At 67.5% G+C, this 113936-nt stretch carries 107 protein-coding genes, 1 pseudogene and 1 riboswitch (2 of these 109 running past the window's edge); of the genes and pseudogenes, 63 read left to right on the top strand and 45 right to left on the bottom strand.

Going from position 1 to position 113936, the window contains the following annotated elements:
* From CAP40_RS09995 to CAP40_RS09980, 4 genes are all read left to right on the top strand, one after another.
* Positions 1–402, top strand: the end of a protein-coding gene (locus CAP40_RS09995) for a dipeptide epimerase (protein WP_218822130.1). 597 nt of this gene lie to the left of the window's left edge; only the last 402 of its 999 coding nucleotides appear in the window; its start codon lies beyond the left edge, outside the window; the stop codon is at positions 400–402.
* A gap of 112 nt (positions 403–514) precedes the next feature.
* Positions 515–1603: a prolyl aminopeptidase gene (gene pip, locus CAP40_RS09990; protein WP_086129269.1), complete on the top strand. Its 1089-nt coding sequence runs from the start codon at positions 515–517 to the stop codon at positions 1601–1603.
* Positions 1604–1861: 258 nt separating this feature from the next.
* The gene (locus CAP40_RS09985; RefSeq protein ID WP_256924117.1) at positions 1862–2434 is read left to right on the top strand and encodes a hypothetical protein; all 573 of its coding nucleotides are present in this window, start codon (positions 1862–1864) and stop codon (positions 2432–2434) included.
* 61 nt (positions 2435–2495) lie between these two features.
* A complete protein-coding gene (locus CAP40_RS09980; RefSeq protein WP_086129265.1) occupies positions 2496–3164 on the top strand; it encodes a hypothetical protein in 669 nt (222 codons plus the stop codon).
* Between the two features lie 20 nt (positions 3165–3184).
* Here CAP40_RS09980 and CAP40_RS09975 read toward each other — a convergent pair whose 3' ends face one another.
* Entirely contained in the window at positions 3185–3463 is a 279-nt protein-coding gene (locus tag CAP40_RS09975) for a helix-turn-helix transcriptional regulator (RefSeq protein ID WP_243857122.1), read from the bottom strand.
* Between the two features lie 323 nt (positions 3464–3786).
* Here CAP40_RS09975 and CAP40_RS20450 point away from each other — a divergent pair, with 323 nt between their 5' ends.
* From CAP40_RS20450 to CAP40_RS09955, 5 genes are all read left to right on the top strand, one after another.
* The gene (locus CAP40_RS20450; protein ID WP_179188043.1) at positions 3787–3930 is read left to right on the top strand and encodes a hypothetical protein; all 144 of its coding nucleotides are present in this window, start codon (positions 3787–3789) and stop codon (positions 3928–3930) included.
* 36 nt (positions 3931–3966) lie between these two features.
* Positions 3967–4638, top strand: a complete 672-nt coding sequence (locus CAP40_RS09970) for a response regulator (protein ID WP_086129262.1) — start codon at positions 3967–3969, stop codon at positions 4636–4638.
* Positions 4639–4658: 20 nt separating this feature from the next.
* Positions 4659–6074, top strand: coding sequence for a HAMP domain-containing sensor histidine kinase (locus CAP40_RS09965; protein WP_086129260.1), 1416 nt, complete (start codon positions 4659–4661; stop codon positions 6072–6074).
* A 69-nt stretch (positions 6075–6143) separates the two neighbouring features.
* Positions 6144–6794, top strand: a complete 651-nt coding sequence (gene alkB / locus CAP40_RS09960; RefSeq protein WP_086129257.1) for a DNA oxidative demethylase AlkB — start codon at positions 6144–6146, stop codon at positions 6792–6794.
* 128 nt (positions 6795–6922) lie between these two features.
* Entirely contained in the window at positions 6923–7624 is a 702-nt protein-coding gene (locus CAP40_RS09955) for a 2OG-Fe(II) oxygenase (protein ID WP_218822137.1), read from the top strand.
* 39 nt (positions 7625–7663) lie between these two features.
* Here CAP40_RS09955 and CAP40_RS09950 read toward each other — a convergent pair whose 3' ends face one another.
* From CAP40_RS09950 to CAP40_RS09935, 4 genes are all read right to left on the bottom strand, one after another.
* On the bottom strand, positions 7664–8041 hold the full coding sequence (locus tag CAP40_RS09950) for a YdbL family protein (protein WP_086129253.1): 378 nt from the start codon (positions 8039–8041) through the stop codon (positions 7664–7666).
* Positions 8041–8235: a YnbE family lipoprotein gene (locus CAP40_RS20780; protein WP_086129426.1), complete on the bottom strand. Its 195-nt coding sequence runs from the start codon at positions 8233–8235 to the stop codon at positions 8041–8043. The genes CAP40_RS09950 and CAP40_RS20780 overlap by 1 nt, the downstream gene beginning before the upstream one ends.
* 26 nt (positions 8236–8261) lie before the next feature.
* Positions 8262–11354, bottom strand: coding sequence for a YdbH domain-containing protein (locus CAP40_RS20880; protein WP_086129251.1), 3093 nt, complete (start codon positions 11352–11354; stop codon positions 8262–8264).
* A gap of 191 nt (positions 11355–11545) precedes the next feature.
* On the bottom strand, positions 11546–12982 hold the full coding sequence (locus CAP40_RS09935) for a LytTR family DNA-binding domain-containing protein (protein ID WP_179188041.1): 1437 nt from the start codon (positions 12980–12982) through the stop codon (positions 11546–11548).
* A gap of 75 nt (positions 12983–13057) precedes the next feature.
* On the opposite strand from CAP40_RS09935, the gene CAP40_RS09930 reads away from it, so the two are divergent.
* Positions 13058–14551, top strand: coding sequence for an alpha/beta hydrolase (locus CAP40_RS09930; RefSeq protein WP_086129249.1), 1494 nt, complete (start codon positions 13058–13060; stop codon positions 14549–14551).
* A 46-nt stretch (positions 14552–14597) separates the two neighbouring features.
* Here the strand turns inward: CAP40_RS09930 and CAP40_RS09925 are convergent, their stop codons facing one another.
* Both CAP40_RS09925 and CAP40_RS09920 read right to left on the bottom strand, forming a co-directional pair.
* Positions 14598–16739, bottom strand: a complete 2142-nt coding sequence (locus tag CAP40_RS09925) for a TonB-dependent siderophore receptor (protein ID WP_179188039.1) — start codon at positions 16737–16739, stop codon at positions 14598–14600.
* 274 nt (positions 16740–17013) lie between these two features.
* Positions 17014–18051, bottom strand: coding sequence for a serine hydrolase (locus tag CAP40_RS09920; RefSeq protein ID WP_179188037.1), 1038 nt, complete (start codon positions 18049–18051; stop codon positions 17014–17016).
* 327 nt (positions 18052–18378) lie between these two features.
* Here CAP40_RS09920 and CAP40_RS09915 point away from each other — a divergent pair, with 327 nt between their 5' ends.
* From CAP40_RS09915 to CAP40_RS09855, 14 genes are all read left to right on the top strand, one after another.
* Positions 18379–20688, top strand: coding sequence for a serine hydrolase (locus tag CAP40_RS09915; protein WP_086129243.1), 2310 nt, complete (start codon positions 18379–18381; stop codon positions 20686–20688).
* Positions 20689–20799: 111 nt separating this feature from the next.
* Entirely contained in the window at positions 20800–21492 is a 693-nt protein-coding gene (locus CAP40_RS09910) for a response regulator (protein WP_086129241.1), read from the top strand.
* Positions 21489–22694: an ATP-binding protein gene (locus tag CAP40_RS09905; RefSeq protein ID WP_086129239.1), complete on the top strand. Its 1206-nt coding sequence runs from the start codon at positions 21489–21491 to the stop codon at positions 22692–22694. The genes CAP40_RS09910 and CAP40_RS09905 overlap by 4 nt, the downstream gene beginning before the upstream one ends.
* Positions 22695–22936: 242 nt before the next feature.
* Entirely contained in the window at positions 22937–23077 is a 141-nt protein-coding gene (locus CAP40_RS20445) for a hypothetical protein (RefSeq protein WP_179188035.1), read from the top strand.
* A gap of 91 nt (positions 23078–23168) precedes the next feature.
* Entirely contained in the window at positions 23169–23558 is a 390-nt protein-coding gene (locus CAP40_RS09900; protein WP_086129237.1) for a hypothetical protein, read from the top strand.
* Between the two features lie 642 nt (positions 23559–24200).
* Complete coding sequence (locus CAP40_RS09895) at positions 24201–26042, top strand: methionine--tRNA ligase (protein WP_086129217.1); 1842 nt, start codon at positions 24201–24203, stop codon at positions 26040–26042.
* Positions 26039–29251: a non-ribosomal peptide synthetase gene (locus CAP40_RS09890; protein WP_086129215.1), complete on the top strand. Its 3213-nt coding sequence runs from the start codon at positions 26039–26041 to the stop codon at positions 29249–29251. Before CAP40_RS09895 ends, CAP40_RS09890 begins: the two co-directional genes overlap by 4 nt.
* Positions 29248–30615 (top strand): SidA/IucD/PvdA family monooxygenase, encoded by a 1368-nt coding sequence (locus CAP40_RS09885; protein WP_144034303.1) that lies wholly within the window; start codon positions 29248–29250, stop codon positions 30613–30615. Before CAP40_RS09890 ends, CAP40_RS09885 begins: the two co-directional genes overlap by 4 nt.
* Positions 30616–30629: 14 nt before the next feature.
* A complete protein-coding gene (locus CAP40_RS09880; protein WP_179188030.1) occupies positions 30630–31442 on the top strand; it encodes a cupin domain-containing protein in 813 nt (270 codons plus the stop codon).
* A gap of 34 nt (positions 31443–31476) precedes the next feature.
* Positions 31477–33132 carry a GMC family oxidoreductase gene (locus CAP40_RS09875; RefSeq protein ID WP_086129207.1) on the top strand — a complete coding sequence of 552 codons (1656 nt, stop codon included), beginning with the start codon at positions 31477–31479 and terminating at the stop codon, positions 33130–33132.
* Positions 33129–34445 carry a diaminobutyrate--2-oxoglutarate transaminase gene (gene ectB / locus CAP40_RS09870; RefSeq protein ID WP_256924115.1) on the top strand — a complete coding sequence of 439 codons (1317 nt, stop codon included), beginning with the start codon at positions 33129–33131 and terminating at the stop codon, positions 34443–34445. Before CAP40_RS09875 ends, ectB begins: the two co-directional genes overlap by 4 nt.
* 6 nt (positions 34446–34451) lie before the next feature.
* Positions 34452–35492, top strand: coding sequence for an FAD-binding oxidoreductase (locus tag CAP40_RS09865; RefSeq protein WP_086129205.1), 1041 nt, complete (start codon positions 34452–34454; stop codon positions 35490–35492).
* Positions 35489–36460 carry an ABC transporter substrate-binding protein gene (locus CAP40_RS09860; protein WP_086129203.1) on the top strand — a complete coding sequence of 324 codons (972 nt, stop codon included), beginning with the start codon at positions 35489–35491 and terminating at the stop codon, positions 36458–36460. Before CAP40_RS09865 ends, CAP40_RS09860 begins: the two co-directional genes overlap by 4 nt.
* Positions 36460–37242: a 4'-phosphopantetheinyl transferase superfamily protein gene (locus CAP40_RS09855; protein ID WP_086129201.1), complete on the top strand. Its 783-nt coding sequence runs from the start codon at positions 36460–36462 to the stop codon at positions 37240–37242. Before CAP40_RS09860 ends, CAP40_RS09855 begins: the two co-directional genes overlap by 1 nt.
* A 112-nt stretch (positions 37243–37354) precedes the next feature.
* Here CAP40_RS09855 and CAP40_RS09850 read toward each other — a convergent pair whose 3' ends face one another.
* On the bottom strand, positions 37355–38176 hold the full coding sequence (locus CAP40_RS09850) for a sensor histidine kinase (protein ID WP_086129200.1): 822 nt from the start codon (positions 38174–38176) through the stop codon (positions 37355–37357).
* A gap of 172 nt (positions 38177–38348) precedes the next feature.
* Here CAP40_RS09850 and CAP40_RS09845 point away from each other — a divergent pair, with 172 nt between their 5' ends.
* Positions 38349–39434 carry an AraC family transcriptional regulator gene (locus CAP40_RS09845; RefSeq protein WP_086129198.1) on the top strand — a complete coding sequence of 362 codons (1086 nt, stop codon included), beginning with the start codon at positions 38349–38351 and terminating at the stop codon, positions 39432–39434.
* Between the two features lie 52 nt (positions 39435–39486).
* Here the strand turns inward: CAP40_RS09845 and CAP40_RS09840 are convergent, their stop codons facing one another.
* Entirely contained in the window at positions 39487–40917 is a 1431-nt protein-coding gene (locus tag CAP40_RS09840; RefSeq protein ID WP_144034302.1) for a hypothetical protein, read from the bottom strand.
* 110 nt (positions 40918–41027) lie between these two features.
* Here CAP40_RS09840 and CAP40_RS09835 point away from each other — a divergent pair, with 110 nt between their 5' ends.
* The 3 genes from CAP40_RS09835 to CAP40_RS09825 all read left to right on the top strand — a co-directional run bounded on the left by CAP40_RS09835 (position 41028) and on the right by CAP40_RS09825 (position 43272).
* Positions 41028–42044 (top strand): adenosine deaminase, encoded by a 1017-nt coding sequence (locus CAP40_RS09835; protein ID WP_086129194.1) that lies wholly within the window; start codon positions 41028–41030, stop codon positions 42042–42044.
* Positions 42041–42553: a phosphoribosyltransferase gene (locus CAP40_RS09830; RefSeq protein WP_256924114.1), complete on the top strand. Its 513-nt coding sequence runs from the start codon at positions 42041–42043 to the stop codon at positions 42551–42553. The genes CAP40_RS09835 and CAP40_RS09830 overlap by 4 nt, the downstream gene beginning before the upstream one ends.
* A gap of 122 nt (positions 42554–42675) precedes the next feature.
* A complete protein-coding gene (locus CAP40_RS09825; RefSeq protein ID WP_086129191.1) occupies positions 42676–43272 on the top strand; it encodes a hypothetical protein in 597 nt (198 codons plus the stop codon).
* A 174-nt stretch (positions 43273–43446) separates the two neighbouring features.
* Here CAP40_RS09825 and secA read toward each other — a convergent pair whose 3' ends face one another.
* The 3 genes from secA to CAP40_RS09810 form a co-directional block, all read right to left on the bottom strand.
* Positions 43447–46188, bottom strand: a complete 2742-nt coding sequence (gene secA, locus CAP40_RS09820; RefSeq protein WP_086129189.1) for a preprotein translocase subunit SecA — start codon at positions 46186–46188, stop codon at positions 43447–43449.
* A 114-nt stretch (positions 46189–46302) separates the two neighbouring features.
* Complete coding sequence (locus CAP40_RS09815) at positions 46303–46563, bottom strand: hypothetical protein (protein ID WP_086129422.1); 261 nt, start codon at positions 46561–46563, stop codon at positions 46303–46305.
* A gap of 154 nt (positions 46564–46717) precedes the next feature.
* Positions 46718–47023, bottom strand: a complete 306-nt coding sequence (locus CAP40_RS09810; RefSeq protein ID WP_086129187.1) for an energy transducer TonB — start codon at positions 47021–47023, stop codon at positions 46718–46720.
* A gap of 327 nt (positions 47024–47350) precedes the next feature.
* Between CAP40_RS09810 and argJ the strand changes: the two genes are divergently transcribed.
* Complete coding sequence (argJ, locus tag CAP40_RS09805; RefSeq protein WP_086129185.1) at positions 47351–48577, top strand: bifunctional glutamate N-acetyltransferase/amino-acid acetyltransferase ArgJ; 1227 nt, start codon at positions 47351–47353, stop codon at positions 48575–48577.
* 119 nt (positions 48578–48696) lie between these two features.
* Here argJ and trxA read toward each other — a convergent pair whose 3' ends face one another.
* Genes trxA through tsaE form a run of 6 tightly spaced genes read right to left on the bottom strand, consistent with a single transcriptional unit; the run spans position 48697 to position 57686 of the window.
* Positions 48697–49041 (bottom strand): thioredoxin, encoded by a 345-nt coding sequence (gene trxA, locus CAP40_RS09800; RefSeq protein ID WP_086129183.1) that lies wholly within the window; start codon positions 49039–49041, stop codon positions 48697–48699.
* 54 nt (positions 49042–49095) lie between these two features.
* Entirely contained in the window at positions 49096–52518 is a 3423-nt protein-coding gene (gene addA, locus CAP40_RS09795) for a double-strand break repair helicase AddA (protein ID WP_086129182.1), read from the bottom strand.
* Positions 52511–55447: a double-strand break repair protein AddB gene (gene addB, locus CAP40_RS09790; RefSeq protein WP_086129421.1), complete on the bottom strand. Its 2937-nt coding sequence runs from the start codon at positions 55445–55447 to the stop codon at positions 52511–52513. Before addB ends, addA begins: the two co-directional genes overlap by 8 nt.
* Before the next feature lie 60 nt (positions 55448–55507).
* Complete coding sequence (locus CAP40_RS09785; RefSeq protein ID WP_086129180.1) at positions 55508–56269, bottom strand: nucleotidyltransferase family protein; 762 nt, start codon at positions 56267–56269, stop codon at positions 55508–55510.
* Positions 56266–57246 (bottom strand): aminoglycoside phosphotransferase family protein, encoded by a 981-nt coding sequence (locus CAP40_RS09780; protein WP_086129178.1) that lies wholly within the window; start codon positions 57244–57246, stop codon positions 56266–56268. Before CAP40_RS09780 ends, CAP40_RS09785 begins: the two co-directional genes overlap by 4 nt.
* Positions 57243–57686, bottom strand: coding sequence for a tRNA (adenosine(37)-N6)-threonylcarbamoyltransferase complex ATPase subunit type 1 TsaE (gene tsaE, locus CAP40_RS09775; RefSeq protein WP_086129177.1), 444 nt, complete (start codon positions 57684–57686; stop codon positions 57243–57245). The genes CAP40_RS09780 and tsaE overlap by 4 nt, the downstream gene beginning before the upstream one ends.
* Before the next feature lie 68 nt (positions 57687–57754).
* On the opposite strand from tsaE, the gene CAP40_RS09770 reads away from it, so the two are divergent.
* Entirely contained in the window at positions 57755–58219 is a 465-nt protein-coding gene (locus tag CAP40_RS09770) for a hypothetical protein (protein WP_086129174.1), read from the top strand.
* Between the two features lie 32 nt (positions 58220–58251).
* Here the strand turns inward: CAP40_RS09770 and CAP40_RS09765 are convergent, their stop codons facing one another.
* From CAP40_RS09765 to ahcY, 3 genes are all read right to left on the bottom strand, one after another.
* On the bottom strand, positions 58252–60591 hold the full coding sequence (locus tag CAP40_RS09765; protein WP_086129172.1) for a HAMP domain-containing sensor histidine kinase: 2340 nt from the start codon (positions 60589–60591) through the stop codon (positions 58252–58254).
* A gap of 149 nt (positions 60592–60740) precedes the next feature.
* Positions 60741–63785, bottom strand: coding sequence for a TonB-dependent siderophore receptor (locus CAP40_RS09760; RefSeq protein ID WP_086129170.1), 3045 nt, complete (start codon positions 63783–63785; stop codon positions 60741–60743).
* Positions 63786–64020: 235 nt separating this feature from the next.
* Positions 64021–65421: an adenosylhomocysteinase gene (gene ahcY / locus CAP40_RS09755; protein ID WP_086129168.1), complete on the bottom strand. Its 1401-nt coding sequence runs from the start codon at positions 65419–65421 to the stop codon at positions 64021–64023.
* A gap of 140 nt (positions 65422–65561) precedes the next feature.
* A riboswitch (cobalamin riboswitch) is annotated at positions 65562–65759 on the top strand.
* A gap of 108 nt (positions 65760–65867) precedes the next feature.
* Here ahcY and metE point away from each other — a divergent pair.
* The 3 genes from metE (at position 65868) to CAP40_RS09740 (ending at position 69517) form a co-directional block, all read left to right on the top strand.
* Positions 65868–68168, top strand: a complete 2301-nt coding sequence (metE, locus tag CAP40_RS09750) for a 5-methyltetrahydropteroyltriglutamate--homocysteine S-methyltransferase (protein ID WP_086129420.1) — start codon at positions 65868–65870, stop codon at positions 68166–68168.
* Entirely contained in the window at positions 68168–68911 is a 744-nt protein-coding gene (locus CAP40_RS09745) for an acyl-CoA thioesterase (RefSeq protein WP_218822129.1), read from the top strand. The genes metE and CAP40_RS09745 overlap by 1 nt, the downstream gene beginning before the upstream one ends.
* A 180-nt stretch (positions 68912–69091) precedes the next feature.
* Positions 69092–69517: a hypothetical protein gene (locus tag CAP40_RS09740; protein ID WP_086129165.1), complete on the top strand. Its 426-nt coding sequence runs from the start codon at positions 69092–69094 to the stop codon at positions 69515–69517.
* Between the two features lie 51 nt (positions 69518–69568).
* Here CAP40_RS09740 and CAP40_RS09735 read toward each other — a convergent pair whose 3' ends face one another.
* Positions 69569–70129 carry a YqgE/AlgH family protein gene (locus CAP40_RS09735; protein WP_086129163.1) on the bottom strand — a complete coding sequence of 187 codons (561 nt, stop codon included), beginning with the start codon at positions 70127–70129 and terminating at the stop codon, positions 69569–69571.
* Positions 70130–70231: 102 nt separating this feature from the next.
* Here CAP40_RS09735 and CAP40_RS09730 point away from each other — a divergent pair, with 102 nt between their 5' ends.
* The 4 genes from CAP40_RS09730 (at position 70232) to CAP40_RS20770 (ending at position 72818) form a co-directional block, all read left to right on the top strand.
* Positions 70232–70714 carry a peroxiredoxin gene (locus CAP40_RS09730; protein ID WP_086129161.1) on the top strand — a complete coding sequence of 161 codons (483 nt, stop codon included), beginning with the start codon at positions 70232–70234 and terminating at the stop codon, positions 70712–70714.
* 77 nt (positions 70715–70791) lie between these two features.
* On the top strand, positions 70792–71046 hold the full coding sequence (locus tag CAP40_RS09725) for a hypothetical protein (RefSeq protein WP_086129159.1): 255 nt from the start codon (positions 70792–70794) through the stop codon (positions 71044–71046).
* Between the two features lie 100 nt (positions 71047–71146).
* Positions 71147–72592 (top strand): AMP nucleosidase, encoded by a 1446-nt coding sequence (locus CAP40_RS09720; RefSeq protein ID WP_086129156.1) that lies wholly within the window; start codon positions 71147–71149, stop codon positions 72590–72592.
* A gap of 94 nt (positions 72593–72686) precedes the next feature.
* A complete protein-coding gene (locus CAP40_RS20770; RefSeq protein WP_256924113.1) occupies positions 72687–72818 on the top strand; it encodes a hypothetical protein in 132 nt (43 codons plus the stop codon).
* 62 nt (positions 72819–72880) lie between these two features.
* Here CAP40_RS20770 and CAP40_RS09715 read toward each other — a convergent pair whose 3' ends face one another.
* From CAP40_RS09715 to CAP40_RS09700, 4 genes are all read right to left on the bottom strand, one after another.
* The gene (locus tag CAP40_RS09715) at positions 72881–73621 is read right to left on the bottom strand and encodes an SIMPL domain-containing protein (protein ID WP_086129153.1); all 741 of its coding nucleotides are present in this window, start codon (positions 73619–73621) and stop codon (positions 72881–72883) included.
* Positions 73622–73674: 53 nt separating this feature from the next.
* On the bottom strand, positions 73675–75510 hold the full coding sequence (locus CAP40_RS09710; RefSeq protein ID WP_086129150.1) for a M2 family metallopeptidase: 1836 nt from the start codon (positions 75508–75510) through the stop codon (positions 73675–73677).
* A 61-nt stretch (positions 75511–75571) separates the two neighbouring features.
* A complete protein-coding gene (locus CAP40_RS09705) occupies positions 75572–76336 on the bottom strand; it encodes an alpha/beta fold hydrolase (RefSeq protein WP_256924112.1) in 765 nt (254 codons plus the stop codon).
* Positions 76317–76760, bottom strand: a complete 444-nt coding sequence (locus CAP40_RS09700) for a GFA family protein (RefSeq protein ID WP_086129147.1) — start codon at positions 76758–76760, stop codon at positions 76317–76319. The genes CAP40_RS09705 and CAP40_RS09700 overlap by 20 nt, the downstream gene beginning before the upstream one ends.
* A gap of 97 nt (positions 76761–76857) precedes the next feature.
* Here CAP40_RS09700 and CAP40_RS09695 point away from each other — a divergent pair, with 97 nt between their 5' ends.
* Genes CAP40_RS09695 through CAP40_RS09685 form a run of 3 tightly spaced genes read left to right on the top strand, consistent with a single transcriptional unit; the run spans position 76858 to position 80021 of the window.
* Positions 76858–77304: a MarR family winged helix-turn-helix transcriptional regulator gene (locus CAP40_RS09695; RefSeq protein ID WP_086129417.1), complete on the top strand. Its 447-nt coding sequence runs from the start codon at positions 76858–76860 to the stop codon at positions 77302–77304.
* A complete protein-coding gene (locus tag CAP40_RS09690; RefSeq protein ID WP_086129145.1) occupies positions 77297–78400 on the top strand; it encodes an HlyD family secretion protein in 1104 nt (367 codons plus the stop codon). Before CAP40_RS09695 ends, CAP40_RS09690 begins: the two co-directional genes overlap by 8 nt.
* Position 78401: 1 nt before the next feature.
* Positions 78402–80021, top strand: a complete 1620-nt coding sequence (locus tag CAP40_RS09685; RefSeq protein WP_086129142.1) for a DHA2 family efflux MFS transporter permease subunit — start codon at positions 78402–78404, stop codon at positions 80019–80021.
* Here CAP40_RS09685 and CAP40_RS09680 read toward each other — a convergent pair.
* Entirely contained in the window at positions 79945–81345 is a 1401-nt protein-coding gene (locus CAP40_RS09680; protein WP_256924111.1) for a DUF418 domain-containing protein, read from the bottom strand. The genes CAP40_RS09685 and CAP40_RS09680 overlap by 77 nt on opposite strands.
* A gap of 137 nt (positions 81346–81482) precedes the next feature.
* On the opposite strand from CAP40_RS09680, the gene CAP40_RS09675 reads away from it, so the two are divergent.
* Positions 81483–82139, top strand: a complete 657-nt coding sequence (locus tag CAP40_RS09675) for a hypothetical protein (protein WP_086129140.1) — start codon at positions 81483–81485, stop codon at positions 82137–82139.
* A gap of 59 nt (positions 82140–82198) precedes the next feature.
* On the opposite strand, the gene CAP40_RS09670 is transcribed toward CAP40_RS09675, so the two are convergent.
* Positions 82199–82636 (bottom strand): GFA family protein, encoded by a 438-nt coding sequence (locus CAP40_RS09670; RefSeq protein WP_256924110.1) that lies wholly within the window; start codon positions 82634–82636, stop codon positions 82199–82201.
* A 1-nt stretch (position 82637) separates the two neighbouring features.
* On the bottom strand, positions 82638–83666 hold the full coding sequence (locus CAP40_RS09665) for an aspartate-semialdehyde dehydrogenase (protein ID WP_086129137.1): 1029 nt from the start codon (positions 83664–83666) through the stop codon (positions 82638–82640).
* Between the two features lie 162 nt (positions 83667–83828).
* Between CAP40_RS09665 and CAP40_RS09660 the strand changes: the two genes are divergently transcribed.
* From CAP40_RS09660 to CAP40_RS09645, 4 genes are all read left to right on the top strand, one after another.
* Positions 83829–85271, top strand: coding sequence for a patatin-like phospholipase family protein (locus CAP40_RS09660; RefSeq protein ID WP_086129135.1), 1443 nt, complete (start codon positions 83829–83831; stop codon positions 85269–85271).
* A gap of 57 nt (positions 85272–85328) precedes the next feature.
* Entirely contained in the window at positions 85329–85565 is a 237-nt protein-coding gene (locus tag CAP40_RS09655) for a hypothetical protein (protein ID WP_144034299.1), read from the top strand.
* A 101-nt stretch (positions 85566–85666) separates the two neighbouring features.
* Positions 85667–85903: a hypothetical protein gene (locus tag CAP40_RS09650; protein WP_086129129.1), complete on the top strand. Its 237-nt coding sequence runs from the start codon at positions 85667–85669 to the stop codon at positions 85901–85903.
* An 80-nt stretch (positions 85904–85983) separates the two neighbouring features.
* A complete protein-coding gene (locus CAP40_RS09645) occupies positions 85984–86211 on the top strand; it encodes a hypothetical protein (protein ID WP_086129126.1) in 228 nt (75 codons plus the stop codon).
* Positions 86212–86263: 52 nt separating this feature from the next.
* On the opposite strand, the gene CAP40_RS09640 is transcribed toward CAP40_RS09645, so the two are convergent.
* Positions 86264–88486: a S9 family peptidase gene (locus CAP40_RS09640; RefSeq protein WP_086129125.1), complete on the bottom strand. Its 2223-nt coding sequence runs from the start codon at positions 88484–88486 to the stop codon at positions 86264–86266.
* 197 nt (positions 88487–88683) lie between these two features.
* Here CAP40_RS09640 and CAP40_RS09635 point away from each other — a divergent pair, with 197 nt between their 5' ends.
* Positions 88684–90174, top strand: a complete 1491-nt coding sequence (locus CAP40_RS09635) for a S41 family peptidase (protein WP_179188027.1) — start codon at positions 88684–88686, stop codon at positions 90172–90174.
* 67 nt (positions 90175–90241) lie between these two features.
* On the opposite strand, the gene CAP40_RS09630 is transcribed toward CAP40_RS09635, so the two are convergent.
* Positions 90242–91102: an OmpA family protein gene (locus CAP40_RS09630; protein ID WP_086129123.1), complete on the bottom strand. Its 861-nt coding sequence runs from the start codon at positions 91100–91102 to the stop codon at positions 90242–90244.
* Between the two features lie 152 nt (positions 91103–91254).
* Positions 91255–91722 carry a redox-sensitive transcriptional activator SoxR gene (gene soxR / locus CAP40_RS09625; RefSeq protein ID WP_086129122.1) on the bottom strand — a complete coding sequence of 156 codons (468 nt, stop codon included), beginning with the start codon at positions 91720–91722 and terminating at the stop codon, positions 91255–91257.
* Positions 91723–91800: 78 nt separating this feature from the next.
* On the opposite strand from soxR, the gene CAP40_RS09620 reads away from it, so the two are divergent.
* The gene (locus CAP40_RS09620; protein WP_086129121.1) at positions 91801–92178 is read left to right on the top strand and encodes a VOC family protein; all 378 of its coding nucleotides are present in this window, start codon (positions 91801–91803) and stop codon (positions 92176–92178) included.
* A 144-nt stretch (positions 92179–92322) separates the two neighbouring features.
* Here CAP40_RS09620 and rplS read toward each other — a convergent pair whose 3' ends face one another.
* The 7 genes from rplS to CAP40_RS09585 form a co-directional block, all read right to left on the bottom strand.
* Positions 92323–92709 (bottom strand): 50S ribosomal protein L19, encoded by a 387-nt coding sequence (rplS, locus tag CAP40_RS09615; protein ID WP_086129120.1) that lies wholly within the window; start codon positions 92707–92709, stop codon positions 92323–92325.
* Positions 92706–93443, bottom strand: a complete 738-nt coding sequence (gene trmD, locus CAP40_RS09610) for a tRNA (guanosine(37)-N1)-methyltransferase TrmD (protein WP_086129119.1) — start codon at positions 93441–93443, stop codon at positions 92706–92708. The genes rplS and trmD overlap by 4 nt, the downstream gene beginning before the upstream one ends.
* Positions 93440–93814, bottom strand: a complete 375-nt coding sequence (locus CAP40_RS09605) for a type II toxin-antitoxin system VapC family toxin (protein WP_256924109.1) — start codon at positions 93812–93814, stop codon at positions 93440–93442. Before CAP40_RS09605 ends, trmD begins: the two co-directional genes overlap by 4 nt.
* Positions 93811–94098, bottom strand: a complete 288-nt coding sequence (locus CAP40_RS09600; protein ID WP_086129117.1) for an AbrB/MazE/SpoVT family DNA-binding domain-containing protein — start codon at positions 94096–94098, stop codon at positions 93811–93813. The genes CAP40_RS09605 and CAP40_RS09600 overlap by 4 nt, the downstream gene beginning before the upstream one ends.
* A 90-nt stretch (positions 94099–94188) precedes the next feature.
* The gene (locus CAP40_RS09595; RefSeq protein ID WP_086129116.1) at positions 94189–95016 is read right to left on the bottom strand and encodes a TIGR04222 domain-containing membrane protein; all 828 of its coding nucleotides are present in this window, start codon (positions 95014–95016) and stop codon (positions 94189–94191) included.
* 5 nt (positions 95017–95021) lie between these two features.
* Complete coding sequence (locus tag CAP40_RS09590; protein ID WP_179188026.1) at positions 95022–95600, bottom strand: hypothetical protein; 579 nt, start codon at positions 95598–95600, stop codon at positions 95022–95024.
* A 59-nt stretch (positions 95601–95659) separates the two neighbouring features.
* Positions 95660–97177: a serine hydrolase gene (locus CAP40_RS09585; RefSeq protein ID WP_256924108.1), complete on the bottom strand. Its 1518-nt coding sequence runs from the start codon at positions 97175–97177 to the stop codon at positions 95660–95662.
* Positions 97178–97793: 616 nt separating this feature from the next.
* On the opposite strand from CAP40_RS09585, the gene CAP40_RS09580 reads away from it, so the two are divergent.
* A complete protein-coding gene (locus CAP40_RS09580) occupies positions 97794–98675 on the top strand; it encodes a hypothetical protein (RefSeq protein ID WP_218822128.1) in 882 nt (293 codons plus the stop codon).
* A gap of 6 nt (positions 98676–98681) precedes the next feature.
* Here the strand turns inward: CAP40_RS09580 and rimM are convergent, their stop codons facing one another.
* The 3 genes and pseudogenes from rimM to ffh all read right to left on the bottom strand — a co-directional run bounded on the left by rimM (position 98682) and on the right by ffh (position 101322).
* The gene (rimM, locus tag CAP40_RS09575; protein ID WP_086129115.1) at positions 98682–99176 is read right to left on the bottom strand and encodes a ribosome maturation factor RimM; all 495 of its coding nucleotides are present in this window, start codon (positions 99174–99176) and stop codon (positions 98682–98684) included.
* Positions 99177–99293: 117 nt separating this feature from the next.
* Positions 99294–99731, bottom strand: a pseudogene (gene rpsP / locus CAP40_RS09570) (30S ribosomal protein S16); the annotation flags it as partial.
* 88 nt (positions 99732–99819) lie between these two features.
* The gene (gene ffh / locus CAP40_RS09565; protein ID WP_086129113.1) at positions 99820–101322 is read right to left on the bottom strand and encodes a signal recognition particle protein; all 1503 of its coding nucleotides are present in this window, start codon (positions 101320–101322) and stop codon (positions 99820–99822) included.
* A 296-nt stretch (positions 101323–101618) separates the two neighbouring features.
* On the opposite strand from ffh, the gene CAP40_RS09560 reads away from it, so the two are divergent.
* Positions 101619–103253: a bifunctional diguanylate cyclase/phosphodiesterase gene (locus CAP40_RS09560; RefSeq protein WP_086129112.1), complete on the top strand. Its 1635-nt coding sequence runs from the start codon at positions 101619–101621 to the stop codon at positions 103251–103253.
* Positions 103254–103299: 46 nt separating this feature from the next.
* On the opposite strand, the gene CAP40_RS09555 is transcribed toward CAP40_RS09560, so the two are convergent.
* Positions 103300–103875 (bottom strand): DUF924 family protein, encoded by a 576-nt coding sequence (locus CAP40_RS09555; protein ID WP_256924107.1) that lies wholly within the window; start codon positions 103873–103875, stop codon positions 103300–103302.
* On the opposite strand from CAP40_RS09555, the gene mtaB reads away from it, so the two are divergent.
* From mtaB to CAP40_RS09535, 4 genes are read left to right on the top strand one after another with little or no spacing between them, the layout of a single operon-like run.
* Positions 103876–105093, top strand: coding sequence for a tRNA (N(6)-L-threonylcarbamoyladenosine(37)-C(2))-methylthiotransferase MtaB (mtaB, locus tag CAP40_RS09550; RefSeq protein ID WP_086129111.1), 1218 nt, complete (start codon positions 103876–103878; stop codon positions 105091–105093).
* A complete protein-coding gene (gene ftsY / locus CAP40_RS09545) occupies positions 105090–106025 on the top strand; it encodes a signal recognition particle-docking protein FtsY (RefSeq protein WP_086129110.1) in 936 nt (311 codons plus the stop codon). The genes mtaB and ftsY overlap by 4 nt, the downstream gene beginning before the upstream one ends.
* The gene (gene ispZ / locus CAP40_RS09540) at positions 106018–106632 is read left to right on the top strand and encodes a septation protein IspZ (protein ID WP_256924106.1); all 615 of its coding nucleotides are present in this window, start codon (positions 106018–106020) and stop codon (positions 106630–106632) included. The genes ftsY and ispZ overlap by 8 nt, the downstream gene beginning before the upstream one ends.
* A 30-nt stretch (positions 106633–106662) precedes the next feature.
* A complete protein-coding gene (locus CAP40_RS09535; RefSeq protein ID WP_086129109.1) occupies positions 106663–108387 on the top strand; it encodes a chloride channel protein in 1725 nt (574 codons plus the stop codon).
* 115 nt (positions 108388–108502) lie between these two features.
* Here the strand turns inward: CAP40_RS09535 and CAP40_RS09530 are convergent, their stop codons facing one another.
* Together CAP40_RS09530 and pspF are read right to left on the bottom strand one after the other, a co-directional pair.
* A complete protein-coding gene (locus CAP40_RS09530; protein WP_086129108.1) occupies positions 108503–109126 on the bottom strand; it encodes a superoxide dismutase in 624 nt (207 codons plus the stop codon).
* A gap of 226 nt (positions 109127–109352) precedes the next feature.
* Complete coding sequence (gene pspF, locus CAP40_RS09525; RefSeq protein WP_086129107.1) at positions 109353–110396, bottom strand: phage shock protein operon transcriptional activator; 1044 nt, start codon at positions 110394–110396, stop codon at positions 109353–109355.
* A gap of 396 nt (positions 110397–110792) precedes the next feature.
* On the opposite strand from pspF, the gene pspA reads away from it, so the two are divergent.
* The 10 genes in view from pspA to CAP40_RS09480 are tightly spaced (at most 49 nt apart) and all read left to right on the top strand, a layout consistent with a single transcriptional unit that may run on beyond the window.
* Positions 110793–111461: a phage shock protein PspA gene (gene pspA / locus CAP40_RS09520; RefSeq protein WP_086129106.1), complete on the top strand. Its 669-nt coding sequence runs from the start codon at positions 110793–110795 to the stop codon at positions 111459–111461.
* A gap of 3 nt (positions 111462–111464) precedes the next feature.
* Positions 111465–111737: an envelope stress response membrane protein PspB gene (gene pspB / locus CAP40_RS09515; RefSeq protein ID WP_086129105.1), complete on the top strand. Its 273-nt coding sequence runs from the start codon at positions 111465–111467 to the stop codon at positions 111735–111737.
* A 1-nt stretch (position 111738) separates the two neighbouring features.
* Positions 111739–112113, top strand: coding sequence for an envelope stress response membrane protein PspC (gene pspC / locus CAP40_RS09510; protein WP_086129104.1), 375 nt, complete (start codon positions 111739–111741; stop codon positions 112111–112113).
* A 43-nt stretch (positions 112114–112156) separates the two neighbouring features.
* On the top strand, positions 112157–112456 hold the full coding sequence (locus tag CAP40_RS09505; RefSeq protein ID WP_275915289.1) for a hypothetical protein: 300 nt from the start codon (positions 112157–112159) through the stop codon (positions 112454–112456).
* A 25-nt stretch (positions 112457–112481) separates the two neighbouring features.
* Entirely contained in the window at positions 112482–112802 is a 321-nt protein-coding gene (locus CAP40_RS09500) for a hypothetical protein (protein WP_179188025.1), read from the top strand.
* A gap of 10 nt (positions 112803–112812) precedes the next feature.
* Positions 112813–113085: a hypothetical protein gene (locus CAP40_RS09495; protein WP_179188024.1), complete on the top strand. Its 273-nt coding sequence runs from the start codon at positions 112813–112815 to the stop codon at positions 113083–113085.
* Positions 113086–113134: 49 nt separating this feature from the next.
* A complete protein-coding gene (locus CAP40_RS20765; RefSeq protein ID WP_256924105.1) occupies positions 113135–113260 on the top strand; it encodes a hypothetical protein in 126 nt (41 codons plus the stop codon).
* Positions 113261–113291: 31 nt separating this feature from the next.
* Positions 113292–113567 (top strand): hypothetical protein, encoded by a 276-nt coding sequence (locus CAP40_RS09490; protein ID WP_086129103.1) that lies wholly within the window; start codon positions 113292–113294, stop codon positions 113565–113567.
* Positions 113568–113611: 44 nt separating this feature from the next.
* Positions 113612–113839, top strand: coding sequence for a hypothetical protein (locus CAP40_RS09485; RefSeq protein WP_167298379.1), 228 nt, complete (start codon positions 113612–113614; stop codon positions 113837–113839).
* A 24-nt stretch (positions 113840–113863) separates the two neighbouring features.
* Positions 113864–113936, top strand: partial view of a SufE family protein gene (locus CAP40_RS09480; RefSeq protein ID WP_086129101.1) — the beginning only. It continues 335 nt past the right edge of the window; the window shows 73 of its 408 coding nt (coding positions 1–73); the start codon lies at positions 113864–113866; its stop codon lies beyond the right edge, outside the window.

Here is a 113936-nt window from a genome sequence, read left to right as displayed (position 1 = left end):
GAACAGCCCTTCGCGATCGGGCGCGATGCCGACCTGCGCCATGTCGACCGCGCCATCCCGATCGCGGCGGACGAAAGCGTCCAGGACAGCGGCGATCTCGAGGGGCTCGTCGGCCTGGTCGACCTCGTCAACATCAAGCTCGACAAGTGCGGCGGCCTTACGCACGCGCTCGAAATGGAGCGTACCGCGCGCCGCATGGGCTTCGGCGTCATGGTCGGGAACATGACCGGCACGAGCTGGTCGCAGGCCCCCGCCTTCGTCCTCGGCCAGCGATGCGACCTTTGCGATCTGGACGGACCCACCTTCCTCGCCCGGGATCGCACGCCGGGCGTCCGCTATGCGGACGGCCTGATCCATTGCCCGGACGCGATATGGGGCGGCGGGCGCCGACGCGAACCCTAGGGACCGCGAGAAGATAGACGGCTATACCGGTGCTCCTGCCGGGGATACAGCCCGCATGCGGCCCAGCGTCGCGATCGCCCGACATACGGGGCCCAGCACACGGGAAACGGACATGGATTTCTCCCAGCTCCAGCGCACCAGCAAGATCGTCGACGAATGGCGTTATCCGGCGGCGGAGGCCCGAAGCAGCGGGCTGTTGCAGGTCGATCGCGATCCCGATCACCGCCTTTATTGGGAGGAATATGGCAACCCGGCCGGCGAGCCGGTCATCGTGCTCCATGGTGGCCCGGGCGGAGCCTGCACGCCCGCGATGGCGCGCTATTTCGATCCCGGACGCTATCGGATCGTCCTTTTCGACCAGCGCGGCTGCGGCAAGAGCGAGCCGACCGTCGCATCCGCCGGCCCCGCGATCGCGCTCGCCAACAACACGACTTCGCATCTGATCGAGGACATCAACCGCCTCCGCGCGGCGCTGGACATCGACGGAAGGATGCACGTGTTCGGCGGAAGCTGGGGCAGCACGCTGGCAATGGCCTATGCGATCGCCCACCCGCATCACTGCGCCAGCCTGATCCTGCGCGGCATCTTCCTGGGCGCGGCGGAGGATCTCGATTTCATGTATCAGGGCAATGCGGCAACGTTCGAGGATGCGCCGTTCGCCCTCACCGCGCCGGGCGCCTATGTCAGCTATCCCGAAGCCTGGCGCCGGTTCCTCGCCCCGATCGCTCCTGCCGACCGCGGCGACGTGATGAAGGCCTATAAGGCGATCTTCGACCGCGTGCCGTCGACGAAGCAGGAGCGCGAGCAGCAATTGGCGGCGGCGCTGGCATGGTCCATCTGGGAAGGCACCATCTCCCATGCGATCCCCGACGTCGATGACAGCGGGAAGTTCGGCGAAGATGTTTTCGCCCTGAGCTTCGCGCAGATCGAAGCGCATTACTTCGCCAACGGGCTGTTCCTGGAAGCGGACCATCTCATCCGCAACGCCGCGACGCTGGCGACCATTCCGGTGCACATCGTCCATGGGAGGTTCGATCTGGTCTGCCCGCTGACCCAGGCCTCGCGGCTGGCCGCCGCTTTGCGGGAAGCCGGCACGGAACCCGCGACCTTCGTGGTGACCAATGCGGGGCACAGCGCGATGGAACGCGAGAACGCGCTCGCGCTGACTGCGATCATGGACGGTTTGCCCCCGCTCGGTTGACCGCCGGCGGGCGCTCAGGCGCCTTTCGGCCCTGAATCGATTTGCAGATGATCGGCCACTATCCCGCTGTAAGGAAACATATTTCCTTCGCAGCAATGCTTCCGCACGGCTGACGCCCCCCGGGAAATCCCCCACGGCCTAGCATGTTGGAGCGCTGTAAGGCGGGAGGCATCGGGCGGGTTCCGCCGGATAGCTGTAAGCCTGCCCCCATGTCCTAATCCGGGCACCAGCAGTCGCTGGGACGGTAGGAGATGTATGATGAAGATTATTGCAATCGGCGCAGCAGCCCTGGCGGTACTCACGGCCGCTCCGGCCCTCGCCCAATCGTCGGGCTCCGGCAATATCGGCGGAGGTATCGGCGTGGGTGTCGGCGGCTTCACGAATGGCGGCATCAATACCGACTCGCTGAGCAGCACCAGCACGAGCGGGATCAGCGGAACCATCAACAACGAGCTGTCGGCGTCGTCCGGCAGTGGTTTCGGCGGTACGATGAACATCAACAGCCTGCCCGGCGGCACCAGCTATGCGGTGGTCGGCGGAGTCGGCGATGCCGGCACCTCGATCACCTCCAGCGTGAGCCCCTCGGGCGTCGGATCGATCACCAGCAACAGCTACAACGGCGGTGTCTATGGTGGCCTGACCCACGGGAACGCCGCGTTGAACATGCAGGTGATGAACTTCGGCGAGAGCGCCGGCGACTACAAGTTCACCGCCAACTTCAATGCGTCCAACACCACCACCGTGAATGCAGCCAGCATCGACTGGAACGCCGCAGGAGCAGTGGGACTGGTTGGGTTCGGGTTCGGCTCGCTCGGCTGGACCGTCGAATAGGAGGCTTACAGGCGGGGCGGCAGCCGCCGTCCCGCCTCCCTTTCCGTTCAGGAGTTCGATCATGAAGCACCTAGCAGTCGCGGCGACCCTCGTCCTGATGGTCAGTGCCACAGCCGCCAACGCCCAGCAGACGGCGACGGACAACGCCTCGTCCAATAGTGCGGTGACCGTCGAGGCGATCACCGGCCCAGTCAGCGAGGCTCCGGCCCACGAGACCGTCACCTATAGCGGGCATGAGTGGACCACCCCGAGCGTCCAGGGCAGCTATTTCGCCGGCGCCAATCCCTGCCTGATCGGCACGGGCGGCGGCATTGCGGGCGGGCCGATCGGGATCAACCTCAATTTCGGCCGCAGCGACGAAGGCTGTACGCGCAGGTCCGATGCCGCCGCGTGGCATGCGATGGGCTTCGACAATGTCGCGGTCGCCCGGATGTGCCAGGATCGCAAGAGCGCCGATGCCTTCTTCGCCGCCACGGGCACGACCTGCCCTGGTGCCGATCCCGGCCGCTATCGCGCCGCCGATGGCAGCAAGGCGCCGATGGCCATGCTCGTCGCGAACAGCCGCGCGATCCCCGGAAATCCCAATGCCGGGCCGGTGGACCTGAGCAATCCGGCGGTACAGGCCGCGATCCACGAGGAAGCCGCGCGCCTGGCACGCACGAACGCCTTCGCGCCGCAAGCGCCCAAGGGCATGCTTCCGCCGCCGCCGCCGCCGCTGCCCCAGCAATAGGGGCGGCAACGGGCCTTGTCTCAACCGGCAATGATGAAGGGAATGTCGAGATGACCTTGGAGACCGAACCGGAACGCCAGCTGGATCATATGGGCGCGGTTTCGGGCACGAAGCTTCAGGCGAATATTCTCGACGTGGCGATCCACGGTCTTCGGACTGATCTCGAGCCGTCTGGCGATTTCCTTCGCACAGAAACCGCCGGCGGCGAGATCGAGGACCTGCAGTTCGCGGGGAGTGAGATGGTCATAGGAATGCGCTCGTTCTTCCATGGTGCATTCTCCGATACTGGCCTCGCGCATGGCGCTTCCCTGAAACCCGAGCCATGCCGAAACTCGGCCAATCCCTCGTGGGCGAGGCTGCTTACTCCAACCTTACGGGCAGATGTCGGCCGATCGGGTGCTGTCTCGAATCCGTACAGGCCCCGCGCCGCCTTTTCAGGGGACATGGTCGGGGAATGGCGGAATTCCGCGCTATCCCGGCCCCTCAGGCAGTCCTGTGGCTAGGGAGTTTTCCGGAGGGCGACAGCGGCCTCCCCACCACGCGAAGCCGCTTGTCCACGCGGGACAACGCTACGATAGTCGCCGTCATGAGGTACGCGCCATCCTGTCCAGCAATGGGACAGATGAAAGCCGTGGCGAAGGCGATGATCGAGCACGGCCATGCGGACACCGATCCGGCGCTGCCGACCGACCGCGCGCCTGCCGATACCTTCACCGACGATCCTGACGGCATTTTTGCCCCCGACCTGTTCGGAGAGGGATCCTGACTAGATGCGGCCCCTGGCCGTGACGGAGCGAGTTAGATGCGTTTGCTGATCGTAGAGGATGATGCGGATCTCGCCCATGCGATGGCCTCGGCATTTGCGAAGCGCGACGTGCGCTGCGATCTTGCCAGGACCGCCGGCGATGCCGAGCTCCTGATCCAGACCGTCAACTATGCGGCCATCATCCTCGACCTCGGCCTTCCGGACGAGAACGGCCTCGCCCTGTTGCGGCGCCTGCGCGCGTATAAGCGCATGGAGCCAATTCTCGTGCTGACCGCGCGCGGCGAGGGCGAGATGCGCGTGCAGGGGCTGGATAGCGGTGCCGACGACTATATCGTCAAACCCTTCCTGTTTCCCGAACTGCATGCGCGGATCTGCGCAGTGCTCCGCCGGCAGGGCGGCTATGTCGAACATCTCCTCGCTGTCGGGGACCTGTCGCTGGATACCCGGACCCGCGAAGTGCGAGTGGGCGGCGAGCCCGCCGATTTCTCGGAACGCGAGGCGGAACTGCTCGAACTGTTGATGCGTCGATCGGGCCATGTCCTTTCCAAGCGCGTCATCGAAGACCAGCTATTCGGCTCGGGGGACATGCTCGGCTCGAACGCGGTGGAAGTGTACATCCACCGGATCCGACGGAAACTGGACAGCCTTGCGGCACAGGTCAGACTCAAGACCGTGCGCGGCATCGGCTACATATTGCTGAACTCGTGAAGGTGCACTTCCCCAGATCGATGTTCTGGCAGCTGTTCCTGTCCCAGGTCGTTCTCGTGCTGTTTCTGGCGGTCTTCCTGCCCATGTTGCTCGGATATCTTCTGAGCACGACTGCCGATCAGTTCGTAGCGGACAAGCTGAGGCATGAGGCTCTGATCATCGCAACGGGCAGCCCCATAAGATCGCAGGCCGGCGGCTTCACCTTCGAAGGCAGGTTCGGCGTCGCCGATACCGGCGGCCTCGATTTCGAGTCCAGTTCCGGCCCGCCTCCGATCCCGTCCGCCGACCTCCAGCGGGGCGACACGCCGATATTCTTCAAATATGGCCGCTATGACGTGCTGACCCTCCCGGCGCCCCGTCCCGGGCGCCAGGAATGGATCGTCGTTGCGCAGGATCGAACCTTTCCCAACCATATCGTCGACGACATAGTCACGACCTTCCTCGAGCGTTCCGGCTGGATCGTCCCGGCCTCCCTGTTCGCCTCGCTGATCATCGGACTTCTCATCCTGGGCCGCGTGACGGGCAGGTTTCGGCGCATGGCGCGCCAGGCCGATGCGATTGGCCTGGACCATATCGGCCACCGCCTGGAGCCGACGAGTGTTCCCCTGGAAGCCGTTCCCCTCGTGCACGCAACCAATCACGCCCTCGACCGCCTGGAAGCTGGCTATCGTTTCCAGGGCGAGTTCATCGGCAATGTCGCGCACGAATTGCGTACTCCGCTGGCGCTTATCTCCCTGCGCCTCGAGGCGCTCGACCCTTCTCCCGAACGCGACGCCGTGCAACTGGGCGTCGAGCGGGCCAATCGCGTGGTCCAGCAGCTGATGGATCTGGCGATCGTGGATCGCCACCATCCAGGGGTCGAGATATTTGATCCCGTGGCGCTTGCCGGCGAAGTGGTCAGCGTGATGGCGCCGCTCGCGCTTCGCCGGGATCACGACATCAACTTCACGGCGCCCACCGGCGTTCATTCCTGGGTGGAAGGCATACCCGGACTGGTGCAGATCGCGCTGACGAACCTGATCGACAACGCCGTTCGCCACACGCCCGCGGGCTGCACGGTTTCGGTCCGGGTCGAGCAGGACGGCAGCATGGTCGTGGCGGATGATGGCCCCGGCTTCACCGTCGAGGTCGTGGCCAACCAGATCAAGCGCTATCGAAAGGAGGGAGCCAATCGAACCGACAGCGCCGGCCTGGGACTGTCCATCGTCGAGCGGATCATGACCGCCTGTGGCGGCTCGCTCAAGATCGACAATCTCGCGCCGAATGGAACGCGATGCGTCGTCAGGCTCCGGGCCGTGCCCCCTCCCCCCGACACCGTCGCTCCCGGCAGCCCGGCACAGCAGCGCAGGAAGCAGGCATGGCGACTTGTGCAGAGATCGATCGCCACCCCCGACGCCGATCGGGATGCGGGACGGGGCGCTCCAGGCTCGATTTGAAGACAAGGATCGGAGTGCACCCGGTCGCCGCGGACGGCATGGCGTTCGCGATGCTGGAAAGACGCGCATATGGCTGACCTGTTCGCCCCGCTGCGGGCGGAGGAACCGTCGCGCGAAGCCCTTGCCGACGGTGCGATGCTCCTGCGCGGGCTGGCATTGCCGTTCGCGCCGGCGCTGGTCGAGGCGATCCATGGCATCGCCGCCGCTTCGCCCTTCCGGCACATGGTCACGCCGGGCGGCTATGCCATGTCGGTCGCCACGACCAATTGCGGCGCGGCCGGGTGGATCACCGATCGGAGCGGCTATCGCTACGACGCGATCGACCCGGAAACCCGCAAGCCATGGCCGAAGATGCCCGAATGCTTCGCGGCACTGGCGGAACTGGCGGCGACAGAGGCCGGCCATGCGCAGTTTCGGCCGGACGCGTGCCTGATCAATCGCTATGTCCCCGGCGCGCGCCTGTCGCTCCATCAGGACCGGAACGAGCAGGACTTCACGCAACCGATCGTCTCGGTTTCGCTCGGGCTGCCCGCCATCTTCCAGTTCGGGGGGATCCGGCGCAACGATCCGGTACGCAAGGTTGCCCTGCATCATGGCGACGTCGTCGTCTGGGGCGGTCCGGCGCGCCTTCGCTTTCACGGCGTGGCGGAGCTGAAGGACGGCTTCCACGACCGGTTGGGCCGGCAGCGCATCAACCTGACCTTCCGGCACGCCCGCTGATCGCGATCGAACCCATTGCCGCAGGTTCGAGAGCAAGGACCGGAGTTCGGCCGGCGCGCACGCCCGATATCGATGCTCCCGAGGCGCAGCAAGGAACACATGCCATGACCCTGATAACCTTGGATAAGATGGCGGCACGGATCGCCGATCATGATTGGCCGACCGCTTCCCGGGAGCTGGACGGCCAGGGTTCGGCGATGTTGCCCGGGCTGCTCGCCCCGGAAGAGTGTCGCGCGATCGCGGCATCCTATTCCGACGAGAGCCGCTTTCGAAGCCATGTGCACATGGCCCGGCACGGGTTCGGCAAGGGCGAGTATCGCTACTTCCGCTATCCGCTGCCCGATCTCGTCGGCACGTTGCGCGCGGCGCTATATCCGCGCCTGGCGGACCTCGCCAATGCATGGAACGACCGCATGGGCATCGATGCGCGATATCCCGCCGACCACCCATCCTTTCTCGAACGATGCCATGCCGCTGGCCAGCGCCGGCCGACGCCGCTCCTCCTGCAATATGGCCCCGGCGACTATAACTGCCTCCACCAGGATCTCTATGGCGCGCACGTCTTTCCGATCCAGGTGGCGATCCTGCTTTCCGAGCCGGGGGTCGATTTCACCGGAGGCGAGTTCGTGCTGACCGAGCAGCGGCCACGCATGCAGAGTCGGGCCGAGATCGTGCCGCTCCGGCGGGGCGACGCCGTTGCATTCGCCGTCCACCATCGCCCGGTGCAAGGCACGAGAGGCACGTATCGCGTCAATATGCGCCATGGCGTGAGCCGCGTGCGGTCCGGCACGCGCCACACCCTGGGGATCATCTTCCACGACGCGACATAGGGCCGAGGCGCTCGCCGGAGCGCGCGCCACCCCCGCCGTTCAAAGGCAGCGGGGATCCCGTACGGGCGCATCGCCGCCACGGGTGAGCCAGCGGCCATCGGGTGCCCGGTATTTCTCGCCCGCCACGGTGCGGGCGATCAGGTTGCAGCCGGTGACGAACGCCATCTGCTCGACCGTCGAGCTTGCCGCCGCCTGCTGGGTATATTGGCGCTTCCGCTGGATGTTGATGTTGTTCACCATTGCCTGAAGCTCGGCCGTCGGGCTGCCGACGATGCCGAGATAGCCGTCGGGCTGCTCGCCGACGAGCCCGGCCTGGCGCGCCGCCTGATAGGCGGGGTCCCGCTGCGCGAAAGCAGGCGCGGCCATGGCAACCACTAGCGCCGCGGCAAGGCTGAAGGTGGGAAGCAACTTGCGCATCAGAATATCCCCGGATTGTCCTGGATTATGGCCTTCGCCTTGTTGTCGAGACGATAGACCACTTCCTGGGTAATCGAAATGTTGAGGTTGATGACGATCGGCTTGTCGGGCGCGGTCACGTTCACGCAACCGCCCGCGAGCATCACCGGCGCCGCTCCAAGGCACCCGATCCAGTGTGGCAACGCCTGTGTCATGCTTCGAAGCTGCATATTCTTGCCTTTCATGGGACAGGGGCGCTTTCACGGGGCTGAACGGCGGGCTTGGCGCTCTCCTGTGCACGATTCTGCTCCTCGATCAATGACGGCAGGTTCCGCTCGATGAGGCGGCGCGGATCATACCAGGACTGGATGGAGTCCAGCAGCTGGCGGAAGGGCGCGCTGATCCGCACGTTGAACACGAAGGGCAGCCGCGCGAGCCGGCGGATCAGGAAGTTCGATTTCGTGCCCGCGCCCTGGCTTACGCCCGAAAAGCCGATATCCGTGATCATCTCCCCGGCCAGCGGGCCGTTCATCCGGATGGTGAGATCCTTGTAGTTCAGCGATTTCAGCGCCTGAAACGCCATGTTGCCCCAGAAGCCGACATCCTGCCGCGATACCTCGCCGACATAGGCGATGTGCCCACCCGTCCGGGCGCGGAGTTCGCCACCTTCGATCCGCCCGCCCTGCGCGTCGAAGATCATCGGGAGGGTGCCGTCGAACGTTCCCGTGGCATCCAGATTGTCGAAGGCCATTTCCTTCAGGAACAGCGCCGCGTCGGCGCCCTTCACATGGAAGGTCAGCCGCCGCTCGCCCGCCACGTCGAAATCGAGGACGGTGGGATCCAGGACGAGCTCGCCGCCCGCGAAGGGCCAGCGCGCCCCTTCCACCCGCACGCGGCGGCTGTCGAGCAGCTGGTAGCGCAGCACGCCGCCGCGCACCGGAACGCCCGGATTGATCTCGGCTATATCGGCCGCCTGCCCCGGCGCGCTGCGCAGGTTCAGCAAGTCGGTGAAGTCGAGCTGCGTCGTAAGCCCCTGCACCGGGCCGAAGGCCGCGGCCAGGGCGACATCGGTCGCAGTGAAATGGCCGGTGCTGGTCACCGTGTCGCCCGACCAGCCGAACCGGCCGGTTCCGGCGACGAGCCCGTCCACATCGGCGATCACGCCATAGGTCAGCGAGGTGAGATCGCCGGGCTGCAGGCCGTCCGTATGGAAACGGATGCCGGGTATGTCGAGCAGCGCCTGCCCCTCCCCGCGCGCCAGGTCGTGCGCGATCTTCACCGTGCCCACGGGCAGCTGGCGCTTGGGGCTGACGAATGCGGCTTGTGCGTCGATCTTGCCATCGCTCAGGCGCAAGCTGCCGTTGGGCGCCGCCAGGGGCTCGAAGCGCGCCGCCGCCTCCGCGTCGGCAAGGGTGAAGCTGCCCCGCAGCAACAGATCGCCGCTCTCGACATGCCAGCTGCCCTTGCCCTCCGAGAGCAGCAGCGGCACCGCGCCGATCTGGCCGCCGAGCGCGTCGAATTCTCCGCCCAGGCCCGAGCGGAAGTCGCCCTCCAACCGGCCGATATCGAGGCGGGTCGGCCGATCGCCCCCCAGGCGCGCCGCTGCCTTGGCAACGGTGAAGCGGCTGGCGGCCAGGTCGAGCTGGGCCGCTTCCGCCGCAACGCGCAAGGCGCTGTCGCCCACTCTGCCCTTCAGTTCCGGCTGTGCGAGCCGGATGCCGCCGGCGAGCCCATGCGGCCCCCATCGGACCATTGCCGGCCCGAGCGGGCACAGCTTGAGACGATCGCCATCCAGGACGGCACTGCCCATGGCCATGCGCGAGAAGCCGATCACGCCGCACTGGGGGTTCACCGCGAGCATCTGCGCATCCCAGCGCACCAGGAGCGGCATCGACAGCCCATCGACGTGCCCGCCGTTCACCGGCCCCGACAAGGTCATTGCGGTCCGCACTTCGCCGGCCGTACCGCGCACGCTGAAATCGAGGGCGGAGAGTGCGAGCCGGGCGCCGTCGGCCATATAGGGCCGCACCTGGCCGGTGCCGCGCAGTTCGCCGGTCCCCGCCCGGCGTGACAGCTGCACCGCCGCATCCGGCAGTCCGCCGCCGCCGAGCGAGAGCTGCCCCGCGAGATCGAGCCCGCCATCGCGCAGGTCGAGCCCCAGGCCGGCGCCCTGTCCGAAACGCAATCGCGCGCCCGAGCGCGCGGCAAGGTCCAGCCGGCGCAGGCGGAGCGTGGTCCGATCGGCATGCATCGCGAGCTCGATAGCCGCGGAACCGCCAAAGGCACGGCCGGCCTCGCCCACGGCGCGCGCTAGCCGCCGGACCAGCGGCGCGACCGGCGTTCCCTGCCCAGCATTGCCATAGCCCGCGACCCGGCCGAGCAGGGATGCCGGCAATGCAGCCCCCTCCACGGCGACCTCGCCCTGGAACGCAGCGGTTTCGCCCAATGCATAGCGGCCGGATATCGCCGCCGAACCCGCGCCGACCTGCGCAGTGGCAAGCGGACCGGAGCGGAGCGCGACGCTGCCCGCCGTACGGGCACTATCCCCATCGAAGCCGATGCCGCCACGCAGCCCGCGCAACTGCCCCAAGGAAGAGTCCATGGCCGCGGCATCCAGGTCGGCACTGCCCTTCCAGCGTGCCAGCGATGCTTCCAGAGCCGCCCGGACCTCGACACGGAGTTGGGTCACACGGGTATCCGCGCAGGCGATCCGCGCTGTCTGGACGGGGCCGTCCAGGCGCGGCGCCCCGTGGCTGACGCGTACCTGCATCCTGGCCGCGACGCCCTCCAGGGCGCAGCCCGCGATGCGCAGATGGGAGGTATCGGCGCGCAGCGTGCCGGCAAAGCCGTCGGCCAGCATCCCCTTGCCGCTGAGACCGAGCACGACGAGGCCGCCGCCGCTGTCGAGCCGAAGCTGGGCGTCGGCGACATCCACGATCAGGCGGGGCAGCGAGAATGGCTTGCCGGAGGGCGGCGGCAGCAGCCGGTCCAGCGAGCCCATCGAAAGTGTGCCGTTGACGATCCGGCCCCTGGCCCGGACCTTGCCCGCCTTCGCCACCAGCACCTCCGCCCGCCAGGGGTAAAGCGAGGTGCGCAGCTCGATCCAGTCCGCGACGAGGTCCGGGTTGCGTGGGTCGCCGATCGACACGTTGACCAGCCGTTGCCGCCAGGGCGACAGCTGCTCGATCTCATAGCGGGCGGGAACGCCTCGCCTGGCCAGTTCGCGGTCGACGAAGCCGCGCGCGATCGTTCGGCGCTGCAGCCATGCCGCCCCCGCCGCCACGGCCAGCAGGACCAGCAGGCCGACGGCCGCACGGCGCCAGCGCCATGGCACGCGCGGAGCAGCCGCTCGCGCGCTTCCGGCGTCCGCTTCTTGGTCACTAAGGTCCACGCCCGCTCCAGCCAACCAGCGCCCATCCGGTTGCGGCGCCGCGATCTCCTAGAGTAATTTCATCCCCCAAAGGTTCCGTCAAAGGCAAGCAGCGCGGGAATTCGTCCGCCACTGCCTTGCCTCTGCTCCAGGCGCTATGCCGGCATCGCTGCCGTGACGGGAGGAACGTCCAGGGCCTCGCGCAAGGCAGGCTGGCGGGAGCGGCTGACGGGCAGCGGCGCGCCCTCGCTCAGATATAGCCGCCACCGGTCGCCGTCGCGCTCTAGGCGCTGCGCCTGGGCCAGGTTGGCGATCGCCGAGCGGTGGATGCGCAGGAAGCTCGCGGGCAATTGCGCCGCCAGCCCATCGAGGCGTGCGGCATGCAGCAGGCTGCGGCCGCCGACCAGCCGCAGCTCGACATAGTCGTCGGCGCCCACCACGGCGAGGATCTCGGCGATCGGCACCAGCTCGACACCCCGCGCCGAGGCCACGGTCAGGCGCTCCGGGCGGCTGACGGCGCGGGTCAGGGCAGCCTCGCGGCCGCGATCGTCCCGGCCGAGCCGGACGACCTCGACCATCAGCAGCGGCAGCACCAGGCCGGCGGCGAGCAGGAAATAGGAGAGATCGGCCAGCCATTCGGGGAATGCGAGGGCCAGGACGAGGAACAGCGCCAGATACGCCAGGGCCGGCCGCGCGCCGGGAACGCGCAGGCGCACGCCCGCCGCGGCCGGCACGACGGCGAGCGCAACCCCCAGGATCAACGCCCAGACCGTCTTGACGTCGAAACCCGGGAGCAGGGCCGTGGCGCCGATCACGCCGACGGCCAGGCTGATCATCGGCGTGCGGGCCCTGGGGAGGAACCGGGTCGTGGCATAGGCCACCAGCAGCAACGCGAAACTGGCCGCCAGCGCCCAGATGGCGCTCATGCGCCAGGCATGCAGGGGATAGGAATAGTCGAACAGCGTCCGCATGCTCTCGACGATCGCCTGCAGGGTGGCGACCGCGGCCATGCCGGCCAGGATCAGGCTGGACCCCGTGCGGCGCATGGCATGGATGGCGCCGAAGCCGAACGCGGCGGCCAGCAGGCTGCCGGCCGCAAGGAAAGTGATGGCCAGCGGCGCGATGCGTTGCCGATGGGGATAGGGCAGTACGGCCAGGGCGCTCATCGGGCGAGCGAAATGCAAGCCGCCATGGAAGGACGACAGGTGTAGCACCAGCAGGTTCCCGCCGGGCCGCCAGGCGGTTTCGCGGATCGGAAAGATCGCCTGGTAGCGGCCGGGAATTTCGGCCTGTGCCGTGGCGCCCGGGCGGCCGTTGATGCCCAGGGGCCGGCCGTTGAGCCAGGCCTCGGACGAGGCGACGCCCGCTACATAGAGGACGCGCGGCCGCGCGTCGGCCGGGGCGCTGACGACCGCCCGGATCCAGAGCTCGCGGCCCTGCGGGTCGACGAAATCCTGGATCGGGTGGCAATCGCGCAGCAGCGGTCCGGCCGGACCGGCCGCGCCGTGACAGGCCTGCCACGAAATGTCCTGGGCCCGGGCCGGGACCACGAAGCCGATCAGAATGATGGTGAGGAGCAGGATTCGCCGCATGCGCCCCCTCTAGGGCGCCACTCGCCGAGATGCACCGCCATTCGCCGATGACCGGGTGTCGTTGACCGAAGCGGGATGGCGATCGGCACCGCGAGCGGCTCAGCCATCGGCATGACCTGTACATCGCTCAATCGCCGCGCCCTGCTCGCTGCCGCCGCCATCGCCCTTCCCGCCCTGGCCCTCGCCCGCGCCTCGGCGCAGACCGCGCCTCCGTCGCAGGCCGGCCCCTTCCGCTTCAAGGGCTGGCGCGGCGCGGAGACCGATGCCGAAAGGGGCTTCTTCGAAGTGCCCGAGGATCGCCGCGATCCCCGTTCGCGCAAGATCCGGCTCGGCTATGTCCGGTTCCCGTCGACGGCGGCCAGGCCGGGTCCGCCGATCATCTACCTGGCCGGAGGGCCCGGCGGCGAGGCGACGGGCGCGGCGACCGGGCCGCGCTTTCCGATCTTCATGGCCCTGCGCGCCGTGGCCGACGTCATCGCCTTCGACCAGCGGGGCACAGGCCTGTCCAGCACCATCCCGGAACGGCCGGCCTCGACGCGTCCCGTGCCGGAATTCACCGAAGCCGGGCTGACCGCCTATTTCCGTTCGGAACTCCAGAGCGCCTGGGCCGACTGGACGAAGGCCGGCGTGGCCATGGCCGGCTACAATACCGAGCAGAGCGCCGACGATATCGACGATCTGCGGCGGCATCTGGGCGCGGAGAAGATCGACCTCTGGGGCACCAGCTATGGCTCGCACCTGGCGCTCAGCGTGCTCAAGCGGCATGGCGACAGGGTGAACCGCGTGGCCCTGTCCAGCCTGGAGGGCCAGGACCAGACGGTGAAGCGGCCGGCACGGATCGATGCCTATCTGCGCCAGGTGGACGCGCTGCTCGGCACGGACCCGGCCGCGCGTGCAGCGGTGCCGGACCTGCCGGCCCTGATGCGCCGCGTGCACGCCCGGCTGGAGGCGCAGCCGGCCTTGACCGCGGTCACGCTGAACGGCGCGCCGGCCGAGATCAGGATGGGCGGCTTCGGCGTCCAGATGCTGGCGAGCGGGCTGATCGCCAACCCCCACACCCTCGCCATGCTGCCGGGCCTCTATCTGGCGCTGGATGCCGGCAGGACCGCGGCGCTGACGCCGTTCCTCGGCGACGTGGCCGGCCTGCTGAACCTGAGGGGAATGCCCGAGGCCATGGATCTGGCATCCGGGATATCGCCGCGCCGGCTGGCCCTGATACGGCGCGAGGCGCAGGCCGCCGTGCTGGGCGAGGCGCTGAACTTCCCCATGCCGCAGCTGATGGGCGCCATTCCGGGCGTCGACCTGGGCGACGGCTTCCGGGCCTCGATCCGCATCGACCATCCCGCCCTGCTGATCGCCGGGTCGCTGGACGGCCGCACGCCGCTGGCCGAGCAGGACGACGTGGCGGCCCAGTTCCGGCGCAAGTCCCGCGTGATCGTCGAGAATGCCGGCCACAACGTGTTCGAAGCGCATCCCGAGGTGCAGCCCCTGCTCGTACGCTTCTTCGGCGGCGAGGCGGTGGCCGACACCCGGCTGATGCTGCCGCCGCCGAAGTTCCGGGTGGCGTGACCAAGCGGGGTGCCGCACAGCCGGCACCCCGTCGCCGCACGACGCGTCAGAAATTATATCTGAGCGTCGCCCGCGCATTTCGCGGCTCGCCATAGACGAAGCCGGGGAACCAGCTGTTGCCGCTGTAGAAGGTCCGGTCGAACAGATTGTCGACGTTGAGCTGCAGCGAAAGCTGCCTGGTCATCTCGTAGCGGGCCATGAGATTGACGATGGCGTAAGCGGGCTGGCCGATCGGCTCCACGATGCCGGTGCCCGGGTTCTGCGCGGTCACCGGCGGCCGGCTCTCCCATTTGAGCGCTCCGCCCAGGCTCAGCCCGTCCAGCGCATCGGCAAAGGCGTATTTGGTCGCCAGGTTGAACGCCCGGCGCGGCTGGTGTGCGAGCACGTCGACGCCCTGGGCGTCCTTCGCGCGATAGTCGCTCCAGCCCAGGCTGAGGTCCCATTGCCGCGTCACCTTGCCGACGATCTCGATCTCATAGCCCTTGGCGACGGTCCCCGTCGCCCCGCGATAGGCCGGGTTGGACGTGCCGGGCACGAACTGCCCCGGATCCGGTACGGCGAGATTGTCCTGCTCGATGCGGTACACGGCCGCCGTCGCCAGGAGCTTGCCGCCCAGCAGCAGCGCCTTCAGGCCAGCCTCGTAATTCTTGCCCTCCAGCGGATTGAGCAAGCGCCCGTTGCGGTCGCGGACATTGCCCTGCGGCTTGAAGATCTTGGTGTAGCTCGCATAGGCGGACAGGTTGCTGGTGATGTCGAGGACCAGCCCCGCATAGGGCGTGAGCACGCCCTTGTAGGTCAGCCGATAGGCGGGAGTGGTTCCGGCGGCCTCCTCGTTGCGCCGGAAATAGCTCAGCCGTCCGCCGCCGATGAGCTTGAGCGGGCCGACCAGGCCGATCCGCGTCGTGGCGAAGAGCGCGGCCTGGGTGGTGGCCCCGCGGCTGGAGACATAGCGCGGTCCCCAGGCGGGCTGGGCGAGCGTCCCGTCCCAATGGTTGAAATCGGCGATCGGATCCATCGCGATGGGATCGCGGTTCGACCATCCATCGGTGAGGCGGTTCACCATGGCGCCGACGGCCAGGTCGTGCTCGCCGCCCAGCAGCGAGAAGGGGCCGCTGGCCTGGATGCTGCCATTCCATTGTTCGGGATCGGCCTTGAACCAATAGGCCGAAGTGGCCATGCCGGCGCCGGTCACTCGGTTGGGCATGCCGTCGAGCCACAGCAGCCGCGATTCCTCCAGCCCCTTGTGATAGCCGAGATCGCCGCGGATGCTCCATTTCCCGCCCAGGTCGTGCGTGAGGGTGGCGAAGCCCGAAATCTCCGTGGTGTTCCAGAAGCCCCAGTCGGTGCCGGTGGTCTTGGAGCGCGGCCAGCGCGTCCGGGTGCCATCGGTGTACCAATAGGGGAGCTGCGCCCACATCACGCCGTCGCGGTCGTCGCGCTGATAGCTGGCGCCGACCGACAGCTTCGTGCGCGGACCGAGATCGGCATCGACCACCCCATAGAGGACGAGGCCCTTCTTCTCCTCGCGATCGACGAAACCGTCCTGCCGATAGGCCTGGGCGACGGCGCGCACGCGTACCGCCCCGGCGGCGTCGAGCGGCGACTGCACGTCCACGGTCCCGGCGAAGCGGCTCCAGGACGCTGCTTCGAGGCTGACCTGACCGGTAAAGGCATCGGCATCGGCGTGCTTGCGGATCAGGTTGACGACCGCGGACGGATCCCCCGCCCCGTGCATAAGGCCCGCCGCGCCGCGCACCAGGTCCACGCGCTGGTAGATCGCGGTGCTCGTCTCGCCGAAACCGACATTGCCATTGGCGAACGGCGCGCCGTCGAGCTGGAAGTTCTGGACCTCGAAGCCGCGCGCGGAAATGGCGCTGCGGCCGCGATCGATATCCTTCTTGGAAATGCCGACGGCGAAATCGAGCGCATCGTTGATCGAGATCAGCGCCTGGTCGTCGATCTGCTGCCGGGTGATGACGCTGATCGTCTGCGGCGTCTCGATCGGCGTCAGGTGCAGCCCGGTGGCGGTGGTGGGCTGGTCGCTCCGGCCATAGCCCGTGACGACGATGCCCTCGCTGGTCTCTTCCTCCGCCGCCGTGCCCTGCTGTGGCGCCTGCTGGGCGTGGAGCGATGCCGGCATGAACATTATGGCAGAGCCGGCCAGCAGCAAATGAAACGAACGGCGCATCATCGTCCCCCTTCTTGTCTTTCGCCGCGCGTCATCCTTCCCTCCATCCCGGGCGCAGCCGCGATCGCTCCCGCCGGAACGGAGCCGTCGCCCGGGGGCGGACCGGCGGATCCGGGAGATGGAGCGAGCGTGAGCCGTTCGCGAAGACGGAAGCGACGATTCGCGTTCCCGATGGCGCGCCACTAATGCGATTAATTAGCAATTGCAAATCTGCAAATGCCGAGAAGGGGTCTCCCGTATTATCGGGCGGCGCAGGGCCGCGCGCCGACCGGCCTCAGAGCCACATCGCCCGCAGCTGCGTCATGAAGCCCTCGTCCCAGGCGGGGGAAAAGGCATTGGTGGCGAAGGCAAAGCCGCAGGAACCGGCCGGATCGAGCGCAAGATAGGCGAAGCAGCTGCCCGTGGAGCCGGCATGCCATAGCAGCAGCCGCCCGTCCGTCGGCCGCTCGACGCACCATCCGAGCGCATAGTTCCAGTCGACTCCCGGCTCGGGACCGGAGCCGACGGGGCGATAGAGCGTTCCCAGCACCCCCGCCTGCACGGCCGGATCGGCAAGCAGGCGCAGATGCGCCGCGCCGTACCGCGCGAGATCGGCGATCCGCCCATGGACGTCACCGGACGGACGGACGATATCCAGATCGTCGACGGCCCGCTTGCCCGGCTTCAGCGCCACCCATTTTTCGCCCCACAGCGCGTGCCGGTGCTCGACCGGCTGCGAACCGTCCTGCGGGGGCCGGTCGAACCCCGCGCCACGCAGTTCGAGCGGATCCAGCACATATCTGCGCATCAGGGTGCGATAATTCTCGCCGGTCGCGGCCATGGCGATCGCTCCGGCCAACCCATAGCCGAGATTGGAATATTGGAAATCGCCGTCCCGCTGCGGCCGCGGCGCCCGCAGCGCGCTGCCGAGCAACCGGGCGGAGGCCCGCCCGGGATCGCCGCCGAGAAGGAGGTATCGCACCAGGCCCGGCCGCGACGGATCGGCAGGCAGGCCTGCACGATGCGCGAGGAGGTCCAGCAGCGTGACGTTCTGAAGCGCACTGGCCCGCGCATCGGGCATTGCGGCCAGCCCCTCGCCGACAGTCATGTCCCAGCGCAGCGCCCCCGCCTCGACCAGGCGTGCGATCATCAGGCTGGTCATGGATTTGCCGATCGAACCATAATGCCAAAGGTCCTCGATCGTCGCGGCCGTCCCGCCGAGCCGGCGGATGCCGCGCACCGCCGTGACGACTTCGCCCCGCGCATCGAAAACAGCGCACGCCGCCGCGGGCAGATCAAAGGCATCGCGGAACAGATCCAGCCTCGCCGTCATCGGCTGCGACGATGTTGGGGCCGGCTGGGAGGACGATGGCATTGCAGCTTTCCTGATCGTGAAGGCGATCCGCCGGAACGGTCGCGCGGCGAGTCGCCGCCTCTCAGGATGGTCATCCTTCATTGCGTGGAGAATGCGTGGAGCCTCTGCGAAGCGAATGCGAAGACGCGACCGCGCGCGAGACGCGATCCGTCCGCGACCTCGATCCGCCGGGCATATTGCCGGCCGGCCCGAAGGTCCGCGCCTGCACACGGTCTCCACACCCTCTAGCCGCGGCCTGCACGATCGCCCGGCACCGGCCCCTCGTGATCTCATGGAGAACGAGCGATGAAGGCGAGACTGCTGGCGGGAATGATCGGTGTCGGCACCGTGGCGGCGGCGGTGCCCGCCGAAGCGCAATATGCGGTCGGCCGATGCGTGGTGACGCGGGGCCTGGAACGGACGCTGCGCGATTTTCAGACCAGGGCGCAACAGGCCAATGGAACGCCCGGCATGGCGGCGACGGTGTTCGACAAGGACGGCGTGGTCGCGACCGCCGCGGCGGGGGTGCGCAGCCTCAATACCGGCGAGGCGCTGACGGGGAACGACAATTTCAGCCTCGGCTCCCACACGAAGCACCTGCTGGCGGTGAGCGTCGGGCAACTCGTCGACCAGGGGCGCCTGTCCTATGACGCGCGGATCGGCGAACTGCTGCCCGACATGGCGGGATCGATGCAGCCCGCCTTCCGCGACGCCACCGTTCGGCAACTACTCTTCATGACTGCCGGGTTCAGCGCCTATAACGGCACCGATTCCGACCGCACCGGCGACATGCTGGCCGCCTTCGCCGCGGCGAGCGGCAGCCCGGCCGAGCGGCGGAACCAGTTCACCAGGCTCCTCCTGGCATCCGAGCCGGCCTATGCGCCCGGCGAAGGGCAACGCTATTCGAACGCCAGCTTTTCCGTGCTCGGCACGATATATGAGCGGCTGGTGGAGCGCCCTTATGCGCAGGCGGCCGTGGACAGCGTGTTCGGCCGCGTCGGGGCGGCGGCCGGCTTCGGCATCCCCCGCGATCTGGGGCCGGCCAATCCGTCAGTCCACCTGGCGGCCGGGGACGGCACGCTGGTTGCGATCGACGATCCGGCCGAAGTTACCAATGTCCTGTTGGGCCGCCTGCCGCCCGAGCTCGATCCGGCGGGCGGCATGGTCGCGACGATGCCCGCCTTCGCGAAGGTCGAGCAGCAATTGCTGCGGGCGTCGATGGGCCTCTCCCAGCCGCTTGCTTCCGCCGCTGCGCTCCGCGGATTGTTCGAGCCGGTCGGCGATCTGGGAGCCGGCGGCATCGTCACTTCCCGGATCACCGGCCGGACGACGCACTTCTTCGAAGGAAGCACCGGCGGCAGCCATGCCTTCTCGTTCCTGGTGCCGACGGCGGGCATCGGCGTGGTGTTCGCCAGCAACAGCGGCGTGAACCCGTTCATCGGCGTCGCGGACACCCAGGAAGACGGATATGCGCTGATGATGGCGCTGGCCGAACGGGCCCGCCGGGGCGTGCTGGTCGCGCGGAGCGCCGACCAGGGCGCGGTCTTCGGCGAAGTCGAGGCGTCCTGCGCCGCCAGCAAGGGCGATCTCTTCGCCGTCACCCGGACGTTCGGCGACCTGACGAGCGCGCAGGCCTCGGCGCTGGCCGAACGGATCGCGCCCGACGACAGCCGGCTGATCGATCGCCTGTCCGCGGCGTCGCTGGAGGCGATGGCGGATCATGTCGATACGCATATGTCGATCGGCGGCAATGCCTTTCGCGGGCGGCTGCCCGACGGTGGCGAGGGGCGCTGGCGGGCATTCATTGCCGGAGGATCACTGGGCGGGCGGGCCGTCGCCGACGCGGCGGCACCGGGCAGCGAGATTGCGGGTTGGGCGAGCAGCTGGGGCGTCACGGGCCCGGTGGGCGATCGCCTGCGCGCCGGCATTGCCTTCGGCTACGCCCAGGCCCGGGCCCGGCTCGCCGGCGGTGCGGGATCGGTCCGGCTGACCTCTCCGCAAGTCGCCCTCGCCCTCGCCTATGACAGCGGCAATGGCCTGTTCGGCGACTTCCGGGCCATGTTCGCGCGGCAGAATGTCCGTACCGAGCGCAGCCTCGCGATCGACGGGCTGGACCCCGGCACGGTGCGGGCACGGCGCAACGCGCTGGGCAGTCTCGTCGATGCGAGCATCGGCTATGCGATCGGCAATCGGCTGCGGATCGCGCCGGTCGCCGGGCTGCGCTTCACCGGCAACAATGTGGATCGCGCCGAGGAAAGCGGCTCGCCCCTGGCGCTGGCGATCGATCGCCGCCATTCGCATCGGCTCGACGCCCGCGCCGGCCTGTCGGTCGCCACCGGCTTCGCGCTTGGCGGGGCGATGATCCGCCCGAGCGTGGAAGCGTTTCACGTCCGCACCATCGCCGATCGCCGCCCCGCGCTGGTCGCGCGCTTCGCCGAGGGGGGCGGCGCGATGCGGTTCGCCGCCGCTCCGATCGATCGCACATGGACCAGCGTGCGTGCGGGAATCGATATCGATGCGGGGCCGGCGGCCTTCCAGCTTGGCGCAACCGGCGCTATCGGGCGGGACGGCCGCGACGATCTGCGGCTGGTTGCCGGCACGCGGATGCGGTTCTGAGGAGCGGCGGCCGCAACCGGCCGCCATCTCCATCATTTCTCCACATGATCTTCACGCGTCCCGAATAACCAGGTCACAGGATGGCGGACATCCTTCATTAGGCAGAATATCGTGGAAAATGCCCTGATCCTCATCGTCGAGGACGAACCCCAGATTTCCCGCATCCTGTGCTCCTATCTGGAGCGCGAGGGATACCGGACCGTGACCGCCCAGGACGGCGAGGTCGCGCTGATCCATCACCAGTCGCTGAAACCCGACCTGGTCCTGCTCGACGTCGGCCTGCCGAAACGGGACGGCTTCTCGGTGCTGGCCGACCTGCGCGCGCGCGGCATGACTCCGGTCATCATGACGACCGCGCGGGCGGAGGACCTCGACAAGCTTTCCGCGCTGCGGATCGGTGCCGACGACTATGTGGTGAAGCCGTTCAATCCGCTCGAGGTGGTCGCGCGGGTAAAGGCCGTGCTGCGCCGCTCGGCCGGCGCGGGCGCCGATCAGTCGCTGATCCGGTTCGGCGCGCTGCAGCTCGATACCCTGAGCTATACCGCGGCGGTATTGAACGATGCGGCCACGATCCCGCTCGACCTGACGCTGACCGAGTATCGGTTGCTCTCGCACATGCTCCGGGCGCCGCGCCGCGTGTTCGACCGCGCCGAGCTGGTCGATGCCTGCCTGCCCGAGGGGAATGCGCTCGAACGGACCGTCGACAGTCATATCAGCAACCTTCGCCGCAAGCTCGACCGGGCCGGCATGACCGGGCTCTGCGTCGTGGTGCGCGGCGTCGGCTATCGACTGGCCGGGTCATGATCGCCGCGTTGCGCGCCCGTCTGGCCCGCCGCACGCGCCGCCGCTGGCCCATCGCCCGCCAGCTGGCGACGGCACTGGTGGTGATCGTCCTCGTCAACTGCGTGCTGATCTTCGTGGCGATGACGATATGGACCGCCAACGAGGAGCGACATATCCGGGAAACCTCCTCCCCCGTCACCCAACGCGCGCTGGCCGCGCTCGACGCCGGCCGGGTTCCCGATTTCAAGGGAATCGACAAGGTCATCAAGGAAGTGGATGACCTCACGGAAACGGTGAATCAACGCGGCAACACCGCGCTGCTGATCTGCCTGCTGCTCACGGCGATATGCGATTTTCTCCTCGGCAGCATCTTCCTCGCCAAGCTGGGGCGCGGCCTGAACGACGTCGCCTTCACTGCCCGGCGGGTGGCGGATGGCGACCTGTCGGCGCGCGCGCCGCTGGTGCGCTGGGCCTCGGCGGAGGAGGCGCAGCTCATCGACGATTTCAACGCCATGGCACAATCGCTGCAGCGCGCGGAGCGGGAGCTCGCGGAAAGCACCGCGGCGATCGCCCATGAACTGCGCACGCCGCTCACGATCCTGCGCGGGCGCATCCAGGGCACCATCGACGGCGTGTTCGCGCACGAAGAGGAGGAGATGCGATCCCTGTTGCTGCAGGTGGAAGGGCTGGGGCAGCTGGTGGACGATCTCCAGACCATCAACCTGGCAAAATCGGACCGCATGATCCTGAATCCCGATCATATCGACCTTGCACTGGAGGTGGAGCGGGTCATCGCCCTGGTCCGACCGGACCTGGAGGCGGCGGGACTGGAGCCGGTGCTCCTCCTCCGGCCGACCCCCGTCGTCGCCGACGCCGCCCGGATCCGCCAGATGATCGGAGCGGTCCTTTCGAATGCGCAGCGTTATGCCGCCGGGAGTGGTCCGCTACGCATCTGCACCGCCCGGCACGGCGGTTGGGCCGTGCTCGAGATCGTCGATCACGGCCCCGGGCTGCCGGAAGAGGCAATGGACAAGGCCTTCGATCGGTTCTGGCGCGCCGAAACATCGCGCGCGCGGCACAGCGGGGGCAGCGGCCTCGGCCTGTCGGTCGTGCGCGCCATTGCCGAGGCGCATGATGGCACCGCGACATTGGCGAACCATGATGGCGGCGGCGCGATCTTCACGCTGCGCCTGCCGGTCGGCGTCGCTCCCGATACGGCCTGATCCGCCGGCGCTGGCCTCTTTCCACGGAAGGCCGCGGAAAGCTGCGCCATGTCGCCGAAATCGAGTACCGCGACAATTCGTACAAATAATCGTACAATTTTCGCAAAACCGCAGCATTCTCGCCCTAGATAAGCGTATAGACGGGGCGATGCGGGGTTTCATGATTGCATGAAGAGATCGGCCACAGAACGCCGTGTGGATCATGGTGCAAAGTCGTGAGCGAAGGAGAGCGTAGCCGTGCCGTGGCACTTTCGCTGATGCGAATGGCACTGGCATTGCTCGACCGGCACGGCAATCCCGTCGCCGCTGCCCGCTTGCAATATGCGATCGATACGGAAGAGGAAGTGCCCGACCACGCACCTTCCGCGGATCGAAACACTTGACCGACCGCCGGGCGGCACTGCCGGATATTGCGGCAGGCGGTTGGCAGGGAGCCCTGCCCTTGCCCCATCTTCGCTGTAACATTTGCCGATCATGATGCTTGTCGCGGCCTCTCTCTTCTGCAGCCTTTTGGCTGGCCTCGCGATATTCCAGCTCGGCCTCATCGCCGGGATGCCACTGGGTCGCTTCGCCTGGGGCGGGCAGCATCCGATACTTCCCGCGCGCCTGCGATTCGGCAGCGGGATGGCAATCCTGATCTATGGAGCGCTTGCACTCGTCATCCTCGACAGGGCCGATCTGATCGCAATTCTGCCAAATGCCTGGTCAGGTGGCGTCGCCTGGGCGACGGTGTTCTATCTCGCGCTGGCGCTGGCGTTGAACATGATCTCGCCAAGCCGGGCCGAACGCCGGCTCATGGCGCCCGTTGCCGCGCTTCTCCTCTGTTGTGCACTGGTCGTGGCGATGGGGCCTTCGACAGCCTGAGGCGGCGATACGAGGCAGCGCTCCTCTGCCCAAGGGCTTGATCCAGGCTTCGCGCGGCCAGTCTCCGCAATGGATGAAACCACGAGCCTGCTCGTTTCATCACCATATCAAGTACAGTCTGCTCCCTCGACGAGGTTCACTCGATCGAGCGTCATGGCGACAACACGGAATGAGCAAATTCCGTACCCGAACATGGGCAATCGGGGAACCTCCACACCTCCCAGCGGCGCTCGACATAATTGCGACACCGCCAGACCCGCGGCCTCTTATCTGTGAAACTCGTTACTTTACGAGGAATCGGAATAGAGTTGCGCTCTATTTTCTATTTCTCCTACAAAACAATTCCCAAAATATATCGCGAGTCGCCACCTTCAACATATCCGTATTTAGCCTGAATCCCCGATACATCGGCCATTTCGATGCATTGCCTTCATTTTTTTTGGGATCATTAAATCCCTGGATTCGAAAAGATTTCCCCGGAGATTCTGAACAACACACCACAATGAACACAATAGCATTTCTACAAAAAATTGATTCTGATAGATTTGCAGCAACAACCTTAATCACGATCAAATCTCCGTGAGATGAACTTGAGATAGCAATCTCGAGCGATCTCTCGCGGGCAAATCCGTTCGATATTTCATGACAATATATCGGGGGTGCCTCGTGAGCTATCTTGTTACTGCAGGTCCACCAACACCTAATGGCGACCTTCATCTCGGCCATCTCGCCGGCCCTTATCTCGCGGGCGATATTCTGACGCGCTATTTGCGAATGACCGGCGAACGCGCGACGTACATCTCCGCCGGTGACGATCATCAAAGCTATGTCGCGCGAATGGCCAAGCAGGAGGGCCGCGATCCTGCAACCGTAGCTGCGGAGAACGGCGCGCGAATTCGCGAGTCATTGGCGAGTGCCGGCATCGCGCTCGACCTGTTCGCCTCTCCGGCGCAATCGCCACGCTATTCGGGCTTCATCGAACGCTTCTTCCGCACCCTGCTCGACCGCGACGCGCTGGAGGAGCGGACGACCGATCAGCCCTTCTGCACCGCCTGCGACCGCTTTGCGTTCGAAGCGCATCTGCGCGGCCGTTGCTCCCATTGCGATGCCGAAAGCGACGGGGGGATCTGCGAGGCCTGCGGCAAACCAAATGCGGGTGCGGATCTGGTCGATCCCGCCTGCGTCACTTGCGGCGGCACGCCCGAGCGCCGCCCGTTGCGCCAGCTCTGGTTTCCGCTCGAACGCTATCGCAGCGCCGCCGAGTTCACCCTCGCCTGTGCCTGGCTGCCCCCGCGGGCGCGCGCGCTGGTGGCCGAGCTGCTGGCGCAGCCGCTACCCGACGTGCCTGCCACCCAGCCTGCCGAATGGGGCATTGCGGTTCCCGCGAGCGGCTATGACGATCAACGCATCTCCGCCTGGTTCGAACTCGGCCCGCACTATCTGGCGCTCACCGACCTCCTGCCCGAGGCGAGGAGCAATCCCGGCGGCTGGCAGACGCCGTGGACGGGTTTCGACAATGTCGTCCAGTGCTTCGGCTTCGACTCGATCTATTTCCACGTCGTGCTGTTCCCGGCCATCTTCCAGGCTTTCGATCCCCGGCTCCGCCCGCCGATCGGGTTCATCACCAACGAGTTCTTCCGCCTCGACGGAAAGAAGTTCTCCACCAGCCGCGGCCACGCCCTCTGGGCAGGCGCGTTCCTGCGCGATCATGATGCCGATGCACTGCGTTTCCATCTCGCGCGCGTCGCGCCCGAGATCGAACAGACCAATTTCACGCTCGACGAATTCGAGGCGACGCGGCGCGACGAGTTGATCGGCATCTGGGACGACTGGCTCATCGACCTTGCAAAGCGTTGCGAGGCGTCGGGGGGGATGGTGCCGCTCGCGCCGGCGCCGCGCAGTGCGCCGCTCGCCCTCGCCCGCCTCGCCAGCCTGTGCGGCGACCTTTCCCATTGCTATTCGGTCCAGGGCTTCTCGCCCAGTCGCGCCGCGCATCTGCTGAGCGAGATCGTGCGCGTCGCGCGCCGTTTCCGCGCCGAACATGCGGTGTTCGACGGAAAACCGGCCTCGACGCTCGAGGCGGCCGGCGCACTGGCAGTCGAGCTGGCCTTTGCCCGCGGCCTGGCGCTCGCCGCGGCGCCCATCCTCCCCGGCTTCGCCGATCGCCTGTGGCGCGACCTTGGCGAGCGCGGCGCGGTGGCCGAGGCGCGCTGGGAGCTGTTGCCGGCGGTCCCGACGGCGGGCACCGCGATCTCGCTCTCGACCACGGGCTATTTCGATCCCGCGCGGCCCGGCAGCGAGCCGGCACCTCCCGAGCCGGGCTCCGAAACGGAAACGGCATCGCCCGCGGACGATATCGAAACCGCTCCGCCCCAGGCCGAAAGCGAACCGGTCGAGGCGAACGCCGAAGCCGGGGCCGAAGCGCCGTCCCCAGCGGAACGCACCGAATCCGCACCTCGCGCCAATCGGAGGAGGGCTCGATGACGATGACAGCGGAACGGATCTATATCGACGAGGAGCGCGCTTCCTTCGCGCAAGAGCGGCTATGGTTGCTGCAGCAGCTCGATCCCTCCGACAGCGGCTATAACCTCGTCATTCCCATCCCGCTGCCGCCCGGCACCGACGCCGTGCTGCTCACCGCGGCCATGGCCGACATGATCGAGCGTCACGACAGCCTGCGCACGCTGTTCGAGGACCGCGACGGCGTGCCATGGCAATGCGTGCTGGCACCCTATACACCGGCGGTGCCGGCGCATGACTTCGCGGAGCTCTCCTCGGAGGCACGCGAGGAGGCACTGGCCGGATTGATCGCCGGTGAGATCGCCACGCCCTTCGATCTTGCGGCAGCGCCGCCGCTGCGTTGCCACCATGTAGATCTTGGCGAGGCCGGGACATTGGCGGTGATCGCGCTCCACCACATCATCGCCGATGGCTGGTCGATGCACCTGTTCGCACGGGACCTCACCGAATTCTGTGCCGCACACGTCGCCGGACGCGAGCCCGTGCTGCCGCCGCTCGACTATCAATATGTCCATTTCTCCACCTGGCAGCGCGACCAGGTCGAGCGCGGCGCCTATGCCGAGCAGCTCGACCATTGGATGCGCACGCTTTCGGAAGCGCCGCCGGTGCTCGACTTGCCCCTCGATCGGCCGCGCACGCCGCAGCCCGAGGCCCGGGGCGGCACCTGGGTGGTCCATTTCCCGGACGCGTTGCGCAACGGCCTCAACCAGCTCGCCCGGGCGGAGAATGCGACGCTCTACATGGTGCTGATGGCGGGCTATCAGGCATTGCTGTCGCGGCTGGGCGGGCAACACGACATCATCGTCGCCACGCCGGTGGGCAGCCGGCCGAGGGCCGAGTTCGACGACATCTTCGGCTGTTTCCTCAACAATGTGCTCGTGCGCGGCCGTCCCGACCGGGCGCAGAGCTTCCGCGAGTTCCTGGCCGCGACCCGCGTGGCGGTGCTCGACGCCTTCGCGCACCAGGACGTGCCGCTCGAAGTGGTGATCGAGGCAGTCAAGCCGCAGCGCAGCCGCACCCATACTCCGCTGTTCCAGACGATGCTGGTGCTGCAGAACGCCCCGCGCACGATGGCGGAGGCCACGCCGGAGAGCGAGCCCGTCGACGGCCCCGGCCTGGCGCTCAACGCCAAGTTCGAATTGTCCGTCGCGCTGTGGGAGAGCGCCTCCGGCATCACCGCCGCGTTCGAATATCGCAGCGACCTGTTCGACGAGGCGACCATCGCGGCGATGGCCAGTGCCTATCGCGCACTGCTGGCCGATGCCGTCGCCCGCCCGGATGCGCGGCTGGGCAGCCTCGCGCTGCTCGATGCCCCGACACAGCAGAAGATGCTGCACGACTGGAACGCCGTGCCGCTCGACTATCCCGATACGGCGACGATCCACGGCCTGTTCGAGGAACAGGTCGCGCGCGATCCCGACGCGGTCGCGGTGATCTTCGAGGATCTGACTCTCAGCTACGCCGCGCTCAATCGCGCCGCCAATCGCATCGCCCACCAGTTGATCGCGCTGGGTGCCGGGCCGGAGACCTGCGTGCCAGTGGTCTGCGAGCAGAGCATCGAGATGATCGTCGCGCTGATGGGCGTGCTCAAGGCCGGCGCCGCCTATGTGCCGATCGACCCGACATTGCCGCGGAAGCGGATCGAATATCTGATCGAGAGCGTGGCGCCCAAGGCGGTGCTGACGCTCGAGCGCTTCGCCGAGCTGGCCGGCGATCCGGGCGCCCCCGTGATCGCGATCGACGGGGCACATGCGGCGGCCGGAGCCGATATCGGCAATCCCGAAGTCGCGGTCTCCGCCCGCACGCTCGCCTATGTGATCTTCACGTCGGGCACCACCGGCCTGCCCAAGGGCGTGGAGGTCGAGCATCGCAGCGTCCTCCACCATCTCTGGGGCATGCGCGAGCAATATGCGGCGACCTCGGCGGACCGCTTCCTGCAGAAGCACCCGTTCAACTTCGACGTGTCGGTGTGGGAGTTCTTCCTCCCGCTGGCGACCGGCGGCAGCACGGTGATGGTGCGCCCGGGCGGCCAGCGCGACCTGGACTATATGATCGACCGGATCGTCGCCGAGGGCGTCACCATCGTGTGCTTCCTCCCCTCGGCGCTGACGGTATTGCTCGACCATCCGCGCATCGCGCTGCTCGACGCTTCGGTCCGCTGGATGCTGTGCGGCGCGGAGACGATGGGGCGCGATGTGCCGTCGCGCTTCTTCGAGCAGCTCCATGCCAGGCTGCACAATCTCTACGGCCCGACCGAGACGACCGTCCACAACAGCTGGTATGAATGCCTGGCCGGCGAACAGCCCGCGGTGATCCCGATCGGGCGACCCATGCCGGGCGTGCGCCTTTACGTCCTCGATCCCGAGCTGCAGCCCGTGCCGGTCGGCGTACCGGGGGAGATCCATATCGGCGGCGCCAGCGTCGCGCGCGGCTATCGCAACAGCCCGGAGATCACCGAGGCCCGGTTCGTCGCCGATCCCTTCACCGATGGGGCCGATCCGCGAATGTATCGCACCGGCGACATCGGCCGCTTTCGCGCCGACGGCAATATCGAGTTCATCGGACGGCGCGACCGGCAGTTCAAGATCCGCGGCTTCCGCATCGAACTGGGCGAGATCGCGCATGCGCTGCGCCAGCACGAGCAGGTCCGCGAGGCACTAGTGATCGTCCGCGAGGACGTGCCGGGCGATCTGCGCATCGTCGCCTATGTCGTCGCGAGCGATACCGGCCTGGGTGAGGCCGCGCTGCTCGATCACGCGGCACAGCACCTCCCGCGGCACATGGTGCCGAGCGCGATCGTGCTGATGGACAGCTTGCCGCTCACCGCGAACGACAAGGTGGACATGCGCGTGCTGCCGGCGCCCGGCCGATATCAGCGCGAAGCGGGCCGCGCGCCCGAGGGCCCGATCGAGACCGGGCTGGCGGCGATCTGGAACTCGCTGCTCGGCTCCGCGGTGGAAGGCGTCGAGGACGATTTCTTCGATCTTGGCGGCCATTCCCTGCTCGCCGCGCGGCTCGTCGCCCATGTCCGCGCGCGCCTGGGCCGGGTGCTGCCGGTGCGCGCGGTGTTCGAGACGCCGAAGCTGGGCGCGATGGCGGAAGCCGTCGCCGCGGCGCCGATCGCGGAAGACGATCTCAGCGCGATGCTGCGCCGGCCGCGGCGATCCCTTTGACCGAATCCAGTACGGGGCTCTGCCAGATGTACAACGAAACCGGATTGAAATCCGCCGAAGTCCTCGAAACCGTCGCCGAGCCGGCGGCCACCGCCGTCGACCTTGCCTGTATCGGCTTCGGCCCCGGCGGGATCAGCCTCGCCGCCGCCTATAGCGATTGGCGCGACGTCCAGCCCCAGGGCGCCTCGGTCCCCAGCCTGCGGTTCATCGAGCGGCGCCCCGGCCCCGCGTGGCAGCCCGGGCTGCTGATCCGCGGCGCCGACCTCAACCATCACTTCCTCCGCGACTTCGCCACGCCGCGCGACCCGCGCAGCCGCTTCACCTTCGCCTGCTATCTCAAGGAAACCGGCCGGTTGTTCCAGTTCGGCCATCTGGGCGGGCGCGTGAGCCGCGTCGAATGGAACGACTATGTCGTCTGGACCGCCCGCCATTTCGATCCGCTGGTCCGCTACGGGCTGGCGGTGCGATCGATTGCCCCCGCGGCCATGCGCAACGGCGCCCCGAACCTGATCGAGCTCGAACTGGATGACGGCAGCCACATGACGGCGCGCAACCTGGTGGTGAGCACGGGCCAGTTCCCGCGCGTGCCCGAGCCGTTCCGCCCGCACCTGGGCCCACGCATGTTCCACAGCGCGGGGTTTCTCGACCGGATCTCCGCCTTCGATCGCGCGGCGCCGCTCAAGATCTGCGTGCTGGGCTCGGGCCAGAGCGCGGGCGAGACGTTGCTCTGGCTCTACGACCATTTCCCCAATGCGCAGCTCACCTCGGTGCATCGCGGCCTGCCGTTCCGCCTGGTCGATATCGGCCATTTCAGCAACGAGGTCTTCTTTCCCGACCAGGTGCCCTATTTCCACGCCCTCTCCCCCGAGAAGCGGCGCATGGCCGCACAGGAATATCACCTGACCAACTTCTCGGCGGTGGACGTCGACATCAGCCAGGGCCTCTACTGGCGCATGTACGAGGACCGCGTGCTCGGCACGACGCGCGCCGAAGTCATCGCCCGCCACGCCGCCAGCGAGGTCGAGCCCGTCGGCGAGGGATTCCGGATCCGCTTCGTCGACGGGCTCAGCGGTGCCGAACGGATCGTGGACGCGGACATCGTGGTGCTCTGCACCGGCTATCACGAGCCCGCCTTCCCGCCGCTGCTCGAGCCGCTGCGCGAATGGATCGTCACGGATTCCAGCGGAGGGCCCGAAGTGGCGCTCGACTATCGCGTCCGGACCGCGTCCAGCTTCGGCCCGGCCCTGTACCTGAACGGCGTCACCGAGCGCACGCACGGCGCCAGCGACGCCTCGTCACTCAGCATGACCGCGCTGAAGGCCCAGACGATCCTCGAATCCTTCCTGACCAACCGGAACCGCTGAACGGAGCCGCCCGCATGTCCACCTGGCTGTTTACCTATGGCTCGAGCACCGATCCGGATCACTTCGCGGAGGATTTCGGCAAGCCCGAGGCCTTTGCTGCCGCGAGCGTGGCGGACTATCGGCTGGCCTTCGTCAATTATCGCGAATCCTTTGGCGGCGGCACGTCGGCGATCGTGCCCGCCCCCGGTGCGGAGGCGATCGGCGTCGCCTATCGCATCACGCCCGAACAACATGCGAAGCTCGCCCAGGCCGACCCCGATTATGCGCTGCAGCCGATCCGGGCGCGGATCGGCGGGGAAACCGTCGAGGCGGAGGTGCTGCTGCCGCGCACGATCCACGGCTTCGCCTCTCCCACCGATGCCTATATGGCGCGCATCCGCTATGGCCTGACCGGCTTCTATCCCGTCGCCCTGGTCGATGCCGTGATCCGCGCCGCGCTGGACCGGCGCTGGCTGTTCGACGGCCTTCCCGCGCAATGGGCGGCCGATGCCCGGCCGCGCATGGAATATGGCACGCTGTTCCGGCGGCTGCTGCCGTGGAAGGGCGGGGTCCGCACGCCCTGGGGCGGCGCCGTCGCCACCATCGCACCGGGCACGGCCAGCGAACTATTCCCCCATGACGAGGAAGAGCTCGCCTTCGTGCTGTCCGGCAGCGGCAGCCTGCGGCTCAACGCGCACGAGCGCGCGATCGGCCAGGGCGACCTCATCTATTTCGAGCCCGAATGCGAGCATGTCGTGACCAACGACCAGCCCGAGGAGCCGCTGGTCGTGCTGTTCCTCTGGTGGGGCGGAGCCGACGGCGTGGCGTGGGCGGGACGCAAGATCTGACGCGATCCTTCGCGTTTCTGGCGGGAGCGGAGCAATGACGGACCTGAAGACGGCAACTCTCAACCGGCGCGGTTTCCTGGGCGCCCTGGGCTCGGCTGTGGCGGCGGCCGGCACGACATCCGCCCGCGCGGCGCTCGCCGCGCAGGACACCGAATTCGACTATATCGTCATCGGCATGGGATCGGCCGGCTGCGTCGTCGCCAACCAGCTGAGCGCAAAGGCGGGCCTTCGCGTGCTCGCGCTGGAGGCCGGCCCGACCGACTATACCCCGATCATCCAGAACCCCGACAATTACTACAAGGCCAAGGGTTCCCCGATCTACGACTGGAACTATCAGACGATTCCCCAGCCGCACATCGATGGCCGCATCATCCCCGCGCCGCGCGGCCGGGCCTATGGCGGATGCAGCTCGATCAACGCGATGATCTATATCCGCGGCAACCGCGCCGATTATGACAATTGGGCCTATCAGGGGAACCGGGGCTGGGCATATGAGGACGTGCTGCCGCTGTTCATCGCGGCGGAGGGCAATCGCGACATTCGCGGGCCGCTGACCGGCAACAAGGGGCCCCTCACCGTCCAGAACTATCCGCACAAGAGCCTGCCGGGCACGGCATTCGTGCAGGCGGCGGTGCAGATGGGCTTCAAGGGGCCGGACTGGAACTTCAACGGCGCGATCCAGCAGGACGGCGCAGGCTTCTATCAGTTCACCATCCGCACCGAGTTGCGCGACGGCAAGCCAAGGCTGGAACGGTGCAGCCTGGCCAAGGCCTATCTCCATCCCGCGATGGGGCGCACCAACCTCACCGTCCGGCACGATGCGCCGGTCAAGCGGCTGATCGTCGAAGGCGGCCGCGCGGTGGGCGTGGAATATGTGCTCGACGGCCGGACGCTGCAGGCACGCGCGAGCCGCGAGATCGTCCTGTGCGCCGGCGCGGTCACTTCCCCCGCGATCCTGATGCGCTCGGGAATCGGCCCGGCCGACGCGCTGCGCGCGCTTGGCATCCCGGTCGTCCTGGACCTGCCGGGCGTCGGCGAGAATCTGCAGGACCATCCGGTGCTGCCGGTCGCCTATCACGCCCTTCCCACCTTGCCGCCGCTCTGGGCCAGCGGCGTCCAGGCCGGGCTGTTCGTCAAGACGCAGAGCCATGCCCCCTCGGCGGCGCCCGACCTCCAGTTCCATTTCTGGCAGGGCGACGACGACGACGCCAATTCCTTCTCCTTCTCGCCAACCGTGGTCCGGCCGTCGAGCCGCGGCCGAATCCGGCTCAAGTCGGCGGACTATACCGTCGCGCCCCTGATCGACCCGAACTACATGCAGACCCAGGCCGATATCGACGTGATGATCAAGGGCATGGAGCTATCGCGCGAACTGGTGCGCCAGCGGGCGTTCCGGGGCATCGCGGGGGCGCCGCTGCACGATTTCGGATCGGCGAGAACGCCCAGGGAAATGGCCGACTATGTCCGCAAGAACGTGCGGACGATCTATCACCTCGCCAGCACCTGCAAGATGGGGCTCGGTGCCGATGCCGTGGTCGATCCGGAGCTCAAGGTCTATGGCATCGCCGGCCTGCGCGTCGCCGATGCATCGATCATGCCCGAAGTGGTCAGCGGCAACACCAACGCCGCATGCGCGATGATCGGCCAGCGCGCCGCCGACATGATCCTCGGCAAGGGCAAGCGTCCGTGAGCCGGCGCGCCCGCGCCGACATTGCGACGAGCGGCATCGCCTCCTTCGTCCGGCTCGAATCGGACGTGCGCGTCTATTGCCGCGACTTCCCCGCGGTGTTCGCGCGCGCACGCGGCGCCGAGCTCTTCGACGAGGAGGACCGGCGCTATCTCGACCTGCTGGTCGGCGCGGGCGTGCTCAACTATGGGCATAATCCCCCCGAGATCGTGGCGGCGATCAGCGGCTATCTGGCCGAGGGCGGGATCGTCCATGCGCTCGATCTGCACACGGTGGCCAAGCGCCGGTTCCTCGACGCGTTCGAACGCCACATCCTCGCGCCGCGAAACCTGGACTACAAGATCCAGTTCACCGGCCCGACCGGCACCAACGCCATCGAGGCGGCACTCAAGATCGCACGGCGAGTCACCGGCCGGCACTCGGTGATCGCCTTCACCAACGGCTATCACGGCGTGTCGCTCGGTGCGCTGGCGGCGACGGGCAATTCCTCCAAGCGGCGCGCCGCCGGCATCGCCCTGGCGGGCGTCGACCGGATGCCGTTCGACGGCTATTTCGGCAGCGAAGTCGATACGGCCGCCTATCTCGCGCGGATGCTCGCGGACCCCGGCAGCGGGATCGATCCGCCGGCGGCCATCCTCCTGGAAGTCGTCCAGGCCGAGGGGGGCATCAACCTGGCCTCGGATGCCTGGCTGCGCTCCATAGCCGAGATCGCCCGCGCGCATGACGCTCTGCTGATCATTGACGACATCCAGGCAGGCTGCGGGCGCACCGGTAGCTTCTTCAGCTTCGAAAGGTCCGGGATCCGGCCCGACATCGTCTGCCTGTCCAAGGCGATCGGCGGGATGGGGCTGCCGATGTCGCTCGTGCTGATGGCGCCGGAGCATGATTGCTGGCGGCCCGGCGAGCACAACGGCACCTTCCGCGGCCACAATCTCGCTTTCGTCGCCGCCACTGCCGCCATCGAAAGCTATTGGCGCGACGACAGGCTCGAACGCCGCATCGCCGCCGGCGCGGCGCATCTCGAGGAGCGGCTGCGCGCGCTGCCGGGCCATGGCAGGCCGGACGGCTTCACCTTGCGTGGCCGGGGAATGATCCGCGGCCTGGCATGGCGCGACGCGGGTATCGCCGGGCAAGTCTCGGCGGCGGCCTATGCGCGCGGCCTGATCGTCGAGACCTGTGGCCCCCGGGGCGAAGTGCTGAAGCTGTTGCCGCCGCTCACGATCACCGCCGCGGAGATCGACGAGGCAGCCGATCTGCTCGGCGAGGCGATCGCCGATATCGCCCACGTCCCTGCCCCCGCGCTCGAGACGGCCTGACCGGCAATGCGCGGGCCCAGCCTTCTCGTCGTGGGGGCTGGCATCAACGGCCTGTGGACCGCGTGGCGCTTCCTTCGCGCCGGTTGGGAGGTGACGCTGGCGGACGCCGGCCCCTTGCCCAATCCGGCGGCGGCGTCCTGGGACCAGCACCGGCTGATCCATCCGCTGGGCGCGGAATCCGAGGCCGACGTCCATGCCATCGAAAGGGCGCTGGGCGGCTGGGCGGAGCTCTGGTCACGGCTCGGCCACAGCCATTACCGCCAGACCGGGGGCCTGCTCGGCAATCGCATAGAAGCGCGCTCGATCTTCCTGGGCGCCGCCGGATGGCCCTGTCAGCGCGTGGGCAGCGCCAGCCTGGCGGCACTGGTGCCGGGGTTGCGCCGCCATCCGGAGAGCGGCGGACTATGGACGCCCCGTGCCGGCGTGCTGCTGGCCGATCGCATCGTCACCGACATGGTCCGGCTGATCGACGGGCTCGGCTGTCGTCTCCTGCCCCATCGGCCGATCCTGGAGGAAGAGATCCGCGAGGGACGTTTCCGCCTGGGCCATGGCGAACGCTTCGAGCCCGACCTGACCATCATCGCGGCGGGCGCCGGAACCGGCGAGATGCTGCGGATGCTGGCGCCGCGCCTTGCCGGTGTCGACCAGACGATGTTCTATTTCTCCGCGCCGCGTGCCTGGGAGCGCGCGCCCCTGCTCGTCGATTTCGGTCCGCACGACGACCTGTGGGCCGCGCCGCCGGTGGCCGGCACCATGCTCAAGCTCGCCGCCAGCAATCTTGCCGTGCCGGGGGGCGTGTTCGACATCGACGCGCTGTCCGAGCGGATCACCGAGACCTTTCGCACGATCGAATGGCGGTTCGTACGCCAGGCGCGATGCCGCTATGCCCGCACGGCCGACGGCGCCCGCATCCTCGAGCCCGTAAAGGGCACCGACCAGCGGGCCTGGGTCGTCGCCGGCTGCAATGGCGGCGGCTTCAAGCTGGCACCGCTGGTGGCCGATCTGATCTGGCAGCATGCCCACGGCCAAGTGGAGGCTCTCGCATGAGGTCGCCCGATCCGGAATGGGCGGCCCTGCTCTCCCGCTTGCCGCAGCCTGGGCCGGGGCGCACCTCCATCGGCCTCGCGGTCGACACCGGCCCGCACGGCGCCGACCTGCTCCGGGCGGCAATTTTGCTGGCCGACGACTTCCCCGGGCTCGGCTATCTGTGGCTGGACGATGGGGCGAGTGCCGAGGGCGGCGCGGCAGCCGCGCGGGCCATGAACGCGCACGGCGTGCGACTGCTCGTCGGACATTTCAACAGCGCATCGGCGCTCGCCGCGGCGCCCCTTTATGCCCGGGCCGGCGCGGTGCTGCTGGCACCCGGCGCGACGCATCCCGCGCTGACCGGAGCGATGCCGCATTGCTTCCGGCTGTGCGCGCATGATCTGCGCCAGGCCAGGCTGTTCGCCGAGGAACTGGTCGCCGCCGAGGAACGCCCGGTGCTGGTCACGCAGCGCATCGCCCATGGCAAGAGCCTTGGCGATGCGATCGAGGATCTGTTGCGCGCAGCCGGACGCGCCCCCCTGCGCATCGATGCCGACAACCCCGCGGAGATCCCCCCGCTCCCGCGCGGGCCGGTGGCGGTGATCGGGCGCCATGCATTCGCGGCCGCGCTGTTGCCACGGCTGGCATCGCACCCGCGCGTGCTGCTGAGCGACGACTGCCGCACGCCCCATCTGCTCGACGCGATCCGCCCGGGCATATCGGACCTGCGGGTGGCGGCGCTCGGCCAAGCCGCCGATCCGGCGCCGAGCGGCGGCGCCTATGCGCTCACCAGCCGCGCGGCCATCGAGATATTGGCGGGAGCGGTGGAACGCGTGGGGCCCGACCCCGCCGCGGTGGCCGAAGTGCTGCGCATTCGGCGTTGGCCCACCTGCCTCGGCACCATCGCATTCGACGCGATGGGCGAACCCCTTGGTATCGACTGGCACTGGCTGCGGATCGCGCCGGCCTTTGCGGTGGAGGCGAACTGATGCAGGCAACCCAGGGGCCATCCGGCACGGTCACCCTATGGCTGGTGCCGCGCGAAGGAGGACATCGCGATCCAAGGGCCGAGTTCGCGGAGCTGGATGCCGCCGCACGCGCGCGGCTGGAGGAAATCCGCTCGCCCGAAGCGCGCGACACCCAGCTGCTCAGCCGCGCCTGGCTGGCACGCCTGCTGCGCGCGCAATTCGGGCCGGCGAGCGCAAGCTGGAGTGTCGGCATCGATTGCAACGGCCGAGCGACCTTGCGCAACGCACCGCCGGGAATCGCGATCGCCTTCGCCCATGGACGCGACACTATTGCGCTGGCAATCGGCCATGATTGCGGTGCCGGCCTGGGCATCGATCTCGAGGACCGGCTCGGCGGCGACGACCCCCTGCTCGCGCCGGTGATGCTCTCGCCGGCCGAACTCGCCCAATATCATTGCCTCGCCACCGGAGAACGCCGGCGACGCTATCTGCTGGCACGCTGGGTGGCGAAGGAAGCCTATGCCAAGGCGCTGGGCAGAGGGCTGGCGCTGGGGTTCGACGCGATCGACACCATCGAGGTCGCGCCGGGGCATTTCGGCATCCGCGACCCCTATGCGCCGGACGATGCCACCTGGCAGGTCAGGCTGATCGAGCCCGACGACGGCACCGCCGTTGCCGTGGCATTGGCCCCGTCCGGCAACGGGCCGGTCGCGATCGATCTCCACGATCCGGACGGGTTCAGATGGCGCATCACTACCGACGACGCAAAATGCGCGACGGAACACGCTTCGATTGGAACCTGAGATCGGGCTACCCGGAGCAGCGCCCCATGGAACGCCGGTTGCGAAACGCCCCGCCCGTTGGGGGAACGGGCGGGGCGGCGGGCCCGTGGGGGACGGGCCTCGGGGGAAAGGATCAGATGAAGTCGGGGCTCCGCGGCAGGGCGAGGACGAAGACGGCACCCTCGCCGGGTTCGGACGGCTCGAGCGTCAGCGTGCCGCCATGCGCATCGACGATGGTCTGCGAGATGGCGAGGCCGAGGCCGGTGCCGCCCGGCTTGGTGCTCACCATCGGCTCGAACAGATGCGCGCGGACACCCGGAGGCACGCCGGGGCCGGTATCCGCCACGCGGATGCGGACGCGGGGGCCCTCGGCCCAGCTCGTGATCGCGATCCGCCGGGCCGGGCTGTCCCACATCGCCTGGGCCGCGTTGAGCAGAAGGTTGGAGAGCACCATCTCGATCTGGATGCGATCCCCCAGCACGCAAGTGGAGCCCGGCGCGAAGCTGTGCGCCACTTCGATATCATTCAGGCACGACAGGCGCGGGCGCACGGCGTCGAGCATTTCGATCAGGCATTCCGGCCGCGCGTCGATCCGGCCGGTCTTCACGAAGCTGCGCATGCGCAGCACGATGTCCGAGGCACGCGCGGTCTGGGCCGCGGCATCCTCGATGAAGCCGAGCAGTTGCTCCAGCCCCTGGATCCGCTCGCGCAGTACCGCGGCGCAGCCCAGCATATAGTTGCTCGCGGCAGTCAGCGGCTGGCTCAGCTCGTGCGCCATCGCCGCCGCCATCGCACTCATCGCGGTCAGCCGCGCGCGCGCCGCGGGATCGCCCGGCGCACAGGGATCGCCCGGCGAATCATTCGCCGGAAACCGCACCGAATCGAGCGCCTCGCGCAACGCATATGCGTCGGCGCCGGCGCCGCGCCTGGCCATCGATGCCCCGTCGAACCCCATTTACTTCTCCGTGCTTCCGATTTCCTGCCCCTGGAAACCGGTATTCGTGGATTCATTAGGACGAGTTGCGTCAGGCTGCTTTGCATTTCACGCCAACCACTTGGCAGTTCACGTCACCCTGCATAAGAATTGGAATGTCCGGGATGCACGCCGGGCATGGGGAGGGTCCGGCATGACTTCGGGGCGTGCGGCCATGTTGATGGACTATGTCCCGGTCGCCCTGGAAGTTGGCCTGGATCCCTATCGCATTCTCGCCGACATCGGCGTCAGCCCGTCGCAGCTCCGCAATCCCGAGGAACGGCTTCCCCGCGGCGTGATCGCCTCGATCCTCGAACGCTCGGCGATGGAAGCCAACTGTCCGCACTTCGCCATGCTGATCGCCGAGCGGCGCGACCTTTCCTCGCTCGGCCCGTTGAGCCTGGTCCTCCAGCAGCAGGAGACGCTGGACGATGCCCTCCGCATGCTGATCCGCTACCAGCATCTGCTGAGCGACCTGCTCACCTTCAGCCTCGAGATCGAGGGCGACGCTGCGCTGGTGCGGACCCAGATCGTCAGCAATATCGATTTCGCGCCGCGCCAGGCCCATGAAGCGGTGAGCGCAATGCTTTCGCGCGTCTTCATCGAGATCGGGGGCAGCGCATGGAAACCGGAATGCCTGCATTTCATGCATGCCGCTCCCCGCTCGCTGGAAGTGCACCACCGGGTGCTCGGCTGCCCGGTGCGCTTCGGCAGCGACGCGAATGGCGTCGTCTATGGTCGCGAGACGCTGCGCGCCCGCAACCCGGGCTATCGTTCCAACATTGCCGCCTATGCGAACCGCTATTTCGAGACGCAGCTGCCTGCGGCGCCCCCGCTCACCGAAGTCGAGCGGACGCGCCGGGCGCTCTTCATCCTGCTCGCGTCCGGCAACGCCTCCATCGAGAAAGTCGCGCGCCACATCGGCGTCTCGCCGCGCACGCTCCAGCGCAGGCTGGAGGCCGAAGGCGCCGGCTTCAGCGCGGTGCTGAACGGAATACGCCGCGAGTTGGTGGTCCGCCACCTGCTCAACAACGTCCAGCCGCTCGCCGCGATCGGCGAGATGCTGGGCTATGCCTCGCCCGCCGCGTTCACGCGCTGGTTCACTTCCGAATTCGGCATGTCGCCCAGCGCGTGGCGCCGCTCGGCGAGCGAGGATTCCCCGCCCGCCCCGCCCCTGGTGGAAGATGGGGACGCCGTTCCGGCCGGCCCGCAGGCGATCGGGGTGCCGACGCCGTTGTAAAAGCGAATTGGCGAAGGGGCCCGAAACGCCGGAGCATCACGGTTCCGTCTTCCTACTCCATGATGCCCATCAACTGCCCCTGCACGGCAATCTCGACACGCGCCGGATCGACCAAGCTGCTTCCGGTGACGTCATAGATACGCACCTTGATGATATTGACACCATCCATATACGCGGCCGCCTGTAGCGGATTGCCGTTCGCGTCACGCGCGCCGATCACGTCAACCGCGGCCTCGACCGCGCTGGTGAACGCACGAGACAGGTTGACGTCGAATAGGCCGGTCGCCTGCTTGACCACGGTGAACTCCTGAACTCCCTGCGCATAGGTAACCGTCTCCCCGCCGGTGAAGGTCGCACGCGATCTCGAATAGGCATGGGTCTGCAAGTCGCATGTGCCAACATAGCGCGCATCGATATCGTACCGGCTGTTATTGCCACCATCATGGAGCCAGCCCTGATACTCGGCATGCGCCTGAACATTGAGCAGGTCGGTATGGGCGGCATGGATATGCCGGCCGCGTGGAGCGGTGCCATGGATGCGCGGATGCACGATCCGGCAGCCAGTCAGCGGATTGCCCACGCTGCCCACGAAGTGCCAGGTCTGCGCATCGCTCTGCGCATTGCCATTCCCTTCGATATAGCAGCCATCCCAGACATGGGCCTGGGTTGCGGTCCGCGTGGTGCCGGCAGTAACCGAGAAAAGATATTTCTGCCTATTCGACTGGAAGATGCAGTCCTTGTCCCAACTGCACTCAACGGCATCCTCCACCAAGATCGCTTCCGCCGTTGAGGGAGGCGTGTCTTCATAGACGCAGGCGCGGTGCAGGATGGTGGTAGGGAATTCGTGTTCGATCGGATCGGTCGCCGCGATCTTCTGATGCTTGGCGTTGTTGAAGAAATAGCACTGGTCGAGCACGATAGCGTAGCAGCCTCCAACGATCTGCAGCGCATGCTCGCTGGTGTGGGCGAAATTCAACACGCCCATGCGCTCTAGCCTGCCGTGCTTCTGCCCCTCCAGCCGAAGCGCATAGGCAGCGCCAGTCGCGCCATCGCCCTTGATTCCGAAGTTGCGCAGATCGTCATACTGGATACTGGTGTCGATCACGCCGCCGCAGTCGATTGCCGGCCCGGAACTCATCTCCGGCACGATCCCCGATCGTGCCAGCCCAATTCCGATGATTGACACATAGGGCCGCTTCAGCAGCGTGGCGGTGGTACGATAATAGGTCGAAAGCAGCACCGCGCGCGCGCGGCCGGCATGCGGCCAGTCCGCCGCTGCATCGATCGCCGCCTGCACTGCCCCGGTGTCGTCAGCCACGCCGTCGCCGATCGCGCCATATTGCTCGGGACGAACGAAATGGCGCAGCTCGGTCGCCACGTCACTCGATGCGGCACCTTCTTCGACCTGTGCGAAACCGATCATCTCCGCACCCTCGCCGTTCGCACGACCGGCAAGTTGTGCGATTGTTGGCACGTCAACCATATCTTTTCTCCACTTAATCAGAACAAATGGAGAACATTAGAAATCCTACATTGCAAGGAGCCCACACCACTCCCCTTGCGACTCCGTGCCCCGCCTGCGATGTTCCGGCGATGCACGACCTCGACACGTTCATCGCCGGACTGCCCAAGGCGGAACTTCACCTGCACATCGAAGGCAGCCTGGAGCCCGAGCAGATGTTCGCCTTTGCCCGGCGCAACGGCGTCGCCATTCCCTTTGCCTCGGTGGAGGAAGTGCGGGCCGCCTATGAATTCTCGAACCTCCAGGATTTCCTCGACATCTATTATGCCGGCGCCGACGTGCTGCGCACCAAGGAGGATTTCCACGACCTCGCCCTCGCCTATTTCGAGCGGGTGGCGCAGGACGGGGTCGTCCATGCCGAGATCTTCTTCGATCCGCAGACGCACACCCATCGGGGCATTCCGTTCGGAGTGGTCGCCAACGGGCTGCTCGCCGGCATGGAGGCGGCCGAGGCACGGCTCGGGATCACTTCCAAGCTGATCCTCTGCTTCCTGCGCCACCTGGACGAGGAGGATGCCTTCAAGACGCTGACCCAGGCCCAGCCCTGGCTCGACCGGATCGCCGGCGTCGGCCTGGATTCGTCCGAGCTCGGCCATCCCCCCGCCAAGTTCGAGCGCGTCTTCGCCGCGGCCGCCGCGATGGGGCTCAAGCGCGTCGCCCATGCCGGCGAGGAAGGGCCGCCCGAATATGTCGCCGAGGCGCTCGACCTGTTGGCGATCGACCGGCTCGACCATGGCAATCGCAGCCTCGAGGATTCGGCGCTGGTCGCGCGCCTCGCCCGCTCCTCGATGACGCTCACCGTCTGCCCGCTTTCCAACGTCAAGCTGTGCAACGTCGCCTCGGTCGACGCACACCCGATCGACCGGATGCTGCAACTGGGCCTGCGCGCCACGGTCAATTCGGACGATCCCGCCTATTTCGGCGGCTATGTCGCCGACAATTACCGGGCGATCGCCCGGGGCCGCGACCTCAGCCGCCGCGACCTGGTGACGCTGGCGCGGAACAGTTTCCTGGGCTCCTTTCTTTCCGACGACGAAGTCGCCGTGCATCTTGCGCGGGTCGACGCCTATGCGGAGGAACACGCTTGAGCATCGTCTTCACCCATTTCACCCATGCGGAGATGGTGGCGGGCGTCCACGCCATCGCCGCCGCCGCCGAAGCCTGGAACCCGACGCTGCTGGTCGGCGTCGGCCGCGGCGGGCTGACGCCGGCGGTGTTCCTGTCGCACCGCATGGGCCTGCCGCTCGTCTCGATCGACCATTCGACCAGGATCGCCCAGTTCGGCGAGGAGTTGGTCTCGGTGCTCGCCCGGCGGACGCGCGACGGCGACCGGCTGCTGTTCGTCGAGGACATCAACGACAGCGGCAAGACGATCGGCGAGATCCGCAACGCGCTTGCCGGCGAAGGCGCGATCGCCAGCCGCATCCGCTTCGCCGTGCTGCTCGACAATCTCCGCTCCTCGCAGCAGGTCGACTATCGCTCCCGCAGGATCGATCGCTCGGTCGACAAGGACTGGTTCGTCTTCCCCTGGGAAGCCATGGCGCCTCGCGACACGCTCGCCGAGGACGCGATGGAAGTTCCCGAACGCCTGGCGTGATTTGGCATGGGTTGTTCAGCCTCCGTCAATCGCGGATATGCCACGCTCCATCGTGGACACATCCCTGCCGGCACGCGTTCGTTCCGTCATAGCAGTGCCCAGACTTTAACTTCGGAGGAACCATGTTGAGAACTCCCAAGCGCCCCCGGTTCGCAGCGCTTGCTCTCATCCTCGCCGGCAGCATCTCGCTGTCCGCCTGTATGACCGCGACCCCCTATCAGCCTGCCACCGGCAACGGCACCGCTGTCCGCAACGGCTATTCGGACACGCAGATCGAAAGCAATCGCTTCCGCATCAGCTTCTCCGGCAACAGCCTCACCTCGCGCGAGACGGTCGAGCGTTACCTGCTCTATCGTGCCGCCGAGCTGACGCTCCAGCAGGGCTTCGATCACTTCATCCTGTCCGACCGCGATACCGAGAAGAAGACCGATATCGTGCGCGAGCCGGGTGCCTGGGGTCCCGGGCCCTGGGGCTATTGGAGCCCGTCCTGGCGCTTCTATCGCGGCCCGCGCTGGGGCTGGCGCAGCTGGGATCCGTTCTTCGACGATCCCTTCTGGCGCGACCGCGACTGGGACTATCGCACCGTCACGCAATATGAGGCGATGGCCGAAGTGGTGATGGGCAAGGGCCCCAAGCCCTCCGACAACCTGCGTGCCTTCGATGCGCACGAAGTGGTCAGCCGCCTGGGTCCGTCGATCCAGATGCCGACCACGAAATAGGCCGAGAAACTCCTCCCTCGCGAAACGGGGGAGGAGGGCCATTTGCCCGGCAAATGGCGGAGGGCCCCTGGCCCCAGGCGAAAATGGAATGTGGAGGGCGGTTCCTCCTCCACCATCGCCCCTGCCGGCGATCCCCCTCCCCCGCTCTTCGAGCGAGGGAGGATTTTTTGGCCCTTACGCCACCTGGCCGTGGCAGTGCTTGTACTTGCGGCCCGAGCCGCAGGGGCACGGCGCGTTGCGGCTGACCAGCCCTTCCCACTGCGCCGGATCGGTGCCGAGATCCTCGGCCGAAGGCTGGGGAATGCCCATCTGCGGCAGGCGGGTGGTGATCAGCCCGGCCGCGCCGCCATCATAGTCATAGGTATCGTCCTCGCCGGTCAGCGGGTCGATATGGGTGGTCAGGAAGTCGGGAAGCTCGGGCAGCTGCGGCGCCGGCTCCATCCGGAACTGGGCGAAGGCGAGCGTGCGGGTCACGTCCTCGCGGATCTGGCCGAGCATGCGCTCGAACATCGCGAACGCCTCGTGCTTATACTCGTTGATCGGCGTCTTCTGGGCATAGGCGCGCAGGTGGACGACCTGGCGCAGCGCGTCGAGCATCGCGAGATGCTCCTTCCAGTGATGATCCAGATTCTGCAGCAGGATCGACTTCTCGATCTGGCTCCAGGTCTCCGGCTCCAGATCGACGGCCTTGGCCTCGACGAGCTTGTCCGCGGCCTCGCGGATGCGCTCCTCGACCATCTCCGGCTCGATCTGCGCCTCGTCGCTGATCCACTGCTCGACCGGCGCGTCGACGTTGAGGGTGCTCAGTACCTTCTCCTTGAGCTCCTCTACCTTCCACTGCTCGGGATAGGAGCCGTGCGGGCAATATTCGCCGACGATGGCGTTCACCGTCTCGGCGCGCATGTCGGTGACGACGTCGCCCACCGTATCGGCGTCCATGATGTCCGCGCGCTGCTCGTAGATCACCTTGCGCTGGTCGTTCATCACGTCGTCATATTCGACGACCTGCTTGCGGATGTCGTAGTTGCGCGCCTCGACCTTGCGCTGCGCGGTCTCGATCGCCTTGCTCAGCCACTTCGAGCCGATCGCCTCGCCATCGGCGATGTTGTTGCGCATCATCTTGGCGAACAAGGTGTTCGAGCCGAAGATGCGCAGCAGGTCGTCGTCCAGCGACAGGTAGAAGCGGCTCAGGCCCGGATCGCCCTGGCGGCCCGAGCGGCCGCGCAGCTGGTTGTCGATGCGGCGGCTCTCATGGCGCTCGGTGCCGAGCACGAACAGGCCGCCGGCTTCCTTCACCTTCTGCTTCTCCGCCGCGATCTCGGCCTTGATCTGCTCGATCGCGGCGTCCTTGGCGGGGCCGTCCTCCATCTCGGCCAGTTCGTCATGGGTGCGGAACTCGAGGTTGCCGCCCAGCTGGATGTCGGTGCCGCGGCCGGCCATGTTGGTGGCAATGGTCACCGCGCCCAGCCGGCCCGCCTGCGCCACGATATGCGCTTCATGCTCGTGCTGGCGCGCGTTGAGCACGCTGTGCTCCACGCCTTCCTTGGTCAGGAACTCGGAGAGCATCTCGCTCTTCTCGATCGAGACGGTGCCGACCAGCACCGGCTGGCCCTTGACGGCGTGTTCCTTGATCTTCTTGGCGATCGCCGCGAACTTCTCGTCGAGCGTCTTGTAGAACTCGTCCTCCTCGTCGACGCGCTGCACCGGCAGGTTGGTCGGGATGGTGACGACGTTCATCTTGTAGATGTCGAAGAATTCGGGCGCCTCGGTCGCCGCGGTGCCGGTCATGCCCGAGAGCTTGGGGTACATGCGGAAATAGTTCTGGAAGGTGATCGAGGCGAGCGTCTGGTTCTCCGGCTCGATGTTGACGCCTTCCTTGGCCTCCACCGCCTGGTGCAGGCCGTCCGACCAGCGCCGGCCGTCCATCATGCGGCCGGTGAACTCGTCGATGATGACGACCTTGTCGTCCTTCACGATATAGTCGATGTCGCGCTTGAACATCACGTTCGCGCGCAGCGCCTGGTTCAGGTGGTGGACGACCTGGGTATTCTCGAAATCATAGAGATTGGCGCCCTGGAGCAGTCCGGCGCCCTCGAGCATGCGCTCGACCTTCTCGGTGCCGTCCTCGGTCAGCACGATGGTGCGCTGCTTCTCGTCCTTCTCATAATCCTCGGGCGACAGCTGCTTCACCACCGCGTCCACGCCCATATAGAGTTCGGACTTGTCGTCGGTCGGGCCGGAGATGATCAGCGGCGTGCGGGCCTCGTCGATCAGGATCGAGTCGACCTCGTCGACGATCGCGAAGTTGAACGGGCGCTGCGTCATCGAGACGCGCTCGTACTTCATGTTGTCGCGCAGATAGTCGAAGCCGAACTCGTTGTTCGTGCCATAGGTGATGTCCGAGCCATAGGCCTCGCGGCGCTCATGGTCGGAGAGATTGGGCACGATCACGCCGACGGTGAGGCCCAGGAACTTGTAGACCTGGCCCATCCACTCCGCGTCGCGCTTGGCGAGATAGTCGTTGACGGTGACGACATGGACGCCGTCGCCCGGCAGCGCGTTGAGATAGGTCGCCAGCGTCGCGACCAGCGTCTTGCCCTCGCCGGTGCGCATCTCGGCGATCTCGCCGCGGTGGAGCACGATGCCGCCCACCATCTGCACGTCATAGTGGCGCTGGCCGAGCACGCGCTTGGCGGCCTCGCGCACCGTGGCGAAGGCCTCCGGGAGCAGCGCGTCGAGCTTCTCGCCATTCGCGAGCCGCTCGCGGAACTTCACCGTCTGGCTCGAAAGCTCCTCGTCGCTCATCGCCGAGATCGTCGGCTCGAAGCCGTTGATCTTGTTCACGATGCTGCCGAGCGACTTCACATAGCGATCGTTCGAGGAGCCGAAGAGGGTCTTGGCAAAACCGCCGAGCATGGATTTTCCAGTCTATGTCTAGGGTGGTCGGACGGGCGCGCCGCTGCGGCCGGCGCCCGCTTGAATGCGAAAACGGAAAGAACGGCCGCCGGGTTCAGCGGGCCGCGAGGAAGCTCATTCGAGCCGGCGCTCGAAGGGCAGGCGCAGGGCGGCGGGCGCGTTCCGCACGGCCGCGAGCGGAAGAACCCGTTCAGGCCGCAGCAGCGGCACGGGGAGCGCGGGCGCCGCGCGACGGGCCGGAAGCACCGCCGCCTGCGCCGCCTGGGCGGCCTGGACCACCGCCACGCCCTGCATCTGCCGAAGTCCGCCGCGATCGGCCGAACCGGCACCGGTCAGGCTCGCGAGAAAGGCAGTGAGGAGAAGCAGCAATTCCAAGAAACGAAGCTCGCAAATGTTCCGGCGCCCCAAGATCATGGGGCACGCTTTCGGCGACATAGTAATTCCGATCGCCTTCGTCCAATCGAAAGCGAGTATCCGCCTGTCGCGGGCCGGAACGGGCCGGGGCAAAGCCTGCCCCGGCCCGCGCGGATCATTGCGCCGTGGCACCGCCCGCGACGAAATCCACCGAAGCCGAGCGCGATTCCGGCGCCTTGCCGCTCTCGGCCGGCAATTTGAGCGTCTGCACCTGCTGGCAGGCCACCTTGTCGATGCCCGCACTGCCGCTCGACTGTTCGACGGTGCAGGCCGAGACCGCGCCCTGCTTGTCGAAGTCGAGATGGACCACCGGCGCCTTGGTGTAGCTCGCGGGCAGCTTCTGCACGGTGATCGTCATGATGGGGGCCGGCGCGACCGGCGCCGTCTGTCCGGCAAGGGCCAGGAGGGTAGCGAGAATCATCGGATGCCTTTCATGTATTCGGCGACTGACGCATTGCTATCACCGGCGCCGCCGATGTCCATCGGGCCGCAACGACCGATCCGGCCCCGGGCTATTTCGTCGCCTCGCCCCCCAGGATGACCATCCGGCCGTCCGGCCTCGGGCGGATCTGGGCGGAGAGATCCGGCATGGCGATCTTCGCTGTCGTCCGCTCGCAGGCAATGGCATCGGGGCGCGGCGTCGCCCGTGCCCGGCTCCGCGCTGCAGCTCCGCAGCCTGGAGCCGAAAGCATTTGATCTTTCCCCCTGCTTGCCCGAAGCGGGCGCCAGCTCAGCAACAGGTCCTCGCATGTCCATCGAACGCTCCCCGCTCGCGCTTCCCTTCCCGGCCCTGCCGGCCATCCCCGGCGTCACCGCGCGCGTCGCCCGGGCGCGATACAAGAACTGGGATCGCTGCGACCTGACCTTCATCGAGCTGGTGCCGGGAACGGCGGTGGCGGGCGTGCTTACGGGCAGCAAATGCCCCTCGCCCGAGGTGGAATGGTGCCGCAAGGCGCTGCCGCTGGGCGAGGCGCGCGCGCTTGTGGTGAATGCGGGCAATTCCAACGCCTTCACCGGCAATCGCGGCCGTGCCGCGGTGGAGGCGATCGCCGCCCGCGCCGCCGCGCACCTAGGCTGCCTGCCCTCCGACATATTCGTCGCTTCCACCGGCGTGATCGGCGTGCCGCTGCCGATCGACAAGGCCGAAGCCGGCCTCGACAATGTCTTCGGCGCCGCACCCTGCAGCTGGGAAGACGCCGCCGCCACGATCATGACCACCGATACCTTCGCCAAGGGCGCGGTCACGCGCGCCGTGGTCGGGGGCAAGACCGTCAATCTGATCGGCATCATCAAGGGATCGGGCATGATCGCGCCAGACATGGCGACGATGCTCGGCTTCGTCTTCACCGATGCCGCGGTCGATCCGGCCTTCTTGCAGGCCGCGCTGGGCGATGCCAACCGCAAGACTTTCTCGTGCATCACCGTGGACGGCGATACCTCGACCAGCGACACCGTGCTCGCCTTCGCCACCGGCAGCGCGGGCAATACGGTGCTGGCGGGCGACGGGGATGACGGCGCCGATGCGTTCCGCGCCGCGCTCCAGGACCTGTGCCACCAGCTCGCCCTGCTCGTCGTCCGCGACGGCGAAGGCGCGCAGAAGCTGATCGAGATCACCGTAGAGGGCGCGGAAAGCGATGCCAGCGCGCACCGCATCGCCATGTCGATCGCCAATTCGCCGCTGGTGAAGACCGCGATCGCCGGCGAGGACGCCAATTGGGGGCGCGTGGTGATGGCGGTGGGCAAGGCCGGCGAACCCGCCGAACGCGACCGGCTCGCCATCCGCTTCGGCACCACCCAGGTGGCGCGCGACGGCCTGGCGGTGGAAGGCTATGACGAGGCGCCGGTCGCCGCGCACCTCAAGGGCCGCGAGATCGAGATCGGCGTCGAACTGGGTCTCGGCGAGGGCCGCGCCACCGTGTGGACCTGCGACCTGACGCACGGCTACATCTCGATCAACGCGGATTACCGCAGCTGAGCATGGCGGGGCGCAAGCCCCACGACACTGCCGCGCCGCCATGATCCGGGGCCTCAATCGCCAAACCCCGTCATCCCCGCCTGCGCGGGGATGATGGTGGAGAATATGGCGCCGGGCTCTCAGGCGGCGGTGGATGCGCCCGCAGTCAGCGAGCGCTCGACCCACTGCTTGATCGCGCTCTTCGGCATCGCGCCCACCTGGGTCGCCGCCGGCTGGCCGTCCTTGAACAGGATCATGGTGGGAATGCCGCGCACGCCGTACTTGGTCGGCGCGTCGGGATTCTCGTCGATGTCGATCTTGATGATCTCGACCCTGTCGGCCAGTTCCTCGGCCAGTTCCTCGAGCGCCGGGGCGATGATCTTGCACGGCCCGCACCATTCCGCCCAGAAATCGACGAGCACGGGCTTGTCGGCCTCGAGAACGTCTGCGGAAAAGCTGGCGTCGGTTGTCGCCTTGGTGGCCATGGTCAAACTCCTGATACGATGTTGGCCGCTAATCTATGATGGCACCTCGCAGGGTCAAGCGCGCAAGCCCAAGCTTTGCTCCATATCCGTGAAGCCCGGCTTGTGCGCCGAGAGCAGATCGGCCGGCAGGAGATGGAGCACCGGCCCTGCCGCATAGAGCAGCCCCGCCTCGATCGTGCGCGCCGGGAAGATCACCGCCAGCGCCGCGACATAGGCCGCCATCTGCCGGAGATGATAGGGCGGAATCTCGTCCAGCGACGCGGGCGCGCGGCGGCCGGTCTTGAAGTCGATCACCCGGACATGGCCGGCCGTGACCACCAGCCGGTCGACCGTGCCCGAGACGACCAGCCCGTCCCCCAGCACCGCGGCGATGGGCGCCTCGCCCAGGGACGCGGGCCCGAACAGCTCGGCAAAACGCGGATCCTCGGTGACCGCCAGGGCCGCGGCGACGAGCTCGGCGCGCAGGGCGGGATCGGTGATGCCCCCCGCCCCGGCCAGCCAGCGCTCGGCGGCGGAAGCGCGTTCGTCCGCGCCAACCGACGGCAATCGCTCGAACAGCGCATGCAGGAGCCGGCCGCGCTCGGCGGCGGCCCGCAGCGCGGGCGTGGGCGGCGGGTCGGCGACCGCGTCATCGCCCAGCGCGGAGGGCGCGAGCGGGCGCGGCGGGCGGGCTTCTTCGGGCGCGGGGCGGCGTGCCCATTCGGGAAGCGCCACCGCCGCAACGGGCCCCTGTGCCGGTCCAGGCCGGGCGGGAAGCGGCGCCTGGGGCTGCGATCCCTTGAACTCGCGGATCTCCCCCTCGGCCACGCCCAGGGCGTCGAGTGCGGCGGCGCTGGCGGCGTACCAGCTCTTCTGGGGAGGAACGCCCTTGGCCTGGGGCCCCAGGGCGCCGGCCACGACCAGCCGTTCCTCGGCGCGGGTGGCAGCCACGTAGAACAGGCGCCAATGCTCGCTGAGTTCGCGCGCATCGGCATGTTCGAGGACCGGCCCCAGCACGCCGCGCTCAGCGGCACGGGGCCGGAAGATGGGCAGCTTTCCGGGCGCTGTGGACGGTTCCCAATGCAGGAAGTCGCGGGGGGAGCGGGTCGGATCGACCGTGGCGTCGGCAAGGATGACCAGGGGCGCCTGGAGGCCCTTGGCGCCATGCGCGGTCATCACGCGCACCGCCGCCTGGGGCTGGGCCGCGTCGCGGACGATCTCGACGTCGCCGCGATCGAACCAGTCGAGGAAGCGCTGCAGCGACGGCGTCGCCAGCTTCTCGAAGTTGAGCGCCGCGTTGAGCAGTTCCTCGATCGGATCGCGGGCTTCCTCGCCCAGGCGGCGGAGCAGCTTGCGGCGGCCGTCGAGCGGGCCGGAAAGCAGTTCCTCCAGAAAGCGATAGGGCGTGGCGATATCGGCCCGGGCGAGCAGCGCGTATAGCGGCGCGAGGCGCTCCGGAGGCTGGGTGTTGCGCAGGTGCCGCCAGAGCCCGCCACGCTCGCGGACGGCAGCATCCATCAGCGCTTCCTGGCTCCAGCCGATCAGCGGCGAGACCAGCAGCGACGCCAGCGACAGATCGTCCTCGGGCTGGAGCGCGAAACGGATGGCGGCAAGCAGGTCCTGCACCGCCAGCGGCGCGTTCAGCCGCAGCCGATCGACGCCCGCCACCGGCACATCCTCGGCATAGAGGCGCGCGACGATCAGCGAGGCCAGCTCGCCGCGGCGCTTGACCAGGATCATCACATCCTCGGGCGCCAGCTTGCGGCCCTTGCTCTCCAGGTCGAGCGTGCCGATCCAGCCCTTGATCGCCCGGGCGATGTCGCCGGCGAGCTTGCGGGTGGCATCGCTCACCCACGCCTCCTCATCGGCCTCGCTGCCGCCTTCGGTGACCGGCGGCCACAGCGTCACGGTGCCCGGCCCGGGCACTTCGCTGGCATGCGGCTCGACATCGGAAAGCTCGCCCATGCCCGGCATCGGCAGCGCACCGATCGCGGCGTCGACGAATTCGAGCACCGGCCGGGTCGAGCGGAAGCTGTGGGTGAGCGACAGCTCCTCCACTTCGCGCGGCGCCATGTCGAAGTCCGGATCGGGGTGGATGCGCGACTTTGCCAGAAAGCGCTCGAAGGCGGCACGGAAGAAGATCGGGTCGGTGCCCTGGAAGCCGAAGATCGCCTGCTTGTAGTCGCCGACGGTGAACAGGGTGCGGACCGTCTCCGCGCGTGCACCCTCGCCGACGAAGAACTCGTCGGCGATCGCGCTGACGATCGCCCATTGCTGGGGATTGGTGTCCTGCGCCTCGTCGATCAGGACATGCTCGGTCGCGGAATCGAGCTTGAAGCGCACCCATTCGCCCATGCCGGGCTCGGCGAGCAGGGCGACGGTGCGGTGGATCAGGTCGTTGAAATCGACCGCGCCGAGCCGGCGCTTGGCCCGTGCATAGGTCTCGGCATAGACTCGGCCGGCCTCGAGGCCCGAAGCAAGCAGGTCCGCATAGGCGGCCTGGGTCTTCATGCCGAGCAGTTCCGCGCAGCTTTCGAACAGCCGCATCGCATGATCGGCATACGCCGGGTCCTGCGGCGCCTGGCCCTTGCCGAAGGAACGCGGCTCGCCCTTGGCCGTGGCCCAGATCGAATGGAGGTCGGCGAGGCTTGCGGCGCGCGCCTCGGGGGATCTGGACAGCCAGGCCGCGGCGATGTCGGCCCGTTCCAGGCCCCGCGCGGTGCCCCAGTCGGCGTTCATCACCGTGAGGGCGCGCAAGCTTCCCAGATCGAACACTCCATCGGCACAGCGCCGGGCGATCTCGGCGTCCACATCGCCCCCGGGCAGGCCAAGCGCCTCGCGCAGGAAAGGCTGGATCAGGATCGGCAGCTCGGCCAGCGCCTCGCCTTCCCTGGCACAGGCCTTGAGGAAGGCCTCGGCCTTGCCCTCGCCCAGCCGCAGCGACAGCGCACCCACCGCGTCGACGATCCAGCCGCGCCCCTCGCGCTCGGCATCGACCAGCATCTCGGCCAACGCCTCGCGCGCCAGCACCGCTTCCTCGCGCTGGTCGAGCGGACGGAAGCCGGGGACCAGCCCCGCCTCCATCGGAAAAGCGGCGAGCAGCGACTGGCAGAAGCTGTGGATCGTCTGGATGCGGATGCCGCCGCCGGGCGCATCGAGCACCTTGGCGAAGAGCTGGCGGGCCTTGCCGATCATCTGCGGCGTCGCGGTCTCGCCAAGCGCGGCAAGATCGGCGCGCAGGCTCCCCTCGTCGATGCGCACCCATCGGGCGAGGCGGCTCGTGATCCGCTCCGACATTTCGGCGGCACCCGCCTTGGTGAAGGTGAGGCAGAGGATCGCGCCCGGATCGGTGCCGTGCAGCAACAGGCGCCAGACACGCGCCGCGAGCACCTGGGTCTTGCCCGTGCCGGCCGAGGCGGACAGCCAGACGTGCCGCTCCGGATCGCTCGCCCGGCTCTGGTTGCCCTTCAGCGGATGGAGGGGACGGGCTTCAGTCACGGCGTCCGTACCATTCGTCGCGGCGCATCAGCTGGTCATATTCGGCATAGGGCGCATATTCCGGCACCAGCTTGGCGGTGAAGGGCTGGTCGCCGGTCAGCCAGGCGCGCACCGCCTCGGCGAAGTGATGCGCGGCGATATCGACGAACTCCCCGACGGGGATCGGTTCCTTCTTCTTCGGGTCGACCGGGCTGTCGACATAGCCGAAGCCGCCGGAGCGCGGGGAGCGGGCGAGCGACCAATATTCGAAGGCACGCGCCACGCCCTCGATATCGGCGAAACCGCCCCGCTCGGCGATCAGCCCGAGCAGGCCGAGCTGGAGGCTGAACCCGGCGCGGACGGCGCGGGTGCTGGGCGGCTGGCCGGTCTTGTAGTCGACGATCGCCAGGCCGCCATCGGGCAGGCGATCGATCCGGTCGAACTTGCCGCGCAGCTTCACGCCAGCGAACTCGATATTGCCGTCGAGCTCGACCGCGAGCACCTTGCGCTCCGGATCCTCGGCGATCTGCCGGGCGATCCAGTCGATCGCTTCCATCAGCCGCGGCTGCCAGAGCGCGCGCATCATCGGATGGGTACGCGCGTCCACCAGCATCGCCTCGGCACGGGCGCGCAGCTTCGCCGGATCGCAGCCATCGAGTTCGAACCATTTCTGAAGAACATCGTGCACCGCCGTGCCCCGCCATGCCGCGCTGGGATCGGCATCGACCGGATCGAGCGGCATGAGCTTCAGCATGCGGCGCGCGTAGAAGGCATAGGGATCGGCTTTCAGGCGATCGACTTCGGTGACCGAGATCGCCTTGGGGCGGTCCGCGACCGGGGGCGACGGCTCGGGGCGCTCGGCAGGTTCATGGGCGTCGGGCCGATCGATCGCATGGAGCCAGGCGGCGAGATCCTGGGCCCGGTCGAGGCCGCCGGCAAGCGCCTCGAGCCGGAGCCAGAAGCGCGAGGCGATGGTCGGCGCGGTGGTGTCGCGCCGCGCGCGCGTGAGCAGCACTTCCGGCGCACCCAGCGCGCCGGCAAGGTCGTGCGCCGCCAGGCCGATGCGGCGCTCCAGGCCGGGCAGGCCCAGCTCGGCGCGGATGCGCGGGGCTAGCCAGGGATCGGGCGCGGGCAAGCCCGGCCAGACGCCTTCGTTGAGGCCCGACAGGATCATCAGGTCGGCGGTCTGCAGCCGCGCTTCGAGCTGGCCGAGGATGGCGAGGCGCGGATGGCCGCCCTGCGGCGGGCGGACGGCGATCTGGTCCATCAGCGTGCGCAGCATCGGCGCAAGCGTGTCCGGATCGGCGCGGCGCGGGCCGTCCCCGGCCTCACGCTCGAGATCGTCGAGCAGAGTCGCCGCGGCGCGGCCCTCGGCGCGGCTCCACAGGCCGTCGCCGCCCAGCGCCTGGGCGACTTCGCGCAGCGCCGCGAGCAGCACCGGGATCGGCTGGGCACCCCCGCCAAAGGCGGCCTCGAGCGGAACGAGCAGCACGCGGGCCGTCGGCCACCAGCGCAGGGCGGCCTGGCGGAGCGGCCCGTCCCTGCCCCCCTGCTCCGCCAGATGGCGATCGATGCCGGCAAGATCGGGCGCCGGGCGCGGCCCCCGCAGCGCGCGATCCAGCAAGCGAACGCCCTCCAGCCATTCGGGCCGCGCCTCGGGCATTACCAGCGGGTGCTTGAGGAGGGTGAGCAGCGGCAATGGGGCAAAGCGCTGGGCGGCGGCATCGGCGAGCGCGAGCAGCAAGGTTCCCGGCGGGAGGATCGAGAGCGGCTGGCCGGCGGAATCGTCGATCGCGATGCCCCAGCGCGCGCAATGCGCGGCGACGCGGCGGGCGAGCGCGCGATCGGGCGTGACCAGCGCGGCGGTGCGGCCCGGGGTCTCCAGCGTCTGGCGCAGCGCCAGGGCGATGGCCTGGGCCTCCTCCGCCGGCGTGGCGACTTCGAGGGCACGGACGCCGTCGAGCCTGCGCTCGCGCTCGGGCAGCGTGGTCCAGCCATGGGTCAGCTCCGGCGGCTGCATCGCCGAGGCGATCGCCTTGCTGCGCGAGGGCGCCGCATCATGCTCGCTGGCGGCACGCCAGGGATCGAACTCGCTGCGGTGGACGCCCATGCGCTCGAGCAGGAGCTTGAGATGGAATTGGGGGTGGGTCTCCAGGTTGCGGCGGCGCCGGCCGGAGACGGGGTCGGGCGCATGGGGCCCGAGCATGTCCCATTCGGCATCGGAGATCGCGATGGCGAGGTCGGGAAGCACCACCATCCCCTTGGGCAGCTCCGCCACCACCCGCTGGAGCCGGGCGATGGCCGGCGCGCTGGCGGTGATGCCGGCGGCGCAGACGAAGCCTGCCGGAGGATCGGCCTTCCAGCGCTTCGCCACCTTGTCGATCAGCAGACGGCGGCGGTCGGCGAGGTCGATACGGCCCAGGCGGGCGAGTTCCCTCGGCCAATGTTCGAGGACGATCTCGAACAGCTTGAGCGAACGCTCCCAATGGGCGGAAAGCTCGGGCCCCAGGTCCAGCTCCTTGAGCCGGCGGGGCGGGACTTCCTCGATGAGCAGCTGGTCGAGCGTGGCGGCGAGATCTCCGGCGAGGCGGACGGCCTCGGCGGCGTCGTGGCGGGGCTCGGCCTGCTGGATGAGACGGGCGAGGATCAGCTGGCGCTGCAGCGGCTGGACCGCGGGCGGCACGGGATCGGGATCGCCGGCGGCATCGAACACCGCTTCGTCCAGCTCGGGATCGCCGACCGCGACGAGCCGCGGCAGCAGGAGACCCCCGCCGCTGGCGCGGACGAAGGCATCCTGGATCGCCTTCTTGGCACGGTTGTTGGGAAGCAGGACCAGGCCGCGGGCCAGGCCCATCGGGTCGCCGCCGAAGCGCCGGATCAGCCCGTTCGCCAGCGCGTCGGCAAAGGCGCGATGCGGGGGAATGGTGTAGAGGCGGAGGGCGGCTGGCATGGGCTGGGTGAGCATTAGACTTAATCGTCATCCCGGCGAAAGCGGGGATGACGCTTCGCGTCACATCTCCGCCAGCACCTCTTCGGCTTCCTTCACCGCCGACGGCGTGCCGACGTCGAACCACAGCCCCTGATGGACCACGCCCCACAAGCGCCCCTGTTCCATCGCGCGGTTCCAGAACAGGTTCGTGGAGAACGGCCCCTCCGGCCAGTCGCGGATCGCGCGCGGGTGGAGGATCTGGGCACCGGCATAGACGAAGGGCGCGAGGCGGCCCGGCTTGCGGCGCTCGGTGATACGGCCGAGCGGATCGAGGCGGAAATCGCCCTGCCCCCGATGGCTGAACGCGCGCGCCAGCGGCACCAGCAGCAGCAGCGCGTCCATCTTCTCGTCGTTCCAGGCGGCCGCCAGCGCATGGAGCGCGTCGATCGGCCCGTCGACCCAGAGCGTGTCGCTGTTCACCGTGAAGAAGGGCTTGTCGCCCAGCATCGCCCGCGCCTGGACGATACCGCCGCCGGTCTCCATCAGCCGGGCGCGCTCGTCCGAGATCAGCACTTCGATATCGCCGGCTCGGGCCTTCAGATGCGCCTCGACCTGGTCGGCAAGGTAATGGACGTTGACCACCGCGCGCTTGATGCCGGCGTCGCGCAGATGGTCCATCGTATGGTCGAGCAGCGGCTTGCCGGCGACTTCCACCAGCGGCTTGGGGCGCGTCACGGTGAGCGGGCGCATGCGCTTGCCCAGGCCCGCGGCCATCACCATTGCCGTCTCCGGCATGGCCACGTCCGGATTGGGGCGCAGCGAATAGGTGGCGGACTGTTTCATGCGCCGGCGAGGGTGAGCGGATCGCCGCGCATGTCGGCGGGGATATTGGCCTCGAACCAGTCGGCGACGGGCTTCAGCGCCGGATGCTGGAGATCGCGGTTGAGATAGGTCCAGACGCGCGGGCACAGGCCCGGATAGCGCGGCTTGCCGTCGCGCCTCCAAAGGCGCGTGAAGATGCCCACGATCTTGGCGTTCCGCTGCGCGCCGAGCACGTGATAGGCAACGTCGAACGCAGCGCCCGCGCCGGTGATGCGCTTGTAGCGATCGAGCATCGCGGTCTCGAGCGTCTCGGGCACGTCGCGGCGCGCGTCCTGCAGCAGCGAGACGAGGTCATAGGCGGGATGGCCCGCCAGCGCGTCCTGAAAGTCGAGAAGGCCCAAGGTCTCTGCGCTACCGTCGATCAGCATGATGTTCTCGACATGATAGTCGCGCAGCACCGTGACAGGGGTGTGACCCATAAGGACGGGCGCGAGCGCCTGATCCCAGGCGGCGCGATACCCGTCCAGATCGACGTCGAGGCCGACCGCGGGGCAATACCATTCGGGAAGCAGGGCGACCTCACGCTGATACTCGGCCTGGCTGTAGGGCCGCAGCTCGGCCGCCGCCGGATATGCGGCGAGGCGGATGAGCAGGTCGATCGCTTCCTCGTAGAGGCGCAGTTCGCTCTCGGGCGCGGCATCGACCGTCTCGCGCATCCGGGCGTCGCCGAAGTCCTGGATCAGGACCAGCCCCTCGGTCAGGTCCTCGTGCAGGATCTCGGGCGCGGCAAAGCCGTTGCCGGTCAGCCAGCGCGCGACATTGATGAACGGGCGCGGATCCTCGTGCGGCGGCGGCGCGTCCATCAGGATCGCAGTGCGATCATGTTCCACCACGCGGAAATAGCGGCGGAACGAGGCATCGCCGGCGAGCGGGCGGATCTCGGCGCCGCCCCAACCGGCGGCTGTGAGGAAGTCGGGCGCCGCGGCGGGCGGATTCATGTCGGGAACCATCGGTCCTTCCATGCCGCCGGCACTTTCGCTGTCAAGGCGCGCGCGCCGTCCGGTGCCACATCCAGGGACAGCCACAGCGCATCGTGCCACGCCGCCGCCCCCAGCCGCTCGGGCCATTCGACGATCAGCAGCGAATCGATTCGGGCATCGTCGAGGCCCAGCTCCGCCGCTTCGGACGGATCGTCGAGCCGGTAGAGATCGACATGGAGCACCGGGAAGCGCACTTCCGGTGGGTCGTAGGGCTGGACGATGGCGAAGCTGGGCGACGGCGCCTCGCCCTCCAGCCCGAGCGCGGCGAGCAGCCCGCGCGCGATGCTGGTCTTGCCTGCGCCCAGCGGGCCCGACAGCGCGATCACGTCGCCGGGGCGCGCCAGCCCGGCGAGGCGACGGCCCAGTTCGAGCGATTCTTCCGGCGAGCGCAACAACATGGCGTTCCTTTATCACCCGCGCCGGGCTTGAACACTTCCTTGAGGAATATCTGCGAGAATCGGCAGCAATGGACGAGGAAGCGCGATCGCCCGCCGCCCGCCGGATCGACCGGATCCTCGTCCCGCTATTCTTCGTCTTCTATTTCGTCAGCCAGGATTTCATGGGCGATGTCTCGCTCGAAGGGCTCGACGCCTATGTGCTCTCCGCACCGGCGGGCAGCACGCGCGAGCAGCTCGGCGCCCGCATCGCGCATTTCAAGCATTGCTATTATCGCTCGCCGAGCTGGACGGACACGGGCGACGCGGTGGACTTCACCTATCGCGGCACCACCAGCGATGCCGGCTATTTCGTCTCGGTGAAGGTCCATTGCCCGTTCGGGCCGAACGGCACGCTGTCGAAACAGTGCACGCGCAGCGAATGGGCGCTGATCCCGTCGGACGTCGAGACACAGGAGAAGCGGAGCGGCTGGCTCGTGAACAGCGCCCCGGAATATTCGAACGCCGGCGCGCCGGAGTGCCCGGTGAGGGATTAGGCCTGCGCCCCCCTGGAAGGGAGGGGAACTGGCTATTTCCGCGGCAGCTCCACCGTCACCAGCGTGCCCTCGCCCGGCTCCGAGATCAGCTCGATCCGGCCGCGATGCGCCTCGACGAACTGCCTGGCGAGCGGCAGGCCGAGCCCGGTGGCCCGCTCGCCGCCCCGGGCGTTGCCGAACTGGGCGAAACGATCGAACGCACCCGCCGCCGCCTCGCGGCTCATCCCCGGGCCATTGTCGGAAACGATCACCCGCGCCACTCGCTTGTTGCCGTCGAGATGCAGGAGGACGCGCCCCTGCTCCGGCGTCGCCGCCACGGCATGGCGCAGGAGATGCTCGATCACCTGCCGGATGCGCCGGGCATCGCCGGTGATGCTGCCCGCGCTGCCGGCATCCTCGACCACCAGCTCGATCCCCTTGGCCTTGGCGAGCGGCGCCACCGCCTCGGCGGCGTTCTGCGCGGCGATCTCGATATCGACCGGAGCTCTTTCCAGCGGCGCCCCCTCGCTCTGGGTAAGGTCGAGCACGTCGTCGATCAGCAGGCCCAGCCGCTCGACCGAGACCAGGATCGCCTCGGCATATTCCCCGCCGCTCTCGCTCAGCGGGCCGGCAAAGCCGCCGTGCAACATCTCCGCAAAGCCCTTGATCGACGTGAGCGGGGTGCGCAGCTCGTAGCTCATGTTCGCGACGAAGGCGGTCTTCACCCGATCGGCCGCTTCCAGCGCCTCGTTGCGATCGCGCAGCGCACGCTCGGCGCGGTGGTGATCGGTGGTGTCGAGCATCGTCACCAGGGCATTGCCGTCGGGCAAGGGCACCGCGGTGATGTCGAAATGCCTGCCATCGGCAAAGGCGATGCTGGATCCGCGCGACTGGCGATCCTGCGCGGCCATGCGGATCAGGTCGCCGATCACTTCGGCACGCGCCGACTTGGCGAGCCGGGGGCCGGCCGCGCGGACCAGCTGCTGCACCTGCGGATGCCCGTCGAGGAAAGCGTCCTCGAAATCCCAGACCTGGCGGAACTTGCGGTTCCACAGCTGGAGCCGCCCCTTGCCGAACACCGCGACCGCTTCGGCCAGGCTCTCCAGCGTGGCGGTTCGCACCTGCTGCATCTCGCCATGCTCGCGCTGCAACTCGAACTGCTGGGTCCGGTCCTCGAACAACAGCAGCAGCCCGCCCTCGGGCAGCGGCTGGGCGACGACCCGCAGATGCGTCGCTCCCAGGCTCCACGTCTCCTCGACCGCATCGGGCGCGACGAACCATTCGCGCCGCTCCGCCTTCCAGGCCGGATAGTCGCGGACCTCGGGCAAGCGATTGGCCTCGCGCATCCGATCGAGCACGCGATCGAATTCGGGCCGGTCCGCGAGCCACTCGTTCTTCACCGCGAACATGCGGCGGAAGGGCTGGTTCGAGAAGATGAGGCTGCGATCCGGGCCGAACTGGGCCACGCCGGCCGATATCCGGTCGAGCATCGCGCGCTGGGCGGCGGCGAACCGCTTCAGGCCGCCCCGCGCCTGCTCCAGTTCCTCGATGTCCACCGCGAAGCCGGCGACGCCGCCGGTGGGAAGCGGCACGTCGTGGAGGCGCAGCATCCGGCGCTTGCCGCCGATCGTCGCCGGCATCGCCGCGGTCTGCGGCTCGCCGGTATCCCGCGCGATCGCGGCATTGGCGAGCGGCCCGCCCAGCCCGACTCCCTCGACCAGTTCCAGCCCGCGCGCCACCACGTCCTCGGCGTCCTTGCCCTCGACTGCCTCGACATAGGCCGAGTTGACCATGAGCAGGCGCAGGTCGCCGCCGCGATACCACATCGGCATCGGCGCGGCCTCGATCAGCGCGGTGAGCGCATCGAAGGCGGCGCGCAGGCGCGTGGCCTCGCGCTGCAGGCGATTGATCTCGGCCTGGCTCTCGGTCGCATCGAGGAACCACAGCACCACGCCGCCCGGCGCGTTGACTGCCTGGGGGGCGCGCTCGCCGATCACCAGCAGGGCACGTTCCGATCCGCATGCCCGCACGGAAAGGCTGAACGGCTTGCCCGCCTTCTGCGCGGCGGCAACGCGCACGCCCAGCGCCTCGGCATCCTCGGGCAGCAGCCCTCCCCCGTCCCCGCTCAGTTCGGCCAGTTCGCGCGGCAATTCCCGGAAGCCGAGCCAGTCGCCCAGCCGGCGCGGCAGCTCGAGCCGGCCGTCGGCGCGGACCAGCATCGCCTGGGCCGGCGACCCGCTCACCAGCGCGGAGAGACGCGCATTGGCATCGGCGATCGCTATCGCCTCGGCGCGGGCACGCAGGCCCAGATACAGCGCCCAGACGGCACCGATCAGCAGCAGCGCGAGGACCGCTCCCGCGACGACCGCGGATGCCTGGGAAATATGGATCAAGCCGCGTCCCCACGGCCTCTGCGCACTGTCATGACGCAACCATTAGGCAATGCATCGCCGGTCGGGAAGGCCGCATGCCGCCGGCGTGCCAACGAAAAGGGGCCCGGCAAGCCGGACCCCTTCGTTCTCGCGTCAAAGCGAATTGACGATCAGAACTTCACGCTGGCCGCGATGCGGAAGTAACGGCCAAGTATACCCGAATAATAAGTCGGAACCGAATTCGCGCTACCAGCCAGGGCCGGGAAAGGCGGCTTGGCGTTGAACACGTTGTCGACAATCAGCTTCAGGCCGAACTGGTCGTTCACCTTGGTTCCGACCGTGGCATTGAACAGCCACCAATCGCTCACGCCCATGATGTTGCGGGCATTGGGCGCTTCGTCGACGTCAAACTTGCCCTTGCCGTAATACTGGGCCTGGATGAGCGCGTTGAAGCCCTTGCTCTCATAGGTGAAATTGGCCGTGCCCGAATGGTGCGGATAGCCCACCTCGCCGGCAAGGTGGTTGACGTCGCCGGTGCCGACGCGCTGCTCCAGCTTGTCGCGGTAGAAATAGTTCACCGAGAGCCCGACCACGCCCGCATTGTTGAGCCCGACGCGCTCCAGCGGCAGGCGATAGGCCGCGGTGACCGTGAGACCCGAGGTCTGGTAGGAGGCAGCGTTGTAATAGCCTTCGCGGATCATCGTGATCTGGCCGGCGGAGTCGCGATCGACAAGGCCGCAGAAGCTGTTCGGATAGCCCGGCGAGTCATAGCAGGCATTGAGGATGTCGTCGCCACCGAGCGACGTGATCGCATCCTTGAGTTTGATGTTCACCCAGTCCACCGCCAGCGTGAAGCTGCGCGCGAAGCTCGGCTGGATCACCGCGCCCACCGTCCAGCTATTCGCCGTCTCGTTGCTCAGCCCCGGATTGCCCGAAACCGTCACCGGCACGGTGAAGTCGCTGTAGTTCGAGGTGAAGTTGGTGGTGTCGATGCCTGCCGCCGTGCAGTTCGCCTTGCGGACGGCCGGGTTCGGACCGCTGCCGACATAGCGCGTGTCGCACGGATCGCGGCCCACGTCGAAGGCTCGCGAAGTCGGGTTGAACGCCTCGGTGATGGCCGGCGAGCGGATCGACCGGGTGAAGTTGCCGCGGAAGGTGATGTCGCGGACGAAGCCGATGCGGCCGCCCGCAGTCCAGGTGAGATCGCCGCCCGACAGCGAATTGTGCACCCAGCGCGCCGCGCCGTCGAACTCGACCGTCTTCAGCCAGCTGAGGCCGTTTTCCGGCGTGACGAACGGCACGCGAAGTTCGCCGAACACTTCGTTGGTGTTGAACGAGCCGCTGATCGGATCGATCGGAATGATGCGGCCATATTGGGTACGCGTGCCGTCGCCATTGTCATGGCCGTAATAATAGGAGCCCGGATCGAACTTGGTCGATTCCCGGCGGTGCTCATAGCCGAGCGAAACGCTCACGTCGTTCCCGAACAGCGAGAACACCGGACCGGTGACGTTCGCGTTGAACACCAGCTGATCGTTGGTCGAGACCGGACGGGCGATCGCGAAGATATAGTCCTTCGCGGCCTGGCTCGCCTGGCCGACGCCGAAGATGTTCAGCGGCGCGCAGGTGTTGCTGACCGTCTGGGCGGGCGAATTGGTGTAGCCGGGGCGGCACACGATGTTGCCGTTGACGTCCTGCACCGCGTCGAGCGCGTTGAAGAAGTTGTCATTGACGAGCTCGTAGTTCTTGCCGACGGTCTGCGAACGGCCGTAGTTCGCCGACACTTCCCACTGGAACTGGCGGCTGCCGAGCGAGAAGTCGCCCGCGAAGCCACCGACGAAGCGATAGGTCTCGACATTCGCCTCGGAACGGCCGGTCGTGAGGTCGGAAAGCGCGCGCCCGACATAGAATTGGGTGGCGCCCGCCGGCAGGTTCGCCGCGATGGTCGCGCGGTCGGCCGGGTTCAGGAACGGGTTGTTGATCGACAGCAACAGGTTGCCGTCGGGCGTGCCGCCGGCATCGAACAGTGCGGTGTTGTAGTTGGGCTGGTCGATCAGGTTGACGCCCTTGCTGTGCGAATACCAGGCCTCGCCGAAGGCGCGGATATGGTCGGTCAGCTCATAGTTGAGCTGCGCATTGACCAGGTAGCGCTCCGAGCTGGTGAGCAGGTTGCTCTGCGCCGGCAGGTCGAAGCCGTTGCCGCCGCTGCTGATATAGCCCTGGCGCATCACCGTGCCGAGATTGAGCGGCACGAGGCGGCCGTTGGAACCGAACTGGAGCAGCTGGCCGTTGCCATCGCGGATGCCCGAGCGCGAGGCGAGGAAATCGTCGTCGCTGAACGGCACGCCGCCCGACGTGAAGGCACTGTAGCGCTGCGACGGATAGAGCAGGCGCTGATAGGGCGAACCCAGCGAGGACGGCGGCGTGCCGAAGAAATAGCCCGCGGCGGTGATCGCCCGGTCGGCCGAGGTGAAGCCGGTGGTCTTGTTGTATTCGCCTGCGATCACGATGTTGCCGCGGCCGCCGGCGAAGTTCTTGCCGGCCAGGATGTTGATGCGCGCCTCGGGAGCATCGCCTTCCTGCGAGATGCCGTACTGGCCGCCGATCTCCAGGCCCTCGTAATCCTTCTTCAGGATGACGTTCACGGTGCCCGCGATCGCGTCCGAACCATAGATCGGCGCGCCGCCGATGGCGACGGTCTCGATGCGCTGGACCAGCGTGGTCGGGATGTTGTTCAGGTCGACCTGGCTGCCCGGCGAGACCGGGCCGAAGATGCTCGCGGTGTTCGACGAGACGAAGCGGCGGCCGTTGACCAGCACGAGCGTGCGCTGCGTGCCGAGGCCGAAGAAGTCGACGAAGGTCTGCGCCGGGCCGAACGACGACTGCGCGCCGACCGCGCTGTTGCCCGGAGGGCCGAAGGCCGGAATTTCACGCAGCGCCTGGCCGACATTGGTGTAGCCGCGGGATTCGATCTGGGCGGCGCCGACCACCTGGGTCGGCTGCACGGTGTCGAACTCGGGGCGCGCGATGCGCGAGCCGGTCACCACGATCGTGCCCTCGGAAGCGGCAGGCTGATCGTCCTGCGCATCGGTGGGGGCCGGGGTCTGGTCAGCAGTCTGCGCGGCCGCTGGAGTGGCGACCAGCGCGAGAGCAAGAACCGCGGCAGACGCGGTCAGCGACAGGCGGCCGTACTGGGGGGAGAGAAAACGACGCATGCTACATCCCTTTAGCAAAAGACTTTCCCGTCCTCGGAATCGATTGTTGCTAGCCTTTGTCCGAAGCAGGAGCAGGACGTCGGAAACCGTGGGTTAGTTGCGGGTCCACAACGCTTTCTCTCGGCGCGTTGCATAATTACAACAATGTTACAGTAACGGAGATGTTAACGAAAAGGGCCGCGCTCCCCTGGGGGAACGCGGCCCGTTCTCGCGCTCGCGCGATCCCGCGACGGGATCAGTAGCGATAATGATCCGGCTTGAACGGCCCCTCGACCGGCACGCCGATGTAATCGGCCTGCTTCTTCGAGAGCTTGGTGAGCTTCACGCCCAGCTTCTCGAGGTGCAGCTCGGCCACCTTCTCGTCGAGGTGCTTCGGCAGGACGTACACGTCGTTCTTGTACGTGTCCGACTTGGTCCACAGCTCGATCTGCGCCAGCGTCTGGTTGGTGAACGACGACGACATCACGAACGACGGGTGGCCGGTCGCGTTGCCCAGGTTCACCAGGCGGCCCTTCGACAGGATGATGATCTGCTTGCCGTCCGGGAACTCGACCAGGTCGACCTGCGGCTTCACTTCGGTCCACTTGTAGTTCGACAGGCCGGAGATCTGGATCTCGCTGTCGAAATGGCCGATGTTGCAGACGATCGCCATGTTCTTCATGCCGGCCATGTGCTCGGCGGTGATCACGTCGGCATTGCCGGTCGCGGTCACGAAGATGTCCGAGCGGGTGACCGCCTCTTCCATCGTGACGACTTCATAGCCTTCCATCGCGGCCTGCAGCGCGCAGATCGGGTCGATCTCGGTGACGAGCACGCGCGCGCCGCCGTTGCGGAGCGAAGCGGCCGAGCCCTTGCCGACGTCCCCGAAGCCGGCGACGGTCGCGACCTTGCCGGCCAGCATCACGTCGGTGCCGCGGCGGATCGCGTCGACCAGCGATTCCTTGCAGCCATAGAGGTTGTCGAACTTCGACTTGGTGACGCTGTCGTTCACGTTGATCGCCGGGAAGGGCAGCTCACCCTTCTTGGCGATGTGATAGAGGCGGTGCACGCCGGTGGTGGTCTCTTCCGAGACGCCCTTGATGTTCTTCACCGTCTCGGTGAGGTAGCCCGGCTTGCGCTTGATGAATTCCTTCACCGCGCGCTGCATCTCGACTTCCTCGTCATTCTCCGGCTCGCCGAACGACTGGCCGGCCTCGAGCTTGGCGCCCCACAGCGCGAACATGGTCGCGTCGCCGCCATCGTCGAGGATCATGTTGCAGGTCTCGTCGCCCCAGTCGAAGATCGAGCCGACATAGTCCCAATATTCGGCCAGGCTCTCGCCCTTGACCGCGAACACCGGCACGCCCGAGGCGGCGATGGCGGCGGCGGCGTGGTCCTGCGTCGAGAAGATGTTGCAGGTCGCCCAGCGGACCTGCGCGCCGAGCGCGGTCAGCGTCTCGATCAGCACGGCGGTCTGGATGGTCATGTGGAGCGAGCCGGTGATGCGCGCGCCCTTGAGCGGCTGCGACGCGCCGAACTCCGAACGCAGCGCCATCAGGCCGGGCATCTCGGTCTCGGCGATGTTGATCTCGGCGCGGCCGAAATCCGCCAGAGTGATGTCCTTAACGACGTAATCCTTGTCGAGCACGGTAGCCACGAGCTGTCTCCAGATGTGAATCGATTGCGCGCCGGGAATCGCCGGCCGCGATGGGGGCGCCCTAGCCGCTTCGCCGGGCAGGTGCAATTCCAAATATAAAGATATCTTTATATGATGCTTGACGCGAGCCTCCGACAAGCGGATGCTTGGGGCGTCGAGGTTCTTCCGGCTTGCCCGGAAGCTAAGACGGGAAGCCGGTGCAAGTCCGGCGCTGCCCCCGCAACTGTAAGCGGCGAGCGGCGATCCAAGCGAGTCACTGGGGCCTCACCACCCTGGGAAGACGGATCGTCCGCGCTGACCCGTGAGCCAGGAGACCTGCCTTTGACGCGATAACGTCCACCGGCGGGGTGCCCGGTCTGGCCGCTTGCATGCCGCGGCCGGGCGACCGTCCGCGCCTGCCTGTGTCCAAGCCGGTCTCCCCCGTCCTTCATCGGGGTATGAAGACCATGACCGTCACTGTTGCCACGCTCGGCTTTCCGCGGATCGGCCCGCGGCGCGAGCTCAAATTCGCACTCGAGAAATTCTGGAGCGGCAAGTCCACCGAGGCGGAACTCCTCGAGGCCGCCACCGGCCTGCGCGCCGCAGCCTGGGCCCGCCAGGCCGCGCTCGGCGCCGACTGGCTGCCGAGCAACGATTTCTCCTTCTACGATCACGTGCTCGACACCAGCCTGATGCTGGGCGCCATTCCCGAGCGCTACGGCGTCCCCGCCGGCACCGCCGATCTGGGCACCTATTTCGCGATGGCGCGCGGGACGACGGGCGAAAGCGCGGGCTGCGCGCACGGCCATGGCCATACCGCTCAGGAAATGACCAAGTGGTTCGACACCAACTACCACTATATGGTCCCCGAACTGGCCGCGGGACAGAAGCTCGCCCTCTCCTCCTCCAAGATCGTCGACGAGTATCGCGAGGCCAAGGCGCTCGGCTACGAGACGCGGCCGGTGCTGCTCGGCCCGGTCACCTGGCTCAGCCTCGCCAAGGGGCGCGACGTCGATCCCTTCGATTTTCTCGACGAAGTGCTCGGCCTCTATTCGGCGGTGCTCACCCAGCTCGCCCATGCCGGCGCCGAATGGGTGCAGATCGACGAGCCGATCCTCGCGCTCGACCTGGACGAACGTCAGCGCGCCGCGATCACCCGCGCCTATGCCAAGCTGCCGCGCCTGGGCCTCAAGATCATGCTCGCCACCTATTTCGGCGCGCTGGAGGACAATCTCACCCTGGCGGTCAACCTGCCCGTCGCCGGCCTGCACCTGAACCTGGTCCGCGCCCCGGACCAGCTCGACCGGATCCTCGTCGCCGCGCCCAAGGGCCTGCTGCTCTCGCTGGGCGTGATCGACGGCCGCAACATCTGGCGCGCCGATCTGGAGAAGCTGCTCGACCGGATCGAGCCGATCGCCGCGACGCGCGACATCGTCCTCGCGCCGTCCTGCTCGCTGCTCCATGTCCCCGTCGACCTGGCGCTCGAGTCGAAGCTCGACGACGAGATCAAGCAATGGCTCGCCTTCGCGGTGCAGAAGATCGACGAGCTGGTGACCCTGAAGGATGCGCTGAACGGCGGCCGCGACTGGGTGGCGGAGAAGCTTGCCGCTTCCGGCCGGGCCGCGGCGGCGCGCAAGGTCTCTCCGCGCATCCACGATCCGCTGGTCGCCGCCCGCGCCGCATCGGTCACCGAGGCGATGCGCAGCCGCCAATCGCCCTATGCGGCACGCGCCGCAGTGCAGGCCGGGATCCTGGCGCTGCCGCCCTTCCCCACGACGACGATCGGCTCTTTCCCGCAGACCGCCGAGGTGCGCCATGCCCGCGCCGAGCATAATCGCGGCAATCTGGACGATGCCGCGTACGAACGGTTCCTGCGCGAAGAGACCGAGCGCACCGTCCGCTGGCAGGAGGAAGCGGGGCTCGACATGCTCGTGCACGGCGAGTTCGAACGCAACGACATGGTCCAGTATTTCGGCGAGCAGCTCGCCGGCTTCGCCTTCACGGTGAACGGCTGGGTCCAGAGCTATGGCTCGCGCTGCGTGCGCCCGCCGATACTCTTCGGGGATGTCTCGCGGCCGAAGCCGATGACCGTCGCGTGGTGGCGCTACGCCCAGGGCCTCACCGCCAGGCCGATGAAGGGCATGCTCACCGGCCCCGTCACGATCCTCAACTGGAGCTTCGTGCGCGACGACCAGCCGCGTTCGGCCTCCTGCGCCCAGATCGCGCTGGCGATCCGCGACGAGGTGGTCGACCTCGAAACGGCCGGCTGCAAGGCCATCCAGATCGACGAGGCGGCGCTGCGCGAGGGCCTGCCGCTGCGCAAGCGCGACTGGCAGGCCTATCTCGACTGGGCGGTGGATTGCTTCCGCCTCTCGGCCGCGGGCGTGGGCGATGCGACGCAGATCCATACGCACATGTGCTATTCGGAGTTCAACGACATCCTGCCGGCGATCGGCGCGATGGACACCGACGTGATCTCGATCGAGACCGCGCGCTCGCAGATGGAGCTGCTCGAGGGCTTCGCCGCCTATCGCTATCCAAGTGCGATCGGCCCGGGCGTCTACGACATCCATGCGCCACGCGTGCCCTCGGTCGACGAAATCGTCCGGCTGATGCGGCTGGCCCAGGCACACCTGGCACCCGGGCAGCTGTGGGTTAACCCCGATTGCGGGCTGAAGACGCGCAAATGGGAGGAAGTGAAGCCGGCGATCGACGCCATGGTCTCCGCGGCGCGGGAGCTTCGCGTGCGCGTGGCGGAGCCGGCCTGATGGCGGGTGTCGTCCGCCTCATCGACATGGTGTTCCCGGGCGACACCAACCACCATGGCACGCTGTTCGGCGGGGTGGCGCTCGCGCACATGGACAAGGTGGCGTTCCTCGCCGCCTCGCGCCATGGCCGGGCGCCCTTCGTCACCGCCGCCTCGGAACGGATCGACTTCGCCGCACCCGCGCTGAAGGGCGAGCTGATCGAAGCGGCGGGCCGCGTGGTCCGCGTCGGCACCCGCTCGCTCGATATCGAGGTCGAGCTGGTGGCCGAGGCATTGCTCAGCGGGGAGCGGCGGCTGTGCACGCGCGGCCGCTTCACGCTGGTGGCGCGCGAGGGAACGACGGCCCCCCTGCCGCCCCTCGCCTCATCCTCGACGGGCTCCGAGGCCGAACCGGAGGGCGTGCTGGTGATGGCCGACATGGTGTTCCCGCCCCAGACCAACCATTACGGCACGCTGTTCGGCGGCGATGCGCTGCGCATGCTCGGCAAGGCCGCCTTCATCGCCGCCACGCGCGACACGCGGAAAGTGATGGTGATGGCCGCCTCGGACCGCGTCGACTTCACGACGCCGATCCACGAGGGCGAAATGGTGGAGCTTGCCGCTCGTGTCGTCATGCGCGGGAACCGGTCGCGGCGCGTGCGGGTGGAGCTATGGGCCGAGAACCTGCTCAGCGCCGAACGGCGGTGCGCGGCTTCGGCCGAATTCGTGATGGTCGCCACCGCTTCGGCACATTTTGACGCGTGACGAATCTCCCGGAGCAAGGCATAGCGCGCCCGCGTCCAACCCGCTGCGCGAGTTCATCTCATGTTCCGCCTCATCGCGTCCGCATCGTTGCTTGCGATTGCCCTTGCTCGGCCCGCCGCTGCCCAGGAGGGAGGCGCCTCCCAGGACGTGAACAGCGCTGGCATAGTGCCACCGCGCGGCATGTCCTTCGAGAATGCCCAGGCGATGATGATGATCATGCGGGGCGCCAGCAAACAGGTCCGGGACAATTGCTGGAGCCTCGGCTGCGTGCTGATCGTCAACGATACCAGCGGCTATGACGTGGTCGGCTTCTACCTCGACTCGGCCAAGCCGGGGCAGAGCCCGCGCTGGAGCCACAACCAGTTCGGCGAGCCGCTCTGGCCGAGCAAGGCGACACTGCGCTTCAAGACGGGGAGCGCCGACACCTGCAGCATGCCAGTCCGCTTCGTGCTCCGACACCGCGAGACCCGAGAGAAGACCGAGATCAACGGCACCTCCAGCTTCTGCACCGCCCCCCACAAGGACACATTGATCCGCATCAAGATGCTGGAAGGCAAGGTCTATGTCCGCGGCGACGACGAGCCGGATGCCGGCCCGACGCACTGACCTCGGCACGCCGTCTTCCCTGCGCCGTGATGCCGGCCCCCGCCCGGCGCTTCAGGCCGTGCCCGCGCTGTTCGCCAGCAGCCGCGGATCGATGCCCGCCCCGGCAAAGGCGACCGTCCAGCGATCCTCGGCATCGATGTCGTAGATCAGGTCGGGCGTACCGGTGGTGTTGAACCAGCCATGACGCGCCATCTCGCTGTCCAGCTGGCCCTCGCCCCAGCCGGCATAGCCGAGCGCGACCAGCCACCGGGACGGCCCCGTCCCTTCCGCGATCGCGCGCAGCACGTCGATCGTGCCGGAAAGCGACCAGCGGCCGCCCACGTCGATCGTGTCCTGCCCACCCCAGTCGGGCGAGTGGAGCACGAAGCCGCGGCGCGGCTCGACCGGGCCGCCGAAATGCACCGGCGTGTCGGGCGCGACGCCGGGCTCGATCTCGAACTGGTCGAGCAGATCGTGCAGCGTCAGCCCGTCGATCGTGTCGCCGATGCCGATGCCGAGGGCGCCCTCCACATCGTGCGCGCACACCGCGATCACCGCGCGTTCGAAGCGCGGATCGCCGATGCCGGGCATCGCGAGGAGAAACTGGCCGGTGAGGAAGCGCGTCGAGTCCATGGCCGATCAACGTAGCCGCACCGTTTCGGCTCCGCCACGCTTGAAAATCATGGCCGGGGAGCCGATTGGGGCATGCGACTCATCATTCCCGAGGAGAGTAGAATGACCATCCAGGTTGGCGACCGCATTCCCAGCGTAAATTTCGTCAAGGTTACCGAGGGCGGCCCCGAGCAGACCAGCTCGGACGATTTCTTCGCCGGCCGCAAGGTCGCGCTCTTCTCGGTGCCGGGCGCCTTCACGCCCACCTGCTCGGCCAAGCACCTGCCGGGCTTCGTGGAGAAGGCCGAGGAGATCAAGGCGAAGGGCGTGGACGAGATCGCCTGCACCGCCGTCAACGACGCGTTCGTGATGGGTGCCTGGGGCCAGGCGAGCGGCGTGGCCGGCAAGGTGACGATGCTCGCCGACGGCAATGGCGACTTCCCCAAGGCGCTGGATCTCACCATGGACGGCGCGAAGTTCGGCATGGGCACGCGGGGCCAGCGCTTCTCGATGCTGGTGAACGACGGCGTGGTCGAGCAGCTCCATGTCGAGGCGCCGGGCCAGTTCGAAGTCAGCTCGGCCGAATATCTGCTCGGCAGGCTGTGATCCGAACATGACGGCGTAACGGAACCGCGAAGGGCTCGCCGGAGTTGATCCGGCGAGCTTTTCAGAAAGGGACCGACATGGCCGATACCGAAACTGCCAACGCACTTCCCGAGACGATCGAGGAAGCCAAGGAAGAAGCGAAGAGCTTCCTTGCCCAGGCGCAGGAAGCGATCGGCGATGCGGTGGACGCCACCGTCGCCGCGGTGAAGGAACACCCGATCGCCGCGGCCGGCATCGCCGCCGGAGTCGCTGCCGCCGTGGGCGGTGCCGCCTATGCCGCCACCCAGCTGGGCGGCGACAAGGAAGCGGCGCCCGCCAAGCCGAAGAAATAGGAAAAATTTCCCTCCCCTATGGGGGAGGGCGAGGCCTGGGCCGGGCCCTGTTCCGGCCCATGGTCTTGCCAGCGTCATCTTTGCGCTCTAGCCCTCGAAGATGACTAAAGCTTCCGATATCGTCGCCGATCTCGAGCGCCTCTACAACGCCTCGGTCGATCGCCTCAAGGCCGCCCTGAACCGCTATATCAACGACGGCACGCCGCCGAGCCCGGAGGATCGGGCCGATGGCAGCTTCGCCTATCCCGAGCTGCGCCTCACCTATCGCGGCGGCGAGGAGCGCGGCCGCCCTGCCCCGCGCCGCTCGTTCGGCCGGCTGGTCGAGGAAGGCGAGTATCGCATCTCGGTCACCCGCCCGGCGATGTTCAGCCGCTACCTCACCGAGCAGCTGACCTTCCTGATCGAGGACTATGACGTCGAGGTCCATGCCGTCACCGGGCGGCAGGAGATCCCCTTCCCCTATGTCCTCGATCCCGGCCACATCGCCAACATGGACCAGATCTCGGTCACCGAGCTGGGCCGCCATTTCCCGGCGACCGAGCTGGCGCATATCGGCGACGAGATCGCCGACGGGCTGTGGATGTCGACCGACGACACCCGCCCGCTCGCGCTGTTCGACGCGCTGCGCACCGATTTCTCGCTGGCCCGGCTACGCCACTATACCGGCACCCCGGTCGAGCATTTCCAGCAGTATATCCTGTTCACCAACTATCACCGCTATGTCGACGAGTTCGTCCGCTGGGCGGTGGAGCAGCTCGGCGAGGGAAGCCGCTTCACCGGCGTCTCGGGCGCGGGCGGCATCCTGGTCGAGCCCGGGGACGATACCGACCGGCTGCTGAACGACACCTCGGCCTGGCGGCGGCACCAGATGCCGGCCTATCACCTGATGGCCGCCGACGGATCGGGCATTACCCTGGTCAACATCGGCGTCGGCCCGTCCAATGCCAAGACGATCACCGATCACCTGGCGGTGCTGCGTCCCGAGGCGTGGCTGATGATCGGACATTGCGGCGGCCTGCGCCCCAGCCAGCGGATCGGCGACTATGTCCTCGCCCATGCCTATCTGCGCGACGACCATATCATGGACGACGTGCTGCCGCCCGAAATCCCGATCCCGGCGATCGCCGAGGTGCAGCTCGCCCTCGCCCGCGCCGCCGAGACGGTCTCGGGCCAGTCCGGCGAGGAGCTCAAGCAGCGGCTGCGCACCGGCACCATCGTCACCACCGACGACCGCAACTGGGAGCTGCGCTATTCCAAGTCGGCGCTGCGCTTCTCGCTGAGCCGCGCGGTCGGCATCGACATGGAATCGGCCACGCTGGCGGCACAGGGTTACCGGTTCCGCGTGCCCTATGGCACGCTCCTCTGCGTCTCGGACAAGCCGCTCCACGGCGAGCTGAAGCTGCCCGGCCAGGCCAACCGCTTCTACGAACGCGCCATTGCCGAGCACCTCAAGATCGGCATCGAGACCTGCGAGGAGCTGCGCCGCGAGGGGCCGCGCCTCCATTCGCGCAAGCTGCGCGCGTTCAACGAGCCGCCGTTCCGATGAGCCTCCCCCCGTCGTCCCCGCGCGGGCGGGGATGACGGATCGGGAAGCGACCTGTGCTACACTTGGTGCGTTGAGCCCGTTGAGGAGACGAGCGATGATCGATCCCGAGGAAACACAGGAAGAACCGCCCCGCGCGCACCAGCCCGACGGCACCGACAGTTCGGCCGAATGGGACGCGCAGATCGCTGACGAGAGCATGATCCCGGACAGCGATCCGCCGGCCTGACCCTCCAGCCGTCATCCCGGCTTTCGCCGGGATGACGGCTGGGATGCGGAGGCACGAAAGGATCAGCGGCTCAGCTGGAACTCCACCGACAGGTTGGCGTTCACCGTCACCGTGTCCGACGCCGCGCCCTGCTTGCCCGCGAACATGCCGATGAGTTGCAGGAAGAAGCTCATCGAGCCGGCGACCATGTCCTGCTTCTCGCTGATCCGCGCGATCGCGGCGCGGCGCAGGCCCAGCGTGGCGGCATAGGCGTCCGCTTCGGCGCGGGCCTTGGCAAGGGCATCGGCCTTGGCCTGGCGCGTCGGCCCGACATAATCGTCGAGCAGCGCGATCACCTCATCGGCCATCTTCCCGCTATTGGCCTCGGCGACGGGACCGGCGGCGGTCGCCGCGGCGCGGCTGGGCGCATCGAAGAAGACCGTCTCGGTCGCCGTCGACTGGGGCTTTTCATTCCCATCGACGGTGTCGAGCGCGAAGCTGGGCTTGCCATGCCCGGTAAAGGCGCCGACGAGGCTGGCGAGCGGATTGGCGCTGGCGCCCTCCAGCGGCTTCCCCTCGCGAATGCCCTTCGCGGCGAGCGCCTGGACCAGCCTGGCGCGGTTCGCCGCGAGCGCCGCTTCCGCCGCCTTGTCGTCCGCCCCCTTGCCGGTGACCTTCACCGAGAAGCGGAAGCGATTGGCGGGCACCTTGGCCTCGCCCGTGGCGACGATCTCCACCGTCACCGGGCCGTCCGCCGGCGCCGACTGGGCCATTGCAGCCTGGGGTAGCGTGATCATGGCGAGAGCAAGTGCGTATCTGAGCATTTCCGGACCTCCCTATGCAAAAGGGGCGAGCCCTGCGGCCCGCCCCCCGAAGATCACCAACCCTGAGGCTGGCCCTTGTTCTGCTGGTCGAGCCACTTCTTCAGCGGCGCGAAATATTCCGCCATCGCCTTGCCCGAGATCTCGCGCGTGCCGGTGAATTCCTGCAGCGCGTCGGGCCAGGGCTTGGAAGCGCCCATCTGCAGCATCTTGTCGAGCTTCGCGCCCACTTCCTTGTTGCCGTAGAAGGAGCAGCGATGGAGCGGGCCCTTCCAGCCCGCCTGATCGCACGCCGCCTTGTAGAACTGGAACTGAAGCACCCGCGCCAGGAAATAGCGGGTATAGGGCGTGGTCGCCGGGATGTGGAACTTTGCGCCCGGATCGAACCTGGTCTCGTCGCGCGTCACGGGCGGCACGATGCCCTGATATTGCAGGCGCAGCTTGTCCCAGCCGGCCTGATAGCCGTTCGTGGGGATCTGGCCCGAGAACACACCCCAGCGCCATTTGTCGACGAGCAGGCCGAAGGGCAGGAACGCCACCTTGTCCATCGCCTGGCGGAGCAGCAGGCCGGTATCCTTGTCGGCGCTCGGCACCTGGCTCTTGTCGAGCAGGCCAATCTGCACGAGGTAATCGGGCGTGATCGACAGCGCGATGAAGTCGCCGATCGCTTCGTGGAAGCCGTCGTTCGCGCCGTCAAGATACAGCGCTGGCTGCTTGTTGTAGGCGCGCTGATAGTAATTGTGGCCGAGTTCGTGATGGATGGTCACGAAGTCGTCGGCATTGACCTTGATGCACATCTTGATGCGCAGGTCGTCGACATTGTCGATGTCCCAGGCCGAGGCATGACACACCACTTCGCGGTCCGCGGGCTTCACGAACTGCGAGCGTTCCCAGAAGCTTGCGGGCAATTCCTTGAAGCCAAGCGAGGAGTAGAAGCCCTCGCCCGCCTTCACCATCCTGTGCGAGTCATAGCCCTTGGCCTTGAGCAGCTCGCCCACGTCATAGCCAACGCTGCCCGATCCGGCCGGGGCGACGATGTCGTAGATATTGCCCCATTCCTGCGCCCACATGTTGCCGAGCAGATCGGCGCGGATCGGGCCCTTGTCGGCCTGGACGGCATCGCCATATTTCTGGCTGAGCTTGTGGCGCACATAAGTGTGCAGCGCGACGTAGAGCGGCTTCAGGTCGTTCCAAATCTTGTCGGTCATCGCCGCAAAGGCATCCGGATCCATGTCGTAGCCCGAGCGCCACATCGCGCCGACATCGGCATAGCCGAGCCCCTTCGCGCCTTCATTGGCGATGCCGACCAGCTTGGCATAGTCGGGACGCATCGGCGCGCCGACATTGTCGTTCCAGCTGACCCACATTTCCTTCAGCTTGGCGGGATCGCGCTCCTCGCCCATCGCGGCCTCGATGTCGGAGCCGTTGATCGGCTTGCCGTTCAGCGTGCCCTTGCCGGCACCGTACATGCCGGTGATCTTGGCCGAGAGCGCTGCCAGCTCGTCCGCCGCGCCGGCACGGACCGGGGCGGGCAGCACGATCTTGTTGCGGAGCATGCCGAGCTTGCGGCTGGTGTCGTAATCGAGCCCGGCGACATTGGCGAACTTCGCCGCGCCCAGCGCCAGATCGACCTGGAGCTTGGTGAGCGCCGCGCCTTCACGGGCGGTCAGCGTCTCGGTGTCGGGCGTGATATAGGTCTCGTAGACCCATTCGGCGCGCGAGGCGACGACGCCCTGCGCGAACAGCTTCGCCTCGGCATCGGCGACAAAGGCCTTGGCGTCGGCGGCGCTGGGCGCGGCCTGGGCGGTTTCGCCGTCACGGTCGCGCGCGCCCAGCGGCGCGGCGGCGAGCAGCGAGGCGAGCGCGAGCATCGAGATGCCGGTGCGGATCATGTACGGAATTCCCCTCGGATTTTCTGGATGGCGGAGACGATGCGCGCGCCCCGCCGGCCGGTCAAGCCGCGAAGAAATCGGCAATCGCGCGCCCCAGTTCGGGCCGGGTGACGGCGCTCATATGGTTGCCGGGAATCTCCACGAAGGTGGCGTGCGGGAGCAGGTCCGCCAGCTCGTGCGCCGAGCCGTTGTGATCGTCCTCGGCCCCGGCAACGACGAGCGTCTCCTCGGTGAGCCGCGCCAGATGCTCCTCCTGCGTGTCGACAAAGGTGTCGAGGATCGGCAGCAGCGCCGCGGGATCGGCCTTGGTGGTCCTGAGGAAAGCTTCGGTCAGCCACTCGCTCGAGCCGCGCTCGAAGCTGCCGAGGTTGGTGAGCACGCGGCGGAAATAGGTGCCGGTGCGCGAAGCGGCGACGATGCCCGCCAGGCCCATGCCGGCCAGCATCACCTTGCGCGGCGTGGCGCCGCCGTCGACGATCATCCGCACCGTGGTGCGCGCGCCCAGCGAATAGCCGCCCAGATCATAGTCGGCGAGGCCGAGATGCGCGACCAGCGCCAGCGCGTCGCGCATCGTCACGTCGGGCGGATAGCTGGCCGCGTCGTGCGGCGCCGCGCTCTGCCCATGGCCGCGCAGGTCCGGCATGATCACCCGGAAGCCCTTCTCCGCCAGCTTCGCGGCATGGCCGTACTTGATCCAGTTGACGTCCGCCGTGGAGGCATAGCCGTGGATCAGCATCGCATCCCTGCCCTGCCCCATCTCGGTCCAGGCGAGCTCGACGCCGTCGAAGCTGCGGAAGCGGTGCGTTTCAGTCGGGAAGTTTGCCAACGGAGTCCATCCAGCGCTTGACGAGTTGGGGATTGTCGTCGGTCCGGTATCGGGTGAGGCCGGTCGTGTCGAGCCACTGTTCGTGCATGCTCTCCACGCCGAAATGATGGACCGGGCGGAAGCGATGCGGCGCGTCGAAGCTGCCCACCGTCAGGTCCATGTTCGCGCTGTCCGGGAACTCGAAGCTGAGCGGCGTGCCGCACGCACTGCAGAAGCCGCGGACGGCGATCGGCGACGAGGCGTGGCGATCGGGCTCGCGCTCCCAGCGCACATCGGCCTTTTTCAGGTTCTTGAACGCGATCGAGACGCCACCGGTGGCGCGCTGGCACATGCGGCAATGGCAGAGATAGGCGTCGTCGTCCGCCACCCGCGCCACATAGCGCACCCGCCCGCACTGGCATCCGCCGGTCATTTCCTCCGCCATGCTTCGCCCTCCTGTTTCGCGCATTGCAATTGATGCGTCGCACAATGCAATCACGTTGCCGATTGAAATCTATGAGTATGCTTATTATGTGCCGCGTATGACCGAGAGTCTGGGCTTCCTTCTTAGCGATGTCTCGCGCCTGTTGCGCCGCCGTTTCGACGAGCGGGCGCGCACCAGCGGCGCGAGCGTGGCGCAGTGGCGGGTCCTCAAGATCCTGGCGCGCAGCCCCGGCCTCAACCAGGGGCAGCTCGCCGAGGCGCTCGAAGTGGAGCCGATCACGGCATGCCGGATGATCGACCGGCTGGAGGAAGCCGGCTTCGTCGAGCGCCGCCGCGATCCCGCCGATCGCCGCGCCTGGCGCATCCACCTGACCGACAAGGCCGCGCCGGTGCTCGACGAGCTCCATGTGCTCGCGGCCGATCTGATCGAAGAGACGCTTCAGGGGTTCAGCACCCGGCAGCGCGAGGAACTGATCGCGGCGCTCGAGGGGCTCCGCGCGAACCTTACCACCGTTCAAGAGGGCAATGAGGCCGCACATGGCTGACGCAGATCCGAAGATCGAGAAGTCCGAAGAGACCAAGATCACCATCCCGACCGAAGGCACGACCGTGCCCGAGGCGCCGGCGGCCAAGCCGAAGCGCAGCCTGCTGCGCCCGCTGCTGATGTTCGGCGTGCCGGCGATCCTGCTCGCGGTCATGGGCTATTTCTATTTCACCGGCGGCAACAGCGTCTCCACCGACAATGCCTATGTCCAGCAGGACAAGAGCTCGGTCTCGACCGATGTCGGCGGCCGCATCGTCGAGGTGGGCGTGAAGGAGAACCAGGCGGTCAAGGCCGGTGACCTGCTCTTCCGTATCGATCCCGCGCCCTATCGGATCGCCGTGTCGCAGGCCCAGGCCGCGATCGCCGCGGCACAGGTGCAGCTCAACACCGACGAGGTGAGCTACCAGGGCAAGGGCGCGGACATCCAGGCCGCGCACGACGCGATCCAGAATGCCCAGGAGAATTACGACCGCCAGAACGCGCTGATGAAGCAGGGCTTCACCACCCGCGCCAACTTCCAGTCCGCCCAGCACGCGCTGGAACAGGCCCGCGCCCAGCTCCAGAACGCCCAGGCGAGCGCCGCCGAGGCGCGCGCCAAGATCGCCACCGGCGCAGCGGTGCCCGGCGAGAACCCGGCGATCGCCGCCGCCCGCGTCCAGCTCGCCAAGGCGCTGCTCGACCTGCAGCGGACCGAGGTGCGCGCGCCGGTGAGCGGCATCGTCAGCCAGACGCAGAGCCTGCAGGTGGGCCAGCAGATGATCACCGGCCTCGCCGCCGTGACGATCGTCTCCGACAGGCCGGCCTGGGTCGCCGCGAACTTCAAGGAGACCGACCTGAACAAGATGCGGGTCGGCCAGTGCGCGGTCGTCAGCCTCGATGCCTATCCGGGCCTGAAGCTGAAGGGCCATGTCGAATCGCTGGGCGCCGGCACCGGTTCGGAATTCTCGGTACTCCCCGCCCAGAACGCCAATGGCAACTGGGTGAAGGTCACCCAGCGCGTGCCGGTGCGCATCGCGATCGACGACAAGAGCCCGCGCGCGCTGATCGCCGGCCTCTCCGCCGATGTGAAGGTGGTGTTCAAGGGCGCGTGCAACTGAAATGGCGACGGCAGCCCCCGGCCGCGCCACCAGGGCGGGTGAGGCGTCTCCCCCCACGCCTCCCCGCCCGCAAGCCGCCCCTCCGGGCGGCGGCGGGGCCGCCCTCCCCGTAAAGTACAAGGGCCTGCTCACGCTCGGCGTGATGATGGCGACGATCATGCAGATCCTCGACACGACGATCGCCAACGTCGCCATCCCGCACATGCAGGCGTCGCTCGGCGCCACCCGCGACACGATCAACTGGGTGCTGACGAGCTATATCGTCGCCTCGGCCATCGCGATCCCGATCACCGGCTGGCTCTCCGACCGGATCGGCTCGCGCAACCTGTTCCTGATCGCCACCGTCGGCTTCGTCATCGCCTCCGCCATGTGCGGCGCGGCGCAGACGCTGGAGGAGATGGTTGCCTTCCGTATCCTCCAGGGCATCACGGCGGCGTTCCTCAACCCCCTGAGCCAGACGGTGATGCTCGACATCAACGCGCCCAAGGACCAGCCCAAGGCGATGTCGATCTGGGGCATGGGCATCATGGTCGGCCCGATCATGGGCCCGCTGATCGGCGGCTATCTCACCGACAATTTCAACTGGCGCTGGGTGTTCTACGTGAACCTGCCCGTCGGCGTGGTGTGCTTCGCCATCCTGTGGTGGCTGCTGCCCTCGCGCCCGATCCGCAGGCGCTCGTTCGACATCTTCGGTTTCACCCTGCTCTCGCTGGGCATCGCCTCGCTCCAGCTGATGCTCGATCGCGGGCAGGACCAGGACTGGTTCTCCTCGACCGAGATCTGGATCGAGATGCTCGTCGCCGTGATCGCGCTGTGGATGTTCGCCGTCCACCTGTTCACCGCGAAGAACCCGATGTTCGAGCGCGAGCTGTGGAAGCATCGCAACCTGGTGACCGGCATCTTCTTCATGCTGGTGATCGGCCTGGTGATGATGGCGACGATGGCGCTGCTGCCGCCGATGCTGCAGAATCTCTACGGCTATTCGGTGTTCCAGACCGGCATGCTGCTGATGCCGCGCGGCTTCGGCGTGGTGATCACCATGTTCGTCGGCGCGCAGCTGATCCAGCGCGGCTGGCTCGATCCGCGCTGGTCGGTGGGGATCGGCCTCACCATCGCCGCCCTTTCGCTATGGGAAATGTCGGGCTGGACGCTCGAGATGGGCAGCACGCCCTTCATCGTCTCGGGCTTCGTCCAGGGCCTGGGCCTTGGTCTCGTGTTCATGCCGCTGAACGGCCTCGCCTTTGCCGGCCTGCCCCCGCATTTCCGCACCGAGGGCTCGAGCCTGCTCAACCTGACCCGCAACATCGGCGCGTCGGTGGGCATATCGGCGGTGAGCGCGATCCTCGCGCAGAACATCCAGCGCAGCCACCAATATCTGGGCGAGCACGTCACCGCGACGACGATGAACGGCCTGGGCTCGCTGGTGCAGGGCATGGGCCAGCAGGGCGCGATGGTCACCGGGCTGATCGACGCCGAAGTGAACCGGCAGGCGGCGATGATCGCCTATCTCAACGATTTCTGGCTGATGGCGATCGTCACCGCGGTCAGTGTGCCGCTGGTGGTGCTGCTCCAGAAGCCGGGCGGGAAAGTGGAGAACGATCCGGCTGCGGCGGGACACTAGGCGCCGCCCGCAGCATCGGCTGCCACTGCACATAGGCCAGGCTGCGCCACGCCCATTCGAGCGGGCCGCTGACAAAGTGGCGCATCCACAGATTGGCGAAGGCGACCAGCAGGACGATCCCGACCGTCGAGATCGCCGCCATCTGCGCCCAGCCGAACCTGCCCCACAGGTCGAAGCCCCAGGGCGCGAACAGGATGTACATCCCCACGATCTGCTGGAGGAAATAGAGCGAGAAGGCCATGCGGCCGGGCGCCTTGAACACGCCCAGCGCGGCGGCGCCCGCGCGGCTCTTCACCAGCAGGTTGACCAGGGCGAGATGGCCGAGCCCGATCGCGATGCGCGCGAACTCGCCGGTGATCCACAGGCTCCGCGGACCCGGCGCGAAGCTGAGCGTCTCCGCCAGCCCGATCGCGCGGGCGGTAAGCCCGAAGCCATAGCCGGCGACCAGCAGCCACAGATAGAAGCGCGCGCTCCTCAGCCCCTGGATCACGCCCCATTTCCACAGCGCGACGCCGATCAGCATCGTGCAGAACGCCTCGAACACGTCCCAGAGCAGCCATTCGTCTGCGAGATAGCTCCAATAATGCCAGGCATTCTTCGCATAGGGCAGCCAGCCGCCCTGATGCGCCTGGCGCTCGCGGGCGACCGCGGCGGGATCGGGCGCGTGCATGGCCAGCCGGCGCCACTCGGCGCGCGCGGCAGCATCGGCGGGGGCCGGCGCCTCCCCTGCCCGCGCCCTCGCCTCGGCCGCCTCTACCCGCTGGGACAGCTCGGTCCGCGCGACATATTCGCGCGCGCCATATTCGGGGATGCCGAGCCCGGTGAGCACCGCCCAGCCCAGCCCCAGCGCGACCAATGTCTTCGGCCCCAAAGTGCGGAAGGGGAACAGGAACAGCGCGGCGAGCGCGTATATGTGCAGGATGTCGCCGGGCCAGAGCAGCACGAACACGTCGAACAGGCCGAAGGCGAGCAGCCACAGGTTGCGCCGGTAATAGAGATCGGCGACCGCCACCGGCCCCTCGGGCGTCATCGCCTTGCGGGCCAGCACCATCATGCCCGCGCCGAACAGGAATTCGAGCATGCAGCGTTGCGTGCCCGCGAAGAACAGGTTCACCGCCACCCAGGCATCGCGGTCCACCGGCGTCCAGCCGATCAGCCGGACGTCGGCCGAGAAGGTCCAGACGCTCGCCGCCATATAGGGCACGTTGATGTAGAAGATGCCCAGGATCGCCAGCCCGCGCAGCATGTCGAGCACGTCGATGCGGGCCTTGCCGCGCACGGGCGCCAATCCGGCATTGCTCGTTTCCACCACCACGCGGCCCACCCGTAAGAAGCCCCTCTTCTACCGCCGATCGGTCAATTCCCGGTAAAGACGCCATTCGCCCTACGGTTTGCGCCTCGCCGCAACGTCTCGCCCAAGGCACCGATCCCCGCTATGATCGGCGCAACGGGAAGAGGGGAATGCAGATGCGGATCAAGATGCTCGCCATGGTTTCCGCCGCGCTCGCGCTGGGCGCCGCCGCCCCGCCGCGCCCCGCCCCCATCGAGCAGCTCGACGTCGCGCTGCACGAGCTCACGCCCAGCGGCGCGCAGTTCACCGTTGCCACCATCCCGGCCGAGGAGCGCGGCGTCTTCGCCCGCGCCCGGGCCGATCGGATCGAAGTGGATCCGGACGCGCTGACGCTGGTCGAGGACCGGCAAAGCGCCCGGGCGCTCGCCGCGCTACTGCTCAGCTATTATGCGATGCCCGATCCGGACCGGGTCTCGCACGGGCCATCCCGGATCGGCAGCATGGCCGCCGCGGCGGGCATGATCCTGCTGGGCACCCAGGTGATCGATCCGATGGACGACAAGGCGTACAGCCGCGAAGATCGCCAGCGCAAGATCGGCGGCATCGGCTGGTTCCCCCCGGCGCGCACCGAGACGGGCGACGGCCCCATTCGCGCCTCGCGCCTGGTGGCGATGCTGAACCAGGCCGGTGGCTGCTCGGGCCCGCTCGCCGACCTGCTGGACGATGCGGAAAAGCTGGGCAACCGCGAGGCGGCCAGCCTGGCCCGCCGCATCCGCAAGGACCTGGGCCGCTCGATCTACCCGCCCGACTATAGCTGCGACGGCTGAGGCCGGGCGGAGCGCCCCCGGGGCCATGGCTCGACCCGTTGAGGATATCGGTTCCCAGCCTAACCCGGAAACAGCAGCGCCACGAATTCCGCCATCGGGGCGCTTTCGGGCCATTGCGGCACGTCGTCGGCGATGACGATCCAGGGCTGCTTGCGCTTGACCCAGATATGCGCGCGCGGGACGAGCCCGTCGCTGCGATCGAGCGTGCCAGCGCGGAGTATCGCAACGTCCGGCCAGGCGCTGTTGCGGTTGTAGATGCGCGTATGGCAGGTGCCGCAGACGAACTGGCGCGATAGCGATCCGCCGGTGTTGGTGAAGCAGTACTCCACCATCGGCCCCGCGGCCGCCAGCGCCTCCGCGCGCACCGGCGCCTGCTGGGCAAAGGCGCTGCCCGCCCAGCTCTGGCATTTCAGGCAATGGCAGCAATAGACGGCCGGCAGATCGTCCATCGCCAGCGTGTAGCGGACGGCGCCGCAACGGCAGCCGCCCGCGATCACGTCAGGCCGCCTTTTTGAGGTGGCGACGGCCGAGCAGCTCGGCGATCTGCACTGCGTTCAGCGCCGCGCCCTTGCGGAGATTGTCCGATACGCACCAGAGCGACAGGCCGTTCTCGACCGTCGAATCCTCGCGCACGCGGCTGATGAAGGTCGCATATTCGCCGACGCACTCGATCGGCGTGACGTACCCGCCGTCCTCATGCTTGTCGACGAGCATCACCCCCGGCGCCTCGCGCAGGATGTTCTTCGCCTGCTGGGCCGAGATCTCGTCCTCGAACTCGATGTTGATCGCTTCCGAATGGCCGACGAACACCGGCACGCGCACGCAAGTGGCGGTGACCTTGATCTTCGGATCGAGGATCTTCTTGGTCTCGACCACCATCTTCCACTCTTCCTTGGTCGAGCCGTCGTCGAGGAAGCTGTCGATGTGCGGGATCACGTTGAAGGCGATCTGCTTGGTGAACTTCTTCGGCTCGGCCTGGTCGCCGACGAAGATGTTGCGGCTCTGCTCGAACAGCTCGTCCATGCCCGCTTTGCCCGCGCCGGAGACCGACTGATAGGTGGCGACGACCACGCGCTTGATCTTCGCGGCATCGTGCAGCGGCTTGAGCGCCACCACCATCTGCGCGGTCGAGCAGTTCGGATTGGCGATGATGTTGCGCGCCTTGTAGCCGTCGATCGCCTCCGGGTTCACTTCGGGCACGATCAGCGGCACGTCCGGATCCATGCGATAGAGCGACGCATTGTCGATCACCGTGCAGCCGGCGGCGGCGAACTTCGGCGCGTAGAGCTTCGAGCCTTCCGAGCCGATCGCGAACAGCGCGATGTCCCAGCCCGCCGGGTCGAAATGCTCGATGTTCTGGACTTTGTAGGTTTTGCCGGTCTCGCCGAAGTCGATAATATCGCCGGTCGAGCGCGACGAGGCCAGCACGGCCAGATCGTCGATCGGGAATTCCCGCTCGGCCAGGATGTTCAACATTTCGCGCCCGACATTGCCGGTGGCGCCTGCGACGACGACACGGTAGCCCATCACATACTCCAGGGTGGAAACTGGGGCCGCGCTACGCCTATCGGTGCAGGTGCGCAAGCAAGGGCTGCTTGTTTCACGGCATGGCTCCGCTTTGGGCGATTTCGCGGGAGACAAGTTTCACGCAATTTTGTTACGCATCGACGAAAGAGCGGAAGGGGGACGATGCGGCGCATTCTGACGATCCTGCTGATGGGGCTGAGCCTGGGCAGCTGCGCGATGAAGGGGGCGCTCAAGCTCGATTGCGCCAATTTCGCCACGTTCATCCATCCGATCGAGCTGGCGCCGCTGGAGCGCCAGATCCGCGCGCTCGACCTGGAGACGCTGCCCCCCGCCCAGCGCGAGCTCGCCAACCGGCTCGCCGCCGCGGAGATCGCGCGCCTGCGCGACGATCCCGTCTTCCTGGCCGCGCGCCCCGCGCCGGAGCGGCCCGTGCTGCTGCTCTCCGGCGGCGGCCAATGGGGTGCGTTCGGCGTCGGGCTGATGAACCAGCTGGTCGAGAACCGGCAATTCCCCGATTTCGCCGTGGTGACCGGCGTGAGCACGGGCGCGCTCCAGTCGCTGTTCGTCGGCGCGGGGCTCGACCGGCAGGACGGCGAAGGCGCGGCGATCCGCCAGGCGCTGGCCGCAGCTTATTCGCCGGCCAGGGAAAGCGACATCGTCGATCGCGAGGGGCTGCAGGCGATGGCGGCGATCAACGGCGCGCTGGCCAATCTGAAGCCGCTCAGGCGCCGCTTCGAGCAGCACATCTGCCCGGCGATCTACGACCCGAAATCGCCCGCGGGCCGGGCAGGCACCTGCATCGTCAGGACGCTCCGCGATGCGAAGGGCCGCAAGGTCCTGCTCGGGCTGATCGAGGCCAATTCGGGCGAGTTCGGCTATATCGACGTGCAGGAGCTGCTCGCGCCCTATGGCGACGGCGCGGCGGACCTCGCGCGGGCCACGCAATGCCTGGCGGGCGCGGCACTCGCCTCGGCCGCGGTGCCGGTCTTCTACCAGCAGGTGCGAGTGGACGGGAAAACCTATTATGACGGCGGGGTGCGCCAGTCGGTGTTCCTTGCTTCGGTGGCGGACGCCCAGCGGCTGGCGGGTGCGCTGGTGCGCAAGGAGCGCGCCCGGCTGCTGGGCCGCCAGCCCGAAGGCGCGGCACCCGTGCCGGGCGAGATCTACGTCATCCGCAACGGCCCCACCTGGCTGCCGCCCGACCAGCCGGTGATGCCGGGCTATCCCGCCGATATCGACACCCATGCCGATGCCCTGCGCGCCGCCCAGCGAAGCGAGGCGATCATGGTCAACCAGCTGGAGATCGGCGCGATCGCGGCGCTGCGGCTCAGCCGCCCGGGCGGCGCGATCTGGTTCGTCAGCGCGGACGGTTATCGCAACTACACGCCGACCTATGACGCCGGCACCCGGTGCGGGCCGCTCAAGGAAGCGGCGCGCGGGGCGATGTTCGTCCCCGCCTTCATGCGCTGCATGATGGACTATGGCCGCAACCGCGCCACCGGCGGCGAGCCCTGGGTGGACCTGTGCCATTACGACGGCACCGAGACGCGCGCGGTATGCGGACGGCCCGACGGGACGATGCCGGGTGCCGTGGGACGGCGCTAACCCGGCATTTCCACCTGAGGAATATGCGCGGAATATTCGCAAGAGGAGGAGATGGGCATGACCGAAGAAAACGAAGACCAGCTGCAGACGACTTCGGGCTGGGGCACGATGCGCGTGCGGATCCATGGCGCAACCGGTGACGAAATAGTGAAGCTGATGGAGGATACCACTCGATTCCTGCGCAGCCACGAACCCTTTCAAGGGCCTGATGATGCTGAAAATCTGGAGATAATGTTCAAGCGCCCCGATCTCGACGATTTCGTCATCGTCAGCGCAACTCTCAGGAGCAGGTAGGTGACGAGAAACGGCGGCCGGCGGCGAACTCGCCCGGCCGCCATGGGGCGGCGCCAGCCTGTCCTTTCCGTCCAGGGGCATTCGAGGAGAAGGAAACGACCATGACCGACGAAAGCGAAGACCAGCCGGCGATGGTTTCGGGCCGGACCGCACTCCGCGTGCGGATCCACGGCGCGAGCGGCGACCAAATAGTGAGGCTGATGGAGGATACCACTCGGTTCCTGCGCAGCCACGAACCCCTTAAAGGGCCTCATGATGCTGAAGATCTGGAGATGTCTTTCAAGCGCCCCGATCTCGGCGATTTCGTCATCGTCAGCGCAACTCTCAGGAGCAGGTAGGTGGCCGCGATGGGCCGGCGCCAGCCTGTCCCTTCGGTCCAGGGGCCATGCGCGGAACATTCGAGGAGGAGGAAACGAGCATGACCGAAGAAAGCGAAGGCCGGCTGGAGATGGTTTCGGGCCGGGGCGCGATCCGCGTGCGGATTCAGGGCGTGAAGATCAACGAAGCGGTGCAGTTGCTGGAGGATACCGCCCAGTTCGTGCGCAGCCAGGAGCCCCATCTCGTCGGGGCCGATGAGGATGAGCTGGAAATGATGTTCAAGCGCACCGCTCTCGGCGATTTCGTCATCGTCAGCATCGGCAGATGACGCGGAACGGCGGCCGGCGACGATGTCGCCCGGCCGCCGCCGATCGGACGCCCTAGTTCTTCGCCCCGGTCTTCCGATCCAGGAAGTCGAGGATGGTGTTCCACAGGTGCACGCTGATGCCCGGGCCGCCGACCTTGTGGGTGTGGCCGGGGTAGAACATCATCTCGAACGGCACCTCGGCGCGTTGCAGCGTCGCCGCCAGCGCGGTGCTGTTCTCGAACACCACATTGTCGTCCGCCATGCCGTGGATCAGCAGCATCGGATCGGCGATCTTCGCAGCCTCGCCGATATTGTCCGACGCCTTATAGGCTTCCGGCACCTTGTTGGGATCGCCCATGTAGCGCTCGGTATAATGGGTGTCGTACAATTCCCACTTGGTCACCGGCGCCCCGGCCACGCCCGCGGCGAACACGCCCGGCGCCTTTTCCAGCAGCTTCAGTGTCATGTAGCCGCCATAGGACCAGCCATAGGTGACGACCTTGTTCGCATCCACATAGGGAAGCGTCTTCAGATAGTTGGCGCCGGCCACCTGGTCCTCGACCTCGACCGAGCCCATGGCGTGCCAGATCTGGCTCTCGAAATCGACGCCGCGATTGGCCGAGCCGCGATTGTCGAGCTGGAACCAGATATAGCCGCGCGAGACCAGATATTGCGGGAGCGCGCCGCCCCAGGCCTTGCTCACCTGCTGCGCATGCGGGCCGCCATAGTGCTGGAAGAACACCGGGTATTTCTTCCCCGGCTCCAGCTTCGGCGTGATCATCTCCCAGTGCAGCACCGAGCCGTCGGCCGCCTTGATCGTGCCGAAGCTGCGCTCGCGATGCGCCGCGAGATAGGCGTTGTAGGGATGATCCGCGGCAGTGACCGCATTCTCGTTCACCCAGGCGATGCGCTTGCCCGACGCATCGGCCAGATAGGTCTGGGCGGGCTGGTTCGGGTTCGAGCGCTTGATAATCGCATGGGTGCCCGACAGGTCCATCGTCGCCTCGTTCCACCAGCCGGCCTCGGTGAGGCGGGTCACCGCGCCACCCTTTCGATAGTCGACCGAATAGAGGTGCCGCTCGAGCACGCCGTCCTTGTTGCCGAGGAAGAAGACGCGTCCCTTGGCCTCGTCCACGCCGACGATGTCGGGCGTCACTTCCCAGTCGCCCTTGGTCAGCTGGGCGAACTTGCCCTTGGCGAAGCGATAGAGATGGCCATGGCCGTCGCGCTCCGACCACCAGAGCAGGCTGCCGTCGGCAAGCGGCGTGAGCGCCTTGGAGAGGTTCACCCAGCTCCTGGCCCGCGCCTTCTCGCTGAACAGCAGGGTCGACTTGCCGGTGGCCGGATCGACCTGGAGCAGGTCGAGCACGGTCTGCTCGCGATTCTGGCGCTGGACGTAGAGCGTCCTGCCGTCCTGCGACCAGTCGACCCGGGCGAGATAGATATCCGCATCGGCGCCGAGATCCACGCTCACCTTGTGGCCGCCGCTCGGGTCCATCACGTAGAGCGCGACCTTCGCATTGGGCGTGCCGGCCTTGGGATAGCGTTGCTGGAAGAGCTGCGTGCCTTCGGCACCGATCGCGGCGCGGGTGACGATGCCCACCGGCGCCTCGTCGAAGCGTTCGACCGCGACATATTTGTCGTCCGGCGACCACCAATAGCCGTTGAACCGCGCCATTTCCTCCTGCGCAACGAATTCGGCCTCGCCCCAATGGACGGTGCCCTGGCCATCGTCGGTGATCGGACGCGGCTCGCCGCCGGCCACGCCCATCACGACCAGGTTCTGGTCCTGCACCCAGGAAACATAGCCGCCGGCCGGGCTGATCTCGGCATTGAGCTTGGGGCCGGGCCTGGCGGGCAGCCTGACGATGTTGCCGTCGAGCCCCGCGCGATAGAGCTCGCCTTCCAGCGGCACGAGCACCGACTTGCCATCGGGCGCCCAGTCATAGGCGACGATGCCCTTGCTGCCGCCGATGCGCGCGCGCTCGCGCTGCATCTTCTCGGCCTCCGAAAGCGCGGCGCCGGTGCCGACCTTCTTGGAATCGACGAGCATCCGCCACTCGCCGGTGCGCGTGTCCATCGCCCACAGGTCGAACCGCTCCTTCTCGTCGGCGCGGTTGCGCAGGAGCGTCAGGAACTTGCCGTCGGGCGAAAGCTTGGCGGCGCGGGGCTGCGGTCCGTTCAGATCGGGGCTGGCGAAAACCCGCTCCAGCGTGAGCCCCTTCGTCTGCGCCAAGGCGTTATTCGCCATCAGCGGCGCTCCCAGCATCGCAAGCCCGACCAGCCATTTCCGCATAAACCCCATTCTCCTTGGGGCAGCGTTATTGCGGGGGAACGCGAGGCGGTAAAGCCCCCGCGGGCGAGGCGCACTTCACGAATCTTGCGCGCTCGGGCAATAAAAACACGCGGTACTGTTTCCATTTCATTCGCATGACGTGCCGACCCCGGAACGCCCGGTTGATCCGGGCAACGGACATTGATTACGATGCCGAAATGCAGATCAGACTGGCTCTCGCCCTGCTCGCGACCTTCGCGGCCACGAACTCGATGGCCGCCAATGCCGCTCCGCCGGCGCCTGCGGAATCCGGCTCGCCGTCGACCGTCGCACCGGAGGTTGCCCGATCGGACCTCAAGCTTCTCTACGAAACGCTGCAGGAGGCGCATTTCGATCTCTATGCCCATCGCTCCAAGGCCGAATATGACGCACTCTACCGGACGCTCAGCGACTCCATCCGCGGGCCGATGACCTCGGTTGCAGTCGCGACGATGTTCCAGAAGTTCGTCGCCTATGGGAAGATCGGCCATGCGCGCATCGAAGCGCCGGTGGTCGCGTTCGTGACCTACCTCCAGGGCGGCGGAACGCTGCTGCCGCTGTTCATTCGCGTCGATGGAAACCGGGTCCTGCTGACGGAGCCGGCGGATGATGGCGGCAAGCTGCGCGCCGGCACCGAAATCATCGCGATCGGCGGCAAGCCGGTCCACGACGTCATCGCGCACCTGGGCGGCTACGTCTCCGCGGAGCGGCCATACATGGCCCATGCGCAGATGGAGGAGAGCTTTCCCGTGCTGCTGTGGCTCGACCGGGGACAGGTCGCGTCGATCGAAGTGACGGCGATCGTTGCCGGGCGGCCCCAGACGATCTCGGTTCCCGCACTGACGCTGGCCCAGCGCCGCGCCCTCAACGCAAAATATCCCACCGGGAGCTTCGCCACCGAATTCTCGACCCGGGAATACAAGCCGCTCGGCAACGGGATCGCCTATCTCCGGCCAGGCCCGTTCTTCAACATCGAGCAGCCGGCGGCCGGCTCCGCCCCCTCCTACCAGGCGGCGTCGTTCCTGGCCTTTGTCGACGACAGCTTCCGGAAGATCCTGGCCAGCGGGGCCACGGACCTGATCCTAGATCTGCGGAACAACCCCGGCGGGGACAACAGCTTCAGCGATCCCATGGTCGCCTGGTTCGCTACCCGGCCGTTCCGGTTCACTTCCTCCTTCACCTTGAAGGCCAGCGCGGCCACCAAGGCGGACTATGCCCGCCAGCGCGCCGCCGGGACGCCGATCGATCCGTCCTTCGCCAGCCAGATGGATGCCGAGGCGCGGGCGCCGAACGGCACGCGATACAAATATGATCTTCCCCTCGTCCAGCCACGTGGCGAACCTCGCTTCCACGGGCGGGTGTGGGCGCTGGTCAACCGGCACAGCTATTCGAACGCAACCTCTGTCGCCGCGCTCATTCAGGACTATGGTTTCGGGAAGGTCATCGGAGAGGAAACCGCCGACGTGGCCTCCAACTTCGCGTCCGTGCAATCCTTCACCCTGCCGGGAACGCAGATCGTGGTGACCTATCCCAAGAGCCATTTCGTCCGGCCGAATGGCAAGGACGATGTCTCGGGCGTAACGCCGGACATCGTGATCCCACGGCCGCCGATCGGCGCCGCGGAGGACCTGGTCCTGAAGGAAGCGCTTTCACGCATCCAGCAGCGCTAGGATCCGTCGCCGCCTGCGAACGCACGCATGGAGCCGGGAGCGGCATGCCGCTCCCGGCTCCAGCAGCTTACAGGCCGTCGACGCTCTTGCTGACCAGGACGTTCACCGCAACGCGGCGGTTCTGCGCCTTGCCTTCGGGCGTGTCGTTGCTCGCCGCCGGATCAGCCTTGGCCATGCCGGTCGGCGTCAGCATGCGGTACGGCTTCCATCCGCAGACCTGCTGCAGATAGTTGATGACGCGGCCGGCACGCTTCTCGCTGAGCTCCTGGTTGAAGTCGTCGCTTCCGGTCGAATCCGTATAGCCGACCACCAGCAACAGGGCATTCTCCGTCTGTCCGGCCGAATTCGCGGCGGTACAGAGCTCGGCCTTGTCCTGCGGGGAGATATCCGTCTTGCCGACGTCGAAGTGCACGTTCGTCGTGCTCTTGACGTTGTACTTGTCGATATCGGCCATGCGGCCGCGCAGTGCCTCGGTCGCCGCGGCCTGCTCCTCGAAGCGCTGCGACGTTCCGCTCTGGATCATCGTCGCGGTCCTGAGATCGTTCTTCCTAAGGCTGATCTGGCTTGCCACCAGCACACCGTCCGCCTGCATCGTCTTGACGGTGACCGGCAGTCCGTTGAGCAGCGCGTTCGGGGCCAGCTTGCTGCCGCCGAACAGGCCGCCTCCCGCCTTGACCCGCGTCATGTCGGTGATGGCGATGATCGTGCTTGCGCCATCGGCGGTCGTGACCTTCATCCGGTCGCCGGTGCGCGCGGTGATGACGCCCTTGATTTCGGGCCCTTCGGTCATCGCGGACGGGGCGGGACCGTTCACGACGATATTGGGATCGGGCGCGCTCTGCTGCTGCGCATATGCGCCGCTCGACGCAGATACGGCCAGCATGGCAGCCAGGAAGCGAACCCCCTGCTTTTTGGAAATGACACGCATTGAGCAACCTCCTTCAAATTGCCCCCCACCGGCGCGCCTTGCGTGTTCCGGCAAAGCTGTCCGGCAGATGAACAGGCGTGGAGGAGCCTCCGGCCGAGCGGGTGGTGCGAGCGCAGCGTGCGACGAGCCGATGCGGATGCGGATGCCGCGCCCTAGTCGAGCCCCAGCGCCACCTTGCGCGAGACGAGGATGAAGCGCGGACCGGCGCCGTTCAGCGCGGCGCGGTCGTCCGGATTGTAGAGCGCGCACTTCCTGAGGCTCAGGCAACCGCAGCCGATACAGCCGTCGAGATCGTCGAGCGTGCGCTGGAGCTGCGCCATCTGCACCTCGATCCGCAGGCGGATGGCGCTGCTGATCCGCGCCCAATCCTCGCTTGTGGGCGTGCGCCCCTCGGGCAGCTTGCGCAACTCCTCCGCGATCTGCGGCAAGGTGAGGCCCAGCTGCTGCGCGATCAGCGCGAAGGAGATGCGCCGGATGTCCGAACGCAGGAACCTGCGCTGATTGCCGCGCGTGCGGATCGGATGCACGATCCCCTTCCCTTCGTAGAAGCGCACGGCCGAGACGGCGATGCCCGTACGCGCCGCCAGTTCTCCGATCGTCAGAAGCTCGTTCCCGCGCACCGCGATTTCCTGCTTGACCTCAACTTAGGTTGAGGTTGTAGCTGCTCGCGACATGGCATCCAACCGGAAAGGAAATCCATGTCCCAACCCTATATCGAGCATGTGAACGTGACCGTGCGCAGCCCCGAGCGCGCGGCGAAGCTGCTCGGCGACCTGTTCGACTGGCACGTCCGCTGGGAAGGCCCGGCGCGCGACGGCGGCCGCACCATCCATGTCGGCGACGATCGCACCTATCTCGCGGTCTACACCCCGCCCGAGACGCCCGATCAGGCGACCTTCGAGAAGGGCCGTCCGCTCAACCATGTCGGCATCCTGGTCGACGATCTCGACGAGATCGAGCGCCGCGTCGTCGCGGCCGGGCTGGTCCCGTTCAATCATGCGGATTACGATCCCGGCCGGCGCTTCTACTTTCTCGACCATGACGGCACCGAGTTCGAGATCGTCAGCTACGCCTGAATATCAGGGAAGGCGCCGTTCGCCGGCATGCCGAAGGCGGCGCGCGGTGCGCCGCCCTCCCCCTCTCCCGGGCGGGAGGGAGACAGGAAAAAGGGCGCGGTAGCCATCGCCACCGCGCCCTTTTCAAAACCGCAAAGCCGGAGCTTATTCGGCGGCAACCGCCTCGGTGCGGACGTCGCGACGCTCGGCGATACGCGCCGACTTGCCGGTGCGGCCACGCAGATAATAGAGCTTCGCGCGACGCACGACACCGCGGCGCACCACTTCGATGCTGTCGATGTTCGGCGAATAGAGCGGGAAGACGCGCTCGACGCCCTCGCCGAAGGAAATCTTGCGGACGGTGAACGAGGAACCCATGCCCTTGTTCGAGCGGGCGATGCACACGCCCTCATAGTTCTGGACGCGGGTGCGCTCGCCTTCGACGACCTTCACGCCGACCTTGAGGGTGTCGCCCGGGCGGAACTCCGGAATCTTCTTCGCCGCGTTGAACTTGGCGATCTGCTCGGCTTCGAGCGTCTGGATCAGGTTCATTTCACATCGTCCTGTTTACGTCGCCGCGCGCCAGAGGGAGGTTGGACCCGAGCGCCCTCGTGGCGCTCCCAAAGGTCCGGCCTCCGTAGCCGTGTATCGCTCTCGGCACGGGCGCGTCGCCAGGCCTCGATCTTCGCATGATCCCCCGATCGCAGCACTTCGGGGATCGTGCGCCCTTCCCATTCGACAGGTCGGGTATATTGCGGATATTCGAGCAGCCCCGTTTCGAAGCTCTCGTCCATGCCGCTGGAAGGCGCGCCCATTACTCCGGGAATGAGGCGAATGCAAGCGTCGAGAAGCGTCAGCGCCGCCATCTCGCCGCCCGAGAGGATATAGTCGCCGATCGAGACCTGTTCGATCGCCCGCGCCTCGAACAGTCGCTCGTCGATCCCCTCGAACCGGCCGCACAGGATCACCGCGCCGGGACCGTCGGCCAGCGCACGGACCCGATCCTGCGCCAGCGGCTTGCCGCGGGGCGTCATCGCCAGGATCGGGCGGCCGGGCGCCACGCTGTCGAGCGCGGCGGCGATCACGTCGGCGCGCATCACCATCCCCGCCCCGCCGCCGGCCGGCGTGTCGTCGACCGAGCGATGCCTGTCTGTCGCGAAGTCGCGGATCTGGACGGCCTCCATGCTCCACAGCCCCTCGCGCAACCCCCTGCCCGCGAGCGAGATGCCGAGCGGACCGGGAAACATCTCCGGGTAGAGCGTGAGGATGGTGGCGGCGAAGGTCACAGGGTCCAGTTCTCGATCTTCAATTCGGGAATGTCGGAGAAATCGCGTTCATTGTTGGTCACGAGCGTCAAGTCCAGTGCCAGTGCATGCGCGGCAATGAGCCGATCGAAGCTGCCGCGCCGGAACGGCAAGGTTGCATAGGCGCGGGCGGCGGCTTCATCGAAGGGCAGCAGTTCCACCTGCTCGATCAGCCCATCAAGGGCCTCGGGCGGCGGCGGCCGGCCTCGATTGGACCCCAATGCCAGCTCCGCGAATACCACGACCGAAACGCCGAGGTCGCCGGCATCGCAATCGGCGATTCGCCTGGCAAGGATTTCGGAGCCGCCCGCCAGCATGAGGATGCAGATGTTGGCGTCGAGCAGATATTTCACGTATCGCCCTTCTGCCATCCGGGCCAATCGGGATCGTCCCAGACCCGCGGCGAATCCTCGAACTCCCGCTCCTCGCGAGTCAGCGGCCTGAGCCAGGGGGCCTTGCCCCAGAATTTGCTGATGTCGATCTTGCGCGGAAGGGCCTCCGCAGGCTCCAGCACGAACTTGCCGCTCTCTTCCCGGACGCGCATTTCGGCGCCCTCCTTCAGGCCCAGCGCCTTGGGGAGGCGCAGCGCCAGCGAATTGCCCGACTTGAACACCTTGGCGCGATATTCCTCGCCCATCACCGCCTCCTGTATATACGAGATGTATATACGCGCCATCTGCGCGTCAAGGAGAGCCCCCCCCCCGACGCGCCAGCGAAGGAGCGGCCGTCAGCTCCCGCAACCGCCGCAGCCACCGCCGCCACAGCCCCCTCCGCCGCTGCCGCAACCGCTGCCGCCGCTCCCGCCATCGCTGCTCGAGCTTGCGGCGCGCATCTGGTGGAAGCCGCCCCAGTCCGAGCCGACCAGCACCACGGTGCCGAACAGGGCCACCGCGAGATCGGTCTCGCCGCCGGCAGGAGCCCGACGAAGCCTCTCGCTCCGCACGCGCGCCTCGGCGAGCGCCTCCTGTCCCGCGCGGGTCCGCCGGTCGAGCGCGGCGAAGCGGATCAGCGCGAGGATCGCGGTGACCACCAGCAGCGCGGTGAGATAGCCGACCGGCTTCTCCCGCGCCTCGCCGATCAGCAGCTTGGTGTAGCCGAAGCCGAGCAGCAGGAAATAGGGCAGCGTCTGGAAGACGCGCATCTGCAGCGCGTTCCACCCATCCATCAGCAGCCCGGCGTCGATCAGCCGTTCGCGGATGCGTTCGCCATGCTTGCCCACTGCGCCGGCAACCCGGTCCCAGCTCGCCTCGTCGGGCAGCGCGAGCACGCTGCGCTCGACCGGGGTGCCCCCGCCGATCTGGCTGGGCGTGAACTTGTTCTTGCCCGCCATCGCCAGCTGGCGGGTGGAGAGCAGGCGGGCGGCGACGGTTTCGGCAAGGCGGGTGCCGCCGCCGGCCAGCCAGGCGAGATCTTCGGTATCGATGCGGCGCGGCGTGCGGCCTTCGGGCCTGAGCCAGCGCGGAATGGTGAAGCCGGCGATGATGGTGAGGATCAGCAGCCCGCCATAGAGGATGAGAAACGGCCCGCCGGTGAGATCGAAGGGTCCGAGCGACATAAGTCCTAGCTCCTCAGGAAATACCCCAGGACCAGGGCGGAGAGCGCCGCGAACAGGATCGGCAGCGCGGTCCGGAATGGCCTCCGGGGCACGATGAATGCGTCGCGCGGATGCACGCGGCGCGCCTTGTGGTCCTCGAGCAGTCGCCGCCCCGCGTCGGGCCACAGATCCGCGGGCGGCGTGCCGAAGGCCTGCTCATAGCTGCGCAGCGTCTCGGCATATTGGGTGAAATAGCGATGCCCCTCCGCGCGTCCGCCGGCCGTGGGTCCATGATGGAGCGCGCGGCCGAGCACCTGGGGGCAGAAGCGCTCCCAATAGTCGCGGGTATAGGTGAGGTGCAGGTGCCAGGCTTGGTCGACCTGGTCCGAGGGCGTGACGGGATGATCGGCCGTCACCGCGAGGAAGCAGAAGCGCTTGTATTCCTCGATCACCCGCTCGGCCTCGGCCCCGGTCCATCCATTCTCGCGCGCCAGCCGCGCCGCGAAGCCCAGCTCCGCATCCTCGGGGCCGATGGTGTATTGGGAAAGCGCCGTCCAGACCGGGTGGCCGGTGGAGGTTCGAGACAGACCGGGGGCCTTGCTCATCTAAATTCCCACTAACTCAGTAGGTTTATAATGTCAAGCCCCCGGATCGCCTTGCCTGCTCAGGGCTTGGCGGCGGGTTTCGGCCGGAAGCGCAAGGCCTGGATGGTCGCCGGGCGTGTCGGGGCCAGCAGCACGGTGCCGTCGAGCAGCCCCTTGTCGCAGTGCCAGCGAAAGGCGACGGAGAGCGCGCCGCTCGGAAAGAGCGGCTCGGCCTTGCCCGTGCACGCCCCAAGCTGCGCGCGCAGGGCCGCAAGATCGCTGCGCCACCCCTCGGCCGAGCGATCCATCAGGAAATTCATCGCGAGGGCGGGCCCCGCGACCGAGACGTCGCCCGCCGCATAGATGGCGCGCGCAGTTTGCTGGGCCGCAACCAGTTCCGGCGTTGCCGGCGCCTCGGCGAACTGGAGCGCCCCCGCCTTGTCGAGCGCGAACATCGCATCCCAGGCCGTGCCGGCGGCACCGGTATAGGTGCGGTTGGTGAAGACGAAGATGCCTATGCCCGCCTCGGGCAGCAGCAGCATGTGCGAGCCATAGCCGGGATAGCCGCCGCCATGATGGAGCATCAGCCCGAGCTGGCAGTCCTGCGACACGCGCAGGCCCTTGCCATAGGCGGCGGCCTGCATGCAGCCGTCCTTGGCCGCGCCGCCCATGCGCGGAGCGACCCGCACGAAGTTCAGCCCCTGCGCCAGTTCGCGCACCGTGGCGCGCTTGACCGGCCCCGTGTCCGGCCCGTCGCGGGGCGGCCATGCGGAGAGCAGGAAGGCGATCCACTTGCCATAGTCATTGGCGCTCACCTGCAGCCCGCCCATCGGACCGAAGGCGCCGTCGCGCATGGTCGGCTCCTCGCGCCAGGCGCCATCCTCGAAGCGATAGCCGATGGCGCGCCGCGCGATCGGCCATTCGGACACTTCGAACCCGCTCGAACCCATGCCCAGCGGCGCGAGGATCGTGCGCTCGACATAGGTGCGATAGGGCATGCCCGATGCCTTGGCGACGATCCGCCCGAGCAGCGCATAGCCGAAGTTCGAATATTCGTGCGCGGTCTCGGGCACCCGGCTGAAGGGAACGCCGGCCCGGAGCAGCTTCGCGAACTCGGCCTCGGGCATCGGCGTCTGCCGATCTCCCCAGGGATCGTCGGTGACGAAGCCGGCCACATGGGAGAGCAGGTCCCGGATGCGGATATGGGGGCTGTCCGTCGTCGGATATTTCCAGCCGCGCATCTCGGGAACGTATTTCTCGGCGAAGTCGTCGAGCGAGAGCTTGCCGGCATCGCGGAGCGACAGGATCGAGAGCGCAGTGAAGGCCTTGGTCATCGAGGCGATGCGGAACAGCGTGTCGGCCGTGACCGGGCGCTTCTCCCTCAGGTCCTGCACGCCGAAGCCGCGGACATGGACGAGCTTCCCCTCCGCGACGATGCCGTAAACCAGACCCGGCGTGGGCGTATCGCGCTGTACGGCCTCGAACTGGCGGTCGATCGCCTCGAACTGCGGCTTGAGCGCCGCTTCCGTCGTCTGCGCGGCGGCGGGCATGGCCAGGCAGCAGAGCGCCGCCATCAGCGTGGTACGGACCCGGTTCATTGCATGTATCCCCCGATGTTCGCGGGGAAGCGTAACCGGCCCTCAACGGGCGCGCCAGCCCAGGCGCTCCTCGAAGAGGAACCATATCGGCGGCCCGGCGAATCGACATTCAGCTCTGCCCCTTCCACGCTTGGCGACAGGGGAAGGAAATTGAATGCCAAAGCCTCTCTTCCGTCATGCTGAACTTGTTTCAGCATCCAATCCTCCACCAGTGATATCGCTGGCGGCACCTTGGACCCTGAAACAAGTTCAGGGTGCCGAAGGGGGGTGGTTCGAAGTGTTCCAGCCGGCCAAGCCACATCCTTGGCCTGAATTCCGATTGGTCCTGGCCCATCCGCCCGGTCGCGAGCGCGATCGCCCAGTCCGGGCCCCTTCCGCTTCCGCCTTTCGCGCAGCGGCGCGATGGTCATAGGCGACGGCCTGGAGCCCGACCTTGTCCGGATCGGGCACGCAGCGCCCGCCCCCTGCGAGCTTGAAGGATTACGCCTTCATATTTCCATCTTCTCGTCGCAGCATTACAGCAAGGGGAAGCTATTCCATGCACATCCGCGCCGCATTTGCCACAATCGCCTTTCTGGCCACCGCATCGACCCCGCTCCCAGTTGCGGCCCCTCAGGTGCAGACTGGCGATATCGATCGCTTCTGGACGGCCTTCGATGCGATCAACGCCACGCCGGATCGGACGAGGAAGCTGGCGCTTATCCAGCAGTTGTACATCGACAGGGGCACTCCGGGCCTTCATGCCCTGATGACCGCCCGGCGCTACACGGCGGAACAATATGTCGATGCGATCGCGGGCTACCCGAAATTCTGGGCCTCGATCCGCCCGCTGACCAATCGGGCGCACGACATGGCCGCACCGCTTGCCGCCAATCTTGCCAAGTTTCGGAAGCTCTATCCCGAGCTTCGTCCGGCGAGCGTCACTTATGCGGTGGGCGTCCTGCGCACCGGTGGCACCACCATGGACAATCAGGTGCTGATCGGCGCGGAGATCGCCCTGGCCGACGAGACTGTCGACGTCTCCGAACTGCCCGAGCCGATGCGTACCCGGCTGGGCGCGTTCTTCGCAACCCGGCCTTATCTGAACAACGGCCAGAACAACCTGCACGAATATGTCCACACCCAGCAGCGCGTCTCGGGCGACACGCTGGCGCAGCGCATAGCCTATGAGGGCGTCGCCGAATTCGTCGCCGAGCTGGTGACCGGCACGAAGCCGCCGCTCGAACTCTATCGCTACGGCCCGGCGCATCGGAATATCGTCCGGGATCGCTTCCGCGCCGAAATGGACGGCACCGACTGGGGCAACTGGCTCTACAACAGCGCCGGCAACGCCTTCGGGGTGAGCGACATGGGCTATTTCACCGGCTACGAAATCGCCAGGGGCTATTATGCCCGCGCCACGGACAAGCGGCGCGCGGTGAAGGAAATGATCGAGCTTCGCTACGACGATCCCGCCGCGGTGAAGGCATATATCGCCCGGTCGGGTTATCTGGCCTGAGGGCGCTCAGGCTTCGACGAAGGCGGCGCTCACCACCAGCCGCTCGGCATCCCATTCGGGCACGGCGGCGGGGATCATCGGCACCATGAAGCGCTTGGCCTTGCCGCTTTCGTCGGCCGGCCGCTCGATCTCGAGCACGTCGCCCGCGCCGAAATTGTCGATCGCCACGACCTTCCCCAGCGCCGCGCCCTCGTCGGAGACGGCGGGAAGCCCCAGCAGGTCGACATGATAATACTCGCCCTCGCCGAGCGGGGGCAGCGCCGAGCGCGGGACGCTGAGTTCGGTCCCGCGCAGGGCCTCCGCCGCATTGCGGTCGGCCACTTCGGCGAAGCGCGCGATCGTGCCGTTCGGCCCGCCGCGCACCGATTTCAGCGTCAGCGCACCGCCGTTGAACCGGCGGTGCGTCGACAGGTCCTCGGCGAAGACCTTCAGGCGGACCTCGCCTGTCACGCCGTGCGCGCCGATCACGACGGCGAGCGTAACGGGCTGATCACCGGACAAAGCTTACGCCTCGGCCGGCGGGGTCTCTTCGGCGGTCGCCTCGGCGACCTGCTCGGCTTCCGCCGTCGGCTCTTCGGTCGCCGCTTCGACTTCGGCGGCCATCACGGCCTCGGTTTCCTCGTTCGAGCCCTCGGCCGGAACTTCCTCGGCGGCCGGAGCCGGCGCGGCGGCAGCGGCGGCGGCCTCGGCCTTCGCCTCGGCGGCGGCTTCCTCGGCGGCCTTCAGCTTCTCGGCACGCTCCTCGGCGCGCTCGACGGCCTTCTCGCCCGGCTTGCCCTTGTTCGGGTTGTTCTTGGCGGTGCGCTCCTTGAGGCCGGCGGCGTCGAGGAAGCGGGCGACGCGGTCGGTCGGCTGCGCGCCGACGCCCAGCCAGTAGGTGGCGCGATCATTGTCGAGCACGACGCGCTTCGCATCGTCCTTGGCGAGGAGCGGGTTGTAGGTGCCGATCTTCTCGATGAACTTGCCGTCGCGGGGCGAGCGGGCATCGGCAACGACGATGCGGTAGTACGGACGCTTCTTCGAGCCGCCGCGCGACAGACGCAGGGAAATAGCCATTACAATCTTCCTTCTTCGTATTCGTCAGCCCGGCGATCGCCGGGTCTGGTCTGGTTGTTGCCCCGCCGCCTGACGGCTGGGCGGGGGATCACTTCTTCTTCAGAAAATTCTCGAAACCGGGCGGGAGCTGGGGCGTGCCGGGGCCGCCGAGGCCCGGAAGCCCGCCGGCGCCACCCGGGCCGTCCAGCTTGCCCATCATGTCGCCCAGCCCGGCGCCGCCCAATGCGTTGCCGACACCGCCCATGCCGCCGCCCGGGCCACCCTTGCCGAGCATGCCCATCAGGCCCTTGAGCCCGCCCATCTTCTTCAGCCGCTTCATCGCGGTCTGCATCTCGAGGTGCATCTTCAGCAGCTTGTTGACGTCCTGCACGGTCGTCCCCGAGCCCTTGGCGATGCGGATCTTGCGCTTGGCGTTGATCAGGTCGGGCTTGGCGCGCTCCTTCGGCGTCATCGAGGTGATCATCGCGTCCATGCGGATCAGCACCTTGTCGCCGCCGACCTGGTCGACCGCCGCCTGCGCCTTCTTCATGCCCGGCATCATGCCGGCAAGCGCGCCCAGGCCGCCCATGCGGCGCATCTGGGCAAGCTGGCCGCGCAGGTCGTTCATGTCGAACTGGCCCTTGGCCAGCCGCGCCGCCATCTTCTCGGCGTCTTCCTCCTGGATCGCCGCCGCGGCCTTCTCGACCAGGCTGACGACGTCGCCCATGCCGAGGATGCGGCCGGCGACGCGCTTGGGGTGGAAGGGTTCGAGCGCATCGAGCTTCTCGCCCATGCCGGCGAACTTGATCGGCTTGCCGGTGACCGCGCGCATCGACAGCGCCGCGCCGCCGCGGGCATCGCCGTCCATGCGGGTGAGGATCACGCCGGTGAGCGGCACCTGCTCGGAGAAGCTGGTCGCAACGTTCACCGCATCCTGGCCGGTGAGCGAGTCGACGACGAGCAGGATCTCGTTCGGCCGGGCGATATCCGCCACCGCCTTCATCTCGTCCATCAGCGCCTGGTCGACGTGCAGGCGGCCGGCGGTGTCGAGCATCAGGACGTCATAGCCCTGGAGCCTGGCGGCGTTCAGCGCGCGCCGGGCGATCTCCACCGGCTGCTGGCCGGCGACGATCGGCAACGTCTGCACCTCGGTCTGGGTGCCGAGCACGGCGAGCTGCTCCTGCGCGGCCGGACGGTTCACGTCCAGCGACGCCATCATCACCTTCTTGCCCTGGCCCTTGAGCAGCCGGGACAGCTTGGCGGTGGTGGTCGTCTTGCCCGAGCCCTGGAGGCCGACGAGCATGATCACGGCCGGCGGCGTCACGTCGATCGAAAGCTCGGCCGTATCCGGGCCCAGCATGTCCACGAGCGCGTCGTGGACGATCTTCACCACTTGCTGGCCCGGCGTGACCGAGCGCAGCACCTCGTGGCCGATGGCCTTCTCGGTCACCTTCTCGACGAAGTCGCGCGCCACCGGAAGCGCGACATCGGCCTCCAGCAGGGCGATCCGCACTTCGCGCATGGCGGTGCGGACATCGGCCTCGGTCAGCGCGCCACGACCACGCAGGCGCTCGAATACGCCACCCAGCCGTTCGCTCAGACTTTCGAACATCGACCAAAAAACTCCAAATCCGGACCATGACCCGTCAAACGCAAAACACGCCGGCGGACGAAACCTCGTCGGCCAGCGTCACCCCATGGGGCGGCAAATGTTTCGCGTTCGAAGAGAACGGTCGCGGCGGCCCCTACTCCATCGGAGCGTGGGAGGCAAGTGCATCAAACTCCCTGCGCCTGGCGGGGGAGCGTGGGCGAACCGCATTTATTGCGCGAACATGTCGTCGGCTTAACCCGTTCTATACCGAGTGCATGAGAAACGGACCCGATTGCAGTTGGGGGATCGTTCCCGGCATGTCGCTGGACCACGAAGAACAAGCCTTATCGCGAAGCGCCCCGCGCCCGGCCCTGTTGTCGGGTGCGATCAGCGTTGCCGCGATTCTGCTCTTCATCGGCACCGGCAGCGCCGTGCTCTCCAAGACGCTGCAATATTATTTCGAAGGCGGCGCCCCCGCCGACCGCACGCTTGTCATCGCATTGCTGCTCAACGTCGCGCTGATCCTGTTCGGCTGGCGCCGGCATTCGGAGCTGAGCCACGAGGTGCAGGTTCGCGCCGCCGCCGAGGAGCGCGCCCAGCAACTCGCCAATCGCGACCCGCTGACCGGCTTCTACAACCGCCGCAGCCTTGCCGAGGAAGGTGCGGCGATGTTCGTCCGGGCCCAGCGCCGCCGCAAGGCCATGGCGATGATCATGCTCGACCTCGATCATTTCAAGACGATCAACGACATGCACGGCCATGCCGTGGGCGACGCGCTCCTGCGCGCCGTCGCCGCCGAGATCGCGCATGTCATGCCGCCGATCGCCCTCACCGCGCGGCTGGGCGGCGACGAGTTCGCCTGCGGCTTCCTGTTCGACCCCACCGAACCGGCCGTGGTGGAGCGCATCGCCGAGCGGCTGGTCAGCCGCATGGCCCAGCCCTTCGAGGCGGAGGGCCTGCGCCTGCACATCTCCTGCTCGCTCGGCATCGCGCGCTCGGACTTCGACTGTGCGAGCATCGACGCGCTGATGCGCTCGGCCGACATCGCGATGTACGCGGCCAAGAAATCGGGCCGAAACCGCTATGCCTGGTTCGATCATTCGATGGAGCGCGAGCTCCAGATCCGCAACGAGCTGGAGAGCGGGCTGCGCACCGCGATCCCGCGCGGCGAGATCGTCCCCTATTTCGAGCAGCAGGTGGACCTGACCACCAACCGGCTGCACGGCTTCGAAGTGCTGGCGCGCTGGGAACATCCCACGCGCGGGCTGATTTCCCCCGAGCTGTTCATTCCGATCGCGGAAGAGACGGGGATGATCGCCGACCTGTCGCTCTCGATCATGCGCCAGGCCTTCCTCGCCGCGCGCGACTGGGATCCCGCACTCACGCTTTCGATCAACATCTCGCCCTGGCAGCTGCGCGATGCCTGGCTTGCGCAGAAGATCATCAAGGTGCTGGCCGAGACCGGTTTCCCCGCGAGCCGGCTCGAAGTGGAGATCACCGAAAGCTCGCTGTTCGACAATCTGGCACTGGCGCAGTCGATCGTCGGCAGCCTGAAGAATCAGGGCGCCCGGCTGGCACTCGACGATTTCGGCACCGGCTATTCGTCGCTGGCGCATCTGCGCGCCCTGCCCTTCGACCGGATCAAGATCGACAAGAGCTTCGTCATGTCGCTCAACACCAGCGCCGATTCGGCCGCGATCGTCAATGCGATCATCAGCCTGGGCGAGAGCCTAAACCTGCCGATCACCGCCGAAGGCGTGGAGGACGGCGCGATCGAGGAACGGCTGCGCGCCGCAGGCTGCGCCAAGGCGCAGGGCTGGCATTATGGCAAGCCGCTGTCGGTGATGGGCGTCCGCCGCCTGCTCGCCGAGCGACGGCTGATCCTGACCGGTGGCACCCCGCCTGCAGCCGCACCCGAGCCGCCGGCGGACGATCGGCGGCTGGCGGGCTGAGCTTCCTCCCGGGCCGGGCATCGCCTACCCTCCAGGGGGGCGCCGCTCACCAGCCCGCCCCCTCCGCGCTTAGGAACGCCGCCTCCTCCGCCGTCGATTCTCGCCCCAGCGCCGCATTCCGGCTGGGGAAGCGGCCGAACTTCGCGATCACCGCCGCATGCTTCTCCGCGAAACCCGACAGATAGGCATCGCCCATCGCGCCGAACTTCTCCACGCTCAGTTCCTGCATCGCCGGGTCCTCGGCATGTTCCAGCGGCAGATAGAGGAACTGGCGCCGGTCCTTGCCCATTCCGGCATCCCAGCCCTTGCCGATCGCCTCCAGCGCCAGCGCCAACGCCAACGGATCGGCGGCAAAGGCCTGGGCCGTGCCACGATGGATGTTGCGGCTGAACTGGTCGAGCAGGATGATCGCCGCCAGCAGCGTCTCGGGATCGTCGCGCCAGCCCGCCGCGCCCGAGCCCAGCACCAGATCGCGCAGCGGCCCGAAGCGCGACTTGATCTCCGCATCGAGCTTCGGCGATGTGGCGAAATGCTGCTCGGGCGTGAGCGCGAACCAGAAGCCCAGTATTTCGCGGGTGCTCGCGTGGACATCGCGTGTAGCTGCGCCTAGATCACCGGCCAAATGTCATCCCCTCACGTCATCAGTCTGGGTTGCCGGCTCAACCTCGCGGAAAGCGAGACGATCCGCACTTTGCTGTCCGATCGCGACACGATCGTGATCAACAGTTGCGCGGTGACCAACGAGGCCGTCAAGCAGACCCGCCAGGCGATCCGCCGCGCGCGGCGCGAACGGCCGGGCGCCGAGCTGGTGGTGACCGGCTGCGCGGCGCAGATCGACCCGCAGGCGTTTGCGGCGATGCCCGAGGTGGACCGGGTGATCGGCAATGCCGAGAAGCTGCGGCCCGATGCCTGGCTCTCGCCCGAGCCGGTGGTGGTGCAGGACATCATGGCCGTGCGCGAGACGGCACCGCATCTCGCCGCCAGCTTCTCCACGCATGCCCGGGCGTTCGTGGAAGTACAGAATGGCTGCGACCATCGCTGCACCTTCTGCGCGATCCCCTATGGCCGCGGCAACAGCCGCTCCGTGCCCGCGGGCGCCGTGATCGACCGCGTCGCCCAACTTGCCGAGAACCATGCCGAAGTGGTGCTGACCGGCGTCGACCTGACCAGCTATGGCCCCGACCTGCCCGGCGCGCCGAGCCTGGGCCAGCTGGTCGAGCGCATATTGGCGCATGTGCCGGAGCTTCGGCGGCTCCGGCTTTCCTCGCTCGACGGGATCGAAGTGGACGACCGGCTGTTCGCCCTGCTCACCGGAGAGCCGCGCCTGATGCCGCACGTCCATCTCTCGCTCCAGGCGGGGGACGACATGATCCTGAAGCGCATGAAGCGCCGGCACGGCCGCGCCCAGTCGGTTGCGCTGGTCGAGCGATTGAGGGCCGCCAGGCCGGAGATCGCGATCGGCGCCGACCTGATCGCCGGCTTCCCCACCGAGAGCGAAGCCATGTTCGAGAACTCGCTGGCGCTGATCGAGGAATGCGGCATCGTCCATGCCCATATCTTCCCCTACAGCCCGCGCGCCGGCACCCCTGCCGCAAAGATGCCGCAGGTCGAGCCCGAAGTGGTGAAGGCCCGCGCCGCGCGCCTGCGCGCCGCCGCCGCCCGGACCCGCGCCGCCTGGTTGCAAAGCCTGGTAGGCAGCACGCAGCAAGTGCTGGTAGAGCGCCCCGGCGAGCGGGGCCATGCCGGCAATTTCGCCGAGGTTCGCCTCGCCCCAAGCCAAGTCGGAGAGATTGTGAGCGCCAAGATCGTGGACGTCCGGGACGGGAAGCTGATCGCATGAGCGGCCCCAGCTGGCACGAGCGCCTTCTCGGCGGCTTCCGCAAGACGTCCGACCGGCTGATCGGCAACCTTGCCGGCCTGGGCCTGGCCCGGCTCGACGACGCGACGCTCGACGAGATCGAGGAAGCGCTGATCGCGTCGGACCTTGGCCCGACCACCGCCGCGCGCGTCCGCCAGCGGCTCGCCGAGGGCCAGTTCGAGCGCAACATGGAAGAGCTCGGCATCCGGCTGGTGGTGGCCGAGGAAGTCGCCAAGGTGCTCGAGCCCGTGGCGAAGAAGCTGGAGATCGAGGCCTTTCCCCGTCCGCAGGTGATCCTGGTCATCGGCGTCAACGGCTCGGGCAAGACCACGACGATCGCCAAGCTCGCCAATCTGCTGATGGAGCAGGATTATTCGGTGATGCTCGCCGCCGGCGACACCTTCCGCGCCGCCGCGATCGGCCAGCTGCGCACCTGGGCCGAGCGGATCGGCGTGCCGATCGTCTCCGGTGCCGAGGGCGGCGATGCCGCCGGCATCGTGTTCGAGGCCGTGAAAAAGGCCACCGAGATCGGCACCGACGTGCTGATCGTCGACACCGCGGGACGCCTGCAGAACAAGCGCGAGCTGATGGACGAGCTGGCCAAGATCCGCCGCGTGCTCGGCCGGCTCAATCCGGCGGCGCCGCACGACGTGGTGCTGGTGCTCGACGCGACCACCGGCCAGAACGCCCTGAACCAGATCGAAGTGTTCAAGGAAGTCGCCGGCGTGACCGGCCTCGTCATGACCAAGCTCGACGGCACCGCGCGCGGCGGCGTGCTCGTCGCGGCGGCGGAGAAATACGGCCTGCCGATCCATGCGATCGGCGTGGGCGAGAAGGTCGACGACCTGCGCCCGTTCAACGCGCAGGAAGTGGCGCGCATCATTGCCGGGGTGGAGGAGCTTACCAATGGCTGAGAAGAAGGCCGCCACGCCGGGCGTGCGGATGCTGATCGACTATGGCCCGCTCGCGGTGTTCTTCCTGGTCAATTCGCTGGCCCAGGGCCCGGTGCTCGCGCGCGTGTTCGCCGCGACCGTGGCGTTCATGGTCGCGATGGCCGCAGCGATCGCGCTGAGCTGGTGGAAGACCCGCCACGTCTCGCCGATGCTGTGGATCACGGCCGCCTTCGTGCTCCTGTTCGGCGGGCTGACGCTCTATTTCCACGACCAGACCTTCATCCAGATCAAGCCGACGATCATCTATGCGATGTTCGCGATCGTGCTCGGCTATGGCGTGATCGCCGACAAGCCGCTGCTCCAGATGCTGCTCGAACAGGCCTATCCCGGCCTCTCGGCCAAGGGCTGGCGGCTGCTGACGATCAACTGGGCGCTGTTCTTCGTCGCCGCCGCGGTGGCGAACGAGGTGGTTCGCCAGTTCGTCACCTGGGACCAGTGGGTGCTCTTCAAGACCTGGGTGATGATCCCGGTCACGCTGGTGTTCGCGATGCTCAACATCCCGCTGCTGCTCAAGCACGGCCTGCAGCTGGAGAAGCCCGAGGACGCGCCGATCCCGCCCCAGGAGTGAGCGGGCGCGGTGTCGCACACACGCTATCCGATGGTCCGTGCGGCCAATTGGCTGCGCCGCCGGATCCGCTCAAGCGCCCCGTGGTTCCTGGCACTGGCGCTGCTGGTCGGGGTGGGTGCCGGCCTTTGCGCGATCGCGCTCGGCCAGATCGCGCGCGGCACCCAGCGGCTGCTGTTCGGACTGGCGCAGGGCGAGCATCTCAGCGCCGCGGAAGCGATCGCGCCGTGGCGGCTGATCGCCCTGCCCATCGGCGGCGCGCTCCTCGGCCTGGTCCTGTGGTTCCTGCGCCGGCGCCAGGCCGTCGACATCGTCGAGGCCAATGCGCTGCACGGCGGCCGCATCCCCGCGCGGGACACGGCGACGGTGGTCGGCACCACCTTGCTCTCCAACAGCTTCGGCGCCTCGGTGGGGCTCGAGGCTGCCTATGCCCAGGCGGGCGGCGGCCTGGCGTCGCTGCTCGGGCAGAAGATGAAGCTCCGGCGGAGCGACTTGCGCACGCTGATGGCCGCGGGCGCGGGCGCCGCCGTCAGCGCCGCATTCGGCGCCCCGCTCACCGGCGCCTTCTACGCCTTCGAAGTGGTGCTCGGCGCCTATAGCACCGCCACCGTCGCCCCGGTGATGCTCGCCGCGCTCGCCGCCGCGGTGCTGGCCCGCGCGATGGGCATGACGCCCTATGTGATCGCGGCCGGCGGCATGCACCCGATCGGCACCGCCGATTATGCACTTTACGCGATCCTCGGGCTGCTCTGCGCGGGGCTGGGGATCGCCTTGATGCGGCTGGTCTCGCTGGTCGAGCGCGCCGTGCATCGCTCGCCTTTGCCCGCGCACTGGGCGCCGCTGGTCGGCGGGCTGCTGCTCGTGCCGCTCGGCCTGTTCTCGCACCAGACGCTCTCGGGCGGGCACGGCGCGCTCAACCTCAACCTGATGGCCGAAGTGACGATCGCCGGCCTGGCGCTGACCATCCTGCTCAAGATGCTCGCCTCGGCGCTGTCGCTCGGCTTCGGCTTCCGCGGCGGCCTGTTCTTCGCCTCGCTGTTCCTGGGCTCGCTGGTCGGGCGGCTCTATCAGGTCGTGCTGGCGGAAATTCCCGGCCTCCACGTCCTCGCCCCCGACGACGCCACCGTGGTCGGCATGGCCGCACTTGCCGTGGCGGTGGTCGGCGGTCCGCTCACCATGTCGCTGCTGGTGCTGGAAGTGACGCATGATTTCAGCATCACCGGCGTCGCGGTGGCCGCCACCCTGATCTCTTCCACCGTGGCGCGCGCGACCTTCGGCTACAGCTTCTCGACCTGGCGGCTGCATCTGCGCGGCGAGACGCTGCGCAGTGGCCGCGACGTCGGCTGGATGCGGGCGCTCACCGCCGGGCAGATGATGCGCCGCGACGTGCCCCGGTTCGCCGCCGATGTCAGCGTCTCGGCGTTCCGCGAGCGCTTCCCGCTCGGCTCTACCACGCGCGTGGTGCTGCTCGACGCGCAGGGCCATTATGCCGGTATCGTCGATACGGCCGCGGCCTGGTCGCCGGACGTGGAGCCGGTGGTGGAGATCGGCACGCTGGGGAAACTGCCCCAGGCCAGGCTCGCTCCCGAGATGGGGATCGGCGAGGTGCTGGAGATGTTCGACCGCGTCGTGGCGGACGATCTGGTGGTGGCGAGCCCTGCCGGCGATGTCCTCGGACTGATCACCGAACGGCATGCCCGGCGCCGCTATGCCGAGGAACTCGAGCGCGTCCAGCGCGAGCTATACGGCGAGGTCTGAGCTATTTCCGCTGCCCGCCGAACGCCAACTCCCGAACGTGTTTCAGCATGACAAAGGAGCAAAAAGGGGCGCCCGATCGCTCGGGCGCCCCCTTTCAGGTCCGGATCGCGAAGGATCAGCTGTCCTGATCGGCGCGGCTCACCCCGGCGCCATCGAGGTTCTGGGAGACGAAGTCCCAGTTGATGATGTTCGCCGTGATCGTCTCGAGATATTTCGGGCGCAGGTTGCGATAGTCGATGTAATAGGCGTGCTCCCACACGTCGATCGTGAGCAGCGGCTTCATGCCCTCATAGACCACCGGCGTATCTGCATCGTGCAGCGACGTGACCTTGAGCGCATCGCCATCGAGCACCAGCCAACCCCAGCCGTTCGAGAAATGGTTGGTCGATTCCGTGATCAGCTTCTTCACCAGCTCGTCGGTCGAGCCATATTGCGCGTCGATCAGCTCGGCGAGCTTGCCGCTCGGCGCGGTCTTCTCGCCGGTCAGGCCCTGCCAGAAGAAGCTGTGGTTCCAGATCTGCGCCGAGTTGTTGAACAGGCCCTTGTCACCGGTGGCCTTGGCATGGGCGATCACTTCGCTGAGCTTGCGGCCCTCCAGGCCCTTCTCGGCGATGAAGCCGTTGGTCTTGTCGACATAGGCCTTGTGGTGCTTGCCGTAATGGTAGTCGAGCGTCTCCGCCGACATGTGCGGCGCCAGCGCGTCCTTGTCGAACGGAAGCGGGGGAAGTTCGAAAGCCATGCGGGTCTCTCCAGGTCACCAGGGGGTTCACCCGGCCAACGAACCGCCGGGCGATGCGGTCCCTCCCCTAGCGCGCAAAATTCGCCGCTGTCGCGGAAAAATCGTTGCGTCGCGCAAATGAAAATTCCGATCGCGGACGATTGGCGGAATTACTGTTGCAAACGCTAATCATTAGCTTGAAATTGCTGGACTTGTTTCCTCCGGCGAGCCGCAACGCCGGACCCCGTCAGCCCCCGGCCTGGAGCAGTTCGTGCCGCTTCAGCGCATGGCGAAGCTGGTCATAGGTGAGGCCCAGCGCCTCCGCCGTGGCGCGCTGGTTGAAACGATGATCGGCGAGCGCGCGCTGAAGCAGTTCCTTCTCGAAACGCGCGACCCGGCCCTTGAAGTCCGCGGCCCCCGCGACGATCGCGGGCTGCTCCTCCAGCACGATCGGCGCGGGCCCGGCACCGGCAGCAGGCACCGGCGCGGACGAAGCGCTGCCTTGCATCGGGCGCATGCGCCAGGGCGACTGGAAGGGATCGATCTCGATCGCGTCGATCGGCCCGTCCTGCTCCCAGCGATACACCGCCCGCTCGACGACGTTGCGCAGCTCGCGGACGTTGCCGGGCCAGTCATAATGGGTGAGGATGTCGAGTGCGTGCGGGCCCCAGCCCGGCCAGTCCACCCAGCCGATCTCGGACGCCATGCGCCGGCCATAGAATTCCGCCAGCACCTCGACATCGCCGCCGCGGTGCCGGAGCGGCGGCAGCGTCACCACTTCGAAGCTCAGCCGGTCGAGCAGGTCGGCACGGAAGCTGCCCTTCTCCACGCGCTCGGGCAGATGCTCGTTGGTCGCCGCGACGATGCGGACATCGACCTGCACCGGCCGCGACGAGCCGATCCGCGTGATCTCGCCATATTCCACGGCGCGCAGCAGCCGTTCCTGCGCGCCCATCGAAAGCGTGCCCAGCTCGTCGAGGAACAACGTGCCGCGATGCGCCTCCTCGAACCGGCCCACCCGCGCCTTGGTCGCGCCGGTAAAGGCGCCCGCCTCATGGCCGAACAGCTCGGCTTCGATCAACGTCTCGGGCAGGGCCGCGCAGTTCATCGTGACCAGCGGCTGGTCCCAGCGCGGAGACAGGCGATGGAGGCGCTCGGCGACCAGCTCCTTGCCGGTGCCGCGCTCGCCGATCACCAGCACGGGGCGATCGAGCGCCGCCGCCCGGCTGGCCCGTTCCAGCGCGTCGAGAAATGCCGAGGACTGGCCGATGACCTGGGTTATGCGCTCCATGCCAAATCCTTGGTGTATTTTCCCAACACTTGGCAAGTGCAATCCCGCACCTGAACGCCGAATGAATGGCAAAAACCGCGGATTTCTGCGGTTTTTAAAAACTGGCACGCCCCCTGCAAAGCTTTAGGCAAGCCCGCTGACGGGCCAGGAAAAACGCCAAGGTTCGAGGAACAGGAACATGACCGCCAACGCCGCCTACTACCGCAACGCCTTCTTCTCGGTGGCTCTTTCGGTAGCCGCCAGCCTGGTCATCATGGCCGGCACGGTCGGCCCGGTGATGGCCTGAACGAAACAAGGGTCTCCCGCTCGCAGCCCCTCGCGAGCGGAAACCTGACGGGAGGGGTCACCCCCTAGGCCCCTCCCGGCAGGAAACAAAAACGAAGGAGTAACGACGAAATGGGTATCTTCTCGCGAACCCGTGACATCATCGCCGCCAACGTCACCGACCTGCTGGACAAGGCGGAGGATCCGGCGAAGATGGTCCGCATGATCATCCTCGAGATGGAGGAAACCCTGGTCGAGGTCCGCGCTTCCGCGGCCCGCACCATCGCGGACCAGAAGGAGATGCGCCGCCACATCGCCAAGCTCGAGAAGCTCCAGGAGAGCTGGACCGAGAAGGCGGAGCTGGCGCTCTCGAAGGGCCGCGAGGATCTGGCCAAGGCCGCGCTGGTCGAGAAGCAGAAGGCTTCGGACATGTGCGAGCAGCTTTCGGAGGAGATTTCGGTGCTCGACGAGGCGCTGCGCGCTTCGGAGGAGGACATCAACAAACTCCAGACCAAGCTGCGCGAGGCCCGCGCCCGCCAGAACTCGATCGTCACCCGCATGGAAAGCGCCAACAACCGGGTGCGCCTGCGCGAAATGACCAATGGCAGCCGCATGCAGGACGCCTTCTCGCGCTTCGACGTGCTGGAGCGCCGGGTCGACCTGGCCGAGGGCCGCGCCGATGCCGCCGGGCTGGGCGCCGCGCCCAAGACGCTCGACGAGGAAATCGCCGAACTCCGCTCGTCGGAGAAGGTGGATGCCGAGCTCGAAGCCCTGAAGAAGCGCCTCGGCAAGGGAGAATAAGCGATGGAAGACGTCTTCCTTCCCATCGTCATCGTCGGGATGCTGTTCATCGGCCTCCCCTGGGTGATCATGCACTACATCACCAAGTGGAAGCAGTCGGGCACGATCACCAACGAGGACGAGAAGCTGCTGGACGAGTTGCACTATACCGCCCGCCAGCTCGAGGAGCGCCTGCTCACCGTCGAGCGGATCATCGCCGCCGACAACCCCGATTTCCGCCCGGTCCGGGACTCGCTTCCCGAACAGAGCCCCTACGATATTTCCCGGAGGAACTGAGATGTCGAGCCGCACCAAATTCTATCTCGACAAGGCCAACGGCAAGTGGCTGGGCGTGTGTTCGGGCCTGGCGGACTATACGGGCATCGACGTGCTCTGGCTTCGCCTCGGCATGGTGCTGGTCACCTTCAGCACCTTCCCGATGGGCCTGGTCGCCTATCTGCTGATCGCCTGGCTGGCCCCGGCCAAGCCCTATGGCCTCTACCAGGGGCCCGAGGAAGCCAAGTTCTGGCAGGGCGTGCGCAGCAACCCGAGCCGCTCGACCGCCGAGGTCCGCTCGAAGTTCCGCGACATCGACCGCCGCCTGGCCGATATCGAAATGTACTATACGGCACGCAACACGCGTCTCGCCGACGAGATCGACAGCCTGCGCTGAGCCCATCGCCAGGCAAGTCAACAGGGAGGAAAAGATGAGGGAGTTGAGTTGGCTGGTCCCGGTACTGATCGTCGCTGCGGTGATGGCGTCCCGGGCCTTCCAGACCTGGGTCCGTGCCAAGCACGGCTACCCGATCGAGGACGAGGATGGCCGCCGCGGCCGCCGCAGCTTCCGGGGCCAGGGCCAGGAACTCGAGGCAGACCGCAAGATCGCGCTGCTTGCCTCGGAGAATGAACGCCTGACCGGCCAGATCAGCCGGCTGGAGGAGCGGATCGCGGTCCTGGAACGGATCGCCACCGACCCCGCCGAACGGGTGGCCCGCGAAATCGACGGCCTGCGCTGAGCAAAGGTCGAAGGAGAGAAAAAAGATGGAAAAGGTTCAACTCTTCACCGCCTTCGCCCCGGCGATCACCATCGTCGGCATCGCGGGGATCCTCGGCTGGGTGCTCACCACCTGGATGCGCGTGAAGCATGGCTACCCCCTCGACGGTTCGTGGGGCCAGGCGATCTATCCGCAGAACAGCGACGAGGCGATGGAGCGGATCAAGCTGCTCAGCCAGGAAAATGCCCAGCTCCGCGCCGAACTGGGCGCGGTCAAGGACCGGCTCGCCAATGTCGAGCGGATCGTGACCGACGGCGCCCATATGCTCGACCGCGAGATCGAGCAGCTGCGCGGCCAGCACAACTGAGGAGGTACCGATGTCGATCAGCCCCCTGCTCATCCCCATATTGGGCATCTCCTGCGGGCTGCTGGCGATCCTCGGCGGCGTGTTCATCAAGCCCTGGATCGCTCTGCAGCAGCGCAAGCTGGAGCTCGAGGCGCAGATGGTCGCCGAAAAGGCCGCCCAATATGCGGCGCAGACCGAACGGCTCGAACAACGGGTGCGGGTGCTGGAGCGGATCGTGACCGACAAGGGCATCGACCTCTCCGACGAGATCGAGAAGCTGCGGGATGCCCCGCCGCTGAACTGAGAGTTCCCACGCGGCGCAGCGCGCGCCGCCAGTAAGAGGAAAGTCCGACATGATTGCCATCATAGTGTTCGCAGTGCTGACGGCACTGTGCGGGGGAGCTATTGTCCTCGCCGAGAAGCGGGACCGCCCCGTCCGCCGCGCCGAGCGGCTGGCCCGGGCCGCCCAGCAGAACTGATCCCCCGCAGCGCGCTTGAAGGAGTAGTGGAATGAACCCGTTCGAGATGGTTTTCGCGATTGTCGTGATCGTCACGATCGGCAGCGTCATCAAGGCGCGCTACGGCATCCGCAAGGACAAGGACGGCAACGAGTTCCATCGCGGCGGCACCGCCCCGGACGGCGTCGCCGCCGCCGAGAACGCCAGGCTCCGCGACGAGATCCGCACGCTCAAGGAGCGCGTCCAGGTCCTCGAACGCGTGATCACCGACACCGAAGGCAGCCTTCGTCTCGATCGCGAGATCGAATCGCTGCGCGACAAGAACTGAATGCGTCAGACCAAGGGAGGCATGACGTGACCCAGGATCCGACTATGTACCTCACCCTCGCCGTCTCCGGCCTCGCCGGGCTCGGCATGATCACCACCGCCGGCCTTTCGGGCTGGCGCGGCTGGCTGGCCCTGAAGCGCCAGGAGCTGGATGCCCATCACGGGCCGGAAGCGGCCCCCGCGATGCCCACCGCGGCCTCGCGGATCGAGATCGCTGATCTCAAGGAGCGCATCCGCAAGCTCGAAGCGATCGCGGCCGGGGTGGACCTCTGAGGTCCACCCGGCTAGCGGCGGGGCATGACCAGCCTCGACGACTTGGCAGAAGAATATGCGTTCCTCGAAGCCGATGACCGCTATCGCCTGCTGATCG

This window comes from Sphingomonas sp. IBVSS2, assembly GCF_002127225.1.
GTDB lineage: Bacteria > Pseudomonadota > Alphaproteobacteria > Sphingomonadales > Sphingomonadaceae > Sphingomonas.
This window is presented reverse-complemented; position numbering and strand designations above follow the sequence as displayed.

Coding starts and splice junctions, on each gene's coding strand:
- pip (WP_086129269.1), top strand. CDS start 515: ATGGATTTCTCCCAGCTCCAGCGCACCAGCAAGATCGTCGACGAATGG.
- CAP40_RS09985 (WP_256924117.1), top strand. CDS start 1,862: ATGAAGATTATTGCAATCGGCGCAGCAGCCCTGGCGGTACTCACGGCC.
- CAP40_RS09980 (WP_086129265.1), top strand. CDS start 2,496: ATGAAGCACCTAGCAGTCGCGGCGACCCTCGTCCTGATGGTCAGTGCC.
- CAP40_RS09975 (WP_243857122.1), bottom strand. CDS start 3,463: ATGCGCGAGGCCAGTATCGGAGAATGCACCATGGAAGAACGAGCGCAT.
- CAP40_RS20450 (WP_179188043.1), top strand. CDS start 3,787: ATGAAAGCCGTGGCGAAGGCGATGATCGAGCACGGCCATGCGGACACC.
- CAP40_RS09970 (WP_086129262.1), top strand. CDS start 3,967: ATGCGTTTGCTGATCGTAGAGGATGATGCGGATCTCGCCCATGCGATG.
- CAP40_RS09965 (WP_086129260.1), top strand. CDS start 4,659: ATGTTCTGGCAGCTGTTCCTGTCCCAGGTCGTTCTCGTGCTGTTTCTG.
- alkB (WP_086129257.1), top strand. CDS start 6,144: ATGGCTGACCTGTTCGCCCCGCTGCGGGCGGAGGAACCGTCGCGCGAA.
- CAP40_RS09955 (WP_218822137.1), top strand. CDS start 6,923: ATGGCGGCACGGATCGCCGATCATGATTGGCCGACCGCTTCCCGGGAG.
- CAP40_RS09950 (WP_086129253.1), bottom strand. CDS start 8,041: ATGCGCAAGTTGCTTCCCACCTTCAGCCTTGCCGCGGCGCTAGTGGTT.
- CAP40_RS20780 (WP_086129426.1), bottom strand. CDS start 8,235: ATGACACAGGCGTTGCCACACTGGATCGGGTGCCTTGGAGCGGCGCCG.
- CAP40_RS09935 (WP_179188041.1), bottom strand. CDS start 12,982: ATGCGGCGAATCCTGCTCCTCACCATCATTCTGATCGGCTTCGTGGTC.
- CAP40_RS09930 (WP_086129249.1), top strand. CDS start 13,058: ATGGCGATCGGCACCGCGAGCGGCTCAGCCATCGGCATGACCTGTACA.
- CAP40_RS09925 (WP_179188039.1), bottom strand. CDS start 16,739: ATGCGCCGTTCGTTTCATTTGCTGCTGGCCGGCTCTGCCATAATGTTC.
- CAP40_RS09920 (WP_179188037.1), bottom strand. CDS start 18,051: ATGACGGCGAGGCTGGATCTGTTCCGCGATGCCTTTGATCTGCCCGCG.
- CAP40_RS09915 (WP_086129243.1), top strand. CDS start 18,379: ATGAAGGCGAGACTGCTGGCGGGAATGATCGGTGTCGGCACCGTGGCG.
- CAP40_RS09905 (WP_086129239.1), top strand. CDS start 21,489: ATGATCGCCGCGTTGCGCGCCCGTCTGGCCCGCCGCACGCGCCGCCGC.
- CAP40_RS09900 (WP_086129237.1), top strand. CDS start 23,169: ATGATGCTTGTCGCGGCCTCTCTCTTCTGCAGCCTTTTGGCTGGCCTC.
- CAP40_RS09895 (WP_086129217.1), top strand. CDS start 24,201: ATGACAATATATCGGGGGTGCCTCGTGAGCTATCTTGTTACTGCAGGT.
- CAP40_RS09890 (WP_086129215.1), top strand. CDS start 26,039: ATGACGATGACAGCGGAACGGATCTATATCGACGAGGAGCGCGCTTCC.
- CAP40_RS09880 (WP_179188030.1), top strand. CDS start 30,630: ATGTCCACCTGGCTGTTTACCTATGGCTCGAGCACCGATCCGGATCAC.
- CAP40_RS09875 (WP_086129207.1), top strand. CDS start 31,477: ATGACGGACCTGAAGACGGCAACTCTCAACCGGCGCGGTTTCCTGGGC.
- CAP40_RS09865 (WP_086129205.1), top strand. CDS start 34,452: ATGCGCGGGCCCAGCCTTCTCGTCGTGGGGGCTGGCATCAACGGCCTG.
- CAP40_RS09860 (WP_086129203.1), top strand. CDS start 35,489: ATGAGGTCGCCCGATCCGGAATGGGCGGCCCTGCTCTCCCGCTTGCCG.
- CAP40_RS09855 (WP_086129201.1), top strand. CDS start 36,460: ATGCAGGCAACCCAGGGGCCATCCGGCACGGTCACCCTATGGCTGGTG.
- CAP40_RS09850 (WP_086129200.1), bottom strand. CDS start 38,176: ATGGGGTTCGACGGGGCATCGATGGCCAGGCGCGGCGCCGGCGCCGAC.
- CAP40_RS09845 (WP_086129198.1), top strand. CDS start 38,349: ATGACTTCGGGGCGTGCGGCCATGTTGATGGACTATGTCCCGGTCGCC.
- CAP40_RS09840 (WP_144034302.1), bottom strand. CDS start 40,917: ATGGTTGACGTGCCAACAATCGCACAACTTGCCGGTCGTGCGAACGGC.
- CAP40_RS09835 (WP_086129194.1), top strand. CDS start 41,028: ATGCACGACCTCGACACGTTCATCGCCGGACTGCCCAAGGCGGAACTT.
- CAP40_RS09825 (WP_086129191.1), top strand. CDS start 42,676: ATGTTGAGAACTCCCAAGCGCCCCCGGTTCGCAGCGCTTGCTCTCATC.
- secA (WP_086129189.1), bottom strand. CDS start 46,188: ATGCTCGGCGGTTTTGCCAAGACCCTCTTCGGCTCCTCGAACGATCGC.
- CAP40_RS09810 (WP_086129187.1), bottom strand. CDS start 47,023: ATGATTCTCGCTACCCTCCTGGCCCTTGCCGGACAGACGGCGCCGGTC.
- argJ (WP_086129185.1), top strand. CDS start 47,351: ATGTCCATCGAACGCTCCCCGCTCGCGCTTCCCTTCCCGGCCCTGCCG.
- trxA (WP_086129183.1), bottom strand. CDS start 49,041: ATGGCCACCAAGGCGACAACCGACGCCAGCTTTTCCGCAGACGTTCTC.
- addB (WP_086129421.1), bottom strand. CDS start 55,447: ATGCCAGCCGCCCTCCGCCTCTACACCATTCCCCCGCATCGCGCCTTT.
- CAP40_RS09785 (WP_086129180.1), bottom strand. CDS start 56,269: ATGAAACAGTCCGCCACCTATTCGCTGCGCCCCAATCCGGACGTGGCC.
- CAP40_RS09780 (WP_086129178.1), bottom strand. CDS start 57,246: ATGAATCCGCCCGCCGCGGCGCCCGACTTCCTCACAGCCGCCGGTTGG.
- tsaE (WP_086129177.1), bottom strand. CDS start 57,686: ATGTTGTTGCGCTCGCCGGAAGAATCGCTCGAACTGGGCCGTCGCCTC.
- CAP40_RS09770 (WP_086129174.1), top strand. CDS start 57,755: ATGGACGAGGAAGCGCGATCGCCCGCCGCCCGCCGGATCGACCGGATC.
- CAP40_RS09760 (WP_086129170.1), bottom strand. CDS start 63,785: ATGCGTCGTTTTCTCTCCCCCCAGTACGGCCGCCTGTCGCTGACCGCG.
- metE (WP_086129420.1), top strand. CDS start 65,868: ATGACCGTCACTGTTGCCACGCTCGGCTTTCCGCGGATCGGCCCGCGG.
- CAP40_RS09745 (WP_218822129.1), top strand. CDS start 68,168: ATGGCGGGTGTCGTCCGCCTCATCGACATGGTGTTCCCGGGCGACACC.
- CAP40_RS09740 (WP_086129165.1), top strand. CDS start 69,092: ATGTCCTTCGAGAATGCCCAGGCGATGATGATGATCATGCGGGGCGCC.
- CAP40_RS09735 (WP_086129163.1), bottom strand. CDS start 70,129: ATGGACTCGACGCGCTTCCTCACCGGCCAGTTTCTCCTCGCGATGCCC.
- CAP40_RS09730 (WP_086129161.1), top strand. CDS start 70,232: ATGACCATCCAGGTTGGCGACCGCATTCCCAGCGTAAATTTCGTCAAG.
- CAP40_RS09725 (WP_086129159.1), top strand. CDS start 70,792: ATGGCCGATACCGAAACTGCCAACGCACTTCCCGAGACGATCGAGGAA.
- CAP40_RS09720 (WP_086129156.1), top strand. CDS start 71,147: ATGACTAAAGCTTCCGATATCGTCGCCGATCTCGAGCGCCTCTACAAC.
- CAP40_RS20770 (WP_256924113.1), top strand. CDS start 72,687: ATGATCGATCCCGAGGAAACACAGGAAGAACCGCCCCGCGCGCACCAG.
- CAP40_RS09715 (WP_086129153.1), bottom strand. CDS start 73,621: ATGCTCAGATACGCACTTGCTCTCGCCATGATCACGCTACCCCAGGCT.
- CAP40_RS09710 (WP_086129150.1), bottom strand. CDS start 75,510: ATGATCCGCACCGGCATCTCGATGCTCGCGCTCGCCTCGCTGCTCGCC.
- CAP40_RS09700 (WP_086129147.1), bottom strand. CDS start 76,760: ATGGCGGAGGAAATGACCGGCGGATGCCAGTGCGGGCGGGTGCGCTAT.
- CAP40_RS09695 (WP_086129417.1), top strand. CDS start 76,858: ATGACCGAGAGTCTGGGCTTCCTTCTTAGCGATGTCTCGCGCCTGTTG.
- CAP40_RS09690 (WP_086129145.1), top strand. CDS start 77,297: ATGGCTGACGCAGATCCGAAGATCGAGAAGTCCGAAGAGACCAAGATC.
- CAP40_RS09685 (WP_086129142.1), top strand. CDS start 78,402: ATGGCGACGGCAGCCCCCGGCCGCGCCACCAGGGCGGGTGAGGCGTCT.
- CAP40_RS09675 (WP_086129140.1), top strand. CDS start 81,483: ATGCAGATGCGGATCAAGATGCTCGCCATGGTTTCCGCCGCGCTCGCG.
- CAP40_RS09665 (WP_086129137.1), bottom strand. CDS start 83,666: ATGGGCTACCGTGTCGTCGTCGCAGGCGCCACCGGCAATGTCGGGCGC.
- CAP40_RS09660 (WP_086129135.1), top strand. CDS start 83,829: ATGCGGCGCATTCTGACGATCCTGCTGATGGGGCTGAGCCTGGGCAGC.
- CAP40_RS09655 (WP_144034299.1), top strand. CDS start 85,329: ATGACCGAAGAAAACGAAGACCAGCTGCAGACGACTTCGGGCTGGGGC.
- CAP40_RS09650 (WP_086129129.1), top strand. CDS start 85,667: ATGACCGACGAAAGCGAAGACCAGCCGGCGATGGTTTCGGGCCGGACC.
- CAP40_RS09645 (WP_086129126.1), top strand. CDS start 85,984: ATGACCGAAGAAAGCGAAGGCCGGCTGGAGATGGTTTCGGGCCGGGGC.
- CAP40_RS09640 (WP_086129125.1), bottom strand. CDS start 88,486: ATGCGGAAATGGCTGGTCGGGCTTGCGATGCTGGGAGCGCCGCTGATG.
- CAP40_RS09635 (WP_179188027.1), top strand. CDS start 88,684: ATGCAGATCAGACTGGCTCTCGCCCTGCTCGCGACCTTCGCGGCCACG.
- CAP40_RS09630 (WP_086129123.1), bottom strand. CDS start 91,102: ATGCGTGTCATTTCCAAAAAGCAGGGGGTTCGCTTCCTGGCTGCCATG.
- CAP40_RS09620 (WP_086129121.1), top strand. CDS start 91,801: ATGTCCCAACCCTATATCGAGCATGTGAACGTGACCGTGCGCAGCCCC.
- rplS (WP_086129120.1), bottom strand. CDS start 92,709: ATGAACCTGATCCAGACGCTCGAAGCCGAGCAGATCGCCAAGTTCAAC.
- CAP40_RS09600 (WP_086129117.1), bottom strand. CDS start 94,098: ATGGGCGAGGAATATCGCGCCAAGGTGTTCAAGTCGGGCAATTCGCTG.
- CAP40_RS09595 (WP_086129116.1), bottom strand. CDS start 95,016: ATGTCGCTCGGACCCTTCGATCTCACCGGCGGGCCGTTTCTCATCCTC.
- CAP40_RS09590 (WP_179188026.1), bottom strand. CDS start 95,600: ATGAGCAAGGCCCCCGGTCTGTCTCGAACCTCCACCGGCCACCCGGTC.
- CAP40_RS09585 (WP_256924108.1), bottom strand. CDS start 97,177: ATGAACCGGGTCCGTACCACGCTGATGGCGGCGCTCTGCTGCCTGGCC.
- ffh (WP_086129113.1), bottom strand. CDS start 101,322: ATGTTCGAAAGTCTGAGCGAACGGCTGGGTGGCGTATTCGAGCGCCTG.
- CAP40_RS09560 (WP_086129112.1), top strand. CDS start 101,619: ATGTCGCTGGACCACGAAGAACAAGCCTTATCGCGAAGCGCCCCGCGC.
- mtaB (WP_086129111.1), top strand. CDS start 103,876: ATGTCATCCCCTCACGTCATCAGTCTGGGTTGCCGGCTCAACCTCGCG.
- ftsY (WP_086129110.1), top strand. CDS start 105,090: ATGAGCGGCCCCAGCTGGCACGAGCGCCTTCTCGGCGGCTTCCGCAAG.
- ispZ (WP_256924106.1), top strand. CDS start 106,018: ATGGCTGAGAAGAAGGCCGCCACGCCGGGCGTGCGGATGCTGATCGAC.
- CAP40_RS09535 (WP_086129109.1), top strand. CDS start 106,663: ATGGTCCGTGCGGCCAATTGGCTGCGCCGCCGGATCCGCTCAAGCGCC.
- CAP40_RS09530 (WP_086129108.1), bottom strand. CDS start 109,126: ATGGCTTTCGAACTTCCCCCGCTTCCGTTCGACAAGGACGCGCTGGCG.
- pspF (WP_086129107.1), bottom strand. CDS start 110,396: ATGGAGCGCATAACCCAGGTCATCGGCCAGTCCTCGGCATTTCTCGAC.
- pspA (WP_086129106.1), top strand. CDS start 110,793: ATGGGTATCTTCTCGCGAACCCGTGACATCATCGCCGCCAACGTCACC.
- pspB (WP_086129105.1), top strand. CDS start 111,465: ATGGAAGACGTCTTCCTTCCCATCGTCATCGTCGGGATGCTGTTCATC.
- pspC (WP_086129104.1), top strand. CDS start 111,739: ATGTCGAGCCGCACCAAATTCTATCTCGACAAGGCCAACGGCAAGTGG.
- CAP40_RS09500 (WP_179188025.1), top strand. CDS start 112,482: ATGGAAAAGGTTCAACTCTTCACCGCCTTCGCCCCGGCGATCACCATC.
- CAP40_RS09495 (WP_179188024.1), top strand. CDS start 112,813: ATGTCGATCAGCCCCCTGCTCATCCCCATATTGGGCATCTCCTGCGGG.
- CAP40_RS20765 (WP_256924105.1), top strand. CDS start 113,135: ATGATTGCCATCATAGTGTTCGCAGTGCTGACGGCACTGTGCGGGGGA.
- CAP40_RS09490 (WP_086129103.1), top strand. CDS start 113,292: ATGAACCCGTTCGAGATGGTTTTCGCGATTGTCGTGATCGTCACGATC.
- CAP40_RS09485 (WP_167298379.1), top strand. CDS start 113,612: ATGTACCTCACCCTCGCCGTCTCCGGCCTCGCCGGGCTCGGCATGATC.